The organism is Amycolatopsis sp. MtRt-6, from assembly GCF_017308975.1.
Lineage (GTDB): Bacteria > Actinomycetota > Actinomycetes > Mycobacteriales > Pseudonocardiaceae > Amycolatopsis.
Map to the genome: position 1 here is coordinate 1 of NZ_JADWPD010000038.1, position 112,504 is coordinate 112,504.

Sequence of the window (112,504 nt, forward strand, 5' to 3'; positions counted from 1 at the left end):
GGTCCCTCGATGCCACCAGACCCGGTGACACCACCCCCCGGATCATGCGAGCGACTGGGGGCCTGAGTCATGCCGGGCCTGGCGACCACAGCTCCTTGATCAGGAACTACGAAAAAGGTAACGGGGCGCCCCCGCGGGCGAGGGCGGGATTCCGGCAAAGTCGATCGCTGGTGCGCCTCGCCGAGTGGCTGAGGCGCCAAAGAGGCCGAGGGTCCTGGGCGGTCGCCGGTGCCGCGAATGACTCATCGGGGACCTCACACGTCTCGAATGAGTCATTCGCGACGTACGAACCCTTGCCGCGACTTCGCCGGAACCTGGCCAGAGCCGCGGACGAAGAGGCCTGCACTCAGGTGAGCGTCGCCAAGTCGTTGAAGAAAGCCGCCCGGCACGCACTGATCAGCCGCTCGATCTCGGGCCCCAGCGGGCGGTCCTCGTCCAGGGGCGCAACCACCGACCGCACCCACCTGTAAGCCGCACGCAGGCCCGGTCCGCCTTCGCCGCCCGCCAGGTACCGGGCCTGCGACGCCGTGATCAGCTCGCACGCCGTGATCGCGAAAAGGTGCGCGGCCGCCGCGCGCAACTGCTCGCCCGCCGCGGCCGCAAACGCTTGCACGTCCTCCTGGCCTGCCGAGGTGTCGATCGAACCGAGCGTTGCCGGGGAGGCGAGCCGGCGCAGTGCGTGCAACTCGCCCGCCGCTCGCTTGTGCAGCGGCGCCAATCCCGCGCGCGGCCCCGGGTCGGCCGTGAGCTGGGCCGGCAACCCGCTGAACCGCTCGTCCAGCAGCCGGTGCGTCCGCTGCACCGAAATCTCGCCGAGGTGCACCAAGGCAGCCGTCACCGCGTCCATCCGCAACCCCAGGTCCACCGCGTGGTACCCGGTGCCCGGCAGGAACGAACCGTCGACGAACGAAGGCGAATCGCCCGGCGTCTTTTCCCAGCGTCGCCGGGTCTCGTGCAGGTCACCGTTTACGCGGGACGCGTGCGCCAGCGCCCGTGGCGCGACCCGCACCGAAAGCGGCGCCTGCACCACTCCGGGCCGTACCGGGCCGCTGCCCACCAGCCCCGTCAGCTCGTGCAGCAGCGTACGCAGGTGGTCGTCTTCGCCTGCCATGACCGGGGAAAACACTTCGCGCGGCGCGCCGAGCACGTCGATCGCCATGGCCGCGGTGAGCGTTTGCAGGTCGATGAGCTGCTGGGTTTCGGTCCAGCCGCGCTGCGCGTGCATCACCGCCAGCGGAGAGCCCTGAAGCAGCGAAGCACCTTCCTTCGGCCCCAGGACGAAAGGCGCGACACCACGCGCGGCGAGCGCCGAAGCGGCCGGTACTTCGACGCCGTCCTCCAGCACCGTGCCGATGCCGAGGAACGTCTGGAACGCGTGCGACAGCGCGATGATCTCGCCCGAGCTGCCCAGCCCGAAGCGCGGGACGGCGGGAGTGAAGCCGTCGTTCAGGCGGTCGACCAGGAACTGCACCAGCTCCGGGCTCACCCCCGACCACGGCTGCAGGAAGTCACGCAACCGGGCGACGAGCAGCGCGCGGACGTCCTCGGGCGGCAGCCACGGCGGTCCGCCGACCGCGCGGCCGATCAGCAGGTTGCGCTGGTGTTCGGCCTGCTGCCGCGGATCCAGCTCCACACCCGCGAGCCGCCCCATCCCCGTGGTGACGCCGTAGAGCGGTTCCTCCCGCTCCGCAAGGGCCGTCAAGAGCTCTTCCCGACGCCGCTTCAGGGCCTCTACCAGCGGTTTGTCCAGAATCCACCGTTCACTCTCGGCGAACTCGCTGTCGGAGACGATCATCGGTAGGGCAGCATGGTGCCGACGCCGGAAGCCTCGGCACGGGCCAGGATCATGGTCGCCACCGCAATGTCCGTTGTGGACAGTCCGCGGTGCCAGAACAGGATCCGCTCGGCGTCGTGCTCGCGGCCGGGCTTGCTGCCCGCCACGATGTCGCCGATCTCGGCGTGGACCTTGTCCTCGGTGAGCAGGCCGGCGTCGAGCTGCGGGCGCAGGGCGCCGAACCGCGGGTTGCCGGACCGCGATTCGCGCCAGTCGTCGACGACCAGCTTGTCGATGTCGTCGAGCAGCGTGAGCTCGAGCGCGCTGATCGTGCCGTAGGGCACCAGGAAGGTGCCCGGCCGGAGGAACTCGCGGCGCACCAGCGCCTCGGGCTCGACGAGCCGGGAGGCCTCCACCTGGATGTCCGCGCCGTCCAGGGTCTCCTCGGCCGTGGCGCAGACGCGGACGTCCTTGCCGAGCCGTTCGGACAGCCGGCGGCCGAAGTCCTCGCGTGACTCCGGGCGCTTGCTGGTCACGCGGATCTCGGCGAAGTCGAACAAGGAGTCCAGCAGCACGACGTTCCACCAGGCGGTACCGCGGGCGCCGATGTGCCCGAGCACCCGCGCACCCGGGCGGGCCAGGTACTTCGCGCCGACGGCAGTCATCGCGCCGGTGCGGGCCTCGGTGATCATCGTGCCGTCGACGATGGCCCGCGGCATGCCGGTGTCCGGGTCCAGCAGCAGGATCAACGCCATTTCCGAAGGGAGGCCCCGTTCGAAGTTCCCCACGAAGTCACCGACAACCTTCACACCACTGACCTGCTTCGCCGACAAGTGGCCGCGAAGGATGTTGAAGTGGCCTTTGCCGCCGTTGTCCGGCACGAGGTGCGTACGCGGCTCGAAGACGACCTGCCCACGACCGTGGTCGGCGAGCACGTCCTCGACCGCGCCGACGATGTCGGCGTCCGTGACACCGAGCGCGTCGATGTCGGCGCCGGTCAGGTACCGGAGCCAGACGGACGTCACCGGGCGAGGTCCTCGACGACCTCCGCGCCGGGCAGGGCGGCCAGTGCGGCGCCGGAGATCAGCAGCTTGCTGCCGCGGATCCCGCTGCCGATGACGAGCTCGGGCGCGTCGGCGACGCGGCGGTCGAGCAGGATGGGCCATTCGGCGGGCAGGCCGACGGGCGTGATGCCGCCGTACTCCATCCCGGTCAGGGAGACGGCTTCGTCCATCGGCGCGAACGACGCCTTGCGGACGTCGAGGCGGCGCTTGATGACGCCGTTGACGTCGGCGCGGGTGGTCGCGAGCACGAGCGCGGCCGCGAAGCGGACTTCGCCGGCGCGCTTGCCGGCGACGACGACGCAGTTCGCGGACGCTTCGAGCGGCGAGCCGTAGGCCTCGCAGAAGGCGGCGGTGTCGGCGAGCGACGGGTCGATCTCGGCGACGCCGACGGCGTCCGGGTCGGCGAGCGCGGCGAGGGCCTTGGCCACGGGCTCGGCGAGCAGGTCAGTACGCGTGGGGGCGGGAACGACGGTGAGGCTCCCGGCGATGGTCCAGGTCACCTCGCCAGAGTAGCCGTGCCGATCGTCGCCGATCAGACCGCGACTACCAGCTGGAGCCGCCGCGCTGGACCTCGATCAGCTTCGGGCGGACGTCCACGATGTAGACCAGGGTCGCGGCCATGGCCGGCACGTAGAAGATCATCCCGGGGCCCATCACGGGGAACAGCACCATGGCGAGCGTGGCACCGCCGGTGATCAGCATCCAGATGGGCTTGGTCTTGCGGTCGGCCGCCGAATAGGCGTCGGCGCGCTGCAGCAGCGCGTGCACGAAGGCGAAGAGCCCGACCAGCGCGCTGCCCCAGTGGATGACATTGAGGATCCAGATGGCGACTAGCACAGTCACAGCTTACGGCAAACCACCCGAACGACCCCGGCCCCGCCACCGGGGAGCCGATGGCGGGGCCGGGTGTTCACGGCGTTTTTACTTCTCGGTCTTCGGCGCGGCCGGCTTCTTGGCGGCGGCGCTGGTGGTCGTGCGACGGGCCGGGGCGGCCGTCTTCGGGGCCGTCTTGTTCGCGACCCGGCGGCTGGCCGAGCGGGTCTCGTGGGCGACGTCGTCACCCAGCTCCTCGATGGCGTCCGCGGCCTCGCCGGCGACCTCGGTCACCTTGCGGGCGGTCTTCTCGCCGGCCGAGCGGGTGCGCTTGGTGAAGGTGCCCAGCACGCCGTCGACGCGCTCGCGCACCTCGGCGGTGACGCCCTCGACCTGGCCCTGCGCGGTGGTCAGAGCCTCTTCGAGCTGCTCGATGGCCTTCTTGACCTGCGGCTGCGCGGCGATCTTGTCCCACGCCTGCTCGCCCGACTCGGCCAGCTTGTTGTACAGCTTGAGCGCGGCCTCGGTGTACTCGTCGATGACCTTGCGCAGCTCGGCCGGGTCCAGCTTCTCGCGGAGGCTCTCGACGTCGGTCGGCAGCTCCTGCAGGTTCTTGCGGGCGACCTCGCCGCTCTTGGTCACGTTCTCCTTGGCCTTCGCCACGGCGTCGGTGACGGCGTGGGTGGCCAGGTTGCCGGCGCCGAGCGCGGCGAGCAGCGGGGTGCGGACCTGGTCGAGGGCGGTGGTGACGGCCTTCTTGACGTCTTCGGTCTTGGGGGTGGTCATGCTGACTCCTCGTTTTTCACGGCTGGTGCGGTGTCTGGGGTGTCCGAAGCGGGAGCGGCGGCCGGCCGTGCCGCGGCGTTCTCCCGGCGGAAGGACTCGTAGACGTCGAGCAGGACCTGCTTCTGCCGTTCGGTCAGCTCGGCGTCGGCGCGGATCGCGTCGCCCACCGGCCCGCCCGTCGGCAGGTCGAGGATCCCGGCCTGCACGTACAGCGCTTCCGCCGAAATGCGCAGGCCCTTGGCGATCTGCTGCAGGATCTCCGCGCTGGGCTTGCGCACCCCGCGCTCGATCTGGCTCAGGTACGGGTTGGACACGCCGGCGAGCTTCGACAGCTGACGCAACGAGATCTTCGCGGTGTTGCGCTGCTGGCGGATGTACTCGCCGATGTCGGAAGCGATGTCCGCGACCTTCTCCATGGGACTGCCGGATCCTGACGTCCCACCGGTCTCTGTCATCCGGTCACCTCCTCGCGACACCTTCGACGGTACGCGCGAGTGCTAGCTATTGCAAGCACCCTGCTTGCAACCATCGGGTGTGACGCTCACCGCTACCGTGGTCGCATGACGCGCTCGGCCCGGCTGCGGCGGCGCCTCGTCGAGCACCTGCTCGACGAGGACGTCCTGCACGCCCCGGAGTGGATAGCCGCCTTCCGCGCCGTCCCCCGCCACGTCTTCCTGCCGCGGTTCTTCGTGCCGGCGGGCGGGCTGTGGGCGGCGGTCGACCGCGGCGACCCCGGCTGGCTGGAGACCGTCTACTCCCGCGACGTGCTGGTGACGCAGCTCGACGACGACCCGGGCCGCTGGGAGCTCGCCCGGCGCACCGGCCCGGTGGCGGGCACGCCGACGAGCTCGTCGAGCATGCCCTCGATCATGGCGATCATGCTCGAGGAGCTGCGGGTGCGCGACGGGCACTGCGTGCTCGAGATCGGCACCGGCACCGGCTACAACGCCGCGCTGCTGAGCCATCGCTGCGGGTCCGGCCGGGTGTCCACAGTGGACATCGATCCGGTGCTCGTCGCGGCGGCGCGCGAGCGGCTGGCCGCCGCGGGCCACCACCCGGCGTGCGTGGTGGGCGACGGCGCGCTCGGCTTCCCGGCCGGCACGCTCTTCGACCGGGTGCTGTGCACGGCGTCGGTGTCGTCGATCCCGGCGGCCTGGCTGGCGCAGACGAAACCCGGCGGCCTGATCGTCACGACGCTGAACCGCCCGATCGGCGCCGGGCTGGTCCGGCTGGTCGCCGGCGAGGACGGCACAGGCCAGGGCCGCGTCCTCGCGCGCGACGGCCGGTTCATGCCGCTGCGGGCGCACCGGCTGCCGGAGACCGGACCGCTGCCGATGCCCGCGCGCGGCGACTGGGAACAGACGCGGCTGCCGCTGCCGGCCGTGCTGCAGCCCCGCCGGCAGTTCGAGTTCTACGCCGGGCTCGCGCTGCCCGGCGTCCGGCCGGTGCGCGACGGCGGCGACGACGAAGCACCGAGCGTCGCGCTGGTCCACCCGGACGGCTCGTGGGTCCGCCACCGCAAGCGCGGCGGCGCGGACGAGGTGGCCCAGGGCGGGCCGAGGGCGCTGTGGGAGCTCGCCGAAGCGGCCTACGTCGAGTGGTGCGAGCTGGGCAAACCGGACCGCGACCGGTTCGGGGTCACGGTGACCGCCGACCGCCAGGAGTTCTGGCTCGATTCCCCCGACGGCCGCACCTGGCCACTGGCCTGATCCCGGAGGGCACTTTCACGGGAAAGTGCCCTCGCGGGTCACGGCAGCCGCGCGCGAATCCACTTCTCCACGTGGTCGGCCGTCGCCTCCGTGGCGACGTCCGTGGTGTCGAAGAGGTCGACACCGAGTTCAGGCGCCGACTTCCGCAGCCAGTCGTTGAACTCCAGCATCTCGTCGATCCGCGCCTCGTCCCACTCCCGCCACGCCGGTCGCGCCCGCAGGCGCGCTCGCAGCGACGAAGGCGAGCCGACCAGCGCCAGGTAGTGGATGTCGCTGAAGAACGCGCGCTCCGGCAGCTGCTCGAACTCCGGCGGCGCCACCGTCCCGCACAGCACGACCGGGCGGCCGTTCTGGTGCAGCATCGTCGCCATCCGCAGCCAGATCGAGCGGAAGTCGGTGACGTCGTCGTGCAGGGCGGGGATCCAGAGGATGTCCTGGTCCAGCACGACGACGTCGCCGCCGAACCGGTCGGCCAGCAACGGTCCCATCGTCGACTTCCCGGCGCCGCTCGGGCCGGTCAGCGCGAACAGCGGCAGCTTCCGGAACGGCCACTCGTGCCCGCACTTCGCGCACGTGACGATCGCGCCCGCGACGACCGGGCGGTCCGCCCGGTCTCCGCAGGCCGGACAGATCCGCAGGTCGAGCCCCATCTCAGTCGAAGAGGTTCTCGAGGAAGCTGCGCTTGCGGTGGCCGTGGCCGTGCTGGCCGTGCCCGTACGGGCGCGGCGAATCCGAGTAGCCGCCGCGGTGCGGCCGCGGCGAGTCGGCGTAGCCCCCGCGGTACGCCTTCGGCGAATCCGGGTAGCCGCCCCGGTAGGGGCGCGGCGAGTCGGGGCGGCCGTAGTGCGCCGTCGGCGCCGGTCCCCCCTGGTACGGCGGCGGCTGCTGCCCGTAGAACGAGCTCTCCGCACCGACGATCGCTTCGAGCTCACCGCGGTCCAGGAAGATCCCGCGGCAGCCGTCGCACTGGTCGATGTGGATGCCGTTCTTGTCGAGGGTCCGCATCTGGTTCTGACACTTCGGACAAATCACACCGCAGAGCCTACGCAAAAACGCGTCAGCAGGCGCAGAGGCAGAACGGGTGCCCCACCGGATCGGCGTAGACGCGGAACGTCTTGGGGTTGTCGTCGAGCAGCTTCGCCCCCAGCCCGAGCACGCGCTCGTGCGCCGCTTCCATGTCCGTGACGTTCAGGTCCAGGTGCATTTGCTGCGGGTTCTCCGCGGACGGCCACGCCGGCGGCCGGTAGTCGGGCACCCGCTGGAAGGCGATGCCCGCGCCGCCCGACGGGTTGGCCAGCGTCACCCAGTGCCCGTCTTCGGCCACCTCGGGCTCGTTCCACTCCAGCACCGCGCGGTAGAAGCCGGCCAGCGCCACCGGGTCGGGGCAGTCGAGGGCCACCACGCCCAGCGTCGGAACCGCACTCATTCGTCGCTCCCTTCGGTTCGATCGTAAGTAACCAGTAAAGGGATTATGTGGGTTAGCAGGCCGGGTGGCAACCGCCGTACACTCGGTAAGTGCACACCGACGCGTCCCTCGTGGTGGAGTTCCTGAACACGGTCAACGTCGAAGAGGGCACCGACCTGCTCGAAGATCCGGGGCAGTGGCGCGAGTGGGCGGCGGCGCACGCGCTGGCGGCCAACCCGGCGGCCGAGGCCCGGGCGGCACGCGACGCCCTGCGCGCGGCGATCGGCGACCCGCGGCTGCCGGGCGGCAGCGTCGACGTGGCGACCCGGATTTCCCTGACCGCGGAGGGCCCGACGCTGGTGGCGGACGACGTCGTCGGGGCGGTGTTCGCGGCTTGTGCGCGGCTGGTCGTCCGCGGGGAGTGGATCCGGCTGAAGATCTGCCCGGCCGACACCTGCCTGTGGGCGTTCTACGACGAGTCGCGCAACCGATCGCGGACGTGGTGCTCGATGCGCGTCTGCGGCAACCGGGAGAAGGCGCGGGGCTGGCGGGCCCGCGCCGCCGCGGGCTGAGGCGCCCTCAACCGAGCGGCGGACACTCGAACGGTTGTGGACAACTTGGGGACGAAGCACCACATATCCACGCCTCAGCCGCCCCGGACCCCCACACGTTGTGGACAGCCGTTAGGCCATCACCGTGAAAAGTTGTGGATAACCCGGGGGATAACTCAGCTTCCTGTGGACAACTGGTTTGCAGGTCCCCCGGGTGTGGTATAGGTCCCGGCCATCAGAACAGCAGCTCCGCGACGGCGTAGATGACGAGCCCGGCGAGCGCGCCCACCACCGTGCCGTTGATCCGGATGAACTGCAGGTCGCGGCCCACCTGGAGCTCGATCTTGCGGGACGTCTCCTCGGCGTCCCATCGCTCGACCGTGTCGGTGATGATCGTGGTGATCTCCCGTGAGTAGTTCTTCACGAGGTACGCCGCGGCACCCTCGACCCAGCCGTCGGCCTTCGACCGCAGCTGGTCGTCGGTGATCAGCCGCTGCCCCAGCGACGTGAGCCCGAGCCGGACGCGCCGGCGCAGCTCGCTCGACGGGTCCTCGGCCGCGGTCAGCAGCATCTCCTTCGCCGTGCTCCACGCCGAGCCGATCAGCCGCTGGACCTCCTCGTGGTGCACGATCTGGCCCTTCACCTGCTCGGCGCGGGCCATCACGTCGGGGTTGGTCTGCAGGTCCTGGGCGAACTCGCCGAGGAACTTGTCCAGCGCCAGCCGCATCGGGTGGTTGACGTCGGTCTTCACCGCCCACGCGAAGGACAGCACCTCGCCGTAGACCTTGTCCGCGAGCATCTCGTCGACGAACTTCGGCGACCAGCTCGGCGCCCGGTCCGACACCACGCGCAGCATCGTCGTGTGGTTGTCGCGCACCCACTCGTAGGCGCGGTCGCACATCAGGTCGACGAGCTTGTGGTGCGCGCCGTCGGCGAACACGCCCTGCAGGATCTTGCCCAGCGGCGGGCCCCACGGCTTGTCGATGATCCGGCGCGCGACGGCCTGCTCCATGATCGCCTGGACGTCTTCGTCGCGAAGCACCTTGACCGCCGCCCGGACCACCGTCGCCAGCTCGGACGTCACGCGCTCGGCGTTGTCGGGCTCCGCGAGCCAGCCGCCGAGCCGCCGCGCGATCTCGACGCGCTTGAGCTTGTCACGCACGACCTCCTCGGACAGGAAGTTCGAGCCGACGAAGTCGCCGAGGCTGTTGCCCAGCGCGTCCTTCTTGTTCGGGATGATCGCCGTGTGCGGGATCTTCAGCCGCAGCGGGTGCCGGAACAGCGCCGTGACGGCGAACCAGTCGGCCAGCGCGCCGACCATGCCGGCCTCGGCCGCGGCGCGCACGTACCCGACCCAGCCCGGCCAGCCGCTCGCCTGCGCCCAGCTGGTCAGCAGGAACACGAGCGTGGCGCCGAGCAGGAACGACAGCGCGACGAGCTTCATCTTGCGCAGCGAGCGCCGCTTTTCCTCTTCACCGGCCGCGCCGCCCGGCGGGTCGGCGGGCGTCACCTTCGCGGGGGTCAGTTGCTCCACATCGCCATTGTCCGTGAGGATGGCTGATCGTGCGCGAACCTGCTCTCGTCCCCCGCCTCCGGCCGTTCACCTCGACCATCTTCGCGGAGATGACCGCGCTGGCGGTCGAGCACAACGCGGTCAACCTCGGCCAGGGCTTCCCGGACACCGACGGCCCGGCCGGCATGCTCGAAGCGGCGAAGAACGCCCTGTTTGGCGGGGCCAACCAGTACCCGCCGGGACCCGGGCGGCCCGAGCTGCGGGCCGCGATCGCGCGGCACCGGCAGCGCTACGGCACCGAGTACGACCCGGCCACGGAGATCCTGGTCACCGCGGGCGCCACCGAGGCCATTGCGGCAGCGTTGCTGGCGCTGACCGAGCCCGGTGACGAGGTGATCGTCATCGAGCCGTACTACGACTCCTACGCCGCCGCGGTCGCGATGGCGGGCGCCGAACGCCGGGTCGTCGGCCTGGTCGAGGGCCCGGACGGCCGCTTCGGGCTCGACGTCGACGGCCTGCGCGCCGCCGTCACGCCGCGGACCAGGGCGATCCTGGTGAACTCGCCGCACAACCCGACCGGCACCGTGTTCACCCGCGCCGAGCTGGAGGCGCTGGCCGCGCTGTGCGTCGAACACGACCTCATCGCCGTGTGCGACGAGGTCTACGAGCACCTGGTGTTCGACGACGCCGAGCACATCCCGCTGGTGACGCTGCCCGGGATGCGGCCGCGGACGGTCAGCATTTCCAGCGCCGGCAAGACGTTCAACTGCACCGGCTGGAAGATCGGCTGGGTCTGCTCGACACCGGAACTCGTCGCGGCGGTCAAGGCGGCGAAGCAGTTCATCACCTTCGTCTCGGGCGGGCCGCTGCAGCCGGCGGTCGCGCACGCGCTCGACCACGAGCTGCCCTGGGTCGACGGCCTGCGCGAGTCGCTGCGGGAGAAGCGCGACCGGCTTTCGGCCGGGCTCGCCGACGCCGGGTTCGCCGTGCGGCCGACGGCGGGCACGTACTTCGTCTGCGTCGACGTCCGCCCGCTGGGCTTCACCGACGCCGCCGATCTGGCGTGGGAGCTGCCGGGCCGGGTCGGGGTCGCCGCGGTGCCGGTGAAGGTGTTCACCGATCACCCGGACGAGTGGAAACACCTGCTGCGTTTCGCGTTCTGCAAGCGCAACGAGGTCATCGACGAGGCCATCACCCGGTTGCGCAAACTGGTCTGATCACCGCGGCCCGGCTGAGTAGACGTCTTCCGGGCCGTTTCGGCCGCCGCACCGGGGCGGGGCTCCGGTGCGGCACGGGCGCCGGGGCCCGGGTGGGGCCGGCCGCGCGTCCACCACTTGCCGCGCCGAGTCGTCACTCTCCGCGATGGCCTGGGCTGCTTCCCGCAACGGCCGCGGTGGGCGCCGGGAGGCCCGCGGCACGGTGCTCCGCCTGCCGACCGTCCACCACGCGAGACGCCGCGGCGAAGCGCCGGGCCAACGCTCGTGATCACGCACCGCAGCCGGATCCGGGATCGGTTCGCGGCGCGCGGATTCGGCGCAGGGCAACCGAAATCGCGTGGGTGACCCCGTTCGGCCCAGTGCTCGTCCCACATCCCGGGCGAAGTTCCGGTCGTTTGGCCGAAATCACGGTCCGCGCACCGAGCGGAACCGCTCGGGCACCGAGTGCGGTCGGCGGCGCGGAAACATCAGGTCAACGGCGGGACGTGCAATTTGCAGCGCTCGTCCGAATGGCCGTAAGCAAGCGCCCGAACGGCACTGAGAGTGATCAACTCGTCGGCCGCACCTCCCTTGCCCGGTAGGGCCGCTGGGCCTTACGGGCTGGATCGAAGGCGGGAGAGATGAAAGACTCCCGAGCGGTGCTAGAAAGAGTGCAGCCCCGGGGGAACTGCGACCTGGCCGGAGAAAGACCCCAGCAAGATCAGGCTCGAGCGGGCGACGCGAGAGCCTCAGGCGCGGACGGTGGTGGTGGCGGTGAGCAGCACGGCGGACGCGCGCCGCGACGCTCCCGTTCGGCCTGCGCTCACACCGGGTGAAACCGTTTCGCACGCGCGCGGGCGCGCGCCACGCCCGTGGACGGCGTCGCTGCAGCGCCCCGCGGCCAAGATCCTCGTCGCCGGCGGCCTGACCCTCGCGGGCTGGCTGCTCGGCGCCGCGCTGTCCGGCGGCACCGCGTCCGCGGCCGACCGGCCGACGTGCCCCGAAGCACCCGTGGTTTCCACTGTGGACCATGCCGCGAAGCCGTTCTGGCACGCCCGGCACCGCAAGAGCCACCACGAGACCGGCGAAGCCCCGTGCGCCGCGCAGCCGAAGATCGACAGCGCCGAACCGCCATCCGCGGACGAGCCGCCGACCGCGCCGGAGACCACCGCGCCGGAGACCACAAAGGACAGCTCGGCCGCCGAAGAGCCTGCAGCCACGGCACCGGACAGCGCTTCCCCGGCACCGGCCACCACCGCCACGTCGGAGACCGAAGCACCGGCCGTCGCCTCGGAAAGCCCTTCCGCCGACGAGCCCACGGTCACCAAGAAGACCACCACCAAGAAGACCACCGGCTCGGACGCCTCCGAAGCACCGAAGGCCACCTCCGGCGGCGGGAACCTGCTCGGCAACCTCGTCGGCGGCACGCTCAAGTCCGTCAGCGGAACGACCACAAAGGACACCACCGGGGAGCCGGGCGCGATGTCCTCCGGCGGCAACCTGCTCGGCGGCCTCGTCGGCAGCGTCCTCGACGTGGTCGGCAGCACCCTCACCACCGTCACGGACACGGTCGGCGTCGTCACGGACACGCTGTCCCACACCGTGCTCGCGCCGCTCACCCAGCCGCCCGCGGGCCACCCCGAGGCGCCCGTGCTGCTGCCCCTCGACGACATCCTGAACCCGGTGCTCGGCGGCAGCTCGAACTCCGGTGGCGTCACCGTGACCGTCCCCGTCGTGACGACCCTCGTCGCCCCGGTTCCGGCCACCGCCGACGGCACCGTCCCGGCCATCGCCACCACGACGGCCGCCCCGCAGCACACCACCCGGGCCGCGGTCGTGCACCTGGTCGTCCGGCAGGCGCGGGCGCTTCCGGCGGTCCAGGACCAGCCGCGCGACTCCGGCACGCACGCCACCGGCGGTGGCGACTCCACGCCGGGCCTCCCCGGCGGCACCACCGCCCCGAGCGCGCCGGCCCCCACCGCGGCCCCGGGCCACGACGGCTCCGGCGGCGCCCGCCACGCTTTCGCCGTCCACACCGACGACGTCACCACCACGCAGCTCAAGCTGATCGGCACCAGCCGCGACCACGACGTCGACGGCGCGGGCAGGGAAGCCGCCCTGCCCACCACCTCCCCCGACTGACCCCCGACCGGGCAGCCGGGGACAAGTGCGCCCAAATCAAGATCGTCAAGCCGCGCCCGTACGCCGTTGAGGCGTGACGTTTCCCCTGCTCCAACGCGAAATTCGTGGCTCTTTCACGTCTCGTGACGCCCGCGCGCGTCCGACGTACCCCAGGGGCGAAAACCATGCGAACCCACAGTCTTTCCGACCGGCCGACCGCGCCCGGCCGGGTCGGATCCCGGTCCCGGCGCCGCGCTGCCCCCGTGGCGCCGGGACCCACACCGGGTGCGCTCCGGGAGTCCTCGCTCACCGCGCCGAGCGAGGGCTCGCAGTACCGCGAGCGCACCTGAGCCGTCGGCTTCCCGGCACGTCGAGGGGCTGTGCCGGGAAGCCGCGGCACCCGCGAACGGGGTCACGTCCGTGAGCGGGTGTGTGGAACGACGAACCGGTGCGCCGGCTGCACATGAACGCCGCCCATCCCTGGGAGCGGGCTCGCATCCGGCGCACCGGTTCGTTCACGCGATGGGCGCGTCCAAGGACGCCGGAGTACCGCGGACCGACGCTTCGGCCGCGCTCAGCCGGCGGATCGCCTCGCCGATCTTCTCCGGCGGCAACGCGAACGGCAGCCGGATCCAGCGCTCCATGCCGCCGTGGACGCCGAACCGGGACCCCGGGGCCACCTGGATGCCGTGGCCGGCCGCCGCCACCGCCAGCCGGGAGCTCACCGGCTCCGGCATGCGGCACCACAGCGACAGCCCGCCCTTCGGCAGCGTGAACGTCCAGTCCGGCAGCTGCGCGTTCACCGCGGCCGCCAGCGCGTCGCGGTTGCCTCGCAGGTCTTCGCGACGGCGGGCCAGCGCGGCCCAGCCGTCGGCTTCCAGCAGTTCCGAGAACACGACCTGTTCGAAGACCGGCGAGCCGAGGTCGACCGCGTAGCGCGCCGAAACCAGGCGGCCGAGCAGGTCCTCCGACGCGCGGATCCAGCCCAGGCGCAGGCCGCCCCAGTGGGACTTCGACGCCGAGCCGACGCAGATCACCAGGTCGCCCGCGAACGCGGCCAGCGGCGGCGGCCCGTCGAGGGGATCGCCCTCGAGGTCGAGCTCGACGAGCGTCTCGTCCACGACCACCGGCGTCCGGGCGCGGGACAGCACGGCGCCGAGCCGGTGCCGCCCCTCGGCGTCCAGGCGCAGGCCGGTCGGGTTCTGGAAGTCGACGACGAGGTAGGCCAGCCGCGGGGACGCCTGGCGCAGGGCGGCGTCGACGCCGGCGATGTCCCAGCCGCGGGCCCCGGCCGGGTCGAGCGCCACCGGGACCGGGATGGCGTGCGCGGCCCGGATCGCCTCCAGGGCGTTCGGGTACGTGGGCTGCTCGACCAGCACCCGGTCGCCCGGCCCGGTCAGCATTCGCAGGACCAGCACGAACGCGTGGTGCGCGCCGTTGGTGACCATGATCTGCGCGGCCGTCGTCGGCAGCCCGCGCTCGGTGTACCGCCGGGCGATCTTCTCCCGGAGGGTGAGCAGGCCGCGCTCCTGGTAGCCGTGCTCCCCGAGGTGCTCGACGAGGGCGGAGCGCGCGGAGTCGATGGCCGCGACCATGCCCGGCGGGGCCGACGGCGACGCGTGCGCGAAGTCGATCAGGTCACCGCCGTCCGCGACGGCCTCGGCGCGGCGACGACGGCCGGGGGCGGTGATCCACGAGCCGGCGCCCCGGCGGCTCGCCACGAACCCGTTGTCCCGCAACCGGTCCAGCGCCGCGCCGATCAGCGTCCGGCTCGCCCCGAGCGCGTCGGCCAGCTCGCGCTCGGCGGGCAGCCGGGTGCCGAGCGGGAGCTGGCCGTCGAGCACCTGCAGCTCGATGGCCGCGGCCAGGTCGGCGGCTCCCTGCCGGGAGCCGCCTTGCCGCCACGAGCCCAGCATGACAGCCAATCGCGGACCGGAGATGCGTCCACCCAGCGGGATCACGGGTTCCATCAGGCCAATATTCCAGAATTGGCTATGGTTTACCAGGCCACTTGCCCTCGATAGTGAACGGCGTGGCTCAGATCGATCTCCGGCCCGTCCGGATCACCCGCGACCCCGTCCGCCGCAGCGTCCAGCTCCTGACCGGCCTCGCCCTCTACGGCGCGAGCGTCGCCATGCTCACCCGCGCCCACCTGGGCCTCGAACCCTGGGGCGTGCTGGCCGAAGGCGTCATGAAGCACACCGGGCTGACCTTCGGCACGGTGACCGGCGTGATCTCGGTGGCCGTGCTGCTGCTGTGGATCCCGCTGCGCCAGCGGCCCGGGATCGGCACGGTGGCGAACGTCGTGGTCATCTCGGTCACGGTCGACGTCGTCCGCGCGGTGCTGCCGGACCAGCACGACCTGGCGTGGCAGCTGGTGCTGCTGGTCGGCGGAGTGGCGCTGAACGGCTTCGCGACCGCCACCTACGTCGGCGCCCGGCTGGGCCCGGGCGCCCGCGACGGCCTGATGACCGGGCTCGCGGCGCGCACCGGCCGGTCGGTCCGGCTGGTGCGCACCGGGATCGAGGTCACCGTGGTCGTCGCCGGGTTCGCGCTCGGCGGGACGCTCGGGTTCGGCACCGTGCTCTACGCGCTCGCCATCGGCCCGCTCACCCAGGCGCTGCTGCCGCTGGTCGTGTGGCGCGAACAGCAGCAGGCCGTTCACTAGCCTGCCTTGCGCTGCTGCACGGCCCGGCGCAGCGTCAGGTAGTCGGCGCCGTGCCGGGCGAGCACCTCGTCGGGGCCGCGCTGCTGGGCCAGGGCCAGCAGGATGTGCTCCTGGCCGAGGCGCTTGTCTTCCAGCCGGACGGCTTCCCGCAGGCTCAGCTCCAGGGTCTTCTTCGCCTGCGCGGTGAACGGGATGTGCCCGCGCTTGACCGGCCCGAGCCGGCCGGCCAACGCGCCTTCGCCGTGCGTCTGCTCGACGCGTTCGACGATCTGCTCGACGTCGATGCCGAACTCGGTGAGCGCCTCGGCGTCGGCGTCGCTCACCCCGCCACGGCGCCGGGTGCGCGCCAGCTCGGCCGCGATGTCGTCGGTCGACACGCCCAGCTCGGCGAGCACGCCGACGTCGGTCTTCACCAGCCCGGCGAGCAGGTGAGCGGGCCCGATCTCCACCGAGCCGGACTCCCGCGCCACGATCTGCGCCTCGACGACCGCCATCCGCGCGTCGGCCGTGAACCTTTCGAACATCAGTGCCTCCCGTACTTCTTGTGCACGGCCTGCCGGCTGACCCCCAGCTCGGCGGCGATCTCCTGCCACGACCAGCCCTGCACCCGCGCACTGCGGACCTGCACGGCCTCCAGTTGTTCCAGCAGCCGCCGGAGCGCGGCGACCGCGCGCAGCCCCACCCGGGGATCGCGGTCACCCGCCCGGGCGGCCAAATCCGTCGCTTCCGTCATGCTTGTCAACCTACGTTGACATCCGGTTGCTGTCAACTTCGGTTGACGCGACGTTTCCGGCTCTGGTTTCCGGCTCTGGCTTCCGCCGAGGCTGCCGGGACCGCTGTCCACATCCCCGCCAGGCTGTGGACAGGGAGCGCTGAACTGCGCTTTTCGCGGCTTTTTGTCGGGGGCTCTCGATAGACTGGACCTGGGGACGGCCCCCTAGGGAGGGCGGGCGCGCGCGAGGGCGGCAGGAGCGAGGCCGGGCGCGCGCGAGGGCGGCAGGAGCGAGGCCGGGCGCGCGCGAGGGCGGGCGGGCGCGAGGCCGGCGCTCGAGGTCGGCGGGCGCGAGGGCGGCGCTTGAGGTGGCGGGCGCGAGGCCGGCCTTCCGACTCGTCCGGTCCGCCGGGCCCGCGCCCGCTCGGCGCGAAGCCCCCGGACGGGCGACGTACAGTCGGGTGATGCCCGAGATCGCGATCGCCGAGCGGGCCGGGGTGGGCGCCGACGGCCACCCACGCCCCACCGAGGACCACGTCGTCGTGCTGGACAACGCCGTGCTGGTCCTCGACGGCGCCACCTCGTCGGACCCCACGCAACCTCCGGGCGGCTGGTACGCCGAACGGCTGGCGCGGCGCCTCGCCACCGACCTCCGCGCGGCACCCGCGGCCGACCTCGCCGACGTCCTGACCGGCGCGATCGCCGCCGTCACGGCCGAGCACCGCCTCCGGCCGCAGTGTTCGCCGTCGAGCACGGTCGCGGCCGTGCGCTGGCTCGAAGACCGCGTCGACGCCCTCGTGCTCGCCGACAGCCCGGTGGTCGGCTTCGGCGGCTTCGGCGCCGACGTCGTCTCGGACGACCGGCTCGCGCGGCTGCGGCGGCGCGGGCTGCTCCAGACCGGTGCCGACGTCCGGCGCCGGCGCAACGCCCACGACGGCTTCTGGGTCGCCGAAGCCGACCCGTGCGCGGCCGCGCACGCGGTCCGGCGGACCTGGCCACGGGCCGACGTCGACGCGGTGCTGCTCGCCAGCGACGGCGTCTCCATCGGCGTCGACCAGTACGCGCTGTTCGGCTGGCCCGAGGTCCTGGCGGTCGCCCGCGCCGACGGGCCCGACGCCGTCCTGGACGCCGTCCGCACCGCCGAGAAGCAGGACCCGGACGGCGAGCGCTGGCCACGGCCGAAGCGGCACGACGACCAGGCGCTCGTCCTCGTGGATTTCGAATAGGGGGTTAATCAGGGTCTTCCCTGATCACGGGGGTCGCGTTTCCGGCGACCCTGGGTACATGGGGACAGAAGCGGGGAAGCGCACGAGACCGTGGCGGCTCGTCGCGCTGGGCGCGATCGGGTGGGGTCTGTTCACCGCCGTGGTGCTGCACATCATCAGCTCACGCAATCCGGTGTACGACACGCTGTCGAGCTACACGGTGACCGACCGCGGCGAAGGGATGCTCGCGGCGAGCGTCCTCTCGCTGGCCATCGGGTCGCTCGCGGTGCTCGGCGCGCTGCAGGTCGCCGGCGTGCCGCTGTCGCGCACCACCCGGCTGTTGCTCGCGCTGTGGGCGCTCGGGCTGGCCGCGGCCGCGATCTTCCCGGCGAGCTACCCCGAGGCGCCGGACCCGGTGAGCGGCGAAATCCACCTCTACGCGTGCCTGGTCGCGTTCTGCAGCCTGCCCGGCGCGGCGATCTCACTGCTGGAACCGCTGAAGGGACGCCCGGAACGCGTCGCGCTGGTCCGGGCGATCCGGCTGACCGCGGGGGCGTTCGCGCTGTTCGCGCTGAGCTTCTTGTTCGTGCGGTTGACCGAGGCCGGGGTGGAGCCGTTCCCCGAGGTCTCCGCGGCCTTCCCGATCGGCGTCATGCAACGGCTGCTGCTGCTCGCCGACGTCGTCCTGCTTGGCACGCTGCTGGGATTGGCGACCGGGCTGGAGTCAGCCTTCGACGGCCGCCGCGAATTCGGGCGCGTAGCCGTACAGGCCGGGCATGCCGCCGGTGTGCAGGAACACCACGTGGTCGTCCGGGGCGAAGTGGCCGGCCCATTCGACCAGCGCGGCGGCCACTTTGCCGGTGTAGACCGGATCGAGCACCACGCCCTCCGTGCGACCGAAGAGCCGTAGCGCGTTCCAGACGGCGTCGGTCGGGATGCCGTAGCCGGGGCCGAGCGTCGTGTCGCCCAGCTTCGTGTGCGCGAGCGACGGCGGTTCGACGCCGAGGAGCTTGGCCGCGCCGTCGACGAGGTCGCGGAGGTTCTCCGTGGCCTCGTCGAGCGGGTGGCTGACGCAGGCGATGCCGACGCCGAGGTTGCCGAGGAGCGCGGTGGCCAGCGCGACCCCCGCCGCGGTGCCGCCACTGGCGTGCGGGACGACCAGGTGGGCGCGCTCGATGCCGCGTTCTTCCAGCTGCTTCGCGAGTTCGTAAGTGGCGCGGACGTAGCCGAGCGCGCCGAGGTCGTTGGAGCCGCCGACCGGGATCGTCGCGACCTTCCGGCCCTCCTTGTGCGCTTCGGAGACCAGGCGGTCGTAGGTGCGGCCGGTCTCCTCGCCGTCGGCGCAGAGGTGCACAGTGGCGCCGAAGAGCCGGTCGAGGGGCAGGTTGCCGCCGCGTTCGTACGCCTCGCCGTCGCGGGGGACCTTGGCGGTGAGCACGAGTTCGCAGCGCAGGCCGAGCTTCGCGCACGCGGCGGCGGTCTGGCGGCCGTGGTTGGTCTGGAGCGCGCCGAACGTGATCACGGTGCCGGCGCCGGCGGCTTTCGCCGCGCCCAGGTGGTATTCGAGCTTGCGGAGCTTGTTGCCGCCGGCGCCGAGCGGGTGCACGTCGTCGCGCTTGAGCCAGAGGTTCCGCAGGCCGAGGGCTTCGCCGAGCCGGGGTGCTTCGTGCAGCGGGGTCGGCCAGCCGCCCAGGTCGACGCGGGGGACCGCGGCCAGGGCGGCGTCGGGGAATCCGGCGAAGTCGAACGTCATCGGCCCTCCAGGCTCGGTTTCTAACCACTATAGGGGGTTAAGCACCTGGAAACGGAGCTCGGTGACCAGCCCGACCTCGCGCAAGCCGATCCGCCGGAGCGTGACGCCGTCGAGGTCGGGATCGCCGAACAGCGGCAGGCCGGCACCCAGCAGCACCGGAGCGAGCAGGACGTGCAGCTCGTCGGCCAGCCGGGCCCGGAGGGTTTGCCGGACCACGCTCGTGCCGATCACCTTGACGGCCCGCTCCCCCGCGGCCGCCCGCGCCTGCTCGACCGCCGAGGCGATCCCGTCGGTCACGAAGGTGAAGGTGAGGTTCTCGTTCTGGGCAGGCAAGTCGGCCGGTGGCGTGTGCGTGACGACGAAGATCGGGACCTGGAACTCGTAGTTGCCGGCGTACCAGTCCGGGTCCTCGGCCATCGCGTACGACCGGCGGCCCAGGACGACCGCGCCGGTCTCCCGGATCAGGTCGGTCATCCACTCGCTGCCGGTCGACGCGGCGGAGTCGGACAGCCGGGCCGTGCCGCCGTGGCGGTCGGCGACGAAGCCGTCCAGCGACATGCTCATCCCCGCGTGCACCGTGGCCATGGTTTCTCCTCGCGTAGTCGTCGTCCGGGTAGACGGCCGGGGGCACGAAAACTCATCGGAGGTAGCCGGAGACCGCCGGTATCCGGTAACGTTCGTTCGAACGAACGAGAACCTTCGGGGGCCGCCATGACCGCTATGAGCCTCGACTTCACGGGCCTCGCCGCCCAGGCCGCGCAGCTCGCCGCGGGCGAGGTCACTGCCGCCGAGCTCACCGCGGCGGCGCTCGGCCGGGCGCACGCCAGCCAGCCCACGCTCAACGCGTTCAAGCACCTCCGCGACGACGAAGCCCTCGCCGAAGCCGCGGAGGCGGACCGGCGCCTGCAGGCCGGCGACCGCGCACCCCTGCTCGGCGTCCCGGTCGCGATCAAGGACGACGTCGACCTCACCGGCCTGCCCACCGCGTTCGGCTGCTCCGGCGAATTCCCGTGCGCGACGGCCGACGCGCCCGCCGTCGCGCTGCTGCGCGAGGCCGGAGCTGTGATCATCGGCAAGACGAACACCCCCGAACTGGGCCAGTGGCCGTTCACCGAGGGCCCGGCCTTCGGCGTGACGCGCAACCCGTGGCACACCGGCCACACCCCAGGGGGTTCTTCGGGCGGGAGCGCGGCCGCGGTGGCGTCGGGGGTCATCGCGGCCGCGCTCGGGTCCGACGGCGCCGGTTCGGTGCGCATCCCGGCCGCGTGGACGGGGCTCGTCGGCATCAAGACCCAGCGCGGCCGGATCCCGACCGGCGGCGAGCTGTTCCACGGCCTCACCGTGCTCGGCCCGCTGGCGCGCACGGTCGAAGACGCCGCCCTGCTGCTCGACGCCACCGCCGGGACGTCCGGCGTGTTCCGCGCGGCGGCCGCGCGCGAGCCGGGGAAGCTGCGGATCGGGCTGTCGACGCGGATCCCGTTCACCGCCACCAAGACCCGGCTCGACCCGGTCGTCGACGCCGCCGTGCGACGGCTCGCCGAGTCGCTGTCCGGACTGGGCCACGAGATCGTCGAGGTCGAGCCGGACTACGGGCTGATCGGGCTGACGTTCCTGCCGCGTTCGCTCACCGGCGTCCGCGACTGGACGCTGCGGGTGCCCGACCGGGCCGGGCTCGACCCGCGCACGCGCAGCAACGCCGGTCACGGCCGCCTGCTGGCCGGCCCGGCGCTGCGGCTGGCCCGCGCCCTCGAGCCGGGCCTGCACCGGCGGATCGGTTCGGTGTTCGGGCGCGTCGACGTCCTGCTGACGCCGACCACCGCGACCCCGCCGCCGCCGATCGGCACGTTCGACGGGCTGTCCGGCTGGGAGACCGACCAGGCCATGATCGCCGCGTGCCCGTACGCTTGGCCGTGGAACGTGCTGGGCTGGCCGGGGGTCAACGTCCCGGCCGGGCAGACGGCGGACGGGTTGCCGCTCGGCGCGCAGCTGCTCGGCCCGTCGCACGCCGAGGAGCGGCTGATTTCGCTTGCCGCGCAACTGGAAGAGGTCGAACGGTGGCCGGAACGGCATCCCGCGACAAGCTGGTGAGCACCCGGGAAGCCATTCTGCGCGGCGCGCTGACGGTCGTCGGCGAACACGGCGTCGGCGGGCTGACGAACCGCCGGATCGTCGCCGCGGCGGGTGTCTCCCTCGGCACGCTGACCTACCACTTCCCCAGCCAGACGGCGTTGCTGCGCGAGGCGATGCTGTTGTTCGCGGAGGAGGAGACGGCGAAGCTCGGCGCGATCGTCGACGGCTACCGGTCGGCGGGTCTCACGGTCGAGCAGGCGGCGTCGGTCGTCGAGCACGTCATCGCGCAGCTGCCGTTCGGAGCGGACGAGCTCGGCGCGCACGAGCTGTACCTCCAGTCGGCCCGCGACCCGGAGCTGCACGAAGCGTCTTCGCGTTGCTTCGCGGCGTACGACGAGCTGGCGGTGGCGATCCTCAGCGCGTTGGGCGTCCCCGATCCGGCCCGCCTGGCCGGCCCGGTGGTGGCGCTGATCGCGGGCCTGCAGCTGCGCCGGCTGGCGACGGGCGAGACGGACACGCCGGTGGCGGAGCCGCTGATGATGTTGATCCGCGGAGCTTGATGGCCCGCCCGATCGTCCGCGGCACGGCGGCGTGGAAGTACTTCGGCGACTTCCGCGACGTGCTGCTGGCCGGGCAGGTGCTGGTGCTGCAGGTGGCACACCCGGTAGTCGCGGCGGGCGTGCGCGACCATTCGGACTACACGTCGGACCCGTGGACGCGCCTGATGCGGACGGGAGCGTCGCTGTCGATCTACGTCTACGGCGGTGTGGCGGGTGCGCGGGTGGAAGCCGCCCGGTTGCGGGCGTTGCACCGGACGTTCACGGGCATCGCGGACGGACGGCGGTACAGTGCGCTGGATCCTTCGGCGTACGCGTGGGTGCACGCGACGCTGGTGAAGGTTCCTGTTGACGCGCAACGGTTTTTCGGGCGACCACTGTCCACATCGGAGCTGGCGGAGTACTACGAGCAGATGTGCGACGTCGGCCGGATGCTGGGCGTCCGGCATTTCCCGCCGGACTGGGCGGCGTTCGAGCGGTATTACGACTCGATGGTGGCGGGATTCGCGGCGAACCGGACGATCGAGGAACTGTTCGAGACGATCCGGACGGTGCGCAAGCCGGTCGAGTGGCTGCCGGACCGCTGGTGGCTCCCGCTGCGGCGGGCCCAGGCGAGGGGGCAGATGTTCCTGATCCGGGCGACGCTGCCGCCGTCCTTCCGGGATCGGATCGGTCTACAGTGGACGGCGCGGGACCAGCGAAGGTTCGATCGGTTCGCGGCGGCCGTGCGGCTGTTCGCGACGCCGGTGCCGGCAGGGCTGCGGACGGCGCACATGCGGTGGATCGGGAAGTTGAATGTGTGGTTCCGCGCGCACCCGCGGGTTTACGAGCGACTGGTGGGCGGCAACGGCCCCGGCTCGGCCCCGCGCGCCTGAAGCCGGATCTCGCGTGATTGAAGGCAGAACTCGCGCGATGGCGGGCGGACCTCGCGTGGTTGAAGGCGTAACTCGCGTGCCTGCGGGGCGATCTCGCGTGATTGCGGGGGCATCTCGCGTGCTTGGGGAGGCATCACGCGTGATTGCGGGGGCATCTCGCGTGATTGAGGGGGCATCACGCGTGATTGAAGGGGCGACACGGTGCCGGGCTGGCGGGCCGCGGGTGGCCGGCCAGGCTGAACGGGCCGACCACGGGCGTGCCGGGCGGGTGGGGCCGCGGGGGCGCCCCCCGTCTCCAGCGTATCGGGCGCCTCTGACGAAAATCTGTGGCGCGGGTGCCTGCTAGGCCGGGTTGTCCACATCTCGCCTTGCCTGTGGACCGGTGCGGGCGTAGTGGGCTCGGGCTTTGGCCCGGTTGCCGCAGCGGGACATCGAGCACCACTGGCGGTTGCGGCGGGGTGAGGCGTCGCAGAACCGCAGGCCGCAGTCGTCCGCCGCGCACACGCGGACCGATGCCTCGCTCGTGGCCAGGTCGATCGCGTCCGCTGCCAGGGCCGCGAACGCCGCCGCCACCGGGTCGCGAGGGGCCGGGACCTCCCGCCGGAGAGCACCGCCCACCAGGGCCAGGCGCGGTGGGGGCGCCGGGGCCGAAGCCGCCGCGTTGTTCACCAGCTCGACGTCCATCGACGACAGCTCCTCGGGCGGCAGCAGCACCCGGTCGATCGCCTCCCGCAGCGCCTTCGCCGCCAGCACGTTGCCCGCCGTCACCGGGACCGGGCCTGTCGTCAGCCCCGCCAGCGAGAGCCACTCGGCCAGCGCGTCCGGCCCGGTCAGGAGCTCGACACCGATCGAGTGCCGGTTGCGCATCGTGTTGACGAGGTCGAGGCACGGCCGTCCGCCGTCGAAGACCCACTCCATGCTCTCACTCTAACCCTTGAAGACAGTTAGAAGCAGCGCTACCGTCTAACCCCATGAACCGGTTAGAGAACGTCGCCACCGTGAACGGCCTCCGCATGCACTACCTCCGCGCCGGCGACGGCCCGCCGCTGTTCCTGCTGCACGGCTGGCCGCAGACGTCGCACTGCTGGCGCCACGTCCTGGCCCCGCTCGCCGAGACCCACACCGTGATCGCCCCCGACCTGCGCGGCTACGGCCGCACGGACAAACCGAAAAACGGCTACGACAAGCGCACGATGGCCGCCGACGTCGCCGCCCTCGCCGACCACCTGGGCTTCCCCAAGACCGCCGTCGCCGGGCACGACCGCGGCGGCCGCGTCGCCCACCGCTGGGCCCTCGACCGCCCGGACCAGGTCGAACGCCTGGCCGTGCTCGACATCGCCCCGACCCGCGCGATGTGGCAGCGCCTCGACGCGGGCGTCGCCAAGGCGTACTGGCACTGGCTCTTCCACCTCCAGCCCGACCTGCCGGAACTCCTGGCCGGCCAGAACATCGCCGGCTACCTCGGCTACTTCTTCGAGCGCTGGACCCACCAGCGCCACGCCCTCGACGCCGCCGCGCAGGCCGAGTACGTCCGCGCCTTCTCCCAGCCCGGCGCGCTCCGGGCCGGCTTCGACGACTACCGCGCCTCCTTCCCCGACGACGCCGAACTCGACGACGCCGACTTCGCCGCCGGCAAGCGCCTCACCCAGCCGCTGCTCGCCCTCTGGGGCGCGAACGGCCTGCTCGGCACCCTCCCGACGCTCGACATCTGGCGCGAGTACGCGAACGACGTCACCGGCGGAGCCCTCGCCGAATGCGGCCACTTCCTCCCCGAGGAACAACCCGCCGAGGTGGTCGCCCACCTGCGGAAGTTCCTCGGTCCCTGAGGTTCCCGGGGCCAGGGGTCCCCCGAGCTGGGGACCAAGATTCCCTCGCCGCCGTGACGCCCGCAACCGGCCCAGCCGGTTAGGTTCGGCGCACGATGGGGAGCAAATCGAAAGCGGCACTGCTGATGCTGCTGGCCGTGCTGGGGATCGCGGCCGGCGGCGGGACCGCGCACGCCGACGGCGCTCCGAGCGGCGCCGACGTCCAGGTCGCCCAGACGCTCGGCGCCCGCGAACTCACCGTGATCATCCGCCGCGTCGACACGACACCGTCGCCGCTGCGGGTCGACGTCGTGACGCACCAGGGCACCGCGCCCGGCACGCTGCACCTGGCCGTCGCGGCCGACGGGATCACCACAGCACGCACCGACGTCGTCCTGGGCGCCGCCCCGGGCGTCTACGCGGGAAATCTCCAAGTCGACAAACCGGGCCCGTGGGAACTCTCGCTGGACGACGGCAGCGGGCAACGAGCCACGATCCCGTTCATCGTGCCCGCGCGGGTGGTCCCGCCGTGGGAGAAGGCGACCTACGGCGGGTTCGTCGCCGCGGGCGCCTTCCTGCTCCTCGCCCTCGTCGTGGGCATCCGGGCGAGGCGGACCGCGTACGCGCTCATCCCGGCGGCCGGTGTGGTCGCCGCGATCGCCGTCGCCGTCACCGGCGCGCTGCTGTCGGCGAACACTCCCCCGCCGCCCGCGGCCGGGAGCCAGCTCGACCCGACCTTCGACAACGTCACCGACCCGTACGCGAACGCCAGGTTGTCCACAGTGGATTACTCACGGCCGCCGGTGAACCTGGCCGTCCAGGCCAGGAAAGACGACCTCGACCTGCGGCTCACCGACGGCGCCACCGGCCGCCCGGCCGACGACCTGCTCGTCCACGACAACGCGCTCGTGCACCTGGTCCTCGTCTCGCCCTCGGGACGGCTGAGCCACCTGCACCCGGTGCGCGTCGGCCCCGGCGACTACCGCGTCACCGTCCCCGCCCCGGAGGCGGGCACGTACGCCGTGGCCGCGGAACTCGCCCGGCGCGGCGGCGGCGTCCAGCTCGTCCGGTCCACAGTGGACATGGACGGCACAGCCGCCCCCGCGCCGGAACCACCCGGCGCCGGACCGCGGACGATCGACGGTACCCCGGTCGACCTCACCATCGGCCCGGGGACGCCGACCACCATCACCGCGCGCTTCCCCGCCCAGGACCTCCAGCCCTGGCTGGGCATGCTCGGCCACCTGATCATCACCGGCCCGATCACCGGGCCCGTCGGCGAAAGCGCCGCGAAGGCACCGACGTGGGCACACGTCCACGCGATGATCCCGCCCGTCGCGGGCCAGCTCGACCGCCCCGACGAGACCGTCGCCGCGTACGGTCCCGACGTCAGCTTCACCTACACCTTCGCCGCGCCCGGCCGGTACCGGATCTGGCTGCAGGCCGAGCGCGGCTACCGCGTACTCACCGTCCCCGCCGTGGTGGACGTCCCGGCGACAGGAGCCGGCCGATGAGACGCCCGACGCTGCTGATCGCCGTGGTGGTGCTCGCCGTCGTGGCCGGGGCCGTCTGGCTGCTCTGGGGTGGCGGGAAAGCGAAATCCACCGCGCAGCAAGCGGTTTCGGGTCCGTACACGGTCCGGTTCGCCGCGGACGAGCCACGCATCGGCGGCAACAACTTCGCCGTCGACGTCGAAGGACCCGCGCCCGACGCCGTCACGGTCGCCCCGGTCATGGCGCAGATGGGACACGCGTTCGCTCCCGTGCCCGCCGTGCCGGCGGGGGACGGCAGCCACTGGAGCGCCGCGAACGTCGGGCTGCCGATGGCCGGGCAGTGGGAGATCACCGTTTCGCTGCGCGGCCCCGGCGGGCCCGCGCAGGTCGTCTTTCCGTTGCTGGTCAAGTAAAAGGAGGGGGCATGGATCTCACCGCATCCGGCGTGCGCACCACGTCGGTGGCGAAGCAGGCACGGACGGGGTTGCTGCCGGCGAACGTCGTGCTCGGCGGGTCGCTGCTGTCGCTGGTCGGGCTGACCTGGGACATCCAGTGGCACGACGACGTCGGGCCGGACACGTTCTTCACGCTGCCGCACCTGTTCCTGTACGCGGGCAGCGCGGTCGTCGGCCTGGCGAGCCTCGCCGTCGTGCTGCTGACGACGGCGGCGCGGCGCGCGGGACGGCCGGTCGACCCGCGGGTCGGCGGGCGGGTGGTCAACGTCTTCGGCCGGACGTTCGCCGCGCCGCTGGGCTACCTGGTCTCCGGGGTGGGGGCGGCGACGTTCCTGCTCTACGGCCTGTGGGACCAGTGGTGGCACGGGCTGTACGGCTTCGACGCGGTCATCGACTCGCCGCCGCACATCGGGCTGCTGCTGTCGATCACGGTGTCGCTCATCGGCACGATCGCGGTGTTCGCCGCGGCGCGCGAGAACCGCTGGGGCCGGCTGGGCACGCTGGCGTCGCTGACCGTGCTGCTCACCTTCGGGCCGGTGCTGGCGCTCGGGTTGCAGCAGGTGCCCGACGACTACGCCGACGCCGTCGCGATCGGGACGTCGATGATGGCGGTGCTACTGATCGCCGTCGCCGCCGGGTTCGTCCGCCGCCCGGGCGGGGCGGTGGGCACCGCGGCGCTGGTCGCGGCCGTGCAGGCGGTGTTCTGGTGGTTCTCGCCGTGGGCGGCGCAGGCGTACGCCGACATGGTCGGCCTGCCGCTGCGGGACGCGGTTTCCGGTGTCCCGGCGATGCCGTCGCTGACGCCGCTGGCCCTGCTGCCGGTGGCGGCGCTGATGGAGCTGGTGTACTTCGCCGGACGACGCCGGGGGTGGCGCGCGGGCCGGGTGTCCGTGGTCGCCGGCGGGGTCGCCGGGCTGCTGCTCGGGCTGAGCCTGCCGTTCCAGCAGGCGCTGCTCTACACCGGCGCGCACGTGCCGCCGGCCTGGTACCTGGCCACGACGGCCGGGCTCAGCGCGGCGCTGGGGCTGCTCGGCGGGTTCGCCGGGTGGCGGTTCGGCGGGATGCTGTGCCTGCTGGCGCCCGCGAAGAAGGGGGAAACCGCTGATGCGTAAGAGTTTGCTCGCCCTGGCCGCGGTCGCCGTGCTGCTGTTCGCCACCGCGGGCACGGCGAACGCCTACGAGCCGGTCAACATCGTGCACACCGAGCGGGTGCAGGCCGGGCCGTACGGGCTGACCGTCGGGTTCAGCACCTGGCCACTGAAGGCCATGCAGTCGCTGGACTTCACCTTCATCCCCGACGGCGGGATCGAGGGCAAGTCCGGCACGCTCACCATGGTCAACCCGGAAGGCGGCCCGAACCGGAAGCAGCCGCTGGTCCGGCACCCGCGCAAGCGCGAGGTGTGGGGCCTGGACGTCCGCTCGCTGCCGCGGCCGGGTGAGTGGACGCTCAGCTTCACCGTCAACGGCCCCGCCGGGTCCGGCACCGGCGAGCTGCGTGCTCTGCCGGTGCTCGAACAGCCGGGCCCGCCGATGGGCCTGAGCTGGGCGATCAGCACGCTGCCGCTGATCGGGCTCGTGGCGCTCGTCGTGGTGGCCTGGCGCCGGACCCGCGGCCGGTTGCGTGGTGGGGAGCTTCCGGCAATCGGGTGAGATTCCCCTCACATTCCGCGCCCACGCGTATCCGGGCGCTCGCGATGGCCTCCTTCACCACAGGGACGGGAAGGAGGCCATCGCCATTTCTCTCAAGGGCACGGACACCACGGAGCGCGGAGGAGTTCAGGCGGGCAGGTCGAACTGCCCGGCTTTGACGGCGACCAGGAACGCTTCCCACTCGGCACTGTCGAACACGAAGACGGGGCTGGTGGCGAGCTTGGTGTCGCGGACGCCGATCAGGCCGTCGCGCCCCAGGTTGACCTCGACGCAGTTCCCACCGTTGGGCTCACTGGCGAACGACTTCTCCCAGGCGGCCTCTTCGAACAGGGACACGGCCGTGTTCGGATCGTAATCCGCGAACGACGGATAATCCGCCATGGGTCGTACCTCCGAGGATCGATGGGGGGCGCGGTCGTGACCTGGTCGAAGGCACCCGCTCCCGGCTACTCAGTGTCTCAATGGAGCAAGCAACAGGGCCAAGCGGGTGATCAACTAGGTCCGGCCTCGACATGAAGATTATTCCAGGAGTAGGATTAATCGCATCGGCCGGGGCGCTGGTGTCGGTGAATGACTGCCTGCTCGCGGCGGGCGGTCGTCGACACGGGTCGAACTGCTTCGAGAAGCCGGCGCCGGAACGAACCAACCCAAGCCGCAGGACCTCATGGGGGAGGAACAGCGTGATCGTCGAGGAAGGTGCGCCACCCGGCGCGCTCACCGTGACCGAGCTGGTCCGAACCAGAGATGTGGAGGCGTTTTCCGTCCGGGACGCCGAAGCACCGCGACCAGAGCTGGGGGTGTAGACGAATGGCCGTCCGGGTGAACTCGCTCTTCCGCCGTGACGACGAAGAACACCGTGGCCGCCGGGGAATCGGGAACGAGCTGCGGAACCGCTTCGGCTTCAGCCTGATCCAGGCGCCGCTGCGCAAGACCACGACGTGGGCGACCGACCAGGACCTCCCGCTGCGGCGCCACGCCGACGGGGTCCGCACGACCCGCCCGCTGGAAGCCGCGATCGACCTGACACCCTTGCTGCGCGGCCGCATCGGTTCGCGCGTCTGATTGCCGTACCACCACGAAAGAGCCCCGGCTTCCTGACGGAACCGGGGCTCTTGCCGTACGTGACTACGGTTTCCGGAGCAGCAGGCTGCCGTGCCGCAGCGGCCGTTCCCCCTCGCCCGGTTCCCGGTACACCCGCCCCACTTCGGCAAACCCCGCCTCGGCCGCGATGCCCGCCAGCTCGTCGAGCGGCCAGCAGTAGGCTGTCGTGACCTTGTGGTCGAACGACGTCAACGGCTCGCCCCGGGCGGCGAAGCACCCCAACAGAACGTGACCGCCCGCGGCCAACGTTCGGGCGAATTCGGCGAAGTACCCCGGCAGCTCCGCCGGCGGGGTGTGGATCACCGAGTACCACGAGAGGATCCCGGCGAGCGAGGCGTCCGGCACGTCCAGCGCGGCCATCGAGCCGACCGCGAACCGCAGCTCCGGGTGAGCGGCCTCGGCGAGCGCGATCATCGCCGGGGACAGGTCGACACCGAACGCGTCGAGCCCCAGCGAGCGCAGGTGCGCCGTGAGGTGCCCGGGCCCGCAGCCGAGGTCGGCGACCGGGCCGCGGCCGCGGACGGAATCCGCGAACGCCGCCCACACCGCCCGCTCCAGCGGGTGCCTGTCCCAGACCTCGGCGGCGAATTCCGCGTACTGGACGGCGACCCCGTCGTAGGCGGCCGCCCTCACGGCTTGCGGCCGAGGCCGCAGAGGTGGCCGACGAACGAGGGGTCGTTGGCGAGCTTGCGGGTGGCCTTGGACTCGATCTCCTCCGGGTGCCACTCCGGCAGGTAGACGATGCCCGGCTCGACCAGCTCCAGCCCCTCGAAGAACGACGTGAACTCGGCACGGCTGCGCAGCGTCAGCGGCGTGCTGGACTTGTTGTACTGCTTCATGATCGTCTCGCGGCTGTCCGCGTCTTCCATGTCCCGCATGCCGTCGTCGGTCAGGTGCGAGGACAGGAAGTACGAGCCGGACGGCAGCACCGACAGGTACTTCCGGATGGTCTGGGCCACCGGCTCGTCGGGGCCGAGGAAGTACAGGACGCCGACCATGATGAGGCCGATCGGGCGGTTGGGGTCGAGGACGCCGGTGTCGAGCGCGCGCTTCCAGATGTCGGCCGGGTCGCGCAGGTCGCCCTGCAGCACCGCGTGCCGCCCCGCGACACCCTCCTTCTCCAGCAGGATCTGCGAGTGGGCCACCGCGACCGGCTCGTTGTCGACGTACACGCACCGCGCGTCCGGGTTGACGTCCGTGGCGACCTCGTGGACGTTGCCGACCGTGGGGACGCCGGAGCCGAGGTCGAGGAACTGGTCGATGCCGTTGCGCGCCAGGTAGCGGACACCGCGGCCGAGGAAGTCGCGGCCGGCGCGGGCGACGGTCTTGATCATCGGGAAGGTCTTGACCGCCTGCTCGCCGAACTGGCGGTCGATGGCCCAGTTGGCGTCGCCGCCGAGGAACCAGTCGTAGATGCGGGCCGCGTTCGGCCGGTCGAGGTCCACGCCTTCAGGGGCTTCGGGGTCCTGCGTCGTCATTGCGTCCTCCAGGCTTGCGGCCGACACCGCCGACCACGCTCGCGAGGGGGACCGTGGCGGCGCCGGGCTCGGGGCGCCACTCTCCCACAGGCACGATCCCGGGCTCGACGACGTCGAAGGTACCGAAGAACGCGGCGATCTCGTCGAGGGACCGGGAAACCGCGGGCGAGCTCGACTGCTCGGTCAGCTTCACGAGTTTCCTGATCTGCGTCAGCTCTTCGCCTTGGACGCCGGATTCCGTCGCGTGCGAAAGCACGTACGCCGATCCGGGTGCCAGGAGCGTCCGGTAGTCGCGGATGGCTTCGCGCACCCCGGTGACGTCGGGCAGGAAGTGCAGCACCGCCACGGTCAGCAGGCAGATCGGCCGGTCCGGGTCGAGCACGCCGGTGGCCAGCGCGGCTTCCCAGACCTCGCAGGCGTCCCGCAGGTCGGCGTGCAGCACGGCGTGGCGTTCGGGGTCGCCCGCCTCTTCGAGGAGCATCCGCCCGTGCGCGACGGCCACGGGCTCGTTGTCGACGTACACGCAGCGGCTGTCGTCGACGTGGTCGTCGGCGACCTCGTGCACGTTGCCGGCGGTCGGGATGCCGGAGCCGAGGTCGAGGAACTGCGTGATGCCTTCGGCGAGGCAGTAGCGGACGGCCCGGCCGAGGAAGTCGCGGTTGGCCCGCGCCAGGGTCTTGGCCAGCGGGAACGCCTGCACGGCCTGCTCGCCGAACTGCCGGTCGATCGCCCAGTTCGCGGTGCCGCCGAGGGCCCAGTCGTAGATCCTCGCCACGTTCGGCCGGTCGAGGTCGACGGCGTCGGGGAGGAAGTCGGGGTCCACGATGTCCACTTCCGGTGGAATCCAGCGCAACAGACCGACTCTACCGAAAGTTGTTCACGGGCCGGGACAGCTGAGCCCGCCATTCGCCCTATTGGATCTGCTGCATCTGGGCCCGGTAACCCTCCGCAAGCTCCTTGAGGAACTGCCGGGTCTCCTGGCGCTCCAGCGCGGCTCCGCGCAGCCTGTCCCACGAGTCGACGAAGATGTTGAAGTCCTTGACGTCGTCGAGGTACAGCCCGCCGGCGGAGTGCTCGATGTAGACGAAGTCGCGGGTGCGGTCCGGGAACCGCATGATCGTGAAGTCGTTGGGCACCGCGGCCAGCCGCGCGCCGAACGGCAGGACGTGCACGTAGACCCGCGGGTGCTTCTCGAGCGAGAGCAGGTGCTCGACCTGGTCGAGCATCACCGCGGGCGCGTAGCCGCCCGGGGCCCGGCGCAGCGCGCCTTCGCTGATGATGAAGCGGTAGTACGGCGGCTGCTGCTGCTCGAACACCGCCTTGCGGTCGAGGCGGTTGCGGACCAGCGACGTCACGTCCGTCGCACCGGCCTCGGTGAACTGCTTGAGCATGTAGTGCTCGGACTGCAGCGGGCCCGGGATGCGCTCACCGTGCCAGGTGAGGATCTCCGCGGCCGCGGGCTCCAGGTCGGTGAAGGTGCGGAACCAGTGCGGCACCACCGAGCGGTAGCCGGACCAGTGGCCGCGCTGCCCGGCGGCGGCCCGCGCCAGGTTCATCAGCGTGTCGGCCTCTTCGCCGTTGATCCCGAACGCGTTCAGCATCGATCGCACATCCCCGAGCTTCACCCCGACGGCACCGGACTCGATCTTGTTGACCTTGCCCTGGGTGCAGCCGAGGACCTCGGCGACCTGCTGCTGTGTCATCCGCGCCGCGGTGCGGGCATGCCGGAGCTCGTTCCCGAGCTGCTTCCGGCGCGAGGTGACGGTGCTGGCCATCGCCCTGCTCTCCCGGACCACTACCAAGCGACGGCGGCCTCCCGGTCGCCGTCGCGCGCGAACTATCGAACCCACCCAGGTTAGTGCTTCACCTTGCGGATCTCGATGATGACATCGCGCAGCGTTCCAGGAAACGCCGCGGAATGCCAGTCACCTGCGGTATCACTCGCCTGGACCAGCGAAATTCCGAATTATTCGGCCAACCGGCGGAGCCCCTTCTGCGGCATAGTGGCCCCGTGACCGATCGCTCGCCTTCCGCCGCCACCGTCACCCGCCTGGCCGACCAGGTCCACGGCTACGTCCAGCCGGACGGCTCCTGGTACATCAACAACTGCGGGTTCGTCGACGCCGGCGACCACATCGTGCTGATCGACACCTGCTCGACCGAGCGCCGGACGCGCGCGCTGCTCACGGCCGTCGATGCCACCACCGGCAGCCCGGTGACGACGCTGGTGAACACCCACCACCACGGCGACCACACCAACGGCAACTACCTGGTCGAGGGCGCGGCGGTGGTCGGCCACCGCAAGACCCGCGAGCTGCTGGTCGCCGAGGGCATCCAGACGTTCGAGGGCATCTTCGTCGGCAGCGACTGGGGCGAGCTGCGGTCCCGGCCGCCCGAGATCGTCTTCGACGACCGGCTCACCCTCTACGCCGGCGACGTCGAGATCCAGCTGATCCACCCCGGCCACGCCGCCCACACGACCAATGACGTCCTGGTCTGGCTGCCCGCGCAGCGCGTGCTCTACGCCGGCGACCTGGTGTTCCACGGCGGCAGCCCGTTCGCGCTGATGGGCTCGGTGGCCGGCTGGCGCAAAGCCCTCGACGTCGTCCGGGAGCTGGAGCCGGAAGTGATCCTGCCGGGGCACGGCGGCCCGTGTGGACTGGACATCGTGGACAAAGTGGACGAATACCTCGGGTTCGTCCAGAAGACGGCCGAACGCGGGAAGGCGGCCGGGCTGTCGCCGCTGGAGCTGGCCAAGGAGACGCACCTGGGCGAGTTCTCGGAGCTGACCGAGCAGGAGCGGCTGCCGGGCAACCTGCACCGCGCGTACGCCGAGCTGGACGGCGCCGAGTGGGGTGCGCAGATCGATCTCGTGGCGGCGATCACGGACATGCTCGCCTTCAACAAGGGACCGATCCGCTGCTTCTCCTGAACTGAGTGAGCTGCTCCTCCGTGCCCTTCCTTGAGGCGTCGATCGGACTACTGTCTGAATCGAGAGAGTCTTCGGAAGGATGCGGATGAGCAAGAAGGCGAGCATCGGGGTCACCGGCCTGGCGGTCATGGGCCGCAACCTGGCCCGCAACCTGGCCCGGCACGGTCACACGGTGGCCCTGCACAACCGGTCCGAGGAGCGGACCCGCGCGCTGGTGGACCAGTTCGGCGACGAGGGCGACTTCATCCCGGCGTACTCCGCCCAGGAGTTCGTCGACGCGCTGGAGCGGCCCCGGCAGGTCGTGATCATGGTCAAGGCGGGCGGCCCGACGGACGCCGTCATCGAGGAGTTCGCGCCGCTGCTCGAAGAGGGCGACGTCATCATCGACGCGGGCAACGCGCACTTCGCCGACACGCGCCGCCGCGAGAAGGCGCTGCGCGAGCGTGGGCTGCACTTCGTCGGCAGCGGCGTCTCCGGCGGTGAAGAGGGCGCGCTGCACGGGCCGAGCATCATGCCCGGCGGCTCGAAGGAGTCGTACGAGTCGCTCGGCCCGCTGTTCGAGGACATCTCGGCGAAGGTCGACGGCGAGCCGTGCTGCACGCACATCGGCGCGGACGGCGCCGGCCACTTCGTCAAGATGGTGCACAACGGCATCGAGTACGCCGACATGCAGCTGATCGCGGAGTCGTTCGACCTGCTCCGGCACGCCGGTGGCTACTCCCCCGCCGAGATCGCCGACGTGTTCCGCACCTGGAACACCGGGCGGCTCGACTCGTACCTGATCGAGATCACCGCCGAGGTGCTCGCGCACGTCGACGCGTCCTCCGGCAAGCCGTTCGTGGACGTCGTCGAGGACGCCGCGGAGCAGAAGGGCACCGGCCGCTGGACCGTGCAGATCGGCCTCGACCTCGGCGTCCCGATCTCGGGCATCGCCGAAGCCGTCTTCGCGCGGTCGCTGTCCGGGTCGAAGCCGCTGCGCGCGGCGGCCCGCGGGCTCGGCGGTCCGTCGGCGGCGCCGCTGTCGGGTTCCGCGTTGGAGCGCTTCGCCGACGACGTCGAGCAGGCGCTGTACGCGTCGAAGGTTGTCGCGTACGCGCAGGGCTTCAACCAGATCCAGGCCGGCGCGACCGAGTACGGCTGGGACATCGACCTGGGCAAGGTCGCCTCGATCTGGCGTGGCGGCTGCATCATCCGCGCGAAGTTCCTCAACGACATCACGTCGGCCTACGCCGACGAGCCGGAGCTGCCGACGCTGCTGACGTCGGGTGGCTTCCGCAAGGCGGTCGAGGACGCGCAGGACTCGTGGCGTTCGGTGATCTCGACGGCGGTCAAGCTCGGCATCCCGACGCCGGGCTTCTCGACGGCGCTGGCGTACTACGACGGCCTCCGCGCGGACCGGCTGCCGGCCGCGCTGGTCCAGGGCCAGCGGGACTTCTTCGGCGCCCACACCTACCGCCGGGTGGACCGCGAAGGGTCGTTCCACACGGCCTGGGCCGCCGACGGCCGCCCGGAGTCCGACGCCTGACCAGGCCGCTGCTCTGACCGGGAAGACCCCCTGGTCCCGCCCGGTCAGAGCAGCGACACCAGCAGCAGCGCGAGCAGCGCCGCAGCCGGCAGGAGCCTCACTGCCCGCGGGCGGCGAGGAGTTCCGCCAGCACCTCCACGATCTTCGCCTCGGCCTTGTCCTTCTTGACGCCCAGGCCGTCGAGCACCTCGAAGCCGCCGCCTTCGCCCTGTTCGAGCAGGGCCAGCAGGATGTGCTCGGTGCCGATGTAGTTGTGCCCGAGCCGCAGGCCTTCGCGCATGGTCAGCTCGAGGGTCTTCTTGGCGGCGGCGGAGAACGGGACCACGTTCGGCACCGGGTCGGCCGGCTCGGGCAGCCGCGCCTCGGCGGCTTCGCGGACGGCGTCCAGCTGCACGCCCTGGGCCAGGATCGCCCCGGCCGCCAGCGCGGCGGGCTCGGTCAGCAGGCCCAGCACGATGTGCACGGTGTCGATTTCCGGGCTGCTGTGCTCGGCCGCCGCCTTCTGGGCTTCGACGACGACGTGCCGCGCGCGGTCGGTGTAGCGGCCGTAGAGGCGCTCGATGTTCCCGGCCGGGTCGCCGCCGGGGTCGGCCTTCGGTACGAACCGCTTCTGGGCGGCCTGTTTCGTGACGCCCATGCTGGCGCCGATCTCGGTCCAGGACGCGCCGGACCGGCGGGCCTGGTCGACGAAGTGGCCGATCAGGTGGTCGGCGACTTCGCCGAGGTGCTGGCCGACGTAGACGGCGTCGGTCAGCTGGGCCAGGGCGTCGTGGTCGTTGTTGCTCTTGATGGCGTTGATGAGGTCGTCGAGCTTGATGCTGGTCGGCAGGGTCATGCCGTCAACTGTAGGTTGACGCACTTCCGACGTCAACCACGAGTTGACGATCTCAGGCGAACGGCAGCCCGACGTAGTTCTCGGCGAGACTGGTCGCCGCCGCGCGCGACGACGTCGTGTAGCGCAGTTGCGAGAGCTGCAGCTGCCGCGCGAAGCCGTCCGCGTGCGGGTCGGTGTGCAGCATCGTCGTCATGAACCAGGAGAAGTGCTCCGCCCGCCACACCCGGCGCAGGCACGTGTCCGAGTAGGCCGCGGCGAGGGATTCGTCGCCGCGCAGCAACGCTTCCAGCGCCGGCGCCAGCACCCGGACGTCGGCGATGGCGAGGTTCATGCCCTTCGCGCCGGTCGGCGGCACGATGTGCGCGGCGTCGCCGGCCAGGAACAGCCGCTCGTGCCGCAGCGGCTCGGCGACGAAGCTGCGCATCGGCGTGATGCCCTTGTCGAGGATCGGGCCCTCCCGCAGCGTGAAGTCGCCTTCGACCTCCAGGCGCGCGGTCAGCTCGGCCCAGATCCGGTCGTCGGACCAGCTCGCCAGGTCGTCGTGGGGATCGACCTGGAGGTAGAGGCGGGTGATCTCCGGCGTCCGCATGCTGTGCAGCGCGAACCCGCGTTCGTGGTGGACGTAGATCAGCTCGTGGTGCGACGGCGGTGTCCGCGCCAGGACACCCAGCCACGCGAAGGGGTACTCGCGCTCGTACACCGTCAAGTTGTCCGAAATGGACGGTCGGGAGACACCGTGGAAGCCGTCGCAGCCCGCGACGGCGTCGCACTCGATGGTCTGTGCATTGCCTTGGCCGTCCACGTAACCGACTCGGGGGCGCTCGGTGTCCACATCGGACAGCGTGACGTCGGAAACCTCGTAGGAGATCGGATAGCCGCGGGCTTCGTGCGCGTCGATCAGGTCCTTGACGATCTCCTGCTGCCCGTAGACGGTGATACGGCGGCCCGTCAGCTCGGTGAGTGCGATCCGGTGGTCGGCGCGGTCGAACCGCAGCGACAGCCCCTCGTGCGGCATGCCCTCCGCCGCCAGGCGCTCGCCGAGGCCCAGCGACGTCAGCAGCTCGACGGTCGGCTGCTCGCAGACTCCGGCCCGCACGCGCTGCCGGACGTACTCGCGGTCGCGGGCCTCCAGGACCACGCAGTCGATCCCGGCTTCGTGCAGGAGGAACGACAGCAGCAGCCCGGCCGGGCCGGCGCCGATGACGGCGACCTGCGTGCGCATCACGCGGCTCGCGACTTCAGGTGCGCCTTGAGGTCGAAGGCGCTGGCCTCGAGGTCGGCGTACGCGGGCTTCGGCTCGGCGGTGAACAGGCGGCGCGCGGCGATGTGGTCGGCGGGCCGGTTCACCGACTCGACGGCGATGAGGACGTCTTCGCGGAAGGACAGCACGGAGAACTTGCCCTCGGCCGGGTCGCCCGCGACCACCGTCCGGTCGGCGCCCGAGAGGATGCCGGCGATCTGCAGCTTGGCGCCCGCCTGGTCGGTCCAGAACCACGGCAGGCTGGCGTACGGCTCGGCGGTGCCGGTGATCGCCGCGGCCACGCAGCGGGCCTGGTCGACGGCGTTCTGCACGGACTCCAGGCGGGTCTCGGCGCCGGCCTGCACGCACGGGAAGTTGGCGCAGTCGCCGATGGCGAAGATCCGCTCGTCCGCCGTCCGCAGGTGCGCGTCGACGACGACGCCGTTGCGCACCGGCAGCCCGGCGGCCTCGGCGAGCGTGGTCTCGGGCACCACCCCGACGGCGACGACGACCAGGTCGGCGGGCAGCCGAGAGCCGTCGGTCAGCTCGACCTCGCGGACGCGCCCGTCGCCGTGCATGGCCGCGACGCCGTGGCCGAGCAGCACGGTGTGCCCGGCGGAGCGGTGTAGGTCGGCGAAGTACGCGGAGATCTCCGGCGTCGCGACGCGGTTTAGGAGGCGGTCCTGCGCCTCGACGATCGTCACCGGGCGGCCGGCGTGCGAGGCGAACTCCAGCCCGATGAACCCGCCGCCGGCCACGACGACGTGTTCGGCCTGTCCGAGGGACGCCCGCAGCCGGTCGGCGTCGTCGCGGGTGCGCAGGGTCAGCACGCCCGCCAGGTCCGCGCCGGGCACGGGCAGCGTCCGGTTGCGGGCGCCGGTGGCCAGCACGAGGAAGTCGTAGTCCAGTTCGCGGCCGTCTTCGAGCCGGCTCTTCCGCGCTTCGCGGTCGATGCTCTTGACGCGCGCTTCGACCAGCTCGATGTCCTTCTCGGCGAAGAAGTCCTCGCCGCGGAGGCGCAGCTGCTCGAGCCCGGCCGTCCCGGCCAGGTAGGCCTTCGACAGCGGCGGCCGCTGGTAGGGCACGCCCGGCTCGTCCCCGACCAGCACGACCCGGCCGCCGAAGCCCCGGTCCCGCAGCGAAGCCACAGCCTGGAACCCGCTCTGACCAGCACCGACGACGAGAACGGTGGTCATTCCTGCTCCTCACCCGATCCGGCAACCCTCGGTCTCATCCGACCACAACCGGCTCAAGCCGTCGAGGACGCCCGCGGGGCGCCGAGCACCCGCGAAATCCCCCGCGCCGCGGCCCGCACCGCCGGGACCAGCGTCCGCGGGTCCGTCTCCGCCGGCACGACCACCGAAATGGCGGCCACCACCTTGTCCGTGGCGTCGCGGACCGGAGCCGCCACCGACAGCGCGATGAGCTCGATCTGCCCGTCGCTGATCGCGTAGCCGTCCCGGCGCACGTCGGCCAGCACGCGCCGCAGCCGCGCGGGTTCGCCGATCGTCTTGGGCGTGAACGTCTTGAGCGGGCCGGCCAGGACTTCTTCCTGGGCCTCGGCGGGAGCGTGCGCGAGGAGCACCTGGCCGACACCGGTGGCGTGCGCGGGCAGCCGGCCGCCGACGCGCGTCACGACGTTGACGGCGCCCCGGCCGGAAATGCGCTCGACGAACACGACCTCCGGCCCGTCGAGCACGGCGAGCTGCACGTTCTGGTGCGTGGCCTCGTAGAGGTCTTCCAGGAACGGCATCGCGCTCTCGCGCAGCTCGGCGCCGTGCGGGGCGAGGGAGGCGACTTCCCACAGCCACAGCCCGACGCGGTAGCCGCCGGCCTCGTCGCGCACGAGCGCGCCACGCCGGGTGAGCTCGCCGGCCAGCCGGTGCGTGGTCGAAAGCGGCAGCCCGGCCCGGCGGCTGAGCTCGGACAGCGTGAGCCGCGGCCGCTCGGCGGTGAAGGCCCCCAGGAGGTCGAGGACCCGATCCACCACCGACGGCGGCCGCGGCGCGCTGTGTCTCACCCTTCGTCGTCGTCCGGGAGCAGCGGGCGCATGAACGTCCGGCGGTACCGGATCACGCACCCGCTCTCGTCGCGGATCTTGTCCGCCTCGATGAAGTCCGGGTCGACGCCGAACAACTCCCGGTACCGCTCGTACGCCGCCAGGCTTTCGAAGCTGAACAGCGCCCTGGCTTCGTCGCTCGCCCCCTCCGCCGGCAGGAAATAGCCGTGGTGGATGCCGCCCTCGCGCTGCACCAGCCGCATCCAGGCGGCGGCAAAGCGTTCGAAGTCGGGCAGCTTCGCGGGGTCGATGACGTAGTCGACGACGCACGTGATCATCAGTGGCCGCCCCAGACGCGGTCGGCCGTCGAGACGATCAGCTCCAGCTTGCGCAGCTGGTCGTCCGCTGTCAGGTCGTTGCCTTCCTCGGTCGAGGAGAAGCCGCACTGCGGGGACAGGCAGAGCCGGTCGACGTCGACGTACCGCGACGCCTCCTCGATCCGCCGGACCAGGACGTCCGGGTCCTCCAGCTCCGGCCGCTTGGTCGTGACCAGGCCGAGCACCACCTTCTTGTCCTTCGGCACGAACCGCAGCGGCTCGAACCCGCCGGAGCGCTCGTCGTCGTACTCCAGGAAGAACCCGTCGACGGCGAGCTCGCCGAAGAGCGCCTCGGCGACGAACTCGTAGCTGCCCTCCGCGGCCCACGACGACCGGAAGTTGCCGCGGCACAGGTGGGTCGTCACCGTGAGGTCCTCGGGACGGCCTTCGAGCGCGGCGTTCATCGTCGCGATGTTGCGCAGGTGCTGGGTGTCCGGGTCGCCGCCCATCCGCGCGACGAGCTCCCGCTGCGCCGGGTCGTTCAGGTAGGCGAGGCTCGTGTCGTCGAGCTGCAGGTACCGGCAGCCGAGGTCGTGCACCGCGGTGACCTGCTGCTGGTAGGCCGCGCTGAGGTCGGCGAAGAACTCCTCGAGGTCCGGGTAGACGCTCTCGCTGACCGCGGCCCGGCCACCGCGGTAGTAGACCATGCTCGGCGACGGGATGGTCAGCTTCGGCGTCACGCCCGGGTCCACATGGGACTGCAGGAACCGGAAGTGGTCGGCGAAGATCGGCTCGTCGAGCCGCACCTTGCCGTCGACCTGCAGCCCCGGCGGGCTGAACTCGAGGTCGCCCGCCAGGTTGTGGAACTTGACGTGCAGCCGCTGGTCGCTCTTCGAGATGCCGCCGAGCGCGTAGATGAAGTCCATGTGCCACGAGCCGCGGCGGAACTCGCCGTCGGTCGCCGAGCTGAGCCCGGCCGCCCGCTGCATCTTGATCACGTCGCGGATCGCGTCGTCCTCGACCGCGCGGAGCTGCTCCGCGCCGATCTCACCGCTTTCGTGCCGCCTTCGTGCGTCGCGCAGCACCGGGGGCCGCAGCAGGCTCCCCACGTGATCGGCGCGAAACGGCGGGCCCACCTGGGAAATGCCACCCGAAGTCATGCACCGATGGTCACACATTCCCGGCCGTTGCGCCGCCCCCCGAAACATGATCATCACGCCCGGGACTTGCTAACGTCCGCTCATGACGGAATCCGCGGTCCACCCGGTCGACCGGGGCCTGCCCGCCGGGCGGCTCGCGCTGCTCGGCCTGCAGCACATGTCGATCATGTACGCCGGTTCGGTCGCGGTGCCGCTGATCGTCGGCAGCGCGCTCAAGCTCGACCCGGCGACGATCGGACTGCTGGTCAACGCCGATCTGCTGGTCGCGGGCATCGCCACGCTCATCCAAGCGGTCGGCATCGGCAAGCTGCTCGGCATCCGGCTGCCGGTGGTGGCGGGCGCGACGTTCACCGTCGTCAACCCGATGATCCTCATCGCGTCCCAGTACGGGCTGCCCGCGGTCTACGGCGCGATGCTCGCCTCCGGCGTGTTCGGGCTGCTCATCGCGAAGCCGTTCGCGAAGCTGATCCGCTTCTTCCCGCCGCTGGTCACCGGGACGCTGCTGCTGGTCATCGGCGTCTCGCTGCTCGGCCCGGGCGCGGCGATGATCGCCGGCCACGACACGACGTCCCCGGACTACGCGGCCCCGTCGCACCTCGGGCTGGCGTTCGGCGTGCTCGCGCTGCTCGTGCTCTTCACCCGCGTGCTGCGCGGGTTCGCCGGCCAGATCGGGCCGCTGCTCGCGCTGGCGATCGGGCTGGTCGTGGCGATCCCGATGGGCCTGGTGCACTGGGACGGCCTGCGCGCGGCCGGCTGGTTCGGGCTCGCGTCGCCGTTCCACTTCGGCGCGCCCACCTTCCCGATCGCGGCGGTCCTGTCGATGTGCGTGGTCATGCTGGTGACGTTCACCGAGTCGACCGCCGACATGATCGCCGTCGGCGAGATCACCGGGCGCCGGCCGACCGACGCCGACCTCGCGCGCGGCCTGGCCACCGACGGCGTCTCGGCCGTGCTCGGCGGGGTGATGAACTCTTTCCCCGACACGGCGTTCGCGCAGAACGTCGGCCTGGTGCGGATGACCGGCGTGCGCAGCCGCTGGGTCGTCGCGGTGACCGGCGGGATCCTGGTGCTGATGGGCCTGGTGCCGAAGATCGGCGCGTTCATCGCGGCCATCCCGGAACCGGTCATCGGCGGGGTCGCGGTGGTGATGTTCGCGATGGTGGCGGCCGTCGGCGTCCAGAACCTGAAGACGGTCGAGTTCTCCGGCAACCACAACACGTTCGTCGTCGCGGTGGCCCTCGGCGTCGGTCTGCTGCCGGCGTTCGCCCCGGACATCTTCAAGCACTTCCCGGCCTGGCTGCAGACGATCGGCGGCAGCTCGATCACAGTGACGGCGGTGCTCGCGTTCGTGCTGAACCTGCTGTTCAACCACCTCGGGCGGCGGCGCGAACCGGACCTGCTCACCAACAGATGATCAAGAAGCACGACGTGCGCGGCGGGGCCGGCGGCGTCGACGGCGGCCGGCCGCTGGCCGACGGCGGGTTCCCCGGCGGCGTCGTCGTCGCGCTGCCCGTGCTCGAGGGGTCGGAACTGGACGACGTCGCGGTCGGGTCCGCGGTTCCGGTGGCGGTGCTGTCGGCGGTGGTGGCCGGGTCACGGCCGGGCACCTCGGTGACGGTGCCGCGGTGCTCGTTCGACGCCGTGACGACGTCGCCGCCGGTGCCGCCGCCGATCCCGCCGTCCGGCGGCGAGTCCGTGGCCTGGTCGGCGCCGCCCAGCCCGGTGGTGCGCTGCGGGAAGGGGATGACCTGGATCTGGTCGACCGGGGAAGCGTCCTGGCGCTCCTTGCCGCTGAAGGCGACCAGGGCGGCCGCGGCGCCGCAGCCCACGATGACGGCGAGCATCACCGCGACCACTCGCCAGCGCGACTGCCCCGGTTCCGCACGGTCGCCCCAGCCCTCGCGCACGAGCAGCTCGGCGACCGATACCTCGTCGTTCACCCCGACAGACCTTCCCGAGACGCCGTTCGGCCGACATCGTGGCCGTATTCTTACCGTAAAAAGACCCCGAACGGGTGAAGTCGCGGCAAAAATTCGTCACGTAACGCAAAGTCTGACGGTGAGTGACATCCACAGCGTTTTCTAAGCGCGCGCTCGTGATACTCCCAGCATGACCACCGAAGCTCGATCCATGCTGCGGAGAGCCGATCGGCCGGTTGCCGTCGAGCGCCGCCCGCGGTCGTGGCTCCGGTACCTGCCCAACCCGAAGACGACGCCGTTCACCTTCGGCTACCTGGTCGTCCTGCTCGGCACGACGCTGGTGCTCGAGTTCGCCGACCCGGCGGTGACCGACCGGCTGCTCCAGCTGTCCAGCACGGACGCCCACAACCTGTGGCGGCGCCCGCTGGCCTCGCTGCTGACCAGCGCGATCTGGCTGCCCGGCGAAAGCTGGTTCGCCTACGCCGCGATCTTCGCCATCGCCGTCGCCCCGCTGGAACGCCGGTTCGGCGCCCGCCGCACGGCGCTGGTGTTCTTCGCCGGCCACGTGCTGGCCACGCTCGCCACCGAGCTGCCGGTGATGGCCCTGATCAGCGCGCACGTGCTGCCGAACTCGGCCGGGCACTGGCTCGACATCGGGGTCAGCTACGGCTTCTTCACCACCGCCGGCGCGCTGGTGTTCCTGCTGCACGGCCGCGCGCGCCTGCTCGCGCTGGCCGCGATGGAGGTGTTCATCGCGGTGATCTGGCTGAGCGACGCCCCGGCGAACCTCGACTCGATCGTCACGCTGCTCGGCCACGCGTTCGCCGCGCACTTCGGGCTGCTCGTCTGCGGGCCGTGGTTGCGCGCGAGCATCCGCAGGCCGGAACCGGATTCCGCCGGGTAGGCAGGCGCCGGAGTCGGTGGTGTAATCGACGGGCCACACGCCGACTTCACGGGGGACGGACGCACATGCAGGCCGACTCGCTCGCCGAACTGGTGGAGCTGAGTTCGGACGCTATCTGCGTGCACGAGCACGGCGTGCTCACCTACGCCAACCGCGCGGCCCTCGAGACGTTCGCCGCGCGCTCCGCCGACGAGGTCGTCGGCCGCCGCTTCACCGACTTCGTCGCCGAGGACGCGCGCGCCGCGCTGATCGAGAAGCTCGCCCGGCTGACGGAACGGGGGCAGGCGAGCGAGCCCGTCGAAGCGCTGATGTCCCGGTTGGACGGCAGCAAGTTCGCCGTCGAGACGGTCCTGGTGCGCCTCGGCGAGGCCGCGTACCAGGTCGTCATGCGGGACATCACGGCGAAGAAGGCGGCCGCCGACGCCCTCCGCTACCAGGCCGCGCTCGTGTCGCACGTCAGCGACGCGCTGATCGCGACCACCGGCGAAGGCGTCGTGACCAGCTGGAACCCGGCCGCCGAGGCGGTGTACGGGTGGACCGCGGCCGAGGCTGTCGGGCGCCGCGCGAGCGAACTCGTCGGCGCCCCGCTCGACCTGCCTGCCATCCGGCGCGGCGGCGGCGTCGCGGAAGCGGTGCACCGGCGGCGTGACGGTGCTCCCCTGGCCGTCCGCGTCTCGGCCGCCGAGATGAACGACGGGTACGTGCTCGTCTGCGCCGACGAAACCGCGCGGCGGCGGGCCGAGCAGAACTACCGCACGGTCGTCGCGTCCCTCGACGAAGGCGTCCTCGTGATGGGCGCGGGCGGGCTGATCGAAGCGGCGAACCCGGCGGCGTGCCGCATCCTCGGCGTCACCGAAGCCGAGGTGATCGGCGTCCCGTGCCACACGTTGACGCTGTTCACCGAGTCCGGGCAGTGGATCCCGCCGGACGAGATGCCGTCGGTGCGGACCCGGCGGACCGGGGTGACGCACAACGGCCTGGTCGTCCGCCTGCGCCGGCCGGACGGCCGCGACGTCTGGGTGTCGCTGACCTCGCGGCTGCTCAACCCGGACGACCCGGCGGCGATGGCCGTGGTCACGTCGTTCACCGACATCACCGAGACCCGCGCGATCAGCGCGCAGCTCGCGCACGACGCCACCCACGACCCGCTGACCCGGCTGGCGAACCGGACCCTGGTGCTCGGCAGGCTCGACGTCCGCGAGCGCGGCGCGGTCACCGTGCTGTTCCTCGACCTGGACAAGTTCAAGGTCATCAACGACTCGCTCGGGCACTCGGTCGGCGACCAGGTGCTGCGGATCGTCGGGGAACGCCTGCGCCGCAGCTCGGGCCGCGACGACCTGGTCGGCAGGCTCGGCGGCGACGAGTTCGTCGTCGTCACCGCCGAGGTCACCGACCCGGCCGAGGTCCGCGCGCTGGCCGAGCACCTGCGGGCCGCACTGGCCGAGCCGATCGGCGTGCTCGGCAGGCAGCTGCACCTCGACGCCAGCATCGGCGTCGTGCTCGTCGGCCGCGACGACCGCCGCAGCGCGGAAGACCTGCTGCGTGACGCGGATGTCGCGATGTACCAGGCGAAAACGCTCGGCCGCGGCCGGCACCACTTCTTCGACGTCGGCCTGCGCGAGCGGATGCAGCGGCGGCTGCGGATGGAGCAGGACCTGCGCGACGCGGTCCACGACGGCCAGCTCTGGCCGGCCTACCAGCCGGTCGTCGACCTGCGGACGGGCAAGATGGTCGCGGTCGAGGCGCTGCTGCGGTGGACGCACCCCCGGCACGGCGCGATCTCGCCCGCGGAGTTCATCCCGCTGGCCGAGGAGAGCGACCTGATCAACGTGATCGGCAAGGAGATGCTGCGCGCGACGACCCGCGAGCTCGCCGCGCGGCGGCTGCACCAGGGTCTGGACCTGACGCTGAAGGTGAACTTGTCGACGCGCCAGCTCGACGACCCGCACCTGGTGCCCGCGGTCCAGGACGCGCTGGCGTGCACCGGGCTGCCGGCCGGCGCGTTGTGCCTGGAGGTCACCGAAAGCGCGTTGATGCGTGACGAGGAAGCGGCCGCCGAAGTGCTGGCGTCCCTGCGGTCACTGGGTGTGCTGCTGGCGATCGACGACTTCGGCACCGGGTATTCGTCGCTCGCGCAGCTGCGCCGGCTGACGCTGGACACGCTCAAGATCGACCGCTCGTTCATCACCGGGATCGCCGAGTCGCGGGACGCGGAGGCGATCGTCACGAGCATCATCGCGATGGCCCACGCGGTGGACCTGACGGTGATCGCCGAAGGCGTCGAGTCGGCGGAGCAGCTCGAACTGCTCCGCCGGCTCGGCTGCGACCAGGCGCAGGGCTACCACCTCGGCCACCCGGTGCCGGCGGCCGAGCTGTTCGGTCAGTAGACCTGCTTCAGCCGCTCCAGTTCGTCCGCCGTCAGCTCGACGCCGAGGTCTTTGAGGGTGGCGTCGAGCTCGTCGGGGGCGATGGTGGTGGTTTCGCTGCCGCCGTCGGGTTTTTCGACGGTGAGTTCCCGGCCGAGGAGCTTGCGGCTAACGCCGGGTTCGACCCGCATGATCACGAGCCGTCCGGTGAACGGCGAGTTCGGGTGCGTCGACGTGTAGTGGTGGTAGACCTCGTAGTCGATGGGGTGCATCCCGTTGAGCCGGAACTCGAGGATGTCCTCATCACCCTTCTGCAGCGTCCACCAGCCGTTGGTTTCCTTGATGCGGTGCGGCCACCCGGCCTGGTCGACCTCCTGGCCGTCGACGAGCGGCATGGGGTCGAGGATCCCGGCCCCGAACCCGACGTCGGCGAGGAACTGTTTGCCGTCGACGTCGACGACGAGCGTCATGTGCGTGTAGGGCCCGGGCCGCCGCGGTTGCACGCGCGCGGAAAGCCGGTGCACGGTGTAGCCGAGCTGTTCGAGAACGGCGGCGAAGAGGCCACTGTGTTCGTAGCAGTAGCCGCCCCGCCGCCGTCCGACGAGTTTCGCGCTCACGACGTCAAGCGAAATCCCTTGGTGCTGCCCGAGAACGACGTCGACGTTCTCGAACGGGATGGCCCCGACGTGCGCCCGCATGAGTTCGGTGAGCGCGCCTTCGGACGGCGCCCGCCGCGGTTGCCCGACGCGGGCGAGGTAGGCGTCGAGATCGACGGCGCCGATCCCCCATTCTCCTTCGGTCGTCATGGATCCATGATGAACCCTCGACCTTACTGGAGGTCAACCTTCGTGGATGACCTGCCGCACCTCGACGGCGGTGTACTGGGCGTCGGGGATCTTGGCGGCCAGCTCGACGGCGCGGGCTTCGCTTTCGACGTCGACGACGTAGTAGCCGCAGAGGAAGGCCTCGGAGTCGACGAAGCCACCGTTCTTCGTCTGCACGACACCGTCCTTGACCTGGACGGTCTTGGTTTCGGTGGGTTCGGCGAGCGCCTTGGTCTCGACCATCTCACCGGACTCGGTGATGAGCTTGGTGAAGGCACCGTGCCCTTCGTAGACGGCGGTCTTCTGGTCGTCGCCGAGGGTGGCCCAGACGGTGGGGTTCATGTGGAGGGTAAGGAGGTAACGCATGGTGGACTCCCCGTGTCGGGTGGCAGCCCCGGGTGGGCGGCCGTTCACCGGTGGGTCGAGGCGGGCGCCGCGGACCGGACACGGGTCCCGCCGGTTCACTCGTTCGGCCTAGTCGGCGGCGATCGTCGTCAGGAAACGCACTTCCAGCGCACCGGCATCTTTCGGTGATCGAACCGGCGCCCACGTCGGTGGCGCCGGCCGGCACCGGAGGCCGAGCCGATGATCCGCTGACCGCGGATGTCCGCACCCCGGAAATCGTCTCGCCGGGCGACTTGGCGAGGGTCCGCCGGGTTCCGTCCGGGACCCAGACGTAGCCGTAGGAGTCCGTCCCAATCACACCGAACATCGCCACGCTGCCGTCGGGGACCGATTTGCGGGTCGACCGGGAAGAAGCCGTCCGGCATCGGGAGGACGACCGGCGGGTCCGCCTGGTGCCCGGCCTGCGAAAGTGGTGTTCCCATCGGTCTCGTCCACTCCGGCGGTCGTCATACCCGCAGGCAGCGCGAGCGGTTCGGCGACATCCCAGTAGGACGCCCTAGCCCAACCTTGCGACGAGAGGAACCAAACCCAGTGGAGACACGAAAAACCCCTGCTCCGCGAGATTCCGCAGAGCAGGGGCTGAAAGTGGCCAGGGCCGGGGTCGAACCGGCGACCTTCCGCTTTTCAGGCGGACGCTCGTACCAACTGAGCTACCTGGCCGGGAACGCCGGCAAGGAGCCGAACGATCTTGCGACCCTGACGGGACTCGAACCCGCGACCTTCGCCGTGACAGGGCGACGCGCTAACCAACTGCGCCACAGGGCCTTGCATTTACTACTGTACTGCGTACTCCCAACGGGATTCGAACCCGCGTTGCCGCCTTGAAAGGGCGGAGTCCTAGGCCGCTGAACGATGGGAGCCCGGTCGGCTTTCGGGTGACCGACCGACCGCGCTCTCAGGTTCCCCTGGGAGCGATTACAAGCATAGGGCACGCCACCACCCGTTTGCACAGGGGGTTCCTTAAGCCGTTGGCGAGGCTGGGACCTGCGCAAACGCCGCCAGTTCCGCCAGCCGCCGATCAAGCTCGGCTCGCTGCGTCTCCGTCAGCGCCGACGCCAGCAGTTCGCCGATCCGGTCGTCGGTGAGGGCTTCGGCGCGCTGCCACCGGTCGCGCAGGTCCGGCTTGCGCTCCGCCGCCGCGATCAGCTCGTCGGCCGCGTCCTCGGGCCACGCCGTGCGCAGCAGGCGCGCGCGGCCACCTTCCGGGTCCGCGATCACCGCCTCCGGCACGGACAGCCCCAGCGCCCGCAGGGCCGCGAAGTGGAGGCCGCCGCGCAGCTCGCGGAAGACCATCAGCGCGAAGCCGAGGCGCTCGACGTCCCCCTCGGGACGCTCGGCGTTCTTCCAGCCCGCGAAGAGCGCGAGCCCGCTCGCGTCCGCGGCGTCCACGACGTGGAACAGCAGCTCCGCCAAGCGGCCGGGCTCCGATACGGCCGAAAGGCTGACACGCGACCACCGAGCCGATGACTCCGCGTAGGCACGGACGGCGGCGGGTGCGTCGAGCGCCGCCGTCGCCGGCGGCAGGACGAAGTCGAACAGCCAGTGCGGGAAGATGCCGAACAGCTCCGCGGCCACCTTCGGCGGGACGTCGCCGAGCACCGCCGAGCGCCCCCGCACGTACAGCGAGCGCGGCGGCAACCCGACCTCCGCCTCGACCGCGGCCAGCTCCGGTGACGTCATGAACTTCCCGCCCAGCACCTGCACCACCGGCCTGATCCGGTTCGCCAGGCCCGCCACACCCTCGATGGTCGCCACGTCCGTCCCCTTTCGACACGACAACCGTAACAGTGTTACGAAACTCGCGTCAAACAGCGGACCGAACCTGTCAATTACTCCCCGGAAAGAGGCACAACCAGCGGAAATATCACCGGACGGGTCCGGCGCACCACGCCGGACCCACCCGCTCAACGCTGAACCGGCGCCTGCCCGTCCTCATCCAGGTTCAGACCCAGCATCTCCAGCAACTGAACACAGTCCTCGACCCCCAGCGCCCCATGCGCCACCGCCAGCCGAGCCCGCCGGACCTGATCATCCGACACCCGCTGCGCATCCGCCGCCCCGCTCCGCTGCGCCGGCAACGCCCCCGCAAACGGAGCACTCCCCCCATCGGCACCTTCGTACCGAAGGAGGAACTGCCGCACTTCAACAGACCCGCTCATAGCCCCTCCACACGGCTCACAACAACTTGGCCGCGAGGCTAACCAGCGCCGGCCACCACACACAGCCCCCCGGAGAGTGAACCTGAGGCCACGCTCCGCTCAACGCAGCGCAATCGGCAACACCGAAGAAGAACTCACCCGAACGAACGCCACCCCGGGGGCAAAGTGACACCACACGGGGAAATTTCCCGCTCTCCACTCGCCCAACCACCCAACTCGTGCAACAATCGAAGTGCTGACACACCCCCGGTCAGCGCCTGTGGAGATCCCCTCCGACCCCCGCGTTCCTCCCCCTGGCGCGGGGGTCCTCCATTTCTTGGGCCTGCTCGGGCTTCGCCCTTCGCCGGCCCAAGCATTTCGGTGTGCCGACCCGGGGGGCCGAGCCCCCCGGACCCCCACGGTGCCTTGCGCTCGGCTTCCAGCGTGGTTCCGTTTCGCCTCGGGCGCTGTGCGCCCTGGTGATGCCTCGGCTTTCCTACGCAGCTTCCGTACGCGCCTTCCGTACGAAGCCTCCTCCCGGGCGTACCCCGCTCTTCCCCGGCCCTTCTCACCCTGCTCCGCCTCACCGTCCCTCGCCCCGTCCTTACCTCGCCTCGCTACGCCCCGCCCAGCCCCGGTCACGGTCGTCCCACTCGCCCCTCCAGCCCCGCTCACCTCGGCGCTCGGCGGCCCCACTCCACTCCTCCGCCGGCCCTCTTTGCTTGATCGACCCCCTCCGTTAGTTCGGGGTTGCGCAAAGTTGCTGCCGATTGGGCTGAATGGGTGGCCATTGCTCTGAATGGGGAATTCGACCAGCGTGTTGTAGCTCACAGTGGTTTGTGTGGCGAGATCTAAACGTTATCGTGGCTTCCGTGCCTCTTCCCTCCCTTGGCCGCTTGAGCAGCCGCACGAACCTGAAAGCCGCCGCGTCTTCCGGGCGTCATCGTGGTGCCGCGAAGCCCGTGGACGACGGTGTTGTCGAGGACACTGAGCTCACCTCGTACCTCGCCGCCCTTGCTCCGGAGAACGACCTGGAGAGCACCGGGTCCGGCAAGCGGTTCGGCGAGGCGCAGGTTTACCAGCTGCGGATGAGCCTGGTGGCCAGCCAGCAGCTCAAGGACATCGCCGCCGAGCGGCAGATCTCGCCGCAGGCGCTCGCCCAGGAATGGATCCTCGAGCGGCTCAACTGGGAGGGTCAGGCCTCCTCCACCCAGGACCAGCGGCAGCAGGCCGGCGTCAGCGACCTCACCGACGAGTTCCACTTCCCCGCCGACGCCTTCGACGCGCCGGCCGTGGCGCGCCGCTGAACACCCCAGACCTCATGAGAAAGGGCCCCCGGCGAGATCGCCGGGGGCCCTTCGCTCAGGCCTTGAAACGCGCAGAGGGCCTGCTGTGAGGCTTGTGCAGCCTCAGTTTCAGATCGCGCGGACCTTCTGGGCCTGCGGACCCTTCTGGCCCTGGCCGACCTCGAACTCCACTCGCTGGTTCTCCTCCAGGGTGCGGAAACCGCGACCCTCGATCTCCGAGTAGTGAACGAACACGTCGCCTTCGCCGCCGTCCTGCGCGATGAAGCCGAAGCCCTTCTCCGCGTTGAACCACTTCACAGTGCCTTGCGCCACCGCTGTACTCCTCGTTACACAGATCCGCTTCGAATGCCACCGAAGCGGCACCCCGACCGTCCCGGGCGGTTCCAACGAGTCGAGTCAAGAGCGTGTCGGCTCCATGGCTCGCGTCAGAAGTTCCGCGAGTGTGAAGCCACTAACACGCAAAACGACGGCCTGAGAGCAGACTACCGGGATCTGGCCAAAGTTGAACCCCGTGATCGAGGCGAAAACCGGCTCTGCGCACCAAGGTCACCGGAACGTCGTAGGGCTCCCACCCCGTTCTGCCGTACCCACGGGCTAGTCTGGCGCCGCACAGCGACACCGTGATCACCGGATACGGCTCGGAGTCGGCCGTGCCCCCTCAGTGAAAGCCCCCACCGGCTGCTGTGACGTTAGTCACGCCTGCGTTGCTCAACGTACACGGTCCACGGGGCGTCTCGAAGGGGGAAAGCACCAAAGGGGCAAAGGGGAATGGGTGTGACGGTGAGGATCTCCACGCGGCGCCGGGGCGCTGCCGTGGCACTGGGCTTGGTCGCCGTGCTCACGCTGGGGGCGTGCAGCAGCGAACCGACCGTCTCGGCGAGCGGTTCGTCGGGCGGCGGGCCCACCGGCTCGCCCGCCCCGAGCGCCCAGCCGGCGAAGCTGACGGTGACGCCGGCGGGCGGCGCCCAGGATGTCGCACCCGGCGAACCGGTCGGCATCCAGGTCGCCGACGGCACGATCATGTCGGTCACGCTGACCAACCCGGACGGCAAGCAGGTCCAGGGGCAGACGTCGCCGGACAAGAAGAGCTGGAACACCACCGAGCAGCTCGGCTACGGCAAGACCTACACCTGGTCCGGCCAGGCGCAGGGCACCGACGGCAAGAACGTCCCCATCTCCGGCGCGTTCACCACGGTCAAGCCGAAGCGCCAGATGGCGGGCAGCCTGAACGTCGGTGACGGCCAGACGTACGGCATCGCGATGCCGATCGCGCTGACCTTCCCGAGCCGCGTCACGGACAAGGCCTCCGTCGAGAAGGCGCTGTCGGTCGAGACCACGCCGAAGACCGAGGGTTCGTGGGCCTGGCTGAACGGCGACACCTCGGTGCACTGGCGGCCGAAGGAGTACTACAAGGCCAACACGCAGGTGAAGGTCAACGCCAAGATCTACGGCGTCAAGCTCGGCGACGGCGTGTACGGCAAGCAGGACGTGTCGGCCAGCTTCTCCATCGGGCGTTCGCAGATCGTCAAGGGCAACACCACGCAGCACACGATGCAGGTGATCCGCGACGGCCAGCAGATCGCCGACTACCCGGTGAGCTACGGCCTCGACTCCGACCCGGGCCGCGTCACCAACAGCGGCGTGCACGTCGTCATGTCGAAGCACGCGACCTACTCGATGAGCAACCCCCGGTACAACTACACGGACGTCAACGTGCCGTGGGCGGTCCGGATCTCCAACAACGGGGAGTTCATCCACGGCCTCGCGGCGTCGATCTGGGCCCAGGGCAAGAAGAACGTCTCCCACGGCTGCCTCAACCTCTCCCCGGCGCGCGCCAAGGAGTACTACGACGGCGTGCTCGTCGGCGACCCCGTCGAGATCACCGGCAGCACGCAGACGCTGGACGCCAGGGACGGCGACTACAGCGACTGGACCTACGACTGGGCGAGCTGGCAGAAGCTGTCGGCGCTGGCCCGCTGAACCACCCGAACACCGGACGGCCGGGAAGTCCTGCGCGGGCTTCCCGGCCGTTTTTCTTTTCCCGGAACTCGATGCAACCCCGGTGATCACCCGCCGCATGACTAAGGGCAGAGGCGCGGCGATCCCCTGCCGCGCCCGCGAGAATGAGGAGCTGTCTTGCGTATCCGCATCGCCCTGACCCTCGGCGCGCTCGTGCTCGCCGGTGGCGCCCTGACCGGTGGCATCGCCCTGGCTTCGGAGGCACAGGCGCCGGCCCCCACCCAGACCCAGCTGCCCCGGCCGGGCGAGCCGACCGTGGCACCGGCCCCGGACACCACCCGCGCGACCTCCAAGGCACCGAGCGCGCAGCCCGCGCCGCGCGAGGCGACCCGGCCCGCCCGCCCGGAGCAGGCCCCGCGCGTCCCCCGTGCCGTTCCGGCCGGGCCCACCGGTGACCTGCACCTGCCGGCTGTGTGGGAGACCCGGTAACCAGGTGATTTCCCGCTCCCGTCCGTCGACCGGGCCGGGCTCGCCGTGGGACGGCGAGTTCGCCCGGTACTTCGGCGAGCGCGCGCACAGCCTGCGGTCGACCGCCTTCCTCCTCTGCGGGGACTGGCACCAGGCCGAAGACCTCACGCAGGCCGCGTTGCTCAAGCTCTACCTCGCCTGGCCGAGGCTGTCGCGGCACGACGCGCTGGACGCCTACGCACGCAAGGTCGTCCTGCGCACGTTCCTCGCCGAGCACCGGCGCAGCAGGTGGAAACGGGAGCGGCTCACCGACAGCCCGCCGGAACTCCCGGCGGCACCGGCCGCGAGCGAGCGGGACGAACTCGTCCGGCAGGCTCTGGCCGTACTGGCTCCGAAGCAGCGCGCCGTGCTGGTGCTGCGGTACTTCGAGGACCTGAGCGTCGAGGAGACGGCGAAGGCACTCGGCTGCAGCACCGGCACGGTGAAGAGCCAGGCCTCCCGTGGCCTGGCCACGCTGCGCAACCGGCTCGGCCCGCACTACGGTGCGCTGACGTTCAGCGCACCGACGGAGGGGAGGTGACGAACATGGACCCCGAAGACGACGTCCGCGCGATCCTGACCGGCGCGGCCGGCGGCGCACAGCCGCCGATGCGCCTCGAAGCCGCCGACGTGATCGAGCGCGGCGGCCGGGTCCGCCGACGACGCAAGCGCTTCGCCGTGGCGGGCACCTCGGCCGCGACGGCGGTCGTCCTGGTGGTGGCCGGTTTCCTGGCCGGCCACCGCGCGGGCCCGCCGGCACCGGTGCAGCCTGCCGACCCCGGGTTGTCCACGGTCGGCACCACGTCCCCCAGCCCGTCGCCCATGGAGCTCCCGGTTCCGGCGACGTCGATCGCCCCGGCGCCGCCGTCGGCGGAAGCGAGCCAGACCCGGCCCCGCCCGGGGCGGACGTCGGTTCCCCAAGCGCCGTCCGCGGGCCCGCGGGAGACGCCCCGTTCGACAGTGGCGAGCCCCTCGCCGACCCCGGACACGGTCCCACGCCGGCCGGGCGAGCCCACGGTGACGACCACTCGCTAGCCGTGGCGCAGATCACCGCGGGTTCGTGGGTTTCCGGCGAAATACCCGGGCGGTTCGTGGCGATATGCCGGGTGGTGTTCCGATCGGACACCGGACCCCGCTCAGCCGGACGCCCAGCGCCGGCCCGAGAACCCGAGGAGGAAGCACATGGTGCTCGCCGCACTGATCGTCGAAACCGGAATTGCCGTCGTGGTCGCGGGGGCGCTCGCCGCCTGGTCCCGCAAGCGCTTCACTCCTCGCCGCGAAGCGAACTGACCCACGGCGCGCGTGTGCCCCGCCCGGTGATCCGGACGGGGCACACGGCTTTCCGGCAACCGCTCAGCGCTGAGCGGCCGCGGAGGTCAGCTTGCCGCCGCTGCCTTCGGTGTCGATCTGGTCCATCGGCACCTGCGACGTCTCCGGGATCTTGATGATCGGGATGATCGCGATCAGGGCCGCCGCCATCAGGTAGTACGCCGGCCAGTCCTCGTTGCCGGTGCTCTTGATCAACGCCGTCACGATGACTCCGGCGGTGCCGCCGAACAGCGACGTCGAGATGTTGTAGCCGATCGCGAACGAGCCGTAGCGCACCCGGGTGGGGAACATCGCCGGGAACGTCGAGCCGATCACCGCCAGGATCAGGACCAGCAGGAGCGCCACGATCAGGAACCCGACGAACAGCCACAGGATGCTCCCGGACTGCATCAGCTTGAGGCAGGGCCAGCTCAGCACCAGGAACCCGATGGCCGCGGTGAGCAGCAGCGGTTTTCGCCCGATCCGGTCGGACAGCGCCCCGAGCGGGATGATGATCGCCATCTGGATGAGTTCGACCGCGATGATGATCAGCGTCGCCGTGTTGTCGTTGATCTTCAACGTGTCCGTGAAGTACGTCGGCATCGTGGTCAGCAGCAGGTAGTCCGCCACGTTCAGCAGCAGCACGATGCCGATCAGGTTGAGGATCATCCGCCAGTTGCGGACGAAGATCTCCTTGAGCGGCGCCTTCTTCGGCGCCTCGCCCTTGGCTTCCATCCGGCGGAACTCAGGGGTGTCCTCGAGCTTGTTCCGCAGGTAGAGCCCGATCAGGCCGAGCGGCAGCGCGATGAAGAAGGGGATCCGCCAGCCCCAGGCGGCGACCTGTTCGGACGACATCGACAGCGTCACCGAGAGCACCACGAGGTTGCCGAGCACGTAGCCGGCCAGCGTGCCGAGCTCGAGGAAGCTGCCGAAGAAGCCGCGGCGTTTCGTCGGGGAGTACTCGGCGATGAACGTCGCCGCGCCGCCGTACTCGCCGCCGGTGGAGAAGCCCTGGATGATCCGGAGCAGCAGGATCGCGATCGGTGCCGCGATGCCCATGCTGTAGGAGCCGGCGTACGTCGGCAGGATGCCGACCAGGAAGGTGCAGCCGGACATCAGCAGGATGGTGATGGCGAGCACCCGCTTGCGGCCGAGCTTGTCGCCGAGCGGTCCGAAGAACGCCCCGCCGAACGGCCGGACGATGAAGCCGACCGCGAGCAGGGCGAGCGATTTCAGGACCGCGTTGCCCTCGCCGGGGAAGAACTGCGAGCCGATGGCCACCGCGATCGCGCCCGAGGTGAAGACACCGTAGTCGTACCACTCGGTGGCGTTGCCCATGGCCGACGCCCACACGGCGCGCTTGACGGTTCTCTCGTCCACTGACGGTTTGCCCGTCGTTGCTGCTGGTTCGCTCATGCCGGCGACGACTCCTCCCGTGCAGTGCCCCTTGGGCCGTTCGAGCTCATCGGCCCAGTCTTAACCGGCTTTCGCAGGTCGGCAGTCTGAGCCGGGTTTTGTGTACGGTCGGGAACTTTCCGGCTACCGAGAGATGTGCGTTGCGGACATACCGCCCGGGTCGCGCGCAACCACCGGCTACCCGCCGGTTAACGTCAGCGCATGAGTCGTGTTTCTCAACCCTGGCCGCCAGTCGAGGTGGAGCCCGCGGTCCCGCACCCGAAGGCGCCGGCGCCGGGCACCGAGCTCGGCGTGCACTTCGCGGAGTGCTTCGGGTGCGGCGACGAGGCCGACGCCGGGCTGCACCTGCGCTCGACGGTCGGCGAGGGCCAGGTCGTGCACTCGCGGTTCACCGTCACCGCGGCCCACCAGGGCGCGCCCGGGCTGGCCCACGGCGGTCTGCTGGCCTGCGCGTTCGACGAGGCGCTCGGCTCGACGGTCGGCAACCTGATGCGCCGCCCGGCGGTGACCGGGAAGCTCGAGACGGACTTCCGGCGGCCGGTCCCGGTCGGTTCGACGCTGTTCATCGAGGCCCGGCTGGACGGCATCGCCGGCCGCAAGATCTACGTCAGCGCGGACGGCCGCCTCGACGCCGAGGACGGCCCGATCGCGGTCAGCGCGCGGGCGTTGTTCGTCGTCGTCGGCTTCGAGCACTTCAACACCCACGGCGACCCGGGGGCGCTGGAGAAGCTGGCCGCGCAGCACGAGAAGAACCAGCGTGAGCGCGGCGAACGCGACTGGGAGATCAACCCCTGATCAGGTGAGGGTGCGGGGGCGGATGGCGTTGGCCCGGTCGACCAGCTCGATGCGCTGGTCGAGCGTGCCCGCCAGCCGCGCCAGCGCCCGGTAGCACCGCTCGAGGCCGAAGCGCAGCTCGCGTTCCTCGAGCTGACACCCGAGCACGCGCGCGCCCGGCGTCGGCTTGCCGTGCTTGAGCCACTCGTGCGCCGCTTCGAGGACGCCGGCGGACAGCCGGGTCTGGCGTTCGACGTCCAGCCGGAGCCGTTCGAGCCGGGCCGACGCGTCGAGCAGGTCGTGCTCGGTGACCGGGGTCTCGCGGCCGTTGGCCTTGGTCGCCGTCGTCTTGATCTTGATGGCCGCGACCTGGGCGTCGACGTAGTGCGTCGAGGACGGCGGCACGGTCTCGAGCACCTCGACCGCGCTCGCCCGGGCGCCCTGCGCCAGGTACACGCGGGCGAGGCCGAAGGCCGCGCTGACGTAGGTGCGGTCCGTGCGCCAGACCAGTTCGTAGAACCGCGCGGCGGCGAAGTAGTCGCCGACGCCTTCGGCGCTGATGCCCAGGGCGAGCTTCGGGGCGATTTCGCCGGGCAGGTCGTCGTACACCGCTTCGAACGCGACGTGCGCAACCCGCGAACGGCCGCCCGCGAGCTCGATCAGGCCGCGGTACCAGTCGATCCGCCAGTCGTGCGGGAAGCCGTTCTTGATCGCCAGGTACTGCGCGGCCTGCAGCTGCCGCTGCGCCTCGGCGAACTCGCCCAGCTCGATCCGGGCGCGCACGATCCGCAGCCGCACCTCGATCGACTCCCGCGGCGCGCCGGCCAGCGCTTCGATGGCGGCCCGCGGGTCGAGCGCGGTCGTGGTGGCGAGCACGCCCGCCGCCGGGTCGTCGGTGTCGACCTGCGGGATCGGCAGGCCGGCGACGACCTCGTCCGCGCCGGGCAGCGGCACGCTGGCGCCGGCTTCGGGCACGACCAGCTGCACACCGAACGTGCGGCTCTCCGGGCCGAACACCGTGGACACGCCGGGCCGCGGTTTGCCGGTGCCGAGCGCCATGATCTCGCGCAGCACTCCGGTGAGCTGGTCGGACATCTCCTCGGCGGAGAGGAACCGCCGGTCCGGGTCGGCGTGCGTCGCACGCCGCAGGAACCGGTAGTACGAACCGAAGAGCGCGAACAGCGGGACCGCGTCCGGGCCGGGCAGGGTCGTCTTGAACTTGGTGGTGTAGCCGGTGAACTCGAAGCTCAGCACGGCGAGCGTGCGCCCGACGGTGAACAGGTCCGACGCGATCGACGCGCCCTGCGTCGGCAGTTCCGGCGCGCTGTAGCCGGTGGTGAAGAACAGCGGGCTCTCGTAGTCGTCGGTGCGGCGGACCGCGCCGAGGTCGATGAGCTTCAGCTGTTCGTTGGTCTGGATGACGTTGTCGGGCTTGAGGTCGCAGTAGAGCAGGCCCTGGCTGTGGAGATAGCCCAGCGCGGGCAGGATCTCCAGCCCGTAGGCGATGACCTGGCCGATCGGCAGCGGCTCCGGACGGCGGCTTTCCCGGTGGTGCGCCAGTGCGAGCTGCCGCAGCGACTGGCCGCCGACGTACTCCATGACGATGTAGCCGACGGTCGTCCCGCTGTGGGCGTCCGGGTGCTGCACGAAGTTGTGGATCTTGACGATGTTCGGGTGCTCGACCTCGGCGAGGAACCGCTGCTCGTTGGCCGCGGCCGCCATCGCCGTCGCGTCACCGGTGTCGATCAGTCCTTTGAGGACGACCCAGCGGTCGCTGACGTTGTGGTCCTGCGCCAGGTAGATCCAGCCGAGGCCGCCGTAGGCGATCGCGCCGAGCACCTCGTACTGGCCGCCGACCAGCTCGTGCGGCTGCAGCTTCGGGACGAACGAGAACGGCGCGCCGCAGTTCTCGCACTTCCCTTCCGGCGAACCGGGTTCGCCGTCCTTGCCGCGGCCGACCTTCGCGTTGCAGCTGCCGCAGAACCGCTTTTCCTCCGACACCACCGGGTTCGACAGCACCGCGGACGCGGGGTCGCGGGCGGGGACCGGCGGCACGTCGACCAGGCCGGCGCCGAGCCGGCCGCGCCGCGACCTCGAAGTCCGCGACGACGTCCGCCGCGAGGTGCCGGGGAACGCGCCGGGGCCGGAGCCCGAGCCGCTGCCGGTCCCCGTGCCCGTACCGGTTCCCGTGCCGGTGCCCGTGGGGCGGCCTTCGCTGGTGCGCTCGGGCAGGACGCTTTCGGTGCCCGGGTCCGGCAGCGGGGTGCCGGGACCGGTGTCCGGCCGCGGCACCGGCGGCATGATGCTCTGCGTCTCCGGCGCCGGCGCCGCGAGCACGCTCGTGAGCTGCGGCTCGTCGGGCTGCGGCGGGTGGACGGCCTGCGTCGGCACCGGCTGGACCGGCGGCAGGACGGGGTTCATGCTGCCGGGCGGCTTGGTCGGGTCTTCCGCGCCCGGGATCGGCGCGCCACGCGGCGGCGTCGGCGGACGGCGCACGGGTGCGTGGAACACGGTCTCTTCGCCGCCGGAGGGCGGGCCCTCGTCGAGGCGGCCCGAGATCGACGGCTCCGGCGTCTCCCACCGCACCGGTGGCGGCGGCTGCCAGCTCGGCTTCGCCGGCTGCTGCTCTTCGTCCGGCGCGGCGTGCCGAGGACGGCGCGGCTCCTCCGACACTGCTACCTCCCGGATCCCCGTCGACGTGCGAGGATCAATCCTAGTCGCGACCGGTTCACTGGTACTGCGTCACTGGTACTGGGGCTGCGGCGGCGAAGCCGGCCCCAGCGAAGGCTCCACCCAGCGGCGGTAGCTGTTCTGCCAGGCGCCGCTGTTGCGGATGTTCTCGAGCACGGCGTTGACGAACTTGACCATGTCCTCGTTGTCCTTGGGCACGCCGATGCCGTAGTTCTCCCGCGTGAACTGATCGCCGACGACCTGCAGCGTCGGGTCCTGCGCGGCCATGCCGGCGAGGATCGTGTCGTCGGTCGAGATCGCGTCGACCTGGCCCTGCTGGAGCATCACCAGGCAGTCCGACCAGTTGTCCACCGTGATCGCCACCAGCTTCGCCGGGTCGGTCGCGATCTTCGCCGCCGACGTCGACTTCTTCGCCGCGCACACCTTCTTGCCGCTCAGGTCGGCCAGCTTGGTCGCCTTCGACTCCTTCGTGACCAGCAGCCGCTGGCCCGAGACGTAGTACACCGACGAGAACTGGACTTCCTGCTTGCGCGCGCAGGTGATGCTGTAGGTCCGGACCACGATGTCGACCTGGTGTTCCTTCAGGACGTCCGCGCGCTGCCCCGACGTGATCGCGCGGAACTGGACGCGGCCCTCGGGCGCGCCGAAGATCTGGCGGGCGATCTCGTTGACGAGGTCGATGTCGAAGCCCTCGAGGTTGCCCGAGGTGGGGTTGCGGAAGCCGAACAGGTAGGTCGTCTGGTCGACGCCGGCGATGAGCTTGCCGCGTTCCTTGATCTTCGCCATGGTCGAGCCGTCGGGGATCGACGTGCCCTTGTCCGGCGCCAGGCTGGCCAGCGGGTTGCAGCTGGTGTCGCTGCCACCGCCCGCCGACGCGTCCGGGCCGGCGACGTGCGCGGGCTGCGGCCAGGCCGCGTTGCCGACCGGAGCCGGGTCGACCGGTTTTCCGGGGCTGCCGCAGGACGCCGCCAGCAGCGCGACGACCGCCAGCACGCCCGCCCGGACCGTGATGCGCCGCCTGTTCACCGGTACTCCCTCAGTCGTTCCCGGATTCCCATGGTGACACCCGCCGCGGCGACGACCGCCAGGACGGCCAGGCCGGGCGCGAGGAGCGTCAGCGCGCGGTCGCCGTTGTGGGTGTCGTCGAGGAATTCCTGCCTGCCGACGTCGATGGCCGCCTGGAGGCTGTCGTCGAGCCGCCGGAACGCCGGCGCCGAGCCGTCCGTCTTGTCCTCCAGCACGGCGAAGTCGACGGCTTCCTGGTACTGGCCGGCGTCGTCCTGGGCGCGGACTTCCTTGTGCGCCTTGAGCCAGTCGTTCGCGGCCTTCGTCGCGTCGGCGACCTTCGCGACGCCTTCGCCGTCCTTGATGAGACCGCGGGCCTCGCCGAGCAGGCCGCCTTGGCCGTCGGGGCCGACGAGCTGGGCCGCGTTGTCGCCGAAGTCCTTCTCGTACGCCGCGCCGTCGCCCCGGGCGACCAGCGTCAGCGTTTCGTCCGCGCGGGCCTGCAGCGCGGCGATGCGCGCGCGGACCAGCACGTCGACGCGGTGCGAGCCGTCGTCCTGGCCGCTGCCGACCAGGCTGCCCTGCACGATCAGCGCGACCGCGCCCCACAGCAGCGAAACCACGACGGCGGCCGTCGCGACGACGAGCCCGACGTTGAGCAGCCGGTTGGTGCGCCGGGTCAGGTAGACCTGCGCCGCGATGAGCGCGGCCAGCAGCGCGAGCACCAGGATCGTGGCGAGCCACGGGAACCCGGTGGCGCTGTCCTGCTCGTCGATCAGCCGCTCGGTGTCGGCGCGGTAGAGGTCCTGCGCGGCCGGCAGGATCTTCGCCCGCATCAGCTCGGACGCCTCGCGGAGGTAGGACGCGCCGACCGGATAGCCGAGCCGGTTGTTCGTCCGGGCCGTCTCGACGAGCCCGGTGTAGACGGGCAGCGACTGGCTGAGGACGTCGACCGGGGCGGCCGCGTCGGCGACGTCCGAGGCGTCGGAGGCGGCCTTGGCGAGCGCGGCGCCGGCTTCGGCGATGTCGCGCTCGTAGCGCTGGCGGAGTTCGGGAGGTTCGGTGCCGATGGAGAGGAACGCGCTCGCGGCGGTCGCGTCGGCGTCCGAGAGCGAGCGGTAGACCTGCTGCGCGGCGGCGGCGAGGGGCTCGCGGTGGTCGATGACGCCGCTGATCGTGTCGTCGCGGTCCTGCACCGACAGCGTCGCGACCAGGCCGGCCACGAGCGAGAGCAGCACCAGCCCGACGGCGATCACGGTCAGCCTGCCGGGTGTGGTCGCGGCGGACCGGATGATCGCGCGGACCCCCTGGCCCGGCAGGTCGAGCAGCCCCAGCAGGCCGCTGCGGCCCCCGGCGCGGTCGTGGCCGCCCGGTGGCGACGGTGCGGGTCCCGGCGCGGGCGCCGTCGGCCCCGGGGCCGTCGCAGTGCTGGTCATCCCCGATTCCTCCCCGTGCCATCCGGGGTTTCACCACCCGGATCCCCCCGAAAGGCTCGCTGCGAGCCGTACCCGCAGAAGGTAGCCGAGTCGCCGTGCGCGCAGCCACCGGCACCGCCCGCTGTCATCAGCACGTGATCTGGGGCGATGTGTTCCCGCGCACACCGGTGATCAGGTCCGCACCTCCGCCGGCCGCCGTCTTTCGGTCCCGCCGTCAGTGTGCCGCCGGCCAGTGCGAGCTGCTCACGCATGCCGGCCGGGCCGAATCCTTCACCTGTCCGAGTGAACGCCCCGAGGCCGTCGCGGACGTCGAGCCGCATCCGGATGTCCTCGCCCGGCGCGCGCCTGCCGGCGTTGGTCAGGGCTTCCCGGCGAGCTTTGCGACCGCCGGACCGTCCACATCGGACCGTTCGGTCAGCAGCGTCTCGGCTCGCTCCAGTCGCACCCCCAGCGAGTGCGCCGGCGTCGTGGAACTCGCGGGCGATCCGGGTGCGTTCGTCGAGCGCGGCGAGCAGCTGCACCACGAGCCGGCTCGGCACGGTCGATGATCCCGCTTCGCCGGGAAGTCAGCCGCGGATGGCCGGGGCGAGCGAGTGCGGGAGCACGGCTTCGGGGTCCGGCGGCCGCCTGACCACCACCTCGACGTCGTCGGCGAAGCGGTACGGCTTCGCGCCGAGGATCCCGCCGAAATGCCGCCGCAGCCGGGACATCTCGGCACGGACGGTCACCGTGCGGCCGGCGTCGCCGAACAGGTCGGCCGACAGCTCGGACGCCGACCGGCCGTCGCGGTGGCTGGCCAGCACGTACAGCACCTCGGCGTGGCGCGGGCTGAGCCGGTGCGTCCAGGTCCCGGCGGCGCCGGCCACGGTGAGCTCGGGCTCGCGCGGCGACCGGACGTCGAGCACGACGCGGGTGGGCGGCGCGGCCTCGTTGTCGGTCAGCCGGATCAGCCAGCCGCCGGGCACCGGCTCGACCGAGCAGCCGCCGTACGCGGGCAGCCAGACCCGGCCGGGCCCGAGGCCGGTGGGCAGCGCGACCCGGTCGACCGGCGCGAGGCCGGCGGCCGCGGCGACCCAGCCGTGTTCGTCGGCCACGACCGCCCGTCCGCCGACCTTGGCGAGGACAGGGACGGCGAAGCCGCGAAGCCGTTCGAGCTCGGTGAGGTGGGTGGTGCGCAGCTGGGCCTCCGCCAGCCGCGTGACGGCGTCGACCAGCGCCAACGTCGTCGCGTGGACGGTCGAGGCCGGCCCGGAGAGGTCGACGACGCCGAGCAGCTTGCCGTCGCGCGGGTCGTGCAGCGGCGCGGCCGCGCACGTCCAGGAGTGCTGAGCCCGGACGTAATGTTCGGCCGAGTACACCTGCAGCGGGCTGCGCGCGACCAGCGCGGTGCCGATCGCGTTCGTGCCGACCGCTTCCTCCTGCCAGTCGACGCCTTCGACGAACCCGAGCCCGTCGGCACGGCGGCGGACCGCGGCACTGCCGTCCCGCCACAGGACGGCGCCACCCGCGTCGGCGATGACCATGATGTGCGCGGCCTGCTCGGCGAGGCTGATGAGCCCGCCGCGCAGGACGGGCAGCGCCTCGGCCAGCCCGCTCGCGCGGCGGCGCGCTTCCAGCTGTTCGAAGGTCAGGACGGGCGCGGCGGCCCGGCCGTCGGGGTCCAGGCCCAGCCGGCGCATCCGCTGCCAGGAGGCGTCGATGACCGGCCGCGGCCGGCTCGGCAGCTTCTGGCCGCTCAGGGCCGCTTCGTGCACCCGCGCGAGGACACGGGCGTGCTGCCGGGGATCCACCCCGGCCGGCAACGCTGCCTCGAGGTCTCGCTGCCCCAACCGCCGCTCCTTGTGCTGTGCCTCCTCGGAGTCTGCCGTTTCAGTCGGGTGATCGGTAGGTGGCGCACATCGCGCTCGATCGCCGGTCAGTACGTGATGTAGACGCCGGTCCCGAGGTCGGCCGGAGCCGGTTCGGGCGCGACGACCGAGTCCTCGACGAGCCGGGCGACTTCGGCATCGATGGCGTCGAGGACCTGTTCGCGCAGCTCACCGCTGTCGGTGACGCGGGCGCGGAACCGCTGGAGGCAGTCGCCGACGTGCCGCGGGAAGCCGGCTTCGATCAGCGTCGGACCACCGCCACCGCGAGCGCGGCAGACGGCTTCTCCCGCCGCTTCGTGCACGGCGAAAAAGTCGGATCCGTCGACGACGACGGCCGGCACGTCGAGCCCGGCCACCCGATCGGCGTAACCGGGGTTCTCGGTGACGAAGATGGCGGGAAGGTGCCAGGCCGACGCGAGGTTCAGCGCCTCCAGCGTCGTCGTGGGGCCGTCCCCGAGGAAGGCGACGCCGACGCCGCCGGTGTCGTGCTGTTTCGCGGCGATCGCGGCACCGCAGATGAGCAGCGGGACGCCGCCGAGCGCGTCCGCCGCGGCCGGCCGGTGTTTTCCCGCCTCGGCCATGACGCCCCGGACGTCGGCGCCCTTGGCGATGCGCTGGCCGTGCCGCCGGTGGGTGCCGGCGATGGCGTCGCGCCCGTCGAGGTGGAGGCAGACGCCGACGGCCAAGGCCTCCTCGCCGGGGGCCCCGCTGCCGACCCGGTCTTCGACGGCCCGGATGGTCCGCATCACGCGGTACGCACCCCGCAGGGCGTCCGTCATCTTCGGCGCTCCTTCCCCGGATCGGTTTCCGCGCGCAAGAGCCCTTTCCGGGCGGCCTCCGCCATCGCCGCCCGGACGTCGACGACCCACGGCCCGTCCGGTTTGAGCTCGACGAAAGCGCTCTCCCCGGTCTTGAGCTCGAGTTCGCGTTCGCCGTCGAGCGCGATGACCCCGCCCGCCGCCGCGAGCTCGACGCGCACGCCTGGCCGCAGCAGTCCCCAGCCACGCACCCCGACGGGCCGCACGAGCCCGGGCGCGATGGGCGCGTGCACGACGTACGGCGTCTCTCCGACGGGCCCGAGCTGCAGCGCGACGCCGTCCGGGCTCGACCGCGGGCTCGGGCAGAGTTGGCCTGGAACGCTCGAGAGGCCGATACCGTCCGGCTCGGCGAAGGTGCAGTACAGCTCGGTGAGCGACGACGGGTCCCACAGCGCCCGCGCCCCGATGTGCCTGCTCAGCGACACGCAGACGTCGACGAGCGCGATCTCCCGCCGCGCCTTGGTGACGACTTCGAGCACGCTGACGCGGTGGGTGACGAGGTCGGGGTCGATCTGCCCGGTGGCGATCAGCCCGGCAGCCAGCCCGGCGACGGTCGCCTCCCGCATCTGCGGGAAGGCGTTGTTGGTCCCGGTGGAGAGGGCGAGGAGCGGGACGTCTTCGCAGGCCGCGGCGGCAACGCGGGCGGTCCCGTCCCCACCGAGGACGACGATGACCCCGGCGCCGGCCTCGACCATCCGGCGCACCGCGTTCGTGGTGTCGGCCGCGGTGCCGGTGATCGGATCGTCCTCGCAGAAGTCGACCTTCGGCCAGGTGCCACCGCGCCCGAGAGCACGCAGGACCGCGGCGGAGATCCCGCCGAGATCGGTCGAGACGACGGCCCGGTCGAGCCCGGTGACGGCGAACGCCGCCAGCAGCCGCTGGACCATGTTCGCCTTTTCCGCGGTGGGGAACACCGACGCCTGCGCGACCAGCCGGCGGATGTCCCGCCCCGAAGCGGGGTTCGCGACGATCCCCGCCACCGTTTCACCCACCTGACCTCCAGTTCTTTCACCGGAGAACAGGAGACTCCGCGATCGGGCGGAGCGGAAGGGTTGCAGGGCGTTGCAGTGTCCGCCTGGAGCGGACGAGAGCGACGTAGGTCACACCCACGCGTCTCACCTGGTGATCTCCAGTGGACTGTCCAAGCCGGAGTCGCGGGCGGTGAAGAACCAACCAGGTCGAGGTCCCGGCGCTACGGGACCAGGTCGACGGCGCCTTCGAAGGTGAAGCCGGCCTCCGTGACCGCGGCCCGGACGTCCTCCTCGGCCAACGCGGTCTCGGCGCGCACGGTGACCCGGCCGGCCGGGACGTCGACGTCCACTTCGGCCACTCCGGGCAGCGCCGTGATTTCTTCGGTCACCGACTGGGCGCAGTGCCCGCAGTTCATCCCGGAAACGGTGTAACCGTGCTCGATCATGGTGCGCAGCCTACGAAAAGGGCCGCCACCCCGAACGGGTGACGGCCCTTTCCCAAGATCAAAGTCAGATCACGGTGACCGACGTGGCCTGCGGGCCCTTCTGGCCCTGGCCGATCTCGAACTCGACGCGAGCGTTCTCCTCGAGGGTACGGAAGCCGTTACCCTGGATCTCGCTGTAGTGAACGAAGACGTCGCCGCCACCGTTGTCGGGGGTGATGAAGCCGAACCCCTTCTCGGAGTTGAACCACTTCACAGTGCCCTGAGTCATCAAAAATCTCCATGTGTAACACCAAAACAGGAAGCCACTTCGGCGACCCGGGTCAGCACCCGGACGGTTTGCTTCCTCGGCGAGGAGACACTACGCCCGCTGAGTTCTGCGAGCGTGACTCATCACGAACACAAAAATCGAGACCTTAAGCAGTAAAGCACACCTTGACCAGGGCGGACAAGCCATCTTCACCCGGGCGAGGTGAGCTATTCGCCACTCGCCGGGCGCAGCCCTTCGGAGCCGAACGGCGAGCGCCAGGCAGCGTCCCGGTCCGCGGCCACGACCGCGTCGTCGTGGGCTTCCGCACTGGCGCTGAACAGCACCGGTACGACGCCGGAGGACTTCCGCGGTTCGGATGCGTGCTGGTGATCGGTCACGTCGAAACTCCCCTCGTTCCCTGCCCGCTTCGGCGCGGGTCATGACCGTGATGGTGCCATGCGGCACCGACAGAAACCGGTTGTCTCCCGCCGGGACCCGGCCGGGAAGGTTCAGCGGCGAACCACCACCGGAACACCGTCAGGCTACCCGAGCCAACGCCCTGCTACCACACGACATTCCCAGCTTTTCCGGAACGAAACAGAGCAAAACCGTTACTGGGCGGGAGGTTGCGGACGGGCCTGCGCGAGCAGGGCCGAGAGCCGCACGTCCGGAGTAACGACGTCGGGGTCCGTCCGCACGTCGATGACGCACGGCCGCTGCCGCACCAGCGCACTGGCGATGATGGGCTCGAGCTCTTCACGATCGTCCACGGTGTACCCGGCCGCGCCCAGCCCACGCGCCCAGGAAGCGAAGTCGGTCAACGGGATGGAGACCCCGGTCAGCCGGCCGTACGTGCGGGCCTGGTGCATCGCGAGCGCGCCGTGCACGCCGTTCTGGAAGACGACCACCATCACCGGCGCCCGGTACCGGACGGCCGTTTCGATCTCCTGCCCGGTCATGAGCGTCCCGGCGTCCCCGACCATGGCCACGACGGTCCGCCGCGGCTCGGCGAGCTTCGCGGCAACGGCGGCCGGCACGGCGTAGCCCATCGCGGCGTTGCTCGGGCCGAGCTGGCTGCGCGGCGCCGTGAAGCACCAGTAGCGGTGCATGAACTGCGCGAAGTTCCCCGCGTCGCTGGTCACGATGGTGTCCTCGGGCGCCAGCTTGCGCAGCGCGCGGACGACGTCGACGGGGTGCACCCGCGTGTTCCCGCTGGTGTCGGGCGGGGTCATGAAGGTGTGGACGGCCGCGTTCGCCGCCGAAGCCCGCCTCGTCCGCGGCGACGCCACCTCCCGCAGCTCCCGCAGGAACGGCTCGACCTCGGAGTCGACCCGGAAGGTCAGCCCCCGCCGCTTCGGGCTGACGTCGATGCCGGTGCCCACCATGACCAGCGTCTGCTGCGCGGTGGGGTACCGGTAGGCCTGCGTCGTCACCTCGTCGAGCTGGGTGCCGAGCGCGAGCACCAGGTCGGCGCGCTCGAGCGCGTCCAACTGCCGCGCCGGGATGCCGAGCCCGAGGTGGCCGGCGTACCGGGCATGGTTCTCTGGGAAGGCGTCCTGCCGCCGGAAGGCGTTGTAGACGGGCAGAGCGAGCTCGTCGGCGACGGCGATCAGCTCGTCCCGAGCCGACCGAGCCCGCCCGCCGACGATGACGACGGGGTATTTGGCCTCGTCCACCAGCTGCGCCACGGCGTCAGCCGAACGGCCCAGCGTGCCGGACGCCGGCGGCCGCACCCGCGCCATCGGCTTCGCCGCGTCGTAGGGCATCCCCCAGATGTCGCAGGGCACGCCGAGCACGACCGGCCCCGGACGTCCTTCCTGCGACGTCGTCAGCGCGTGCGCGAGCAGCCCCGGCAGCCCGTCCGGGTCGGTCACCCGCACTGTCGACTTGGCGATCGACTCGAACATGGCCGTCAGGTCCGACGTCGGCAGCTCCCCCGACGAAGACGGCAGGGGTTCGATCGCCGGCGTCTCCAGCAGCACGACCATCGGCGTCTCGTCCTGGTACGCCGTTTGGACGCCGATGGCGAGGCTCGCCGCGCTCGGCCCCCGGCTGGCGAGCAGCACGGCGGGACGTTCGGTGAGCTTCCCCTCGGCCTCCGCCATGAACGCAGCGCCCGCGTCGTGGCGCGCCGAGACCAGTGTGATCTCCCGCTCCCGCTGCAGGGCGTCGAGCAGTTCCAGGAAGGACTCACCGACCACCGCGTACACACGGCGGACACGCGCCTCGGTCAGGATCCGCACGGCCGTCTGGGCGACGGTCGCTCCCAGTTGGTATCTAATGAGGAGAGCTTAGGCGGGCACCGTTCAGTGCAGTCAAGTGATCTTCACCGAAACCGGACAAGGATAGGCCGAATGTCCGCTTTGACCGACTGCCAGCCGATCAAGGGAGCGAGGACCACCGACTTGGCCGCGACCGAACATGAAACTGTTTTTACTTATGGCGCACCGGCGTTGAAGTACGGCACCGGGGCCAGCGACGAGATCGGCTACGACCTGACCCAGTACGGCGCCCACCGCGTGCTCGTCGTCACGGATCCCCAGGTCGCCGCGACCGGCTGGCCCCAGCGCATAGCCGAGGGCATCGCGGGCTACGGCATCCAGACCGAGATCTTCGACGGCGTACACGTCGAGCCCACCGATGTCAGCATGCAGAAGGCGGTTGACTTCGCCCGCGGAACCGGCCCGTACGACGCCTTCGTCGCCGTCGGCGGCGGGTCCGCGATCGACACGGCCAAGGCAGCCAACCTCCTGACGAGCAACGACGGCGACCTGATGGACTACGTCAACGCCCCCGTCGGCGGCGGCCGCGCCCCGGACCGGCCGCTGAAGCCGCTGGTCGCCGTGCCCACCACCACCGGCACGGGCTCGGAGAGCACCACGGTCTGCGTCCTGGACGTGTTGTCGCTGCGCGTCAAGAGCGGGATCAGCCACCTGCGGCTGCGCCCGACCCTGGCAGTGGTGGACCCCCGGCTCACCGTCAGCCAGCCACCCGGGGTGACGGCCGCCAGCGGCATGGACATCCTCTGCCACGCGGCCGAGAGCTACACGGCCAAGCCGTACACCGACTTCGAGCGCAAGCGCCCGGAGCAGCGCGTGCCGTACTGCGGCTCGAACCCGCTGGCCGACATGTTCGCCGAGCAGTCGCTGCGGTTGCTGTCGTGGGCCCTCCCGGCCGCCGTGCGCGACGGTTCCGACGTCAAGGCCCGCGAGGCCATGGCCCTGGCCGCGACGTTCGCCGGACTCGGGTTCGGCAACGCCGGCGTGCACATCCCGCACGCGAACGCCTATCCGATCGCCGGCCAGGTCAGGAATTTCCACCCGGACGGCTACCCGGGCGAAGAACCCATGGTGCCGCACGGCATGGCCGTCTCGCTGACAGCGCCCGCCGCGTTCCGCTTCACCTTCGACGCGGCCCCGGACCGCCACCTGCGCGTCGCCCGCCTGCTGGCCCCCGACTTCGAGTGGCCCGGCGACTTCGCCGACCACCTGCCCGCGGTGCTGATCGACCTGATGCGGCAGATCGGCATCCCGGACGGCATCGGTGCCGTCGGCTACACGGAGTCCGATGTGGACTCCCTCGTCGAGGGAACCCTCAAGCAGCAGCGGTTGCTGGCCACCGCGCCGCGCGAGGCATCCGCGGACGACCTGTCCGCAATCCTGCGCGAGTCGGTGTCGCTGTGGTGAACGGGTATCCGCACTGGCAGACGGTGCCGTTGCGCTGGAAGGACAACGACGTCTACGGACACGTCAACAACGTGGTCCACTACTCGCTCATGGACACGGTGATCAACACCTGGCTCATCGAGCAGGGCGGCCTCGACATCGAGACCGGGGCGGTGATCGGGTTGTGCGTCGAGTCGCGCTGTGCGTATCACTCATCGGTGTCCTTTCCTGGTTCACTGCGGGTCGGTTTGCGGGTGGCGCACCTCGGGAAATCCAGCGTCCGCTACGAGATCGGGATGTACGCCGCCGACGAGTCCCTGGTCGCCGAAGGGCACTTCGTGCACGTCTTCGTCGACCGCGAGTCCCGCCGGCCCACACCGGTCACGGGCAAGCTGCGCGAGGCATTGGAAGCACTGCAACCCGGATGACGTGCACCGCAGCCGTGTTCACCTCCTCTCCGGCGGTGCCGGGCCCGGGCTGTAGTTCTTCCCGCACTTCGATCATGCACGACGGCACCGACAACTCCGGCCGATCGACCGGAGTTATCCACAGGCCGCTCGAACATCACCGAGTTGTCCACAGATTTCCGTCGAGGGGTTCCGCGCCCCCACAGCGGCGATAAGCTGGGAAGCACATGAGATCGGTCCACAGTGGACGAGCAGTTCCCTCACCGGAGCGTTGGTAACACGGATGGCGACCTAGGCGTCGATCCGGTTGCGGCGGCAGTGCGGTGGGCGGACGGCTCGAGAGTGGTTCCGCCCCGTCGCCGGAAGGCGCCCCGGCGGCAGCCACGGAACCCACGCACGGAAGTGGACCCAGTGGTCGCGCGTCCGCTCCCGGCGGGCGCCCCGCGAGCGGACGCGCCACTACACCCATGTGGCCTGGTGAAGGTCGCGGATTCGTCGCCGGAAGGCGCCCCGGCGACGACCGCACCACCACCGCAAACGGCCTGGTAGAGATCGCGGACCCGTCGCCGGAAGGCGTCCCGGCGGCGGGCCCGCGTCGCTACCGCAGGCAGCCGCCCCCTGATGCGGGGGCGGTCGGCTGCCTGCACGGCAGTCGTGGCAGTACCGGTCAGCGGCCGGAAGCCGGTGAACATGGCGTGCCACCCAGGAAAGGCAGCACCTCCGTCCCGTCGAGGAGAGCAGCGAGAGAGAGGAGGATCCCGGCCCCGCCGGTCTTGACGTCCATCGAGAGCCGGAGCAGGCGGTGGCCCGGGAACGCGAGGCCGTCCTTGTACGGCACCGCGTACCAGGCCAGCCACGCCAAGTGCTGGTCGATCGTCGCGCGGATCGGCTGCTGCGCGTCCGGATTCGCGGACAGCGCCACCGCCAGCCCGCACCGGCCGTTCAGCAGCCCCGGGTGCACGACGAACTCGCCGCGGCACGATTCGCGCAGCGCGGGAATGCTTGCGCAGGCCTCGGCGTCCGGGCGGTGCCGAGCCAGCTGTTCGGCGGCCAGGAGGATCCCGGCGCTGCCGACACCGGCGTAGGGCAAGGTGCGCGCCGCACCGTCGCGGACCAGCAGCGAGCCGTCGTCGACTTCGATGCATTCTTCGAGGTCACGGCACAGCGCCTGGTCGGCGAAGGACAGCCAGGCCGGCTCGCCGGTGCGCTCGAAGAGCCGGATGAACAGCAGCGCGGGCCCGGACCAGCCGGACAGCAGGCCGGCGCGAGCGGAGTTCCCCGGTGGCGCCGCGGTCTCCAGCGCTTCGGCCAGCCGCACGGCCGTGGTCAGCGCTTGGCGGCCGAATTCGTTGTCCTGGCGGACCGTCGCGAAGTGCAGCAGGGTCAGCCCGATGCCGGCCAGACCGCTCTCCAGTGAGTGGTCGGTCGTCTGCTCGACGAGCCGCGCGGACGACGTGAGCAGCTTGCCGGCCTCGTCGCGGTGCCCGAAATTCTCCAGCACGTAGGCGATGCCCGAGCTGCCGTCGTAGAAGCCGGGCCGGGCCGGCGGATCGCGACGGACCGCGTCGATCAGCCAACGTTCGTGCTCGGGGAAGCGGCCGGCACCGGTGACGTCGAGAGCGTGCAGCACGCCGGCCGCACCGACGCCGAAACAGGCGCCGCCGACGCTGGACTGCTCGATGTCACCGGGGAACAGCCGGTCGTGGCGTTCGGGGCTCGCGCTGGCCAGGATCGCTTCGGCGATCTGCTTGCGGACCAGCGACCAGTCCGGTTTCTCGTGGTCGAGCTCGGTGTGGACCGGTGCCGGCTCCGCGGAAATCTCACGCGGGGCCAGCACCGTGACTGCGGCGTCGGCGTACCCCTCGGGCAGCGCGAACCGGCGCTCGACGAAGTCGGCGATACGGCGCAGCTTCGCTGGGGCCAACTCCGTCAGCGGCCAAAGCGGCAAGAACAGCCACAGCCGCAGGGCCGCGATGGCGTCCTCGTCGATCTCGCCGCCGACGCGGTCGGCCGGGACGCGGAAGCCGGGTGCGCCCGGGGCCGGACGGTCGCCTGCCTCGGCGTCGAACGCCGTCTCGAAGTTGTTCAGGGAGATCCGGTCGTGGTCCTCCTCGTCGATCAGGATGTTCAGCGGATGCAGGCCGCCCAAGACGATGCCGCGGGCGTGGATTGCCTCGATCGTCTTCTCCACGGCCGCGACGATGTCCAGTGCGCGCCGGGCGTAGGCGGCGAGGTCGGCGGTCGTCGAGTTTTTCCTGGTCAGCGGGTAGTGGCGGGTCAGCCAGCCGGCCAGCGAGGTTCCCGGCAGGTGCTCCATGGCCAGGTAGTAGCGCTCCGAGATGGCGAACCGCTCGACGACCCGTGGCACGCCTGGGACGCCGGCGAGCCGGTCGAGGACCGCGTGCTCGCGGTGGAGCCGCTCGGTGGCGTCGACGTGCGCCTCGTCGAGACCGGCGTGCGGGCGGGCCTCCTTCAAGACGACCTGGTCACCGCCCGCTTTGGGATGGGCGAGGTAGGTGCCCCCGCCGTTCGAGACGTGCAGCGGACTCGCCACTCGGTACGGGAACCGGGCCTGTGACCCCCCTTTGCGGGGCGCGATGCTGCTTTGCAAACAGGCCGGAAGCTTCACCCAGTCGGGCAAGGAGAACGTCGGCTTGCGGTTGTCGGGGACCAGCCTGCCGTCCGGCTTGCGGATCGCCGGGACTCGGGTGCCGTCGTGCTCGACCCACTGCTCGGCGAATGCGCCGTAACGCACGTAGAGGGGAGCGTCGCCGTAGTGCAAGCCGCTCGGAATCGCTGGGCCATGCTCGTCGGCGAGCCTCGCCGACAGGTCTGTCAGTACCCGGTCGAGCTCGTTGTGGTCGACCGGGTAAATGGTCGCCAGCTCAACGCCGCCGACGCTGGTCGCGTATTTCGAATTTCGCGTGAGCAGCGTCACCTTCGAGCGGAGGTGCTTGTAAGCGGCCCGCTGCGCGACGCAGTACTCGTGCACCTGCGCCAGCACCCGGGTCGCATTGTCCAGACCAGCGGACACGTGGATCTGCCAACCCTGCGCAGGCAGAACATCCTTCTCCGGGCGCATCGAGCGCCAGACACCGCGGTCGGTGATGATCCAGCCGGCACCCGGCAGCGGGAGCGGCGTGGCGAAGTCGTCGGCCGGCGCGTCGGTTTCCTGCTGTTCGTCGTAGAACAACGGGTCGGCGAAGCAAAATGCTTCGTAGCGCAGGTCCATCCGAGATACCCCTCCGTGCGAACCCCTGGACACACGGCCCCGGGGACGACAAATATTCCCCCACGCCGAACGGTCCTGGGCCAATCCGCCAACCCGGCGGTTCAACTGGGCTATCCGAGGTAGGCAGAAAGGACACTTACCTGTCAGTAGTCGAACCCAAAGTGATTTTTCCGAAGCCGCACACCACACCATAGTGGCGTAACATGAAGATCTTTCCGGCATTTCCGCAGGTCCGCACACCGGCCGGCAGAATCCGCTCCTGAATTGGCAGAATGCCATCAACGGCCGACCGGTGATCAATTTTCGTGATAGACACCGGCCCCGTGAGCTGCCGGAACGCGCGGGTGGTCCGCACCACGCCCGCGGCACCTCGGCGGACGGACCCGTCGGTACCACGGAGTAAGTTGACGACCGGCGGACCGGAAGGAGGAACGGGTGATCTTCGGATTCGCCGTGACGGTCGCCGTGGCTGCCACGCTCGTCGCGCTCTGGAGCTTCGTCCAGTCGGCTCGGAACCGGCTTCCGGACAACCCGCTCCTGGTCGCGCTCGCGATCCTCGAACTGCTGCTGGTCGCGCAGCTCGTGATCGGGATCGTGCTGCTCGCCGGCGGTGACCGGCCCGGCAGCATGGCGACCTACCTGGCCTACCTGATCGGCTCGCTGGTCGTGCTGCCCGTCGGTGCCGCCTGGGCGCTGGCCGAGCGGAGCCGGTCGAGTACCGCGGTGCTCGGCATCGCCTGCCTGGCCATCCCGGTCATGGTGCTGCGACTGAACGAGGTGTGGAGTGGAGCAACAGCGTAGGACGGCCAGCGGTCCCGGGCGGGTGCTCGTCGCCGTGTACGCGATCTTCGCGCTGGCCGCGACGTCGCGGGCCGGTGTGCAGATCGGCACGAAGTTCCACGAAGCGCCGCTGGCCTACCTGCTCTCGGCGTTCGCCGCGGCCGTCTACATCGTCGCCACGATCGCGCTCGCCCGCCGTGGTGACGGGTGGTGGCGCGTGGCCCTCGTGGCCTGCTCGATCGAACTGCTGGGCGTGCTGATGATCGGCACGCTGAGCCTCGTCGACGCGGCCGCCTTCCGGCACCCGACCGTCTGGTCGGTCTACGGCGAGGGCTACCTGTTCATCCCGCTGGTGCTGCCGGTCATCGGGCTGTACTGGCTGCGGAAGTCGGCGCCGGCGAAGGCGGACGTCGCCGCCTGAGCGACGCACGTCACCCCGCGCAGTCGAACAGCACTCCGGCCGTCGCGGCGTCCGGGCCGATCCGGGCGGGCGGGACCGGCCGGCAGTCCTTCGCCTCCCAGCCGATCCGCCGGGTGAGCTCGGCAGCGTCGCCCGGGGCGCCGGAAGCCGCGCCGGCGTGGCCCATCTCCAGGAACACCTGCGGCAGGAGCACGAACCGCAGCTTTCCGGCCGATACCCACCCCTGGAGCTCAGCCGCGGACGGCGCCGGGTCGAAGCCGAGGTAACCGCCGAGCGGTGCCACGCGAGCCTCGGTGTTCAGCAAGTACGGGTCCGCGCCGTACGTCCCGCCCTCGACGGCCAGCGTGATCGCCGTGGCCGGTGCCTGCGCCTGGGCGTACGCGAGCACCTGCCGCTGGCCGGGGCCGAGGCGGTACGCGTTGTCGATGAACCGGACATAGCCGGCCTCGGCTTTCGCTCCCGTGTTGACCGCGACGACCGTGTTCAGCGCGGCCGCCGACGACGGGCCGGCACCCGGGTCGGCGGACTCCAGCACGCTGACCGGCCGCGTCGCCGTCTCGACGACGAAGGCCGCGGGCCCGGCCACGACGGCGGCCAGCCCTGTCGCGACGGCGACGCGCGAAGCTCGCAGGAGCGCCGCGACCACGGCGAGCACCGCCAGCGCGAGGACCGTGTAGCGCAGCCACGGCATCCAGCCGGGTGTCCGGGCGAGGAGCACGTACGCGAGCACAGCCGTCCCAGCCACCGCGGCCGGGAGCGCGAACCGGCCGGCTCCGGCCGAGCCGTGCCACCGCCACGCCGTCACCAGCCCTGCCGCGGCCAGCGCCGCGATGGCCGGTGCCAGCTCAGCCGTGTAGTACGCGTGGAAGATCCCGCCGGTGAACGAGAAGACCGCGACGCCCACGACCAGCCAGCCGCCCCACATTGCCCAGCCCGCCTTCGCGGCCGGGACGGCACCACGGGCCCGGCACGCGGCGACGACCAGCGAGCCCAGCGCGAGCGGCAGCAGCCACGCGATCTGGCCACCGACCTCGCTGTCGAACAGCCGCAGCGGTCCCGGGCCGCCGCCGAGCGCCGCGCCGACCGTGGCGCCGAAGCCGCCGCCGATCCCGCTCGTTCCGCCGACCAGGCGCGTCAGGCCGTTGTAGCCGAAGGCCAGTTGCCAGATCGAACCGTCCGTGGTGCTGCCGACGAACGGGCGAGCTCCCGGCCAGAGGCTCACCACGACCGGCCAGGACAGCGACACGGCCAACGTCGCCGCTCCGGCTGCCGCGAGCCAGGCCGGCCGGCGGACACGTGAGCCGGACGCCGCCACGTAGTACGCCAGCGCCAGGCCGGGCAGCACGATCCACGCGGCGAGCATTTTCGTGAGGAAGCCCAGGCCGACGAACACCCCGGCCCACAGCAGCCACCGCGGCTCCGAGACCGCCCGGGTGACGCAGTACGCGGCGAGCAGCAGGAGGAGCACCAGGAGGGTGTCCGGCAGGTTGTCGCGGTTGACCGCCGCGGTCACCGGCGTCAGCGCGAACAACGCCGCCGCCAGCACCGCCGTCGGCGGCCCGGCCCAGCGGCGCACCACCCGGTGCAGGACGAACACGGCGGCGACGCCTTCCACCGCCTGGACCAGCGCGATCGCCCACGGGTGGAAGCCGAACACGGCCACACCGAGCGTCTGGGCCCAGAACGCGAGCGGTGGCTTGTCGACCGTGACGACGCCGGTCGGGTCGAAGCCCGCGAAGAAGAACGCCGACCAGTCCTGAGACATCGAATGCACGGCAGCCGCGTAGTACGGCTGGAGCGTCCGGTCGCCCAGTGCCCACAGCCACGCCGCCGCCGCGACGACCAGGACCGCCCCCACCGCGATCCGCTCGCCACGCCCCGTCCGCACCTCGGCTGTCCGCGTCATGTCTCCCCCTCCGGTTCCTGCCCGGAAACGCTAGGGCGGCGCGACGCCGGAGTCCTCAAGCCGCGGGTCGATCTTCGTCCACCCGGAGGTTGAGCCGGAACAGTACGGGAACTGCACGTACCCCACTCCCGGCAATAAATACGGATTCGACCGGCGACTTTCGTCGGTTCCGGACATTCGCCGGCAACTCGGACAATCTCCGGGTTCGGTCCCCACCGGCTTTCCCCCGCGCGGTTCTCCCCGCGCGAAAAGGAGTGAGCGTGAAATTCGGCAAGTTCGTCCTGCTGGCCGCGAGCACCGCACTGGCCGTCGTCGGCCTCGGCGGTCCGGCGGCCGCCGACAGCACCCCGCAGGCCCAGCCGTCGATCATCGGTGGCAGCAATGCCACCAGCGGCCCCTGGGCGGCCCGGCTGTTCGTCGACGGCCGGCAGAACTGCACCGCGACGATCATCGCCCCGCAGTACATCCTCACCGCCAAGCACTGCGTCAGCAGCAACGGCACCTACACGTTCCGCATCGGCAGCCTGGACCAGACGAGCGGCGGCACGATGGCCACCGCCGCCGCCATCACGCGCTACCCGGGCTCCGCCGACCTGGCGATCGTCCGGCTCAGCACCTCGGTGAACGCCACCTACTCGCCGCTCGGCGGCGTCGGTGACGTCTCGGTCGGCCAGAACGTCTCGGTCTACGGCTGGGGCGCGACCAGCCAGTGCGGCTCCGAGATCAACTGCCAGTCGCGGTACCTGAAGGTCGCGACCGTGCGGGTGAACTCGATCAGCTGTCGCGACTACTACAGCGGCATCGCCGTGTGCGCGAACCGCGTCAACGGCATCACCGCCGGCGGCGACTCCGGTGGCCCGATGTTCGCTTCCGGCCGCCAGGTCGGCGTCGCGTCGACCAGCGACCGGGTGAACAACACGGCCTACACCAACATCACGCGTTATCGAAGCTGGATTTCGCAGGTGGCGGGCGTCTGATTCCCCTGGAAAAAGGGCCCGGCGCGAACGGCCGGGCCCTTTTTCCGGTCAGGACGTCGAAATGTCGTCGAGCTGTTCGGCGGCCGGCCGCACCGGGTAGAGGTCGCCGCCCGGCGGGACGGGCACCCGCGGCAAGGCCGTCCGCGCGGCGCGATCGCCCGCGTCGGCTGCCGCGTGCAGGACGTCCAGCGCCGCGTACTGCCGGAAGTCCAGCTCGGGGTACGGCCACGCCGACCGGCCCTGCGTGGCCGCCGGGATCAGGAAGCCGACCGCGGCGAAGAGCATCCCGCCGCTCGGTGCCGTGTAGTGCCACAGGTCGACGCCGACGTGCTTGGCGATCTGCGCGAGCCGCGTCAGCGCGACCAGGTTGAACGTCGAGTAGTGCCAGCTGCGCGTCCGGCTCGTCTCCTGTGGCTGCAAGCCGTCGGTCTGGATCTGCGGCGCTATGCGCTTCGGCCCGGCGTCGCGCGCGATGGCCGCCGCGAGGTCCCGTTGCCCGGTGCCGAGCGCGAGCGCGGCGACGAGCATGTCGTAGAAGCTGCCGTGGTTGTTCTGGGCCTTGGCTTCGTCGGTGCCGTTCTTGCTGGTGCGCAACCAGTCCAGGAACTGCGTGTACCAGCCGGTCATGCCGGCCTGGTCGGTCTTCGTCCAGCCGGGCGCGCCGGTGGCCAGGATCGCGGTGGCGTCGACGACCTGGCTCAGCGTGTAGGCGAACTCGATGATGCCGATGCCGCGGCCGTCCACCTTGCACGGGATGCCCTGCGCGAAGTTCATGTTCGGGTTCATCTTCGTGGCCGCGTCGAGGAACCACGTGCGCAGGTCGAGCGCCGCGCGCTCGGCGTACCGCGCGTCGCCGGTGTAATACCACGCGAGCGCGAGCCGGTAGATCGCGGCGAACGCCCGGCCGCGGTAGGCGTGGTCGGTGATCTCGTCGACGATCGGGTTGCGCTGGCCGTCGCGCTGGACGAACGGGCAGCCCCACGGGTTTTCCGCGGTCGGCTGCGTCGTCGGCCACCAGTAGGGCGCCAGGCTGAGGTAATCGTGCTTGTCCCCGCTGGGCGGGACCTGTTTCTTCGCCGTGACGCTCCACGGCCCCGCCGTGAGGTCGGATCTCGCGGCGGCGAGGAGGTTGTTCAAGGCCGTACGGGACGTCTTTTCGCCGGCCAGCGCGGCGAATTTCGTGCGCAGCAACTGCTTTCCGTCGAGGACGGCGGTTTCTGGCGCGCACACTGCCCCGATGACCGGGACAGTGCAGCCGGTGGGTCGCGACGCGGCTTCGGCCGGCGCCGCAAAGGAAGCAACGAGGCCGGCGGTGGCGAGCACAGCCACGACGGTGTGGCGGAGAACCATGTCCGCTCCATTCACAAATATGAACAACAGACCTGTGAGTGAATGGAGGGTACGCATGTGAACGTTAACGAAGCAATGGCCGCGGAAAATCAGCCGGCGAAGTCGCGAGGCCGGAAGAAGGCGACGAGCCGCGCGGTGCGGAGGTCGGCCCACGTATCAGTCGTGGCGAGCACGGCCGCGGCACCGGTGGGGAACTTGGTCTGGACCTCACGGGTCTCGTCCCCGAGGCCGGCGAGGTGCAGGGTCACGTCGCTGACGCCGGGCTCGTGCCCGACGAGCGCGAGCGTGGTGACGTCGGATGGTGTCCGGCGGGCCGCGTTGAGCAGCTCGGGGACGTCGGCGCCGTAAAGGTCGTCGTCGTACTCGACGGGCGGCGGCGCGGGGAGTTCGCCGCTCACGCGCTGCCACGTTTCGCGCGTGCGGCGAGCAGTGGAGCAGACGACGAGCTCGGGGACGCGCCCCTCCTCGGCGAGCCACCGGCCGAGCCTCGGCGCGTCACGGAGACCGCGCGGCGCGAGGGGCCGCTCGTGGTCGGGCAGGCCCGCCGACCAGTCCGACTTCGCGTGCCGGAGCACGATGAGCCACCTCGTCTCGTCCATGCCCGCCACCCTAACGGCGAAGGGGCCCTGGAGCGGATCGCTCCAGGGCCCCCGATTCCCGCTCAGCCGATCACGGCCGGGTCGACACACCCGGCAGCTGCATCCACAGCAGCTTGCTGCCTTCCATACCGGTCACGACAGGCACGGTCGGCACCGCAGGCACAGCCGGGCTGTCGCTGCGCGCCTCGCGACCGGCGGCACCGGCCACGGCGGCCGGCAGACCGCCGAGCGCCTTGCCCGACATCTCGCCCAGCGCGCCGGTGGCCTTGCCGATGGCATCGGCCGAGCCGGCGCCGAGCAGGCCCAGCGCGTTTTCGACGCCGTCGGCGCCGAGGCCGGGCGCGTCGGTCCGGGCCGACACGTCGTCACGGGCCAGCGGCGACACCCCGCCGAGCGCACCGGTCAGGTCGAGCTCCACCGGGATCTGCGCGGCTTCGGTCCGGCCGACCATGACCTGGGTCGTGTCGGTGCCCGTGTTGAGCACCTCCGCCAGCACCGGGATCGTCACGTTCTTCACCTGCGGCACCAGGCCCACCGGGATCTGCACCGCCGGCTTCGCCGTCGGCGTGCCGCTGACCTGGCTGTCCACCGAGCTGTCGACGTGGTTGTTCACCGTCGACAGCGCGCCGACGCCCCAGCGGAACACGGCAGGGTCGGCCGCGACCGGCACGTCGAGCAGGGCGCCGCTGAGCGCACCGCCGCCGGCCGTGGTCTCGTCGCCGCCGTTCGTCGCCGTCAGGTCGTTCTGGACGTCGTTCGTCGCGGACCCGATGGCGGACACGCCCAGGCCGTAGACCTGCGGCATCGCCTGCGGGTCGGCCGAGAGGATGTCGCCCGACAGCGCGCCGCCCGTGCCGTCGGTGACGATCGGGCCACCGGAGACGAGGTCGTAGGTGTTCTCGGTGTGGTTGGCCGTGTTGGCCATCAGCGAGATCGACTGACCGGTCGCCTGGACCAGCGGCTGGATCGGGGCCGCGACGGCGTCCCCGGCGATCGCACCGTCCACACCGGACGTGTACGTCGGGCCGCCGGCGTGCGAGCTGACGTCGTTGCCGGCGTCGGTGACCGCGCCGCCGATCCACGACACCGCCCAGCTGCTGACCTGGCCGGCCCCACCGATCGGCGCCTCGACGACGTTGCCGGCCACCGCGCCGTTGTCACCGTTGGCGTAGTTCGGGCCGCCGGAGTCGAACTCGGTGACGTTGGTGCCGATCGCCTCGGCGTTGCCGCCCCACGTGGCGCCGATCGTGTTGACCTGCACCGGAAGCGAGCTCGCCTGGTCGACGATGTTGCCGGCGACGGCGCCGCCCTTGCCGGTCGCCGAGTCGGCGCCGCCCGCGTGGACGTGGGTGATGAAGTCGCCGTGGCTGGTCGGGTTGCCGCCCCAGGCCCCGGCGATGTTCATCACCTGGGCACCGATGGCTTCCGGCGCGGTGACGATGTTGCTGGAGACCACACCGCCGTCGTCGTCGGTGTTGTTGTCCCCGCCCGAGGTGAGGCACTTGTGCTCGGTCATCGTCGAGGTCGGGATGCCGCCCCACGCGTAGGCGCCGTTGAGCACCTCGACCGGCGTCGCCAGCGGCGCGTCGACGAGGTTGCCCGCCGCGACGGAGTTGTTGCCCGAGGTGCCCTGGAAGCCGCCCGCGACGACGTTTTCGGCGTTGGAGCACGACGAAGTCGGGATGCCGCCCCACGCACCGGCGTTGCAGATGACGTCGGCGTCGCCGGCCAGCGACGGGCCGACGATGTTGCCGCCGCCCACGGAGTTGTCGCCGTGGTCGTAGGTGTCGCCGCCGACGACGGAGTCGACGGTGGTGTAGCACTCGGCGGTGGAGATGCCGCCCCAGTCACCCGCGGTGCCGCAGACCTGGGCCGGGAGCGTCGCCGGCGCGTCGGCGACGGTGCCGCCGACGATCGAGCCGTCGCCGTTGGTCGCCTGGCCGCCACCGGCGTGCGCGGTGTTCTCGTGCGTGCAGTGGGTGGAGGTGATGCCGCCCCACGCGCCGGTGTTGCAGGACGCCACCACGGGCTCCGCGACCTGCGGGTGCGCGACCGTCCCGCCGGCGAGCGAGCTCGCGCCGCCGGTGTAGACGTCGCCGCCGGCCGTCGAATCGACGAAGCTGGCGCCCATCGCGTCGGCCAGGCCGCCCCACGCGGCGGAGTTGTGGTTGCCGGTGATCGGCGCCGCGATCGGCGCGTCGGCGACGGTGCCACTGGCCACCGAGTGGGTGCCGTCGGTGACGTCGCCGCCGCCGGCCTGCGCGCTGTAGTCGTTGGTGCAGGTCGTGCCGGTGATCCCGCCCCACGGGCCGGTGGTGCAGTTGACCTCGGCGGGGCCGGCCACCTGCGGGTGGACGACGCTGCCGGCGGCCAGCGCTTCGGTGCCGCCGGTGAGGATTTCGCCGCCCGCGACCGAACCGACGTTGTTCTCGGAGTCGGCGAAGGCCTGGCCGCCCCAGGCGCCCGCGGTGCCGAGCACGGTGACCGGCAGGGCCACCGGGGCCTCGGCGCCCGTGCCGCCGGCGACGGACTTGACGCCGTCGGTGACGATGCCGCCGCCGGTGTTCGCGTTGAGGTTGTTCACCGAGTCGGTGTTGGTGAGGCCGCCCCAGGCACCCGAGGTGCCGTTGACCGCGACCGGGCCCGCGACCTCGGGGGCGAGCGCGGTGCCGCCGGCCAGCGAACCCTGGCCGCCCGTCGTGGCGTACGGCGCGCTGTTTTCGCCTTCACGCGCGACGGCTTCGGTCGTGCCGGCCTCGGCGAGCACGTTGTTGACCGTGTTCGCGGTGCCCTTGCCGCCCCAGCCGGCGGCGGTGCCGTCGACCTGCGGCGCGACCGCGACCGGGACGCCGCCGATGGTGCCGGAGGCGACGCCGTCGTTGCCGCTGGTGGTCAGCTGACCGGGCGAGTGCGCGCCCTGCGTCGTGGTGGTGTTGACCGTGCCGGTGCCGCCCCAGCCGGCGGCGGTGTTGTTGACGCCGACCGGCAGCCCGCCCTGGACCGCGGCGATCGTGCCGGACACGACACCGTTGTCGCCGTTGGTGGTGACCGGGCCGCCGACCGTGCTGTCCTGGGTGGCGAAGCCGTCGACCGTCGCGTTGGACAGCGTGCCGAACGCGAGGTTGTTGACGCCGACCGGGGCCGTCACCGGCGCGGTGACGACGTTGCCGCCCGCCGGACGTCCCGCACCGGTGGTGGTGATCGGGCCGCCCTGCTGGTGGATCTGCTGCGAGTCGTTGACGACGTGGGAGTCGCCGGCCGCACCGACCGCCCAGCCCGTGACCTGGACCGGAACCGAGACGTCGGGCTTGACGACGTTGCCGAGCAGGGCACCCGCGAGCGGCGCACTCGAGTCGTGCAGCACCGTGCCGGTGTTGATGTCGGCGTCGGTGTCGAGCGGCAGCGGCGTCTCGCCGGCGGGCGTGCCGAGGTTGATCTTGCGGATCTGGATCGGCACGGACGCGCCGCCGTCCAGCGGCGACGGAGCGAGGTCGGGGTTGACCTGCTCTTCGGCGGAAGCGATGCCGGTACCCAGCATCATCAGGCCGCCGGCCAACATCGCGGACTGCAGCCCGCGCTTGGCCCAAGGGTGCATTACCTGTTCTCCTGTTCGTGTTTTCGCGGTGTCAGTTGCTGGATGCCTGCGCGCGGCGCCGCGCGGACCGGACGAGGACGACGCCCAAAACGAGGCTGACGACGCCGAAGACAATCCACCACGTCAGATTCGCGCCGGTCGTCGCCAGCAGCCCGCCACCGCCGACGACACCGCCGATTCCAGGTCGATACAAGATCTTTTCTCCGATTTTCCACGTGACCGCGTCGCGCGCGGCGGCTCGCCGACGCGCGCCACACCGCAGGAACCGCGAATGAATTGATCAAGACAATATCCGCGGCACAACAAAGGGTGCAAACGGGACAACCAGAGTACACCTGATAGTGGGGTTTAACCTGCTCAACAGTGGTTTCAAGCTCGGGTCGATCACGGCATCAGCCCAGGCGTTACCCGACCAACGGACACCTGAACGAGTGATCAGCCCCGGGCGAAGGCGCGCTCAGCAACCCCGTTATCGTGCGGCCACCGCCCCGTTTCTTCCTCCCCGGAGCAACGCAATGAGCCTGTCGTTATTGCTGAGCTTTGCGCATGCGTTCGCGATTGTCATGAGCGCGGCGTTCGTCCTCTACGTCTGCGGGATCATCGTGCCGTACCTGCGGCACCGGCCCACCTGGCCCGGCGATCCGACGCTGTTCCGGTGGCATTTCTTCGTGCCGTGCCGCGACGAGGAACTCGTCATCGGGGACACCGTCCGTTACCTGCGGACGCGATTCCGCGCCGCTCACGTCTGGGTGATCGACGACCATTCCGACGACCGCACCCTCGACGTCGTGCGCCGGCTGCAGGGCCGGCGTGACCCCCGGCTGCACGTCGTCGCCCGCCGCCGTCCCCACGCCCGCACGGGCAAGAGCGACGCGCTCAACGCCGCCTACCGCGCGCTGCGCACGTGGCTCGGCCCCGACGACGACGGCTCGAACACGATTGTCGTGGTGGTCGACGCGGACGGGCGGCCGGCGTGGAACTGCCTGTACGTCTGCACGGCGCCGCACCTCTTCGGCGACCCGGCGGTCGGCGCGGTGCAGATCGACGTCCGGATGGGCAACCGCGGCACGGCGCCCCGGGCGGGCAGCAGGATCCGCCGCAAGTTCGGCCGGGCGTTGGTGCGCATGCAGGACCTCGAGTTCCGCACCGCGATCGCGGCGATCCAGATGTCCCGCGGCCACACGGGAACGATCGCGATGGGCGGCAACGGCCAGTTCACGAGGCTGTCCGCGCTCGACTCGATCGCCGGCCCCCGGCGCCGCCCCTGGCGCGGCTCGCTGCTCGAGGACTTCGAGCTCGGCGTCCACCTGCTGACGGCGGGCTGGAAGACGGGGTTCAGCGTGGACACGCACGTCGACCAGGAAGGGCTGTACAGCATGCGGCGGTTCCTGGCGCAGCGAACCCGCTGGAGCCAGGGCACGATGCAGTGCGCGCGGTACGCCCGCAGGATCTGGAAGTCACCACACCTGACGACGTTCGGCGCGGCGGAGATGCTCTACTACCTGGCCCAGCCGTGGATGCAGCTGCTGGGCAGCGTGGTCTACCCGGTCCCGCTGGTCCTCCTCGGCATCGAGGCGGTCACCGAACCGGCGGCGGTGTGGGCCTGGTTCACGGGCGGCGCCTGGAAGTCGCTGTTGTTGTACGGGATCGCGGGCCTGCTGCCGTTCCTGATCTGGGGACCGGTGTACCGCAAGCACTGCGAGCCGAAGTCGGGGCCGCTGCGCGGAATCGCGTACGGGCTGGGCTACGCGTGCTACATCTACACGTTCTACATCACGGTGTGGCGGGCGGTGTTCCGCCTGGTCCGGCGGCGGAACGGCTGGGCGAAGACACGGCGCAACACCGAGCGGGCGAACACCAAGGTGGTGGCGCTGGACCGGTGAACTAACCCGGTAGGGTGACGCTCCGACGAAGTTGATCTAGAAACTGGGTGGTCACCATGGGGAAAATCCGACGTCTGGCAACGATCGCGACCAGTGTCGTGGCTGGTGTGGCGATGACGGCCGGGCCGGCCGCGGCGGCTTCGGTGGACCTTCCGGAGGGGATGACCGCCAGCTACCTCGTCGTCGACCAGGAGACCGGCACGACCTTCGGCGCCGACGAGCACAAGCAGTACCGCTCGGCCTCGCTGGTCAAGCTGTTCATCGCCCTCGACTACCTCGAATCGCACGGCCCCGACCACGAGATCCCGGCCGACGACCTGGCGCTGCTCGAGCCGATGCTGCGCTCCAGCAACGACGACGCCGCCAGCACGCTGTGGGTGCGCGACGGCTGGGACGAGATCGTCAAGCGCATGGTCGCCAAGATCGGTCTCACCGACACCGCGCCGCCGGCCTCCCGTGGCAAGTGGGGCTACACCGCGATCAGCGCCGCGGACATCGCCAAGACCTACCAGTACATCCAGCACGAGGCGAACCCGAAGTACCGCGACTTCATCATGAGCAACCTGGCGCAGTCGACCAAGTGCGGTTCGGACGGCTTCGACCAGTCGTTCGGCATTCCGAGCGCGGTGCCCGGCCAGAAGGCGGTCAAGCAGGGGTGGTCCGGTTACGGCGCCGCGCCCGCGCCCGGTGAGGAATGCACGGAGACCGACGCCAACGTGCTGCGCGTGCTGCGTTCGCCGGAGGTCAAGGCGGCCACGGCGGTCGCGTCCAGCGGCGACGGCACGACCGACGCCCAGGACATCGACCTGACCAGCCGCGCGATGCACACGAGCGGCACGGTGTCCGACAAGATCGTGGTGGTGCTGACCCTCGAGCCGACCACGCTGTCCTGGAAGGACTCCGCCGACCGGATCACCAAGCTCACCCGGGACGTTTATCTGCAGTCCGCACTCTGACCGCAGCCCGACGCGGGTCAACCGGCTGGTCCGGTCGCGCTGGTGCTTCGGCTGTGGCCTACGGGACAGCTCGAAGGTCCTGCTGCCGTCGGGAGTGCTGGCCGTGATCGTCCCGTAGCCGTGGAAGCCGCCCAAGCCCTTGTACACGGGACCGCAGTCCGGGCCGGCTTCCGGCACCCACAGCCCAAGGCCGTAGCGGCCCTTGGGGTGCGGCTTACGCATCTCCGCCAGCAACGGAGCCGACAGGAGCTTGCCGCGGTTGAGCGCGGTGAAGAACGTGTGGAGGTCCTTGGTGGTCGAGATCAGCTCACCGGCGCTGGCCGCCAGGAGGGGTTCTGGCGGGTGATGTCGACCACCTTCCACTGCCCGGCGTCCTGGTAGCGGTAGTAGCCGTGGGCGTGCGGTCCGGGAATGTCCGGCGACGTGCCGGGCACCACGGTGTCCCGCAGCCCGAGTGGCCGCAGGATCCGCCGGGCGAGCTCGTCGCCGCAGGGACGGCCGGTGACCTTCTCGATCAGCGACCCAGCCAGTTCCCCGACGACACCACGCGCCTCAGCTATCTCGACCTGCCGCTACCTGGACCCGCGATCGACGCGGCCACCTACCGCACACTGACCTGGCACATCGCCTTCCACTCGCAGCGACAGGTCCCCGAGGCGGTCGTGCGCGACGATGTCCGCGAGTACCTGGCACTGTTTCTATCCCAGGTCTCGTTCGGCGGAACGGCGTTCGGCGGCACCTCGGACCGGTCGCCGTTCACCGACACCGAGATCGACGAGTACGCACGGACCTACAGCCGGCCCGAGGCCCTGTCGGGTGGCTTCGAGCTCTACCGCGCCCTCGACAAGGACGTCCGCGACACCGTGGCAGCGGCACCGGTGCGTGTCCCCGCCCTGCTCATGGCCGCCAAGGGCAACTCGACGCGATCCGATCCACAGTGACCCCACGCATGACCAACATCGCGCGTGCGGTGGACGTGCCATACGCAGGGCACTGGCTCGTGGAAGAAGACCCCCGTTCGTCACCGCGGAGCTGATGCGTTTCCTCGACGGATGACCGTGCCACCACGGCTTTTCGGCGGCCACGGCGAAGTGCTCTTCGACGGCTACGACGTAGGCAGCCTTAGCTCGTGCGGTGGGCTCGCACGAGGGGCAGGAACATCTCGTCGACGATCGAGCGGACGCGTTCGGCGTCGAGGGGTTTGAGGTCCATGAGCAGATCGTGCCGCACGAGGTCGAACGGCAGGGCGAGCACTGCCGGCGGAATGCCTTCCGGGTCGATCTCGCCGCGGGCTGCGGCCTGCCGGTAGATCGTTCGCGCCTGCGGGAGCAACTGGTCTCCCATGACCTGTGCCCGGATGTCCGCAGGCGACAGGCCGGTGGCGGCGAGCAGCCCCGAGAACGCCGCGGCCGCCGCGATGGCGAAGAACCCGGCGAGGGCGTCGCCGAGCGCGGTCAAGTAGTGGATCAGGTCGTCGCGGAGATTGCCGGTGTCGGGCACGGCCACGGGGTGCGTCGCCCGGTACCGGTCGAAAACGGCGAGCACGAGTTCGTCCTTGTTCGCCCAGCGGCGATAGAGGACGGGCTCGCTGGTGCGGGCGCGTCTGGCAATGGACCCCATGGTCAGGTGCGCATAGCCGATCTCGACCAGCTCGTCCCAGCCGGCGTCGAGGATGGCGGCTTCGAGCGCCGCACCGTGCCGCCGGGTCGCCGGCTGGGCGGGATCGATCTCCGATGAGGTCACCCCGCCATCTTAGAAAGGTTTGCCTTTCTTGCAACCGGAGCCTAGAGTCAAGAAAGATATTACTTTCTTGCAGGGGAGGCGTGATGAGTGAGCCGTGCAGTGTCGCAGCGGGTTCCACCACGGTGTTGATCGTGGGTGCCGGCCCGACGGGCCTGACGCTGGCTGTCGAGCTCGCGCGCAGCGGCGTCCCGTTCCGCCTGATCGACGCGGAGCCCGGTCCGCGTCCGGGCTCCCGCGGCAAGGGGGTGCAACCGCGCACTCTGGAGATCTTCGAGGACCTCGGCATCGCCGAGCGGGTGATCGCGAACGGTCAGCTGGCCATTCCGATGAACTCGACAGGTCCCGACGGCCAGGTCACGCGCGGCGGTGCGATCCCGGAGTCGTTGGCGAACCGGCCCGACATCCCGTACGCGGCGAGCCTGATCACGCCCCAGTGGCGAGTCGAGGAGGCGCTCCGTCTCCGGCTCGACGAGCTCGGGAGCGCGGTCGAGTTCGGCACCGCACTGGTCGGCTTCACCCAGACGGACGACGGCGTCACGGCCGAGATCGTCACCGATGGCACGGCCGCGACCGTCGCCGCGCGGTGGCTCGTCGGCGCCGACGGAGGACACAGCATCGTCCGCAAACAAGCCGGCGTCGCGTTCGCCGGCGAGACACGCGAGGACGTCCGGATGGTCCTGGCCGATCTGCCGGCTTCCGGCCTCAGCCGTGACGCGTGGGAGACCTGGCGTCACCCGACCGGCATCATGAGCCTCTGCCCGCTTCCCTCAACCGATGCATTCCAGTACGCCGCCACCCTCGCGCCCGGCGCGGAGCCTCGGCTCCGCCTCGCCGACCTCCAGGCGACCCTCGAGGAGAGGACGGGCCGGACCGACATCCGTCTCCACGAACCCGAGTGGACCTCGGTGTGGCGCGCCAACATTCGCCTGGTCGAGCACTACCGCGTGGGGAACGCGTTCCTGGCCGGTGACGCGGCGCACATCCACGCGCCGGCCGGCGGACAGGGCATGAACACCGGAATCCAGGACGCCCACAATTTCGCCTGGAAATTCGCCGCCGTCGTGAACGACGGCGCCCCGCTCGCCCTGCTCGACTCCTACGAGGCCGAGCGCCGTCCCGTCGCCGCTCATGTCCTCGCGCTCTCGAACACGCGGCTGGCCAAGACCATCCAGACCAACGCGGTCCCGGTCGACCGGGACGCGAGCACGATCCAGCTCGACGTGGGATACCGCGGATCCGCCCTGGCCCGCGACGACCGCGACGAGCAGGCAAGCCTCCGCGCCGGAGACCGCGCCCCCGACGCGACCGCGCTGGCCACCGTCGACGGAGTCCACCGCCTGTTCGACCTGATCGGCCGAGGCCGGTTCACCCTCCTCGACTTCGGCCCAACGCCGGCAACGACGCTTCCCGGAACCGCACCTCGGGTGCTACACGTCGTCGCACAGCCGGCCGGCGAAGGTGAAATCGAGGACACCGCCGGCCACCTCGCGGCCGCCTATGACCCCTCCGGCAGAACGCTCGTCCTGATCCGTCCCGACGGCTATATCGGGCTGATCTCCGACGCCGGCGACCTCAACGTCGTCATGAACTACCTCGCCGCATTCGGCTGATGCCCGTCCTCGAATTTTGAGGAACGATCGTTCTTGACTGATCGTTCCTCAAAAGGCTATCGTCACGGCATGGGCAGGCAACGGGCGTTCGACGAGGACGAGGTGGTGCGCGCCGCCGTCGGATTGTTCGGCAGCCGCGCGTACGACGGGGTGTCCGTCGACGACCTCGTCACCCACCTCGGCGTGCACCGCAACAGCCTGTACAAGACGTTCGGCAGCAAGCGCGGCCTCTACCTGGTCGCCTTGCGCCGCCACCTCGCCGACGACGTCCACCCCCTGGCCGGAGCGCTTGCCGCGGCAACGGATGCCGAGACTGCGCTGCGGCTCGTCACGGCGGCCGACCTCGGCCTGCTGCTGCTCGCGGCGGTCGAACGGGCGCCGGACGACGAGGAGGTGGCCGCCGAAGTGACCGCGGCACTGGCCGCCGTCGACCAGGCGATCGCCGACGCGCTCGGCATTTCCACCGACCTGGCCGCCGCCCTCACAGCGGCCGCACTGGGCATCCTCCTGCGCGGCAACCCCGACGGTGTCGGCACCGCGCTGGCCCAACACCTCGATCCCCTCGACTGACAAGGAAAACAGACATGGCACTGGTCCACATCGACGCCGACGACCTCGTCGTCGTGATCGAGGGTCTCGACAAGCTCTGGGCCTTCAAGAGCAGCCTGACCATCCCGCTGGCCAACGTCCGCGGCGCGACCGCGGATCCCGGCATCGCCGCCGACCCCAAGGGAATCCGTGCGCCCGGCGCCCACGTGCCCGGCGTGATCACGGCGGGCACGTTCCACCTCGACGGCGAAAAGGTCTTCTGGGACGTCAAGGATCCGTCGAAGGCCGTCGTGATCGAACTCGCCGACGAGCGCTACACCCGCCTGGTTCTCCAAGTCGACAACCCCCGCGCGACCGTCGCGCTGGTCGAGAACGCCCTGCGCTGAAAGAGATACGCCGATGTACTCCCACCTCGCCGCGGCCGTGCTGTCGCTGGCTGCCGTGACCGCCACCCCGGCCGAGGCGACGCCCGGCCTCGTGCCTGCCGCCGACCGCGAGGTCGTTTTCACCGTCGACGGGACGGCGACGTACGGCACCTTGCACGTTCCCGCGCACCGTGCCGGGCAACGGTTGCGCGCCGCAGTGCTGCTGCCCGGCAGCGGACCCACCGACCGCGACGGCAACCAACCACCACACGCCTCCCAGAACACCCTGGCGCAGGTGGCCGACGCGCTCGACAGCGACCGGGTCGCCACGCTGCGGTTCGACAAGTACGGCACCGGCCGCACCGGGCTCGGCGCCTACCGCGACCACCCCGAAGCACTCGACTACCCGGCGTTCGTCCGTCAGGCAACGGCCGCCTACGAGTGGTTGCGCGATCAACCGGAGACCGACCCACACGCCCTGATGGTCGTCGGGCACAGCGAGGGCGCGATGACCGCGCTGCTGCTCGGCGGCACCGTCCACCCGCGCCCCACCGGCCTGGCACTGCTGCAACCGCAGGCGATCCGCCTGCTGGACCTGGTCGCGCTGCAACTGCACGCCCAGACCGCCGAGGCGACCCGGCAGGGTCAATTGACCCCGGAGCAGCAGCACGCGATCGACGCGGCGATCGACGCCGCCGTCACCGCCCTGCGTGAACACCGCCCGGTCGACACCACCGACCTGCCACCCGCCGTCGCCCAGCTCTTCGAGGCCTTCCAAGGCCCCAACGCCCGATTCGTGCTGAGCGATGACGCCGTCTATCCACCGGCCACCGCCGCCGCGCTCCGGCCGGGAACCAGGGTGCTGCTGACTTGCGGCACGAACGACGCCCAAGTCCCTTGCGCCACAACGGACTCCCTGACCGCCGCCCTACACCGCGCACACGCCGGCGGACCGGGCCGGGTGCCACTGCCCGGAGTGGACCACCTCCTGCACGACGCCGACCACCCGGACACCCCCGCCCCGGCCGTACTCCACGCCCTGCACCGGTTCGCGCAGCGCTGAAGCAGGCCGAGGACGAAACGCCGAACCGCCTCCACGCACTCCGCGCCAGCCGCACATGCCGTTGTGGTCGGTCAGCATGATCGCGTCCAGCTCAAGTCGGACGGATGCCTCGACCAGGGCTTCCGGCGAGCTCACGCCGTCGACGAAGCTGCAAACGCGCCAGATCCGCCGCATCGAGATCGGCAGACCGAAAAGTGAGGCCAGTAACCGGGTCATCGGCCTCGACAGCGCAACCATCGCCCTGATTCGCCAATACCGGCAAGACACCGCCGACGACGTGGACCCCGCATCGAAAGAGTTTATGTTCACAACCCGGTCCGGCAGCCTGCTGCACGACCTACGGCGCGGCGCCGGCAGCCTTTCCCTGGCCGCCGGAAACGACCTCAAACCGTACAAGCCATGCTCGGGCACTCCGGCATCGGCTTGACCGCCGACACCTACGTCAGCGTCCTACCCGACCTGGCCTGCCGCGCCGCCGAAGCCACCATCCACCACGTCCTCACCGCCGCAAAGCCACCGGCGCACGGCTACGCGGCTGCCCGCCTGTAACGACTCCACCCCGGGCAGTCCGCAGCAACCCGCGAAAGGACGATCATCTATCCGGCGAAGGACAGGTCAAACCCCGAGCCCATCTCGGGCTTACCGGGAGCCCACGAAGACGGGGCACAGAGATCAACAACGACAGTAAACAAGCAGGTCAGCACGCGTGGTGCCTTGGTGGGCCGCCTGGGGCTCGAACCCAGAACCTACGGATTAAAAGTCTACGGGAAACCAATATCGGCGAGTGTCACCGCATGCCGACCTGTGCCAATAAATGCGGGTCAGCCGACATCTTCGCCCCTTTTCAGTGTCGCGGAGTGTCGCCCAGTATCAGGCTCTACTTCGGCAACGGAGACCCATCGGAGACGCACTACCCATGATTCTGGGCCATTGCGGACCCACCGTCAATCAATCCAAATGCGACATGTTATACACCGCTGATCGCGAGCGACAGCAACCCAGGGGTGGCCTCGAAGCTCACAATCGGCAGCTGTCCGACCACGCCCGCCAACCTCTCGCGACCCACCCTTACTCCCAGCCTCATTGACCACCGCTTCGGCAGTAGGGGTCATGAAGTGCTGCGCTTGCGAGCGCGTGCTTGCGAAGACAGGAGTGCCATCCGCACAAAGTGTGCCCTCCGCAGCGCCTCCGCCCGCCTCATTCGCTCGTCGTGCGGTAACACGCCGTCCGGATCGACCTGCCTCGTCCACCGGTCGTCGAAACCACGTCGAGCCGGCGCAGTTGCGGCGGTCCGGTCCTCGCAGTACGCCCATCGCGTGTAGCTGGCAACGCGTGCCGCCATGGATCGCTGCTCCGGCGTCACGACTTCTCCGAGTGGACCGGACCGGCCTGGCTGCGATCGGCCCGGACCGGTGGCAAGAGACGTCGAATCTCGGACATCGTGACCTCGGAGAGCGGGGGCGCTGACCGCGCGAGGCGAGCGATGAACTGTTCCCGAGTCTCGCCGGGCTGGATTCTCAAGATCATCATCAAGTCTTGAACAGGCAGCCTGGCCCGTGCCCGTCGAACACGGCAAGATCACTCAGAAGTGATCTCACCCTCGAATGCCGCCGGGGGCATCGCCGCAGCCGCCACAGGCCGACCTAACTCGAAGACCGTGACCGGAGATCGCATCCCTCCCGACCGGGCAATCGATGCCATCGCACATCTGTCCTTTGTGGCTACCATGACGATGACGACCGAGGTCGCTGCCACACTGCCAAATTCCGCCCCTCGACGCACCACCTTGTAACGAATAGACAGTCTTTCGTGGACGATCGTCGGATACCGGTTCAGGATCAAGTCCGGTGGCGATTCACCGTGATCACGGCAGCACTCCGCCATCGCGCCCCCCTGTGACGCAGCAGTGGTCACGGGTCTTCGTTACGAATGAGGTGCATGGACATGACATCAGGTGATGGATTGTTCAAACGATGCGGATGTCACGACCCCCTGACGGGCCGCAGGTTGGGAAACCAGTGCCCGCTACTGGACGTACGCGGTCATGGGAGCTGGTACTTCCGGCTGGAGATACCGCCAGGCAAGAACGGCAGGCGACGGCAGTTGCGCCGCGGCGGGTTCGCCTCACGGAAAGCCGCAGGCGCGGCACGGGACTTCCTGAGCAAACCCGCCACCCTGGACGGCACTTCGAGCTCGGCGACCACGGTGGCGCAGTGGTTGCGGTTGTGGCTGGAAAGCCGGGAGAACCTGGCGCCGTCCACGATGCGCAGCTACGCCATGCACGTCCGACGCCACCTGATCCCACACCTGGGACGTGAGCCGGTCGCCGAGCTGACCCCGGTCCGGGTGCAGGCGATGTTCACCTCGCTGACCCGCACGCACGCGGCCGCTGGCCGGCCGTTGTCGGCGGCGACGCTGCAGCGCATCCGTGCCACCCTGCGCGCCGCGCTCACCGCCGCGGTCCGTCGCGGCCTGCTGGCTTCGAACCCCGCCCGCTTCGTGGAACTACCGTCCGGGTCGAAGCCGCATCCGGTGGTGTGGACCCCGACCCGGATCGCGCTGTGGCAGGCGAGCGGGATCCGGCCGGCGGTCGCGGTGTGGACCGCCGCCCAGACCGCCGAGTTCCTCGCCTGGCTCCGCCGCCGCGAGCATCCCCTGTACGTGTTGTTCCACCTCGTCGCGCTGCTCGGGCTGCGCCGAGGCGAAGTGGCCGGGGTGCAGTGGTCCGACCTCGACCTCCAGGCGAGAACAGTGACCGTGGCCCGTCAAGTCCGCCAGATCGGCAAGCACCTTGAACTGGCCGCACCGAAAAGCGCCTCGAGCAACCGGGTGATCGCCCTGGACCACACGACCGCCGCCCTGCTGCAGGGCCTGCGGATCGAGTGGCTGGCCACCCACCCCGGCACCAGTGAACCGGTCGGGTTCCTCTTCCCCGACCACGGCGATGCTCCGTTGCGGCCGGACTTCCTGACCGTCATCTTCCGCCAGCTCAACAGTGCATCAGGGCTTCCGCCGGTACGGCTGCACGACCTCCGCCACGGCGCCGCCAGCCTCTCCCTGGCCGCGGGCAACGACCTGCGCACCGTCCAAGCCTTGCTCGGGCATTCGAGCATCACGCTGACCGCCGACACCTACGCCACTGTGCTGCCCGACCTCGCCCACCACGCCGCCGAAGCCACCGCCCGCCTCCTCCACGACGCCACCGGACCCCGGCCCGCGCCGCGGCGTCCAATCCAGCGCGCCCGGCCCGGACGCTCCACACGAATCCGGCAACTCCGATAACGCGGCAGGACGACATCCCGCTCTCCAGGCGAGCACCCGGTCGGCCTCTCCGCACTGTCAGCACCGTTGCACTGCGTGTTACTACAACGGCGCCGGGCCCTCCGGCTCAGTCTGCCAGCAAGCTCAGCTCGGACAGCTGCTCCGGACTGCCGGTCAACCCGGTCGTCGAGGCTGTGACCAGCACGATTGCGAATCTTGATTGAACAGCGGAGCGAACGACGCGCACGCTGATCCAGTGACTCCGAGGCGGTAACCCTCGGCATGTTCGACACGACTTTCACCCAGTCAGGGGTAAGTGATCACTATCACTCTCTGTCAACGTTGAGTTACCAGGGAGAGAAGGGGGCGACGCTGGTGACGGCGAACGACGTGTTCTTCCAGCGCAAACAGGCTGCCGCTGTGCTGAAGCACGGTGTGCTGATGCGGTATCCGCCGGTATTCGCCACGATGACCGGGTCTACCAGCGACGGAGGGCGCGTCGTCTATCTTGACGGCTACGCGGGTCCTGGACGGTACGAACCCGAAGGTGATGAGGCGGTCGGGGCACCCGGATCTCCGCTGTTGGCGGTGCGCAGTGCAACGACGATCGCGAAGTGGTCTCGGGACCTCCACTGCATTTTCGTCGAGCGGAAACCTCAATACGCGGAGAACCTTCGTCAAGTTCTCGCTGACGAAGCTGGCGCAGATCTCAACTATGACGTACTTGATGGAGATGTCCAGGATCGACTCGATGAGGCACTTGAGATCGCCGGTCAGTCTCCCCTGCTCGCTTTTCTTGATCCTTTCGGAACCGCACTCCCCTACGAGATGATGACCAGGCAGTTGATGGGTCGCGACAGCGCCCTCAAGACGGAAGTACTTCTGAATCTAAATCTTGAGATGGTGTGGCGCATCGGCGGACTTATCACGGGCCAGGAGAAAGACTCCGAGCAGACTACGTCCGGGAACTCGGCGACCCTCGAACGCATCGATGCGTTTCTTGGCGGGGACTGGTGGAGGGATACGTTCACGGCGGCCAGAGAATCCGGAGAGCCTGGGTCTGCCGCGCGGGCCGCTCAAACGGTAGCGACCGAGTTCCGTCGTCGAGTTCTGGCCGCAACGGGGTTCAAGTCCTTCTCCGTACCTATCCGAAGGCGGCCGCATCACCCGCCATTGTTCCTCCTGATCCTCTTTTTCAGGCACCAGGCGGCTCCTTACCAGTTCAACGAAGCCGCTTCGGGAGCGAACGCTGAATGGCGCGAACACTTTCGCAAGATCGACCTCTCCGAAGATCTAGCACGGCGGCGGCGCGAAGAGCCACCCGACCTCTTCGGCGAAGACCTCATCATCTCCATAACCGAGCAAGAGGCACGCGACATCGAGGCCGAACTCGAGAACGGCTGGGTGACGACGATCGCCTCGAACATCCGGAACATGCTGGACCAGACATCGTCGCTACGGATCGAAGAGTCGTTCGCTGACATCTACGGCGCAACGCTCGGGCTCGCTCGCGAGAAACACCTTCGACGCGCCTGGGACCAGTTGCATGACACCGGGTTCGTTCATCGACGGGACACGACGCAAAAGATCCGGCGGCAGACGATCAGGCGCAGGGACTAGGGATTAGGCGGAAGCCTGGATCGGCATCTCATCCCAGAGACGCCCATCCAGCTCACGGCCGCCGGCCTTTGGCGTCCGACCGCCCCACTGCTTGTGGAAGAACGGGACGCCCGAGAGCTGGCAGCTGTCTCGGATGTCGCGGACCCAGTCGCGGTCCAGCTCGCGTGCGTTCGGCCCCGACTCGCCACCGGTGATGACCCAGCCGATGCCGTCGAGGTTCAGGTTCGGAAGTGGTCCGAGCAACGGCTCACAGGAAAGGAAGCGGACCGACGCGGGAACGCTGCGAAGATCATCGATACGGGATAGCTGCGTGTCGTCTTCGACACTGACTCCCATCCACAGGTTCGGTGGCCAGTCAAGCCGATCCGCGAGCTTACGCAGTCGCGCTGAACGCTTCGTCAGTACCTGGTAGGTGTGTTGCGGTGTATCGGCGATCACCTCGAAGACCCGTTGCACGAACGTCAGCGGCACACGAGCATGAAAGAGATCGCTCATCGAGTTGACGAAGACGACACGCGGGTTCCTCCAGCGGTAGGGCTGCCGCAACGTGCTCTCGTGCAGCGCCACGCCGAAGCCAGGGCCGGACGTGCGAGGGTCACCGTCGATCTGGTACTTGTCGGCCCCCATCGCCTTGAGCCGCTTAGCCAATGCAAGTGCGTAGCAGTTGTCGCAGCCAGCCGAAACCCGGTCACACCCGGTGGTCGGGTTCCACGTTGCTTCCGTCCACTCGATCGACGACCGGTCACCCATTCTGATCCCTACCCTAGTCGGTTGACTCCTACATTACGGGATACTCGTAACGAATACCGCGTATGCTGACAGCATGTCGGAAGATCGCTTGACGAAGCTGCGCGCACTGTCGCAAGCAGCCTTCGGACAGCGGTATCGCCTTGAGCTGATGCTCGCTGTCGCGGAGTCACCCGACGGCATCGTCTGCCTCACTGACCTCGCCCGTTCGCTCGATATCTCGATCAGCAACCTCCAGCAACCGCTCAAATCGCTGGTGACGACCGGCTTGCTGTCCCCGTTGCCGGTGAACGAATCACGACGGAAGTTCTACATCCGGAATCCCAGCTCAGCGTGGTCATGGGCCGCGGAACTAGCCGGAGAAGCATGTTCTTCGGACGAGAAGGCCGGGCAATTGAAAGCCGAGACGCCGCAGTCCGGACCAATCCAGCCAACCTGACGAAGACGGCGTCCAGCCCACATCCGCGCTGACACGCCATCACAGGGACCGGGCGCAGTCATCACGGCGACCGGTTGGAGGCCAGGATGTCGGACTCCCTGTCGTTGGCCATGTCACAGCCGACAAGGTGAGCGAGCGAGGACAGAGCACAGGGCATACATCTCGACCGGTAGGTGAGCCTGATCAACCTCAAGCCGTCGCCCGCAAGAAGTCGAGATAGCGGATATCGCGGCGGGCGATATGCACCTCTCGCCCTAAACTGTCGCCGGTCAAGGTACCCGTGGGTGGAGGGGTGAGGGCGTGCCGTACGCCGTGTGGCTGGAAATGACCGCGCCGGAACCGATCACCGACGCGGCCGCGGCAGCACAACTGCCGGGGCTGATCGTCGACCTGCTGAAAGCCGGCTGGGACGTCCCTGCCGTTTCTTGGCTCGACGACGAAGATGACGAGCCTGCCGCTGCCAACGAAGACACCGAAGATGACACCGACGGCCCCGGCCTGCTCGATATGCGTGTGCTGAGCTATCGCGACGGGGCCATGATCGGCCTCGCCGTCGACACCGACATACTCGAAGTCGCCACAACGATCGGTGCGAGCCTGGGCCGGCACCTCGCCGACGCAGCGCCTGCGCTGCTGGGCTGGACCACCGAATCCCTACGCGCCGTCAAACTGACCGCCCCGGACGCCGATGGCGACTGGTTGCCGTCGCTGCGCGAGGACGGCCCACGGTTCCCGGTCGCGGAACACCTGCGCCACGACCTGCTCGAGATGGCCGCCCAGTTCCTGATCGCCGGAGCCGTACGCGACCTGCACGACCCGACCGGTGAAAGCCGCCACACCCCCGAAGCCGTCGACGCCGCCGACCTCGTCGCCGGTGCCGTTGCACAACACCCGTGGGGCCGCGAAGTCGGGGGTGAGCTCGGCACGCTGCTGATCGCCGCCGGCCGCTACGAGGCTGCTTCCGGCGCCCGGCGGCCGCTGACAGGCCACGGCGGCGGCGACGCTGCCTTGGCACAGCAGTTGCTGGAGGCAGTGCGCGCGGAGATCGACCGGCCGGCCATCGACTACGACGACGACCGGATGCGCGGCCACGTCCTCGTCGAAGACTTCATGGAACGCCACGACCTGCAATGGAACCGCCGCACAGGCGACCTCGACGACGAGGCCGACGAACGACGCAGCCGCGAACAGCTGCGGGCACTGCTGTGGGCGGGACTACGCGTCCTGGCGACCCTGACCCATGACCTCACCGACGATGCCCCTTCGCCGTGGCTCTGGCTCGCTGACCTGGAATGCGACGACCTCAGCCCCGCCGTCGGCGTCTTGGCCGAACTCGACGACGAACGCCTCACCGAAGCCGCGGAAGACGATGACGAGGAACTCGCCGCCGCAGCCGAGGCGCACGTGCTGGTCCGCGCCGCGCTGCTGCATCCCGATCTGCTCGACGACGGGGTCTCCGACGAAGTCGGGTCGCTGTTGTCCAACACCGAGGTCACTTCCGGGCCGTTGCATCACGTCGCCCACGACGTCCTGATCATCTTGGGTGCCGATGCCATCGCAAAGGCAACCGGCAACACGAACCAGAGCAAGGCCGCGGAGCTTCTGGCGCCCCCGCTGCGAGCCATCGAAACCCTCCGCGTGGACGACGACGATCCTGACGGCGACCCCTACAACGATCTCCACGCCGCGCTCGAACGACTCCTGCCCAGGTCGGGCAGCACCAGCCGACGTGTCCGGATGGCCCGGGATCTCCTGGCGCTGATCACGGCCGCGGCCGCCAGTCCCGACACGCCGGCCCGGGTCGCCCGCGAACTGTTCCTCGACCCCGCCACCACAGCCTGCGTCCTGCTCTCCACCGACGACGACAACCGCACCACGCGGCGCCTGCGCAGCTACATCCTCACCACCGCAGCCGCACTTGATCCCGCCATTGCCGGCAGCTTCGCCGCCGACCTGCCCGCCCTGCGCAGCACCGACCCCCGCGACGAACCCGCCCTCCGCAACGAAATCACTACCTGGTGGAACCGCACCCTCCAGGCCCTCCGGCAGCTACCCGAACTCCCCCACCGGGAGCCACAGTGCCCCGACCCGGGAGCATCGCTGCTGAAGTCCGCCACCACGGACGAGAATGCACCATCCGGCACACTCGACGACCTGTCCACCGCGAGCGCCGCCATCGCCGTTGCTCAAGCGATCTCAGCAATCAGCCTCGCACTCGACGACCCCGACTTTCCCGCCCAGATCATCCGGTGATCCGCACCCGCCAACAGCGTGGCGCCGAGATAGTTACGACAGCGTCGCCGGTGACGAGCCCACATCACCGGCCCTCGGCAGGATCGGATCAGTCATCCTGTCGAGTGTGCTGCTTGTCGGCGGTCGCTTCCTCGACGATCTCCGTGATGAGGACCGTGTCGTCGCCCAGATCAAGGTCAGCACCCTCAGTAGTCGCGGTGACATCAACGGTCTCAAGGTTGTGTTTCTCGCGTAGGAACCGCTCGCGGTAAAGGTTCTCGGCGTCCTCGGTGAGGTTGTGCAGCAGCCGCGCGTTGAGTCCGGCGCCGATCGCGATGCCGAGGACCGGCACGGCCTGTCCGAGCTTCTGCTTCGTCAGCCGCATCGCGAATCGCTCGTAGAACGCTTTGACGATCCGGGTGACGCCGTTCTTGTTCAGCTGCTCCCACGTCGCCTTGCGGGCGAGGTCGTTCACGAGCTTGTTCAACTGGACGTACGCGATGCCCTTGCTGGTCTGCTGAGCCATCCCGAAGCTGAGGACACCGAGCGCGAAGACCCGCTCCTGGGGCAACTCGGTGTCGTAGCCGTAGTACGCCGCGGTGTGGGCGATCGCCCTCGTCATCGCACCCAGCACAAGCACGGCGTCGGCCGCCATCGCCGCGGCAACCGTGCCCGCACCGGGTGCCGCGCCGGCGCCCGCACCGAAGACACCACCAGCTGACGCGAGCAATTCGCCGCCGGAAACCGCCAGGCCGGCACCCGCGCCCTCGACCGCGCTGAAAGCCGTATAGCGCAGCCCCAGACGAGGCTTGGCCTTGTCGATGTCGACCAGGTCGAGCTTGTGGATGTCGCTCAGCTCGCTGACAGCATGCCCGCGCTTGACGTAGGCCGCGACGACTGCCTGGCGTCGCAGCGTCGCTTCGCTGGCCTTGTTCACCAACGTCAGCAGGCCGTCGATCGAGTTGTGGACGATCGCGGTCAGCGGTTCCGCACCCGGCACTTGCTCGAGCCGTCCCTTGGCGACTTGGCCACCCTTGACCAGGCGATCACGAACGCCCTGCGGCACCAGCCGGCGCTCGTTGACCGCCAACCGCCCGCTACGCCAGCGTTCGATGTCCTGCCACGCCGCACGCTCATATGGGCTCATCTGCTCGACACCCACGGCCACCCCCTCGATCCGAAGACCGCTCCGCCTGCTGCGGCGAACTCATGGGCATGGTAAGTGGTTCCGTTGCCGACAGCGCCGAGCAGCCAACGACAATTGTCACCGTGAAAGCTGACGCCCAGCCGACCGTGATCAGCGTCCCGTGCGGCAGATCCGGGTGATCTCTGCGCTGAGTGTGATGGCCAATGCGCGTCCGTGCAGGTGCAAAGCGGATTCGATGAGCCGGGTCTGCGCCCCGGCCGACGATCGCCCTCGACGCCACGCCGCGACGCCCAGGATCACCGACGGCCAACCTGATCGGCGACGTCAGCACCGGCGTCCCGAAGACGCTGGTCGAGATCACCAAGCTTGGCCGGCCCCCTGAAGAAGCGCGCCGAGGACGTGTACGACTACTTCGACCAGCCGTCGTTTCTGGCCGCGAGTAGCCGAGCGGGATAATCTTGTTCTGTGGCAGGGTGTTCGTCCCTCGTATGACGAGCTGGCCGCGTTGGTCGCGGCGCAGGCAGTGGAGTTCGCGCGTGCGCGGGCAGGAGATCGCCCGAGTGCGGACGGGCCGAACGTGACCGCGCTACGGTATACCTGTGGAGCTTCCAGCTCATCCCGGTCGCGCGGACCGCGCAGCTGCTGCTGGCAGATCTGATGGGGTTGCCGGTCTCCGCCAACCTCGAGGGGTTCGCTTGGCTACGCGTCCGCGGCTACATCTGGCACGCCCGCAAGAACGGCCTCCACATCATCGCGCACTTCGCGACGCCGTCTCCGGAAACCCCTGGCTACAACAACTGCCGAAATTGCCTGAGCGGTTACCTCATCGTGGGGCCTGCTGAACATGTCGGCTCGTCGGCGGGCCGAGCGCGGTGACGCCGAACCACGACTCGCCGACGAACCTCCCGATGACAGGACCGGCCGAGAAAGTCTCGTTGTAGCAGCCCAGGTGGGCGCCTCGGGCGTCGCTTTGGGCAACTGCGGGCGGCTGCTCGCCGGTCGATCGGCCGGCACGGCTGCGAGACGAACGAGACCCGGCTTCGGCTCCTGTCTCCGGTCGGAGCGATCCGGCCGGAAGGTAGCGGGTGTGCGGTAAGTCACCGTCATCCCGATGTGGCCGACTGTACACCTCTTCGATGATCCACGGGGAATTGCCAACGACCGCACCGGATGGCAGGCTGTGCGCAGGACGCGGTACCACCGCGACCAGGCCCCAGTGCCCTTTCCCGAATCGGACCCAGACCCGTCAGGGCTGGAAACCGTTGCTGGACAAGCCTTTGCGACTTACCCAGAGCGGTGCGTTGATGACTTCCACGCGAATTTCGGACACTCCCGCGATGCCCGGTAGCGATTTCGCCGAGCTGTCGCGGATGATCAAGGAGGCGGGGCTCCTGCGGCGCCGGCGCCGGTACTACGCCGTCCGGATCGGGGTGAACCTCGCCGCGTTCGGCGGCGGCTGGGTCGCCTTCGCCTATCTCGGCGACTCGTGGTGGCAGCTGTTCCTCGCCGCGTTCTTCGCGATGGTGTTCGCGCAACTGGCGTTCATCGGCCACGACGCCGGGCACAAGCAGATCTTCGGCAGCCGCCGGGCGAACGACGCGGCCGGGCTCGTCCACGGTGGACTCACCGGGTTGAGCTACGGCTGGTGGATCGGCACGCACGCGCGTCACCACGCCAATCCCAACAACGAGGACGAGGACCCGGACGTCGACATCGCCGCGCTCGCGTTCAGCAGGGCGCAGAGTGCGCAGAAGCGTGGTTTCCTGCGCTGGGTGGCGAAGTACCAGGCGTTCCTGTTCTTCCCGCTGCTGCTGCTTGAAGGCCTCAACCTGCACGTCTCGAGCGTGAAGGCGGCGTGGCGGGGAGACATCCGCCGGCACAAGCTGGAGTCCGCGCTGCTCATCGGGCACCTGGTGGCCTACCTCGCCGCGGTGTTCATCGTGCTGTCGCCGCTGACCGGGATCATCTTCGTCCTGGTGCACCAGTTCCTGTGGGGGCTGTACATGGGTTGCTCGTTCGCCCCCAACCACAAGGGCATGGAAATGCTCGCCGCCGGGCACAAGCTCGACTTCCTGCGCAAGCAGGTACTGACCTCCCGCAACATCCGCGGCGGCCGGATGACCGACTTCGCGCTCGGCGGCCTGAACTACCAGATCGAGCACCACCTGTTCCCGAGCATGCCCCGGCCGAACCTCAAACACGCCCAGGTGATCGTCCGCGACTTCTGCGCCCGGCACGGCATCCCCTACGCCCAGTGCGGCTGGGCCCGCTCGTACGGGTACGTGCTGCAGCACCTCCACGCGGTGGGTGAACCGCTGCGAGCCACCCCGTGACAGCCGACGTCCCCCGCACCGACCCGCGGTGCCCGAGCTGCCCGCACCCGCTGAGCGAGCACGACGCGATCGCGCGCCGCTACTGCGCGGCGACGCAGGCCGGTCAGGCCGCCGACCGGGGCTGCGTATGCAGCACCGTCCAAGGCCATACCAATGCCGCTGAGAAACAGACGAGGACCCACCGATGAGTACCACCGAACCCGCCACTCGCTACCAGCTGCGCGTAGACCGCGTGAAGCACATCGTCCTGGAGCACACGACGCTCAGCGACGTGAAGGCGCTCGCGCTCGCCGTGCACATGGTGCACGAGCTCGACACCGTCCCAGAACACATCCGCTGAGACTCTGCGGAGCACGTCCGGCAGCCCGAAGGCTTCGAAGTCAGCTGGGACGAACGTGTCACCTCGCCATCTGCACACCGACGACCGTCCTGTGCCCCCGTTCACCCCGAACCCGGCGACGCACTGCGGGAGCCCACCGTCGCGGCGAACTTCGTCGAACTCTTCCTGGCCAAGGAGAACCACGACGGACCGGTCGGGATCAGCTACCTCCGCAAGATCGAACTGCCGATCCCGTTCGCCTGTTACGGCGCGATGCTGGCCGGTGTCGACCAGTGCCGACGGGCGCCAGCAACCCCGCCGGCCTGCCCCTCGTCCTGGACCGCCTCGCCCGCCACGAATCGATCACCCTGCCGGTCCGGGTCCAGGGAGCCACCTCCACCGACGGCGACTTCGCCATCCACTTCGAGCCGTGTGACCGCGCCGTCGACGACCGGCCGGTGCTGCGCCGGCCACACTTCGACGCGATCGTCGCCTCCGTCGACCTCGCCACCGCACTCGCGGCCGAGCCCGCCGCCCGCCCGGACGGATTCGTGGTCGAAGGCCGCACCGCCGGCGGCACAACGCCTCACCCCGGGGACCACGCCTATTCGGACGGCTCGGGACCTTCTCGCTGCTCGCCCCGCAGCCGCAACCAGAGCCTCACCGTGACCGTCGCCGACCACGCCACGATCGACAAGGACACCGAGGGCACCACTGTCACCACGACCTGGTCTCGGTGATGGGTAGCCCACGCCGGAACGGCAGCCCGCCCCCACCACGACATGCCTTCGTGATAGCCAGGCCCGCCGCGCTCCAGCACCCGACCAATGGTCACTGATTGTGATCAGAAGGACGAGTAACTACCTCCACCGGGGGTAGACCGAAGGGATAGAGTGCTGCGCTTGCATCAGCGAGCGCGGCACCGGAAGGAGCCGCACGGTGCTCGTCACTTGGAGTACGTACGGTCAGGAAGGCTGGCAGGTCTTGGAGCTGGCCGGCACGGATCCCTCGGTCCTGACCGCCGCCCGTCGATGGGTCGAGGGCCGACTGACCACGTTGAGTGAAAACGATCGCCTCGGCACGATGATGGTCGTCGAGGAACTGCTGGAGAACGCGTACCAGCACGCTGGAGGAGCCGATCAGCTGCGGATCCACCACACGCACGACTCGTGCGAGGTCACGGTTGCGGTCGCCGACGTCGGTGCCGGCGAGCCACGGATGCGCGTTCCCGACCACAGTGGCGGCCGTGGACTGCTGGTTGTCGATCAGGTGTGTGCCGAGTGGGGGGTGAGCTCCCACGATGACGGCAAGCTCGTCTGGGGACGCGTCGACTGCGATGATCCCGAAAGTTCGTAGCCGGGCTTTGGACATTCCAGCGGGTGTCCTGCCCGCTCAGCCTGGACAAAAAGGCCAGCCAGGCGAGCGCCTGCGGCGGTGCAGCTGTGAAGCGGTAGGACGTGGTTGAGGCCGAGCACGTCGAGCAGCGCCCGCGGTCTCAAGCGAAGTTCCTCGTTGATGAGCGCGGTGAAGCGGCCGGCGACGGCGAGGTCGACTTCGCCGGCGGCCAGACCCACGACGACAGCCGGATCTTCGTCACCCACGCCGCGATCGCGCTCGCCGGCGCGCAAACCGAAGCCCAGCTGCACGTGGCGATCGAGCACCACGACGTCATCGGCATGGCAAAGGGCATCTTGATGAACCGCCACGACATCGACGCCATGCAGGCGTTCCGGATGCTGGTGGCAAGGTGACCTCACCCTGCCGAGATCCGTCCGCCGGTGTTCGGTGGCGCCGGCCTCGAACGGCGGGTGCGACCGCCCACAGCGTGACCAAGCAGCGCCGGTTGGGCCCGCCACTCGGTTCGGCGCGCAGCGCCGATGGACGTGCGGGCACCTACCAGCGAGCAGACTGGGGCGATGGTGTCATCCCCGCTCGAAATCCCCGGCGCGCCGGGGCACACCGCTGCGCCGGTCGTCGCGCTGGTCGCGTCCGCGGGCGGGCTCGGGGCGATCACTTCCGTGCTGAGCACGCTGCCCGCCGATTTCGGATTCGCCGTGGTGGTCGCCCAGCACATGGGCGGACACGGCGGGAAGCTGGCCGACATCCTGCGCCGCCGGCTGCCGCTGACCGTCGAGTGGGCCGCCGACGGCGATCCGCTGCGGCCGGCACCGTGGCCGTGTGCCCGGCGCGGACGGTGATGGAGCTGCTGCCGGGCGGAACGCTGTCGCTGGCCCCGGCCACCGGCCCCGGTTCCGGCGGCGTGCTCGACGCGTTGCTGGCCTCCCTCGCCGGGTCGGTCGGCGAGCGCGCGGTGGCCGTGGTGCTGTCGGGTATGGGCCAGGACGGCTTGGTGGGTGCCCAGGCGATCAGGCAGGCCGGCGGCACCGTGATCGCGCAGAGCGCGCAGTCCGCCGAGCACTCGTCGATGCCCTCGTCCGTGACTGAGGCGGGCGTGGCGAACCTGGTGCTGGACCTGGCCCAGATCGGGCCGGTGCTGTGGGATGTCGCGCAGGGCGGCCTGCTGCCCCGGGGCGCCGGGGACCGCCCCGATACCGGCTTCGTGTTCGCCGGGACCGGCGAAGTCGCCACGCTGGCGCGGAAGGTCGACTGGAGCCAGACGCCGCTGGGGCCGGTCCGGGAGTGGCCGGCGCAGCTGGTGACCCTGGTGCGGACGGTGCTCGACAGCCCGGTGGGGATGTGCCTGCTGTGGGGTCGGCTACCTCACCGACCCGACGCGGCAGCGGGCGGAACTCGTGGCCGCGGTGGGCACCCCGGCCGGTGGGCCGCTGGCGCCGCACACCGCGTTGCTGTCCTGGCGGCGGCCGAAGTGGCCGGTGGCCGAGCTGGTGGCGACCGGCGAACCCGTCCTCGCCACGGACCTGGCGCACGCCTTCCGCGGGGTGACCGTCGGCGCGGACGGCGAAGAACCCGGGTCCGCGATGCTCTTCCCGCTCGGCGAAACCCCCGCCCGCGCCCCCGCGGGGGTGCTGATCCTCGGCGTGAGCCCGCGGCTGCCGCTGGACGAGACCTACCGGCACTTCCTCGGCCTGGTCGCTGCCCAGGCCACCGCCGCGCTCACCGACGCCGTGCACCGGCGGCGCCAGAGCGACCGGATCGACCAGCTCGCCGAGCTCGACCGCGCCAAGACGCAGCTGCTCTCCACCGTCAGCCACGAACTGCGCACCCCGCTCACCCTGCTGCTCGCTCCGCTCGACGACCTCGCCGCGCCCGAGTCGGAGTTGCCCGCCCACCTGCGTGAGCAGGTCGACGTCGCCGCCCGCCGGCTGCTCGGGATGGTCGAAACCCTGCTCGACTTCTCGCAGATCGAGGCGGGCCGCCTGCGGGCCCGGTCCGAGCCCACCGACCTGGCCCAGCTCACCGAAGACATCGCCAGCACCTTCCGCGGCGCGGCCGACCACGCCGGGATCACCCTGGAGGTCGACTGCCCGCCCCTGAGCGCGCCGGTGCCGGTCGACCCGGAGATGTGGGAGAAGATCGTCGCCAACCTGCTGTCGAACGCCGTGAAGTTCACCTTCGCCGGCACGATCACCGTCACCCTGCGCGAGCTGCCCCAGCACATCCAGGTCACCGTGTGCGACACCGGCGTCGGCATCCCGGAAGACGAGTTGCCCAAGGTGTTCACCCGCTTCCACCGCGCCCCCGCCACGCGCTCGCGCACCCACGACGGCGCCGGCATCGGCCTGGCGCTGGTCCACGACCTCGCCCGGCTCCTGCACGGCCGGGTCAAGGTACGCAGCACCGTGGGCGAGGGCAGTGAATTCACCGTGTGGGTGACGCGCAAGCAGCCCCGGGCCACCGTCGGCGCCCAGCCCGGCCGCGTCCACCGCGCCACCGCAGCCGCCCTCGCCGAAGCCGCGGAGAATTGGGACACCCACACCGACGACACCCCGGCCCCAGCGCAGCCTGACCGCGCACGGCTGCTGGTCGTCGACGACAACCGCGACATGCGGGACTACCTCACCCGGCTCCTGTCACCGAACTGGCACGTCCACGCCGTCGGCGACGCGCAGCAGACGCTCGAATCGGCCCGACGGAACCCGCCCGACCTGATCGTCGCCGACGTCATGATGCCGGAAATGGACGGGCTCGAACTGGCCCACCGCCTGCGGGCCGACCCCGCACTGCGGGAGGTGCCGCTGATCATGCTCAGCGCCCGCGCCGGCGACGAAGCCACCGTCGAGGGCCTCACCGCCGGCGCCGACGACTACCTGGTCAAACCGTTCGCACCCAGCGAGCTCGTCGCCCGCATCGCCGCCCAGCTCGAACGCCGCCGCGTCCGGGAAACCGGCGACCGCCGGTTCCGCGCCCTCGTCGCCGCCACCTTCGACGCGGTCTACCGGATGAACCCCGACTGGAGCGAAATGCGCGGGCTCGACGGTCGCGGGTTCATCGCCGACACCACCGCCCCCAGTCACTCCTGGCTCGACAGCTACATCGCCCCGCCCGACCAGCCCGGCCTGCTCGCCGCGATCGACGAAGCAGTCCGCACGAAAAGTGTGTTCGACACCGTCCACCGAGTCCGCCGCGCCGACGGCACCCTCGGCTGGACCCACTCCCGGGCCGTCCCGCTGTGCGACGACCACGGCGAGATCGTCGAGTGGGTCGGCACCGCCACCGAAGTCCCCGGTCCGGTGGCCGAGCCCTGAGAGAGGAACCTGCGCGGCGAAATCGACTGCCAGTCTCGACGCGGGGAAATCCGAATTGATCGCCCGCCACGTGAGTGCCCGTCTGCGGACGCCGGACCCATTGCCCACAGCGCTGCGGTCACCGCATCTTCTCGGGGATCTCTTCGAGCGTCCGCAGCAACCGGATCGCCAATGCGCGGGCTTCTTCGGCGGACAGCGGCGAATTCTCCTTCACCGTGTTCTCCACGAGGTTCACTCGCTGTTCGTAACGGGACACGAAGTCCATGTCTGACCTTCTTCTCTTGATGACACAACCGGATCGAAGGGAAAGCACTTGTCCCGAAGCACCGATGTCACCGGCGGGTGCGGCGGCCGGACGGGTCGTGCGCCCACTTGCCGGGTGCGGCAGGCCGGCGGCGCAGGGAGCGTTCGGCCTCGTCTTCGGCAGCGGGGGCCGGCGTGTACACCGGCTGGCGGAACAAGCTCCCGTACCGGCTGTCCTGCGGTGTGGTGAGCATTCCGGGGCGGGGTTGTTCCGCGATGGGATGGCTGAACAACGAGCTGTCCATGGTGGGAGTACTGATGGGAAATCCTTTCGTGTGCGCCGCCGGAGGGCGGCGCCGGGTATGCGAGCGGCGAGGGCCGGACGACGGACAGGGCACCGATGCGGGGTCACCAGTCGACGTGCCTGGGCTTCAGCGCGGCCGTGATTCGGTGAGAGTGGTTTTGGGGTCCGACGGCATGTCGGTGCTCCCGTCCCCGGCCGCTGGCAGCGTCGGATTGGGGCCGAGGACGGCGCAGGTTCGACCACTTGCGCACGAAATGCTCTCGGACTACACCCAGCGTACACGACGGCCGCGCTGGGTGTGTTAAGACTGGGTTCTAGCAAAGGGGCCCTCGTGGACCAGCTCAGTCTCGGCGTCATCGCGCGTTCCCGCAAAGAGAACGAACGGCGGTTGCCGATCCACCCGCACCACCTCGACCGGATCGACGCCGATCTCCGGGACCGCATCTACCTCGAACACGGCTACGGCGACCCCTTCGGGGTGCCCGACGAACACCTGGCGAACGCTGTCGCGGGGCTGCGCACGCGCGAGCAGCTCATCGCCGAGTGCGACGTCGTCCTGCTGGCCAAACCCCTGCCGGAAGACGTCGCCGAATTGCGGCCCGGCCAGGTGCTGTGGGGCTGGCCGCACTGCGTGCAGGACGCCGAGCTGACCCAGCTGGCCCTCGACCGGCGGCTGACCGTGATCGCCTTTGAGGCGATGAACCACTGGCGGCGCGACGGCTCGTTCGGGCTGCACGTCTTCCACAAGAACAACGAACTGGCCGGCTACTGCTCGGTCCTGCACGCCCTGCAGCTGATCGGTTCGACCGGGGACTACGGCCGCAGGCTTCGCGCGGTGGTGATCGGCTTCGGCGCGACCGCACGCGGCTCGGTGACCGCGCTGAACGCCCACGGCATCCACGACGTCGAAGTCCTCACCGCTCGCGGTCTCAGCGCGGTCGCCTCACCGATCCACTCCGCGACGATGGTCCACTTCGACCACGACGAGAACAACCCCGGCGACCCCCGGCGCAGCCACGCGCACACCGCCCACGGGCGGGTGCCGCTGGCCGGGTTCCTCGCCGAGCACGACATCGTCGTCAACTGCGTGCTCCAGGACACCGACGCGCCGCTGACCTTCCTCATCGAGGACGACCTCGCGGCGTTCCGGCCCGGCAGCCTCATCGTCGACGTCTCCTGCGACGAAGGCATGGGCTTCAGCTGGGCGCGGCCCACCACGTTCGCCCGGCCGGCCTTTCCGGTCGGCGACGGCATCACCTACTACGCCGTCGACCACAGCCCGTCCTACCTGTGGAACTCCGCGACCTGGGAAATCAGCGAAGCCTTGCTCCCCCACTTGCGCACAGTCCTCTCCGGACACTCCACATGGGGCAATCACGAGACCGTCCGGCGCGCTGTCGAGATCCGGGACGGCACGATCCGCAACCCCGCGATCCTGTCCTTCCAGGACCGCTCGCCGGAATATCCGCACCGGCGGCTCACGGCACCGGAACCGTCCACCTGAGACAGGTACCGCCGCCGTCCGGGCGTTCGAGCCGCAACGACCCGCCTGCTTCCGCGGCACGCTGCTCGAGGTTGCGCAGCCCGCTGCGCGCCACGGCTTCCGGCATCCCAACCCCGTTGTCCGAGACCTCGACGACCAGATCCTCGGCCAGGGACACGGTGACCGCCAGCTCCGCCGCACGCGCGTGCCGCAGGACGTTGCTGACCGCTTCGCGCACCACCGCCTCGGCGTGTTCGGCCAAGCCGGCGGGCACCCGGTCGAACGCTCCCGACAGCCGGACCGTGGCGCGGATGGCGGAGTCGGCGCATCCGTCGGTGATCGCGTTCTGCAGGCGCGCCCGCAGGCCACGACCGGCTCCCGGCCGGCCGTGCAGAGCGAAGATCGCGCTGCGGATCTCCTCGATGACGTCCTGGAGCTGGTCGATGTGCTGGGTGAGCCGGGCGGTGACCGCGGCCGAGTCCGCCCGGCGGCGGGTGCCCTCGATCCCCATGCCGACCGCGAACAGCCGCTGGATGACGTGGTCGTGCAGGTCGCGGGCGATCCGGTCCCGGTCCACCGCCACGTCCAGCTCGCGGCGGGCGGCCTGGCTTTCGGCGTCCCGCAGCGCCAGCGCGGCCTGGTCGGCGAAGGCGGACACCAGCTGCAGTTCGTGCTCGTCGAACAGCGCCGCGCCGGGAGCGCGGACCGCCACGAGCACGCCCGCGGTGGACTCGCCGGAGCGCAACCGCACCACCAGCGCCGGCCCGAGGTCCATGCCCAGGCCGTAGGCCAGGATCGGCACGCTGCGCGGGACGTGGTCGCGCAGCACCGCGCCCGAGGTCGATCCGTCGAGCGGGATCCGGCGGCCGGTCAGCGCCTCGGCGTCGGGGCCGGCGCACACCGTGACGGCCAGCGCCCCACCCGGCGACACGGGCAGCGCGATGAGGGCGTCGTCGGCGCCGGTCAGCTCGGCCGCCCGGGTCGCCACCAGGCGCAACACCTCGTGGACCTCGGTGCCACCCAGCAGTTCGGCGGAGATCTCCCCGGTGGCTTCCAGCCACCGCTGCCTGCTCCGGCTCTCCTCGTAGAGCCGTGCGTTGTCCACCGCGATCCCGGCCGCCGCCGCCAGCGCGACGATCGCCCGTTCGTCGTCGACGGTGAACGGCCGCTCGCCGCCGAGGCACAGCCGGCCGAGGACCGCGCCCCGGACCAGGAGCGGGACGTCGAGAACGGCCGGCACCGGGGTGACGTCGTCGGCGCCGGTCGCGGCGAACCCGGTGGTCCGGCCGTCCTCGTCGAGCAGGGCCAGCGTGCCGTACCGGGCGCCGACCAGGCCGGTGGCGGCGAGGACGATCCGGTGCAGCGTGGTCTCGAGCTCCAGACCGGCGGAGAAGGCGAGGACGGCCGCCGGCAGCGCGTCCATCCGGTCCCGGCCCGACGTCGTTTCCGCGGGCATGCCTCCACAGTGACACAGCCGCCCGGCCCGCGGCGGGCTCCGGCGTGAACCGAACGGGTTCGCAACCGGCGACCTTCGCCGCCGGGTGAAGGCCGTTCGGCACTTGGCCGAGCCGCCGCCCCGGGCGAACGGTGGAGAACAGCCAGGAGTCCAGGAGTTCGGGAGCCGTCCATGAAGACCGGTGTCATGCCCGTCGGGCATCTCAACGCGAGCCAGATGCAATCCGTGCTCCTCGCGGCCACGGCGCCGCCACCCCTGCGGAACGCCCGGCCGTGGCGGTTCCAGTGCACGCCGGACGCCGTCGAGCTGTACTCGGATTCGCTCACCACCGGCACCGACAGCCGGCAGCGGGAACGGCTCCTGGACTGCGGAGCCGCCCTGCTGAACCTCCGGCTGGCGATCAAGGCGCAGAGCAGCCACGCCGATACGCGCCTGTTCCCCACCGCGGACCGGCCCGACCTGCTCGCCGTCGTGCGGCCGAACGGCTACGAGACGATCGCCCCGGAAGACCGGGAACTCGTGGCGGCCATCGCCGACCGGCAGAGCAACCGCCGCCCGTTCACCGCCGCCGTCATCCCCGACGCCGTGCAGCGGCAGCTCCGGCGGGCAGCCGAAGTGGAACGCGCCTGGCTGGCCACCATCACCGACGACCAGGTGCCCCAGCTGCGCGACATCATGCACCGCACCGAAGCCCCACCGGCGACACCCGGCCCCGGCTGCGGAACCGACCTCGACGTCGAACCCGGCCGGCTGGTCGTGGTCATCGGCTCGCTCCGCGACACCGCCCTGGCCCGGCTCCAGGCCGGCCAGGCCCTGCAGCGGGTCCTGCTCACCGCCACCGCCGCCGGACTCTCGGCGACGCTCTCCACACAGGCGATGGCGATTCCGGCGACCCGGCGCGAACTGCGCCACCTGCTCGGCGGCGGGCTCTGGCCCCAGATCATGCTGCGCCTCGGCCACGGCACCGCCGTGCCGTCCCTCGAGCGGACACAGCTCGAAGACGTCGTGATCAGCGACGCGCACCCGTTCGGCCGCTAACCGCCCGGACGCCGTTGCGCGCCGTGGATCCCGGTGACCAGGA

111 protein-coding genes, 3 tRNA genes and 3 pseudogenes are annotated in these 112,504 nt (G+C 70.6%); 57 read left to right on the top strand and 60 right to left on the bottom strand.

The annotated features are described in order from the left end of the window. Positions 1-346 precede the first annotated feature (346 nt). From I4Q55_RS41825 to I4Q55_RS41850, 6 genes are all read right to left on the bottom strand, one after another. The gene (locus I4Q55_RS41825; RefSeq protein ID WP_206796116.1) at positions 347-1,795 is read right to left on the bottom strand and encodes an aromatic amino acid lyase; all 1,449 of its coding nucleotides are present in this window, start codon (positions 1,793-1,795) and stop codon (positions 347-349) included. Beyond that, positions 1,792-2,799: an ornithine cyclodeaminase family protein gene (locus tag I4Q55_RS41830; RefSeq protein WP_206796117.1), complete on the bottom strand. Its 1,008-nt coding sequence runs from the start codon at positions 2,797-2,799 to the stop codon at positions 1,792-1,794. The genes I4Q55_RS41825 and I4Q55_RS41830 overlap by 4 nt, the downstream gene beginning before the upstream one ends. Beyond that, positions 2,796-3,338 (bottom strand): YbaK/EbsC family protein, encoded by a 543-nt coding sequence (locus I4Q55_RS41835; protein WP_043788396.1) that lies wholly within the window; start codon positions 3,336-3,338, stop codon positions 2,796-2,798. Before I4Q55_RS41835 ends, I4Q55_RS41830 begins: the two co-directional genes overlap by 4 nt. Positions 3,339-3,381: 43 nt before the next feature. Beyond that, positions 3,382-3,675: a DUF2516 family protein gene (locus I4Q55_RS41840; RefSeq protein ID WP_043788398.1), complete on the bottom strand. Its 294-nt coding sequence runs from the start codon at positions 3,673-3,675 to the stop codon at positions 3,382-3,384. A gap of 84 nt (positions 3,676-3,759) precedes the next feature. Continuing rightward, complete coding sequence (locus I4Q55_RS41845; protein WP_206796119.1) at positions 3,760-4,437, bottom strand: hypothetical protein; 678 nt, start codon at positions 4,435-4,437, stop codon at positions 3,760-3,762. Next, the gene (locus I4Q55_RS41850) at positions 4,434-4,853 is read right to left on the bottom strand and encodes a helix-turn-helix domain-containing protein (protein WP_206796239.1); all 420 of its coding nucleotides are present in this window, start codon (positions 4,851-4,853) and stop codon (positions 4,434-4,436) included. Before I4Q55_RS41850 ends, I4Q55_RS41845 begins: the two co-directional genes overlap by 4 nt. A gap of 144 nt (positions 4,854-4,997) precedes the next feature. Between I4Q55_RS41850 and I4Q55_RS41855 the strand changes: the two genes are divergently transcribed. After that, positions 4,998-6,146, top strand: a complete 1,149-nt coding sequence (locus tag I4Q55_RS41855; protein WP_206796121.1) for a methyltransferase domain-containing protein — start codon at positions 4,998-5,000, stop codon at positions 6,144-6,146. Between the two features lie 38 nt (positions 6,147-6,184). On the opposite strand, the gene I4Q55_RS41860 is transcribed toward I4Q55_RS41855, so the two are convergent. From I4Q55_RS41860 to I4Q55_RS41870, 3 genes are read right to left on the bottom strand one after another with little or no spacing between them, the layout of a single operon-like run. Beyond that, positions 6,185-6,796, bottom strand: coding sequence for an AAA family ATPase (locus I4Q55_RS41860; protein ID WP_206796123.1), 612 nt, complete (start codon positions 6,794-6,796; stop codon positions 6,185-6,187). 1 nt (position 6,797) lies between these two features. Next, entirely contained in the window at positions 6,798-7,196 is a 399-nt protein-coding gene (locus I4Q55_RS41865) for a zf-TFIIB domain-containing protein (RefSeq protein ID WP_206796125.1), read from the bottom strand. A gap of 7 nt (positions 7,197-7,203) precedes the next feature. Next, positions 7,204-7,572 carry a VOC family protein gene (locus I4Q55_RS41870; RefSeq protein WP_206796127.1) on the bottom strand — a complete coding sequence of 123 codons (369 nt, stop codon included), beginning with the start codon at positions 7,570-7,572 and terminating at the stop codon, positions 7,204-7,206. Between the two features lie 89 nt (positions 7,573-7,661). Here I4Q55_RS41870 and I4Q55_RS41875 point away from each other — a divergent pair, with 89 nt between their 5' ends. Then, on the top strand, positions 7,662-8,123 hold the full coding sequence (locus tag I4Q55_RS41875; protein WP_206796128.1) for a CGNR zinc finger domain-containing protein: 462 nt from the start codon (positions 7,662-7,664) through the stop codon (positions 8,121-8,123). A gap of 214 nt (positions 8,124-8,337) precedes the next feature. Here the strand turns inward: I4Q55_RS41875 and I4Q55_RS41880 are convergent, their stop codons facing one another. Then, complete coding sequence (locus I4Q55_RS41880) at positions 8,338-9,636, bottom strand: DUF445 domain-containing protein (protein WP_206796129.1); 1,299 nt, start codon at positions 9,634-9,636, stop codon at positions 8,338-8,340. Between the two features lie 29 nt (positions 9,637-9,665). On the opposite strand from I4Q55_RS41880, the gene I4Q55_RS41885 reads away from it, so the two are divergent. Both I4Q55_RS41885 and I4Q55_RS41890 read left to right on the top strand, forming a co-directional pair. After that, positions 9,666-10,832, top strand: coding sequence for a pyridoxal phosphate-dependent aminotransferase (locus I4Q55_RS41885; protein ID WP_206796130.1), 1,167 nt, complete (start codon positions 9,666-9,668; stop codon positions 10,830-10,832). Positions 10,833-11,585: 753 nt separating this feature from the next. Continuing rightward, positions 11,586-12,953, top strand: a complete 1,368-nt coding sequence (locus I4Q55_RS41890) for a hypothetical protein (RefSeq protein WP_242547717.1) — start codon at positions 11,586-11,588, stop codon at positions 12,951-12,953. A 494-nt stretch (positions 12,954-13,447) separates the two neighbouring features. Here I4Q55_RS41890 and I4Q55_RS41895 read toward each other — a convergent pair whose 3' ends face one another. Then, positions 13,448-14,902, bottom strand: coding sequence for a PLP-dependent aminotransferase family protein (locus tag I4Q55_RS41895; RefSeq protein ID WP_206796132.1), 1,455 nt, complete (start codon positions 14,900-14,902; stop codon positions 13,448-13,450). Between the two features lie 62 nt (positions 14,903-14,964). Between I4Q55_RS41895 and I4Q55_RS41900 the strand changes: the two genes are divergently transcribed. Beyond that, positions 14,965-15,600 (top strand): YitT family protein, encoded by a 636-nt coding sequence (locus tag I4Q55_RS41900; RefSeq protein WP_206796133.1) that lies wholly within the window; start codon positions 14,965-14,967, stop codon positions 15,598-15,600. On the opposite strand, the gene I4Q55_RS41905 is transcribed toward I4Q55_RS41900, so the two are convergent. Then, positions 15,597-16,124, bottom strand: coding sequence for a Clp protease N-terminal domain-containing protein (locus tag I4Q55_RS41905; RefSeq protein WP_206796135.1), 528 nt, complete (start codon positions 16,122-16,124; stop codon positions 15,597-15,599). The genes I4Q55_RS41900 and I4Q55_RS41905 overlap by 4 nt on opposite strands. Then, the gene (locus I4Q55_RS41910; RefSeq protein ID WP_014154112.1) at positions 16,124-16,333 is read right to left on the bottom strand and encodes a sigma factor-like helix-turn-helix DNA-binding protein; all 210 of its coding nucleotides are present in this window, start codon (positions 16,331-16,333) and stop codon (positions 16,124-16,126) included. The genes I4Q55_RS41905 and I4Q55_RS41910 overlap by 1 nt, the downstream gene beginning before the upstream one ends. A gap of 443 nt (positions 16,334-16,776) precedes the next feature. Between I4Q55_RS41910 and I4Q55_RS41915 the strand changes: the two genes are divergently transcribed. Then, positions 16,777-17,538 (top strand): hypothetical protein, encoded by a 762-nt coding sequence (locus I4Q55_RS41915; protein ID WP_206796136.1) that lies wholly within the window; start codon positions 16,777-16,779, stop codon positions 17,536-17,538. Positions 17,539-17,596: 58 nt separating this feature from the next. After that, positions 17,597-18,157: pseudogene (locus I4Q55_RS41920) on the top strand (DUF998 domain-containing protein); the annotation flags it as partial. An 84-nt stretch (positions 18,158-18,241) separates the two neighbouring features. Here I4Q55_RS41920 and I4Q55_RS41925 read toward each other — a convergent pair. Together I4Q55_RS41925 and I4Q55_RS41930 are read right to left on the bottom strand one after the other, a co-directional pair. Beyond that, the gene (locus I4Q55_RS41925; protein WP_206796137.1) at positions 18,242-19,270 is read right to left on the bottom strand and encodes a D-cysteine desulfhydrase family protein; all 1,029 of its coding nucleotides are present in this window, start codon (positions 19,268-19,270) and stop codon (positions 18,242-18,244) included. A gap of 27 nt (positions 19,271-19,297) precedes the next feature. Continuing rightward, on the bottom strand, positions 19,298-19,855 hold the full coding sequence (locus I4Q55_RS41930) for a dihydrofolate reductase family protein (RefSeq protein WP_206796138.1): 558 nt from the start codon (positions 19,853-19,855) through the stop codon (positions 19,298-19,300). 126 nt (positions 19,856-19,981) lie between these two features. Here I4Q55_RS41930 and I4Q55_RS41935 point away from each other — a divergent pair, with 126 nt between their 5' ends. The 3 genes from I4Q55_RS41935 to I4Q55_RS41945 are packed head-to-tail and all read left to right on the top strand — an operon-like array spanning position 19,982 to position 22,772. Beyond that, positions 19,982-21,358 carry an amidase gene (locus I4Q55_RS41935; RefSeq protein WP_206796139.1) on the top strand — a complete coding sequence of 459 codons (1,377 nt, stop codon included), beginning with the start codon at positions 19,982-19,984 and terminating at the stop codon, positions 21,356-21,358. Continuing rightward, positions 21,325-21,900, top strand: a complete 576-nt coding sequence (locus I4Q55_RS41940) for a TetR/AcrR family transcriptional regulator (protein WP_206796140.1) — start codon at positions 21,325-21,327, stop codon at positions 21,898-21,900. The genes I4Q55_RS41935 and I4Q55_RS41940 overlap by 34 nt, the downstream gene beginning before the upstream one ends. Further along, positions 21,900-22,772: an oxygenase MpaB family protein gene (locus tag I4Q55_RS41945; protein ID WP_206796141.1), complete on the top strand. Its 873-nt coding sequence runs from the start codon at positions 21,900-21,902 to the stop codon at positions 22,770-22,772. The genes I4Q55_RS41940 and I4Q55_RS41945 overlap by 1 nt, the downstream gene beginning before the upstream one ends. Positions 22,773-23,114: 342 nt before the next feature. On the opposite strand, the gene I4Q55_RS41950 is transcribed toward I4Q55_RS41945, so the two are convergent. After that, on the bottom strand, positions 23,115-23,690 hold the full coding sequence (locus I4Q55_RS41950; protein ID WP_206796142.1) for an ABATE domain-containing protein: 576 nt from the start codon (positions 23,688-23,690) through the stop codon (positions 23,115-23,117). 53 nt (positions 23,691-23,743) lie between these two features. Between I4Q55_RS41950 and I4Q55_RS41955 the strand changes: the two genes are divergently transcribed. The 5 genes from I4Q55_RS41955 to I4Q55_RS41975 all read left to right on the top strand — a co-directional run bounded on the left by I4Q55_RS41955 (position 23,744) and on the right by I4Q55_RS41975 (position 28,175). Beyond that, the gene (locus tag I4Q55_RS41955; RefSeq protein ID WP_206796143.1) at positions 23,744-24,598 is read left to right on the top strand and encodes an alpha/beta fold hydrolase; all 855 of its coding nucleotides are present in this window, start codon (positions 23,744-23,746) and stop codon (positions 24,596-24,598) included. Between the two features lie 95 nt (positions 24,599-24,693). Then, positions 24,694-26,091: a hypothetical protein gene (locus I4Q55_RS41960; protein WP_206796145.1), complete on the top strand. Its 1,398-nt coding sequence runs from the start codon at positions 24,694-24,696 to the stop codon at positions 26,089-26,091. Beyond that, positions 26,088-26,483, top strand: coding sequence for a hypothetical protein (locus I4Q55_RS41965; RefSeq protein ID WP_206796147.1), 396 nt, complete (start codon positions 26,088-26,090; stop codon positions 26,481-26,483). Before I4Q55_RS41960 ends, I4Q55_RS41965 begins: the two co-directional genes overlap by 4 nt. An 11-nt stretch (positions 26,484-26,494) precedes the next feature. Continuing rightward, entirely contained in the window at positions 26,495-27,637 is a 1,143-nt protein-coding gene (locus tag I4Q55_RS41970; RefSeq protein ID WP_206796148.1) for a hypothetical protein, read from the top strand. Further along, complete coding sequence (locus I4Q55_RS41975) at positions 27,630-28,175, top strand: hypothetical protein (protein WP_206796150.1); 546 nt, start codon at positions 27,630-27,632, stop codon at positions 28,173-28,175. Before I4Q55_RS41970 ends, I4Q55_RS41975 begins: the two co-directional genes overlap by 8 nt. A 126-nt stretch (positions 28,176-28,301) precedes the next feature. On the opposite strand, the gene I4Q55_RS41980 is transcribed toward I4Q55_RS41975, so the two are convergent. After that, positions 28,302-28,556, bottom strand: coding sequence for a DUF397 domain-containing protein (locus I4Q55_RS41980; RefSeq protein WP_091303747.1), 255 nt, complete (start codon positions 28,554-28,556; stop codon positions 28,302-28,304). A gap of 299 nt (positions 28,557-28,855) precedes the next feature. Here I4Q55_RS41980 and I4Q55_RS50425 point away from each other — a divergent pair, with 299 nt between their 5' ends. Both I4Q55_RS50425 and I4Q55_RS41985 read left to right on the top strand, forming a co-directional pair. Beyond that, a complete protein-coding gene (locus I4Q55_RS50425) occupies positions 28,856-28,978 on the top strand; it encodes a hypothetical protein (protein ID WP_277992087.1) in 123 nt (40 codons plus the stop codon). Between the two features lie 4 nt (positions 28,979-28,982). Further along, on the top strand, positions 28,983-29,237 hold the full coding sequence (locus I4Q55_RS41985; protein ID WP_206796152.1) for a hypothetical protein: 255 nt from the start codon (positions 28,983-28,985) through the stop codon (positions 29,235-29,237). Positions 29,238-29,300: 63 nt separating this feature from the next. Here the strand turns inward: I4Q55_RS41985 and I4Q55_RS41990 are convergent, their stop codons facing one another. The 4 genes from I4Q55_RS41990 to I4Q55_RS42005 form a co-directional block, all read right to left on the bottom strand. Further along, on the bottom strand, positions 29,301-29,909 hold the full coding sequence (locus I4Q55_RS41990; protein ID WP_206796154.1) for a class I SAM-dependent methyltransferase: 609 nt from the start codon (positions 29,907-29,909) through the stop codon (positions 29,301-29,303). Continuing rightward, positions 29,906-30,754 carry an SAM-dependent methyltransferase gene (locus I4Q55_RS41995; RefSeq protein WP_206796156.1) on the bottom strand — a complete coding sequence of 283 codons (849 nt, stop codon included), beginning with the start codon at positions 30,752-30,754 and terminating at the stop codon, positions 29,906-29,908. Before I4Q55_RS41995 ends, I4Q55_RS41990 begins: the two co-directional genes overlap by 4 nt. Next, entirely contained in the window at positions 30,726-31,577 is an 852-nt protein-coding gene (locus I4Q55_RS42000) for an SAM-dependent methyltransferase (RefSeq protein WP_206796240.1), read from the bottom strand. Before I4Q55_RS42000 ends, I4Q55_RS41995 begins: the two co-directional genes overlap by 29 nt. Before the next feature lie 88 nt (positions 31,578-31,665). Continuing rightward, on the bottom strand, positions 31,666-32,529 hold the full coding sequence (locus I4Q55_RS42005) for a helix-turn-helix transcriptional regulator (RefSeq protein WP_086860877.1): 864 nt from the start codon (positions 32,527-32,529) through the stop codon (positions 31,666-31,668). A gap of 236 nt (positions 32,530-32,765) precedes the next feature. On the opposite strand from I4Q55_RS42005, the gene I4Q55_RS42010 reads away from it, so the two are divergent. Both I4Q55_RS42010 and gndA read left to right on the top strand, forming a co-directional pair. Beyond that, on the top strand, positions 32,766-33,686 hold the full coding sequence (locus I4Q55_RS42010; RefSeq protein WP_206796157.1) for an MBL fold metallo-hydrolase: 921 nt from the start codon (positions 32,766-32,768) through the stop codon (positions 33,684-33,686). A gap of 85 nt (positions 33,687-33,771) precedes the next feature. Continuing rightward, positions 33,772-35,211: an NADP-dependent phosphogluconate dehydrogenase gene (gene gndA / locus I4Q55_RS42015; RefSeq protein WP_206796158.1), complete on the top strand. Its 1,440-nt coding sequence runs from the start codon at positions 33,772-33,774 to the stop codon at positions 35,209-35,211. Between the two features lie 97 nt (positions 35,212-35,308). Here the strand turns inward: gndA and I4Q55_RS42020 are convergent, their stop codons facing one another. From I4Q55_RS42020 to I4Q55_RS42045, 6 genes are read right to left on the bottom strand one after another with little or no spacing between them, the layout of a single operon-like run. Continuing rightward, positions 35,309-36,046 (bottom strand): ATP-dependent Clp protease ATP-binding subunit, encoded by a 738-nt coding sequence (locus tag I4Q55_RS42020; protein ID WP_206796159.1) that lies wholly within the window; start codon positions 36,044-36,046, stop codon positions 35,309-35,311. 52 nt (positions 36,047-36,098) lie between these two features. Further along, positions 36,099-37,268 carry a 4-hydroxybenzoate 3-monooxygenase gene (locus I4Q55_RS42025; protein ID WP_242547719.1) on the bottom strand — a complete coding sequence of 390 codons (1,170 nt, stop codon included), beginning with the start codon at positions 37,266-37,268 and terminating at the stop codon, positions 36,099-36,101. Continuing rightward, the gene (locus tag I4Q55_RS42030) at positions 37,268-38,482 is read right to left on the bottom strand and encodes an NAD(P)/FAD-dependent oxidoreductase (protein WP_206796161.1); all 1,215 of its coding nucleotides are present in this window, start codon (positions 38,480-38,482) and stop codon (positions 37,268-37,270) included. Before I4Q55_RS42030 ends, I4Q55_RS42025 begins: the two co-directional genes overlap by 1 nt. A gap of 53 nt (positions 38,483-38,535) precedes the next feature. Further along, entirely contained in the window at positions 38,536-39,306 is a 771-nt protein-coding gene (locus I4Q55_RS42035) for an IclR family transcriptional regulator (protein ID WP_206796162.1), read from the bottom strand. Next, positions 39,303-39,623, bottom strand: coding sequence for an NIPSNAP family protein (locus tag I4Q55_RS42040; RefSeq protein ID WP_206796164.1), 321 nt, complete (start codon positions 39,621-39,623; stop codon positions 39,303-39,305). Before I4Q55_RS42040 ends, I4Q55_RS42035 begins: the two co-directional genes overlap by 4 nt. Next, complete coding sequence (locus I4Q55_RS42045; protein ID WP_242547720.1) at positions 39,623-40,762, bottom strand: 5-methyltetrahydropteroyltriglutamate--homocysteine S-methyltransferase; 1,140 nt, start codon at positions 40,760-40,762, stop codon at positions 39,623-39,625. The genes I4Q55_RS42040 and I4Q55_RS42045 overlap by 1 nt, the downstream gene beginning before the upstream one ends. An 82-nt stretch (positions 40,763-40,844) precedes the next feature. On the opposite strand from I4Q55_RS42045, the gene I4Q55_RS42050 reads away from it, so the two are divergent. Further along, the gene (locus I4Q55_RS42050) at positions 40,845-42,176 is read left to right on the top strand and encodes a nucleobase:cation symporter-2 family protein (RefSeq protein WP_206796166.1); all 1,332 of its coding nucleotides are present in this window, start codon (positions 40,845-40,847) and stop codon (positions 42,174-42,176) included. On the opposite strand, the gene I4Q55_RS42055 is transcribed toward I4Q55_RS42050, so the two are convergent. After that, complete coding sequence (locus tag I4Q55_RS42055; RefSeq protein ID WP_206796167.1) at positions 42,163-42,702, bottom strand: hypothetical protein; 540 nt, start codon at positions 42,700-42,702, stop codon at positions 42,163-42,165. The two genes, I4Q55_RS42050 and I4Q55_RS42055, sit on opposite strands and share 14 nt — an antisense overlap. Positions 42,703-42,871: 169 nt before the next feature. Here I4Q55_RS42055 and I4Q55_RS42060 point away from each other — a divergent pair, with 169 nt between their 5' ends. Together I4Q55_RS42060 and I4Q55_RS42065 are read left to right on the top strand one after the other, a co-directional pair. Next, positions 42,872-43,585: a rhomboid-like protein gene (locus tag I4Q55_RS42060; protein WP_242547721.1), complete on the top strand. Its 714-nt coding sequence runs from the start codon at positions 42,872-42,874 to the stop codon at positions 43,583-43,585. A 65-nt stretch (positions 43,586-43,650) separates the two neighbouring features. Continuing rightward, positions 43,651-45,972 (top strand): EAL domain-containing protein, encoded by a 2,322-nt coding sequence (locus I4Q55_RS42065; protein ID WP_206796169.1) that lies wholly within the window; start codon positions 43,651-43,653, stop codon positions 45,970-45,972. Here I4Q55_RS42065 and I4Q55_RS42070 read toward each other — a convergent pair. The 7 genes from I4Q55_RS42070 to I4Q55_RS49845 all read right to left on the bottom strand — a co-directional run bounded on the left by I4Q55_RS42070 (position 45,966) and on the right by I4Q55_RS49845 (position 49,339). Continuing rightward, on the bottom strand, positions 45,966-46,757 hold the full coding sequence (locus tag I4Q55_RS42070; RefSeq protein ID WP_206796170.1) for an arylamine N-acetyltransferase: 792 nt from the start codon (positions 46,755-46,757) through the stop codon (positions 45,966-45,968). The genes I4Q55_RS42065 and I4Q55_RS42070 overlap by 7 nt on opposite strands. A 33-nt stretch (positions 46,758-46,790) precedes the next feature. Further along, on the bottom strand, positions 46,791-47,141 hold the full coding sequence (locus I4Q55_RS42075; protein ID WP_206796171.1) for a YciI family protein: 351 nt from the start codon (positions 47,139-47,141) through the stop codon (positions 46,791-46,793). Positions 47,142-47,766: 625 nt separating this feature from the next. Beyond that, a tRNA-Phe gene (locus tag I4Q55_RS42080) sits at positions 47,767-47,840 on the bottom strand. 31 nt (positions 47,841-47,871) lie between these two features. Further along, a tRNA-Asp gene (locus I4Q55_RS42085) sits at positions 47,872-47,945 on the bottom strand. A 22-nt stretch (positions 47,946-47,967) separates the two neighbouring features. Next, a tRNA-Glu gene (locus I4Q55_RS42090) sits at positions 47,968-48,040 on the bottom strand. Between the two features lie 100 nt (positions 48,041-48,140). Then, the gene (locus I4Q55_RS42095; protein WP_206796172.1) at positions 48,141-48,935 is read right to left on the bottom strand and encodes a hypothetical protein; all 795 of its coding nucleotides are present in this window, start codon (positions 48,933-48,935) and stop codon (positions 48,141-48,143) included. A 149-nt stretch (positions 48,936-49,084) separates the two neighbouring features. After that, positions 49,085-49,339 carry a hypothetical protein gene (locus tag I4Q55_RS49845; RefSeq protein ID WP_003097372.1) on the bottom strand — a complete coding sequence of 85 codons (255 nt, stop codon included), beginning with the start codon at positions 49,337-49,339 and terminating at the stop codon, positions 49,085-49,087. An 851-nt stretch (positions 49,340-50,190) separates the two neighbouring features. Between I4Q55_RS49845 and I4Q55_RS42100 the strand changes: the two genes are divergently transcribed. Next, positions 50,191-50,625 (top strand): hypothetical protein, encoded by a 435-nt coding sequence (locus tag I4Q55_RS42100; RefSeq protein ID WP_206796173.1) that lies wholly within the window; start codon positions 50,191-50,193, stop codon positions 50,623-50,625. 108 nt (positions 50,626-50,733) lie between these two features. Here the strand turns inward: I4Q55_RS42100 and I4Q55_RS42105 are convergent, their stop codons facing one another. Further along, on the bottom strand, positions 50,734-50,937 hold the full coding sequence (locus tag I4Q55_RS42105) for a cold-shock protein (protein ID WP_003097368.1): 204 nt from the start codon (positions 50,935-50,937) through the stop codon (positions 50,734-50,736). Between the two features lie 456 nt (positions 50,938-51,393). Between I4Q55_RS42105 and I4Q55_RS42110 the strand changes: the two genes are divergently transcribed. From I4Q55_RS42110 to I4Q55_RS42125, 4 genes are all read left to right on the top strand, one after another. Next, entirely contained in the window at positions 51,394-52,605 is a 1,212-nt protein-coding gene (locus tag I4Q55_RS42110; RefSeq protein WP_206796174.1) for an Ig-like domain-containing protein, read from the top strand. Positions 52,606-52,761: 156 nt separating this feature from the next. Further along, the gene (locus I4Q55_RS42115) at positions 52,762-53,073 is read left to right on the top strand and encodes a hypothetical protein (RefSeq protein WP_206796175.1); all 312 of its coding nucleotides are present in this window, start codon (positions 52,762-52,764) and stop codon (positions 53,071-53,073) included. 4 nt (positions 53,074-53,077) lie between these two features. Further along, positions 53,078-53,632 carry a SigE family RNA polymerase sigma factor gene (locus I4Q55_RS42120; RefSeq protein WP_206796176.1) on the top strand — a complete coding sequence of 185 codons (555 nt, stop codon included), beginning with the start codon at positions 53,078-53,080 and terminating at the stop codon, positions 53,630-53,632. 5 nt (positions 53,633-53,637) lie between these two features. Further along, positions 53,638-54,126 (top strand): hypothetical protein, encoded by a 489-nt coding sequence (locus tag I4Q55_RS42125; RefSeq protein WP_206796178.1) that lies wholly within the window; start codon positions 53,638-53,640, stop codon positions 54,124-54,126. A gap of 318 nt (positions 54,127-54,444) precedes the next feature. Here I4Q55_RS42125 and I4Q55_RS42130 read toward each other — a convergent pair whose 3' ends face one another. Further along, complete coding sequence (locus tag I4Q55_RS42130) at positions 54,445-55,779, bottom strand: MFS transporter (RefSeq protein WP_206796243.1); 1,335 nt, start codon at positions 55,777-55,779, stop codon at positions 54,445-54,447. Between the two features lie 237 nt (positions 55,780-56,016). On the opposite strand from I4Q55_RS42130, the gene I4Q55_RS42135 reads away from it, so the two are divergent. Beyond that, positions 56,017-56,610 (top strand): PaaI family thioesterase, encoded by a 594-nt coding sequence (locus I4Q55_RS42135; protein ID WP_206796179.1) that lies wholly within the window; start codon positions 56,017-56,019, stop codon positions 56,608-56,610. On the opposite strand, the gene I4Q55_RS42140 is transcribed toward I4Q55_RS42135, so the two are convergent. The 3 genes from I4Q55_RS42140 to I4Q55_RS42150 all read right to left on the bottom strand — a co-directional run bounded on the left by I4Q55_RS42140 (position 56,611) and on the right by I4Q55_RS42150 (position 61,721). After that, positions 56,611-59,262, bottom strand: a complete 2,652-nt coding sequence (locus I4Q55_RS42140; protein WP_206796181.1) for a serine/threonine-protein kinase — start codon at positions 59,260-59,262, stop codon at positions 56,611-56,613. A gap of 69 nt (positions 59,263-59,331) precedes the next feature. Next, positions 59,332-60,306 (bottom strand): glutamate ABC transporter substrate-binding protein, encoded by a 975-nt coding sequence (locus I4Q55_RS42145; RefSeq protein WP_307793455.1) that lies wholly within the window; start codon positions 60,304-60,306, stop codon positions 59,332-59,334. Beyond that, a complete protein-coding gene (locus I4Q55_RS42150) occupies positions 60,303-61,721 on the bottom strand; it encodes a hypothetical protein (protein WP_206796183.1) in 1,419 nt (472 codons plus the stop codon). The genes I4Q55_RS42145 and I4Q55_RS42150 overlap by 4 nt, the downstream gene beginning before the upstream one ends. Before the next feature lie 95 nt (positions 61,722-61,816). Between I4Q55_RS42150 and I4Q55_RS42155 the strand changes: the two genes are divergently transcribed. After that, positions 61,817-62,269, top strand: a complete 453-nt coding sequence (locus tag I4Q55_RS42155) for a hypothetical protein (RefSeq protein WP_206796185.1) — start codon at positions 61,817-61,819, stop codon at positions 62,267-62,269. A gap of 18 nt (positions 62,270-62,287) precedes the next feature. On the opposite strand, the gene I4Q55_RS42160 is transcribed toward I4Q55_RS42155, so the two are convergent. From I4Q55_RS42160 to I4Q55_RS42190, 7 genes are all read right to left on the bottom strand, one after another. Continuing rightward, positions 62,288-63,550, bottom strand: a complete 1,263-nt coding sequence (locus I4Q55_RS42160) for a helix-turn-helix domain-containing protein (RefSeq protein WP_206796187.1) — start codon at positions 63,548-63,550, stop codon at positions 62,288-62,290. 86 nt (positions 63,551-63,636) lie between these two features. Next, positions 63,637-64,368 (bottom strand): thiamine pyrophosphate-dependent enzyme, encoded by a 732-nt coding sequence (locus I4Q55_RS42165; protein WP_206796189.1) that lies wholly within the window; start codon positions 64,366-64,368, stop codon positions 63,637-63,639. Next, positions 64,365-65,399, bottom strand: coding sequence for an ATP-NAD kinase family protein (locus I4Q55_RS42170; protein WP_206796191.1), 1,035 nt, complete (start codon positions 65,397-65,399; stop codon positions 64,365-64,367). Before I4Q55_RS42170 ends, I4Q55_RS42165 begins: the two co-directional genes overlap by 4 nt. Positions 65,400-65,599: 200 nt before the next feature. Further along, positions 65,600-65,824 carry a heavy-metal-associated domain-containing protein gene (locus I4Q55_RS42175; protein ID WP_206796192.1) on the bottom strand — a complete coding sequence of 75 codons (225 nt, stop codon included), beginning with the start codon at positions 65,822-65,824 and terminating at the stop codon, positions 65,600-65,602. A gap of 64 nt (positions 65,825-65,888) precedes the next feature. After that, positions 65,889-66,092, bottom strand: a complete 204-nt coding sequence (locus I4Q55_RS42180) for a cold-shock protein (RefSeq protein ID WP_004563013.1) — start codon at positions 66,090-66,092, stop codon at positions 65,889-65,891. 206 nt (positions 66,093-66,298) lie between these two features. Next, a complete protein-coding gene (locus tag I4Q55_RS42185; RefSeq protein ID WP_206796193.1) occupies positions 66,299-66,469 on the bottom strand; it encodes a hypothetical protein in 171 nt (56 codons plus the stop codon). A 213-nt stretch (positions 66,470-66,682) separates the two neighbouring features. Beyond that, positions 66,683-68,341: a thiamine pyrophosphate-binding protein gene (locus I4Q55_RS42190; protein WP_206796248.1), complete on the bottom strand. Its 1,659-nt coding sequence runs from the start codon at positions 68,339-68,341 to the stop codon at positions 66,683-66,685. Between the two features lie 135 nt (positions 68,342-68,476). Between I4Q55_RS42190 and I4Q55_RS42195 the strand changes: the two genes are divergently transcribed. Together I4Q55_RS42195 and I4Q55_RS42200 are read left to right on the top strand one after the other, a co-directional pair. Further along, positions 68,477-69,757 carry a hydroxyacid-oxoacid transhydrogenase gene (locus I4Q55_RS42195; protein WP_206796250.1) on the top strand — a complete coding sequence of 427 codons (1,281 nt, stop codon included), beginning with the start codon at positions 68,477-68,479 and terminating at the stop codon, positions 69,755-69,757. Beyond that, positions 69,751-70,164, top strand: a complete 414-nt coding sequence (locus I4Q55_RS42200) for a thioesterase family protein (protein WP_206796194.1) — start codon at positions 69,751-69,753, stop codon at positions 70,162-70,164. The genes I4Q55_RS42195 and I4Q55_RS42200 overlap by 7 nt, the downstream gene beginning before the upstream one ends. A 646-nt stretch (positions 70,165-70,810) precedes the next feature. On the opposite strand, the gene lanKC is transcribed toward I4Q55_RS42200, so the two are convergent. Continuing rightward, the gene (gene lanKC, locus I4Q55_RS42205; protein ID WP_206796195.1) at positions 70,811-73,375 is read right to left on the bottom strand and encodes a class III lanthionine synthetase LanKC; all 2,565 of its coding nucleotides are present in this window, start codon (positions 73,373-73,375) and stop codon (positions 70,811-70,813) included. Between the two features lie 435 nt (positions 73,376-73,810). Between lanKC and I4Q55_RS42210 the strand changes: the two genes are divergently transcribed. Together I4Q55_RS42210 and I4Q55_RS42215 are read left to right on the top strand one after the other, a co-directional pair. Next, the gene (locus tag I4Q55_RS42210) at positions 73,811-74,176 is read left to right on the top strand and encodes a hypothetical protein (RefSeq protein WP_206796196.1); all 366 of its coding nucleotides are present in this window, start codon (positions 73,811-73,813) and stop codon (positions 74,174-74,176) included. A gap of 22 nt (positions 74,177-74,198) precedes the next feature. Continuing rightward, positions 74,199-74,576 (top strand): hypothetical protein, encoded by a 378-nt coding sequence (locus I4Q55_RS42215; protein WP_206796252.1) that lies wholly within the window; start codon positions 74,199-74,201, stop codon positions 74,574-74,576. A 10-nt stretch (positions 74,577-74,586) separates the two neighbouring features. Here the strand turns inward: I4Q55_RS42215 and I4Q55_RS42220 are convergent, their stop codons facing one another. Beyond that, on the bottom strand, positions 74,587-76,482 hold the full coding sequence (locus I4Q55_RS42220) for a glycosyltransferase family 39 protein (protein WP_206796197.1): 1,896 nt from the start codon (positions 76,480-76,482) through the stop codon (positions 74,587-74,589). A 260-nt stretch (positions 76,483-76,742) separates the two neighbouring features. On the opposite strand from I4Q55_RS42220, the gene I4Q55_RS42225 reads away from it, so the two are divergent. Beyond that, on the top strand, positions 76,743-77,459 hold the full coding sequence (locus I4Q55_RS42225; protein ID WP_206796198.1) for a trypsin-like serine protease: 717 nt from the start codon (positions 76,743-76,745) through the stop codon (positions 77,457-77,459). 48 nt (positions 77,460-77,507) lie between these two features. Here the strand turns inward: I4Q55_RS42225 and I4Q55_RS42230 are convergent, their stop codons facing one another. The 4 genes from I4Q55_RS42230 to I4Q55_RS42245 all read right to left on the bottom strand — a co-directional run bounded on the left by I4Q55_RS42230 (position 77,508) and on the right by I4Q55_RS42245 (position 83,196). Further along, positions 77,508-78,809, bottom strand: coding sequence for an alginate lyase family protein (locus I4Q55_RS42230; protein ID WP_206796199.1), 1,302 nt, complete (start codon positions 78,807-78,809; stop codon positions 77,508-77,510). An 89-nt stretch (positions 78,810-78,898) separates the two neighbouring features. Beyond that, on the bottom strand, positions 78,899-79,408 hold the full coding sequence (locus I4Q55_RS42235; protein WP_206796200.1) for a histidine phosphatase family protein: 510 nt from the start codon (positions 79,406-79,408) through the stop codon (positions 78,899-78,901). Positions 79,409-79,478: 70 nt separating this feature from the next. Continuing rightward, on the bottom strand, positions 79,479-83,003 hold the full coding sequence (locus I4Q55_RS42240; protein WP_206796202.1) for a hypothetical protein: 3,525 nt from the start codon (positions 83,001-83,003) through the stop codon (positions 79,479-79,481). A gap of 31 nt (positions 83,004-83,034) precedes the next feature. Then, positions 83,035-83,196, bottom strand: coding sequence for a peptidase (locus I4Q55_RS42245; RefSeq protein ID WP_206796204.1), 162 nt, complete (start codon positions 83,194-83,196; stop codon positions 83,035-83,037). A 370-nt stretch (positions 83,197-83,566) separates the two neighbouring features. Between I4Q55_RS42245 and I4Q55_RS42250 the strand changes: the two genes are divergently transcribed. Together I4Q55_RS42250 and I4Q55_RS42255 are read left to right on the top strand one after the other, a co-directional pair. Then, positions 83,567-84,886, top strand: a complete 1,320-nt coding sequence (locus I4Q55_RS42250; protein ID WP_206796206.1) for a glycosyltransferase family 2 protein — start codon at positions 83,567-83,569, stop codon at positions 84,884-84,886. A gap of 113 nt (positions 84,887-84,999) precedes the next feature. After that, positions 85,000-85,842 carry a hypothetical protein gene (locus tag I4Q55_RS42255; RefSeq protein ID WP_242547724.1) on the top strand — a complete coding sequence of 281 codons (843 nt, stop codon included), beginning with the start codon at positions 85,000-85,002 and terminating at the stop codon, positions 85,840-85,842. A gap of 302 nt (positions 85,843-86,144) precedes the next feature. Here I4Q55_RS42255 and I4Q55_RS50825 read toward each other — a convergent pair whose 3' ends face one another. Together I4Q55_RS50825 and I4Q55_RS42270 are read right to left on the bottom strand one after the other, a co-directional pair. Next, positions 86,145-86,402 (bottom strand): serine hydrolase, encoded by a 258-nt coding sequence (locus I4Q55_RS50825; protein ID WP_307793459.1) that lies wholly within the window; start codon positions 86,400-86,402, stop codon positions 86,145-86,147. 562 nt (positions 86,403-86,964) lie between these two features. Next, the gene (locus tag I4Q55_RS42270) at positions 86,965-87,585 is read right to left on the bottom strand and encodes a TetR/AcrR family transcriptional regulator (RefSeq protein ID WP_307793456.1); all 621 of its coding nucleotides are present in this window, start codon (positions 87,583-87,585) and stop codon (positions 86,965-86,967) included. An 83-nt stretch (positions 87,586-87,668) separates the two neighbouring features. Here I4Q55_RS42270 and I4Q55_RS42275 point away from each other — a divergent pair, with 83 nt between their 5' ends. From I4Q55_RS42275 to tcmP, 8 genes are all read left to right on the top strand, one after another. Further along, a complete protein-coding gene (locus I4Q55_RS42275; RefSeq protein WP_206796259.1) occupies positions 87,669-89,195 on the top strand; it encodes an FAD-dependent oxidoreductase in 1,527 nt (508 codons plus the stop codon). A 69-nt stretch (positions 89,196-89,264) separates the two neighbouring features. Then, positions 89,265-89,765, top strand: a complete 501-nt coding sequence (locus tag I4Q55_RS42280) for a TetR/AcrR family transcriptional regulator (protein ID WP_206796208.1) — start codon at positions 89,265-89,267, stop codon at positions 89,763-89,765. Between the two features lie 14 nt (positions 89,766-89,779). Further along, the gene (locus I4Q55_RS42285; RefSeq protein WP_206796210.1) at positions 89,780-90,130 is read left to right on the top strand and encodes a hypothetical protein; all 351 of its coding nucleotides are present in this window, start codon (positions 89,780-89,782) and stop codon (positions 90,128-90,130) included. A gap of 13 nt (positions 90,131-90,143) precedes the next feature. Continuing rightward, positions 90,144-91,172: a S9 family peptidase gene (locus I4Q55_RS42290; RefSeq protein ID WP_206796211.1), complete on the top strand. Its 1,029-nt coding sequence runs from the start codon at positions 90,144-90,146 to the stop codon at positions 91,170-91,172. A gap of 76 nt (positions 91,173-91,248) precedes the next feature. Beyond that, entirely contained in the window at positions 91,249-91,599 is a 351-nt protein-coding gene (locus I4Q55_RS42295; protein ID WP_206796212.1) for a hypothetical protein, read from the top strand. Continuing rightward, complete coding sequence (locus I4Q55_RS42300; protein ID WP_206796213.1) at positions 91,572-91,721, top strand: hypothetical protein; 150 nt, start codon at positions 91,572-91,574, stop codon at positions 91,719-91,721. Before I4Q55_RS42295 ends, I4Q55_RS42300 begins: the two co-directional genes overlap by 28 nt. A 1,656-nt stretch (positions 91,722-93,377) precedes the next feature. Continuing rightward, entirely contained in the window at positions 93,378-94,454 is a 1,077-nt protein-coding gene (locus I4Q55_RS42305) for a site-specific integrase (protein WP_206796214.1), read from the top strand. Positions 94,455-94,715: 261 nt separating this feature from the next. Then, on the top strand, positions 94,716-96,053 hold the full coding sequence (gene tcmP / locus I4Q55_RS42310; protein ID WP_206796215.1) for a three-Cys-motif partner protein TcmP: 1,338 nt from the start codon (positions 94,716-94,718) through the stop codon (positions 96,051-96,053). A 3-nt stretch (positions 96,054-96,056) separates the two neighbouring features. Here the strand turns inward: tcmP and I4Q55_RS42315 are convergent, their stop codons facing one another. Further along, entirely contained in the window at positions 96,057-96,803 is a 747-nt protein-coding gene (locus I4Q55_RS42315) for a DUF5131 family protein (protein WP_206796216.1), read from the bottom strand. Positions 96,804-96,876: 73 nt separating this feature from the next. Here I4Q55_RS42315 and I4Q55_RS42320 point away from each other — a divergent pair, with 73 nt between their 5' ends. Both I4Q55_RS42320 and I4Q55_RS42325 read left to right on the top strand, forming a co-directional pair. Beyond that, entirely contained in the window at positions 96,877-97,239 is a 363-nt protein-coding gene (locus I4Q55_RS42320) for a hypothetical protein (protein ID WP_206796217.1), read from the top strand. Between the two features lie 300 nt (positions 97,240-97,539). Beyond that, positions 97,540-99,492, top strand: a complete 1,953-nt coding sequence (locus I4Q55_RS42325; RefSeq protein ID WP_206796218.1) for a hypothetical protein — start codon at positions 97,540-97,542, stop codon at positions 99,490-99,492. Between the two features lie 88 nt (positions 99,493-99,580). On the opposite strand, the gene I4Q55_RS50430 is transcribed toward I4Q55_RS42325, so the two are convergent. Continuing rightward, complete coding sequence (locus I4Q55_RS50430) at positions 99,581-100,633, bottom strand: EcsC family protein (protein WP_206796219.1); 1,053 nt, start codon at positions 100,631-100,633, stop codon at positions 99,581-99,583. 1,322 nt (positions 100,634-101,955) lie between these two features. Between I4Q55_RS50430 and I4Q55_RS42335 the strand changes: the two genes are divergently transcribed. The 9 genes and pseudogenes from I4Q55_RS42335 to I4Q55_RS51150 all read left to right on the top strand — a co-directional run bounded on the left by I4Q55_RS42335 (position 101,956) and on the right by I4Q55_RS51150 (position 107,937). After that, positions 101,956-102,951, top strand: a complete 996-nt coding sequence (locus I4Q55_RS42335; protein ID WP_242547725.1) for an acyl-CoA desaturase — start codon at positions 101,956-101,958, stop codon at positions 102,949-102,951. Then, positions 102,948-103,139, top strand: a complete 192-nt coding sequence (locus I4Q55_RS42340; protein ID WP_206796223.1) for an RGCVC family protein — start codon at positions 102,948-102,950, stop codon at positions 103,137-103,139. Before I4Q55_RS42335 ends, I4Q55_RS42340 begins: the two co-directional genes overlap by 4 nt. Further along, a complete protein-coding gene (locus I4Q55_RS42345; RefSeq protein WP_206796225.1) occupies positions 103,136-103,291 on the top strand; it encodes a DUF6307 family protein in 156 nt (51 codons plus the stop codon). The genes I4Q55_RS42340 and I4Q55_RS42345 overlap by 4 nt, the downstream gene beginning before the upstream one ends. A 272-nt stretch (positions 103,292-103,563) precedes the next feature. Then, positions 103,564-104,010 carry a hypothetical protein gene (locus tag I4Q55_RS42350; RefSeq protein ID WP_206796226.1) on the top strand — a complete coding sequence of 149 codons (447 nt, stop codon included), beginning with the start codon at positions 103,564-103,566 and terminating at the stop codon, positions 104,008-104,010. Between the two features lie 199 nt (positions 104,011-104,209). Beyond that, a complete protein-coding gene (locus I4Q55_RS42355) occupies positions 104,210-104,626 on the top strand; it encodes an ATP-binding protein (protein ID WP_206796227.1) in 417 nt (138 codons plus the stop codon). Between the two features lie 101 nt (positions 104,627-104,727). After that, on the top strand, positions 104,728-105,021 hold the full coding sequence (locus I4Q55_RS50830) for an ANTAR domain-containing protein (RefSeq protein WP_307793458.1): 294 nt from the start codon (positions 104,728-104,730) through the stop codon (positions 105,019-105,021). A gap of 165 nt (positions 105,022-105,186) precedes the next feature. Continuing rightward, a pseudogene (locus tag I4Q55_RS51140) lies at positions 105,187-105,701 on the top strand (chemotaxis protein CheB); the annotation flags it as partial. 274 nt (positions 105,702-105,975) lie between these two features. After that, positions 105,976-106,593: pseudogene (locus tag I4Q55_RS51145) on the top strand (histidine kinase dimerization/phospho-acceptor domain-containing protein); the annotation flags it as partial. Between the two features lie 159 nt (positions 106,594-106,752). Then, on the top strand, positions 106,753-107,937 hold the full coding sequence (locus I4Q55_RS51150; protein WP_374194538.1) for a response regulator: 1,185 nt from the start codon (positions 106,753-106,755) through the stop codon (positions 107,935-107,937). A gap of 118 nt (positions 107,938-108,055) precedes the next feature. On the opposite strand, the gene I4Q55_RS42380 is transcribed toward I4Q55_RS51150, so the two are convergent. Together I4Q55_RS42380 and I4Q55_RS42385 are read right to left on the bottom strand one after the other, a co-directional pair. Then, positions 108,056-108,202 carry a DUF6307 family protein gene (locus I4Q55_RS42380; RefSeq protein ID WP_206796230.1) on the bottom strand — a complete coding sequence of 49 codons (147 nt, stop codon included), beginning with the start codon at positions 108,200-108,202 and terminating at the stop codon, positions 108,056-108,058. A 67-nt stretch (positions 108,203-108,269) separates the two neighbouring features. Then, a complete protein-coding gene (locus tag I4Q55_RS42385) occupies positions 108,270-108,485 on the bottom strand; it encodes a hypothetical protein (RefSeq protein WP_206796231.1) in 216 nt (71 codons plus the stop codon). A gap of 330 nt (positions 108,486-108,815) precedes the next feature. Here I4Q55_RS42385 and I4Q55_RS42390 point away from each other — a divergent pair, with 330 nt between their 5' ends. Continuing rightward, positions 108,816-109,988 (top strand): N(5)-(carboxyethyl)ornithine synthase, encoded by a 1,173-nt coding sequence (locus tag I4Q55_RS42390; RefSeq protein ID WP_206796232.1) that lies wholly within the window; start codon positions 108,816-108,818, stop codon positions 109,986-109,988. Here the strand turns inward: I4Q55_RS42390 and I4Q55_RS42395 are convergent. Beyond that, a complete protein-coding gene (locus I4Q55_RS42395) occupies positions 109,963-111,423 on the bottom strand; it encodes a GAF domain-containing sensor histidine kinase (protein ID WP_206796238.1) in 1,461 nt (486 codons plus the stop codon). The genes I4Q55_RS42390 and I4Q55_RS42395 overlap by 26 nt on opposite strands. 171 nt (positions 111,424-111,594) lie before the next feature. Between I4Q55_RS42395 and I4Q55_RS42400 the strand changes: the two genes are divergently transcribed. Then, positions 111,595-112,461 carry a hypothetical protein gene (locus tag I4Q55_RS42400; protein ID WP_242547726.1) on the top strand — a complete coding sequence of 289 codons (867 nt, stop codon included), beginning with the start codon at positions 111,595-111,597 and terminating at the stop codon, positions 112,459-112,461. Positions 112,462-112,504 lie beyond the last annotated feature (43 nt).

Bases quoted from the DNA above. Each gene is read 5' to 3' on its own strand.
- I4Q55_RS41825 (WP_206796116.1), bottom strand. From the start codon at position 1,795: ATGATCGTCTCCGACAGCGAGTTCGCCGAGAGTGAACGGTGGATTCTG.
- I4Q55_RS41845 (WP_206796119.1), bottom strand. From the start codon at position 4,437: ATGACCACCCCCAAGACCGAAGACGTCAAGAAGGCCGTCACCACCGCC.
- I4Q55_RS41850 (WP_206796239.1), bottom strand. From the start codon at position 4,853: ATGGAGAAGGTCGCGGACATCGCTTCCGACATCGGCGAGTACATCCGC.
- I4Q55_RS41855 (WP_206796121.1), top strand. From the start codon at position 4,998: ATGACGCGCTCGGCCCGGCTGCGGCGGCGCCTCGTCGAGCACCTGCTC.
- I4Q55_RS41860 (WP_206796123.1), bottom strand. From the start codon at position 6,796: ATGGGGCTCGACCTGCGGATCTGTCCGGCCTGCGGAGACCGGGCGGAC.
- I4Q55_RS41870 (WP_206796127.1), bottom strand. From the start codon at position 7,572: ATGAGTGCGGTTCCGACGCTGGGCGTGGTGGCCCTCGACTGCCCCGAC.
- I4Q55_RS41895 (WP_206796132.1), bottom strand. From the start codon at position 14,902: ATGGAACCCGTGATCCCGCTGGGTGGACGCATCTCCGGTCCGCGATTG.
- I4Q55_RS41905 (WP_206796135.1), bottom strand. From the start codon at position 16,124: ATGTTCGAAAGGTTCACGGCCGACGCGCGGATGGCGGTCGTCGAGGCG.
- I4Q55_RS41910 (WP_014154112.1), bottom strand. From the start codon at position 16,333: ATGACGGAAGCGACGGATTTGGCCGCCCGGGCGGGTGACCGCGATCCC.
- I4Q55_RS41915 (WP_206796136.1), top strand. From the start codon at position 16,777: ATGCCCGAGATCGCGATCGCCGAGCGGGCCGGGGTGGGCGCCGACGGC.
- I4Q55_RS41925 (WP_206796137.1), bottom strand. From the start codon at position 19,270: ATGACGTTCGACTTCGCCGGATTCCCCGACGCCGCCCTGGCCGCGGTC.
- I4Q55_RS41930 (WP_206796138.1), bottom strand. From the start codon at position 19,855: ATGGCCACGGTGCACGCGGGGATGAGCATGTCGCTGGACGGCTTCGTC.
- I4Q55_RS41935 (WP_206796139.1), top strand. From the start codon at position 19,982: ATGACCGCTATGAGCCTCGACTTCACGGGCCTCGCCGCCCAGGCCGCG.
- I4Q55_RS41945 (WP_206796141.1), top strand. From the start codon at position 21,900: ATGGCCCGCCCGATCGTCCGCGGCACGGCGGCGTGGAAGTACTTCGGC.
- I4Q55_RS41950 (WP_206796142.1), bottom strand. From the start codon at position 23,690: ATGGAGTGGGTCTTCGACGGCGGACGGCCGTGCCTCGACCTCGTCAAC.
- I4Q55_RS41955 (WP_206796143.1), top strand. From the start codon at position 23,744: ATGAACCGGTTAGAGAACGTCGCCACCGTGAACGGCCTCCGCATGCAC.
- I4Q55_RS41960 (WP_206796145.1), top strand. From the start codon at position 24,694: ATGGGGAGCAAATCGAAAGCGGCACTGCTGATGCTGCTGGCCGTGCTG.
- I4Q55_RS41965 (WP_206796147.1), top strand. From the start codon at position 26,088: ATGAGACGCCCGACGCTGCTGATCGCCGTGGTGGTGCTCGCCGTCGTG.
- I4Q55_RS41970 (WP_206796148.1), top strand. From the start codon at position 26,495: ATGGATCTCACCGCATCCGGCGTGCGCACCACGTCGGTGGCGAAGCAG.
- I4Q55_RS41975 (WP_206796150.1), top strand. From the start codon at position 27,630: ATGCGTAAGAGTTTGCTCGCCCTGGCCGCGGTCGCCGTGCTGCTGTTC.
- I4Q55_RS41980 (WP_091303747.1), bottom strand. From the start codon at position 28,556: ATGGCGGATTATCCGTCGTTCGCGGATTACGATCCGAACACGGCCGTG.
- I4Q55_RS41985 (WP_206796152.1), top strand. From the start codon at position 28,983: ATGGCCGTCCGGGTGAACTCGCTCTTCCGCCGTGACGACGAAGAACAC.
- I4Q55_RS41995 (WP_206796156.1), bottom strand. From the start codon at position 30,754: ATGACGACGCAGGACCCCGAAGCCCCTGAAGGCGTGGACCTCGACCGG.
- I4Q55_RS42005 (WP_086860877.1), bottom strand. From the start codon at position 32,529: ATGGCCAGCACCGTCACCTCGCGCCGGAAGCAGCTCGGGAACGAGCTC.
- gndA (WP_206796158.1), top strand. From the start codon at position 33,772: ATGAGCAAGAAGGCGAGCATCGGGGTCACCGGCCTGGCGGTCATGGGC.
- I4Q55_RS42020 (WP_206796159.1), bottom strand. From the start codon at position 36,046: ATGACCCTGCCGACCAGCATCAAGCTCGACGACCTCATCAACGCCATC.
- I4Q55_RS42025 (WP_242547719.1), bottom strand. From the start codon at position 37,268: ATGCGCACGCAGGTCGCCGTCATCGGCGCCGGCCCGGCCGGGCTGCTG.
- I4Q55_RS42030 (WP_206796161.1), bottom strand. From the start codon at position 38,482: ATGACCACCGTTCTCGTCGTCGGTGCTGGTCAGAGCGGGTTCCAGGCT.
- I4Q55_RS42040 (WP_206796164.1), bottom strand. From the start codon at position 39,623: ATGATCACGTGCGTCGTCGACTACGTCATCGACCCCGCGAAGCTGCCC.
- I4Q55_RS42045 (WP_242547720.1), bottom strand. From the start codon at position 40,762: ATGACTTCGGGTGGCATTTCCCAGGTGGGCCCGCCGTTTCGCGCCGAT.
- I4Q55_RS42050 (WP_206796166.1), top strand. From the start codon at position 40,845: ATGACGGAATCCGCGGTCCACCCGGTCGACCGGGGCCTGCCCGCCGGG.
- I4Q55_RS42060 (WP_242547721.1), top strand. From the start codon at position 42,872: ATGACCACCGAAGCTCGATCCATGCTGCGGAGAGCCGATCGGCCGGTT.
- I4Q55_RS42065 (WP_206796169.1), top strand. From the start codon at position 43,651: ATGCAGGCCGACTCGCTCGCCGAACTGGTGGAGCTGAGTTCGGACGCT.
- I4Q55_RS42070 (WP_206796170.1), bottom strand. From the start codon at position 46,757: ATGACGACCGAAGGAGAATGGGGGATCGGCGCCGTCGATCTCGACGCC.
- I4Q55_RS42075 (WP_206796171.1), bottom strand. From the start codon at position 47,141: ATGCGTTACCTCCTTACCCTCCACATGAACCCCACCGTCTGGGCCACC.
- I4Q55_RS49845 (WP_003097372.1), bottom strand. From the start codon at position 49,339: ATGAGCGGGTCTGTTGAAGTGCGGCAGTTCCTCCTTCGGTACGAAGGT.
- I4Q55_RS42110 (WP_206796174.1), top strand. From the start codon at position 51,394: ATGGGTGTGACGGTGAGGATCTCCACGCGGCGCCGGGGCGCTGCCGTG.
- I4Q55_RS42125 (WP_206796178.1), top strand. From the start codon at position 53,638: ATGGACCCCGAAGACGACGTCCGCGCGATCCTGACCGGCGCGGCCGGC.
- I4Q55_RS42135 (WP_206796179.1), top strand. From the start codon at position 56,017: ATGAGTCGTGTTTCTCAACCCTGGCCGCCAGTCGAGGTGGAGCCCGCG.
- I4Q55_RS42150 (WP_206796183.1), bottom strand. From the start codon at position 61,721: ATGACCAGCACTGCGACGGCCCCGGGGCCGACGGCGCCCGCGCCGGGA.
- I4Q55_RS42165 (WP_206796189.1), bottom strand. From the start codon at position 64,368: ATGACGGACGCCCTGCGGGGTGCGTACCGCGTGATGCGGACCATCCGG.
- I4Q55_RS42175 (WP_206796192.1), bottom strand. From the start codon at position 65,824: ATGATCGAGCACGGTTACACCGTTTCCGGGATGAACTGCGGGCACTGC.
- I4Q55_RS42180 (WP_004563013.1), bottom strand. From the start codon at position 66,092: ATGACTCAGGGCACTGTGAAGTGGTTCAACTCCGAGAAGGGGTTCGGC.
- lanKC (WP_206796195.1), bottom strand. From the start codon at position 73,375: ATGGACCTGCGCTACGAAGCATTTTGCTTCGCCGACCCGTTGTTCTAC.
- I4Q55_RS42220 (WP_206796197.1), bottom strand. From the start codon at position 76,482: ATGACGCGGACAGCCGAGGTGCGGACGGGGCGTGGCGAGCGGATCGCG.
- I4Q55_RS42230 (WP_206796199.1), bottom strand. From the start codon at position 78,809: ATGGTTCTCCGCCACACCGTCGTGGCTGTGCTCGCCACCGCCGGCCTC.
- I4Q55_RS42235 (WP_206796200.1), bottom strand. From the start codon at position 79,408: ATGGACGAGACGAGGTGGCTCATCGTGCTCCGGCACGCGAAGTCGGAC.
- I4Q55_RS42240 (WP_206796202.1), bottom strand. From the start codon at position 83,003: ATGCACCCTTGGGCCAAGCGCGGGCTGCAGTCCGCGATGTTGGCCGGC.
- I4Q55_RS42250 (WP_206796206.1), top strand. From the start codon at position 83,567: ATGAGCGCGGCGTTCGTCCTCTACGTCTGCGGGATCATCGTGCCGTAC.
- I4Q55_RS42255 (WP_242547724.1), top strand. From the start codon at position 85,000: ATGACGGCCGGGCCGGCCGCGGCGGCTTCGGTGGACCTTCCGGAGGGG.
- I4Q55_RS42275 (WP_206796259.1), top strand. From the start codon at position 87,669: ATGAGTGAGCCGTGCAGTGTCGCAGCGGGTTCCACCACGGTGTTGATC.
- I4Q55_RS42280 (WP_206796208.1), top strand. From the start codon at position 89,265: ATGGGCAGGCAACGGGCGTTCGACGAGGACGAGGTGGTGCGCGCCGCC.
- I4Q55_RS42285 (WP_206796210.1), top strand. From the start codon at position 89,780: ATGGCACTGGTCCACATCGACGCCGACGACCTCGTCGTCGTGATCGAG.
- I4Q55_RS42290 (WP_206796211.1), top strand. From the start codon at position 90,144: ATGTACTCCCACCTCGCCGCGGCCGTGCTGTCGCTGGCTGCCGTGACC.
- I4Q55_RS42295 (WP_206796212.1), top strand. From the start codon at position 91,249: ATGATCGCGTCCAGCTCAAGTCGGACGGATGCCTCGACCAGGGCTTCC.
- I4Q55_RS42300 (WP_206796213.1), top strand. From the start codon at position 91,572: ATGCTCGGGCACTCCGGCATCGGCTTGACCGCCGACACCTACGTCAGC.
- tcmP (WP_206796215.1), top strand. From the start codon at position 94,716: ATGTTCGACACGACTTTCACCCAGTCAGGGGTAAGTGATCACTATCAC.
- I4Q55_RS42315 (WP_206796216.1), bottom strand. From the start codon at position 96,803: ATGGGTGACCGGTCGTCGATCGAGTGGACGGAAGCAACGTGGAACCCG.
- I4Q55_RS42320 (WP_206796217.1), top strand. From the start codon at position 96,877: ATGTCGGAAGATCGCTTGACGAAGCTGCGCGCACTGTCGCAAGCAGCC.
- I4Q55_RS42335 (WP_242547725.1), top strand. From the start codon at position 101,956: ATGCCCGGTAGCGATTTCGCCGAGCTGTCGCGGATGATCAAGGAGGCG.
- I4Q55_RS42345 (WP_206796225.1), top strand. From the start codon at position 103,136: ATGAGTACCACCGAACCCGCCACTCGCTACCAGCTGCGCGTAGACCGC.
- I4Q55_RS51150 (WP_374194538.1), top strand. From the start codon at position 106,753: ATGTGGGAGAAGATCGTCGCCAACCTGCTGTCGAACGCCGTGAAGTTC.
- I4Q55_RS42380 (WP_206796230.1), bottom strand. From the start codon at position 108,202: ATGGACTTCGTGTCCCGTTACGAACAGCGAGTGAACCTCGTGGAGAAC.
- I4Q55_RS42385 (WP_206796231.1), bottom strand. From the start codon at position 108,485: ATGGACAGCTCGTTGTTCAGCCATCCCATCGCGGAACAACCCCGCCCC.
- I4Q55_RS42395 (WP_206796238.1), bottom strand. From the start codon at position 111,423: ATGCCCGCGGAAACGACGTCGGGCCGGGACCGGATGGACGCGCTGCCG.
- I4Q55_RS42400 (WP_242547726.1), top strand. From the start codon at position 111,595: ATGAAGACCGGTGTCATGCCCGTCGGGCATCTCAACGCGAGCCAGATG.